Consider the following 115,343-nt stretch of genomic DNA (forward strand, 5'->3'; position numbering starts at 1 on the left):
AGATTATTATTCTTTACCGGGTTTTATTAAGTATTGTTTTTATACTTAGTAATAACCTGAAATGCTTACATGAAGTAGTTTCGACACATAAGCTTTACAGTCCAAAGTTCATTGTGCTTGTACATAAATGAACTGATAACGGTAATGAGCCTTTATTTCTTCCGGCTTACGGCGAAAAAACCGAGAGCCTCTTTAAGAATGTCATTAGACCGTTGAAGTTCTAAAACCTCTTTTTCAAGCTCGCATATCTTTTGATCCTTGGCATCATTAGATAAACGTTTGTTACCGCTTCCAACATATGCGGTTTCCTGATATTTTTTACGTTTATTACGCCAGCCCGAAAGGGTGTAATAAGGAATACCGAGTTGGTTAGCAGCGGTATTAAGACCAATTTCATCGGATAGCTTAACAGCCTCTTCTTTAAAAGTTTTGTCGTATTGCATTTTGATCACCTCTGTGTTTTTAATAATACCATAGATTTGGTGAGTTTACCAACTCTACTTAAATGCTACCACTCCAAATTCAAAAGATATGCGTTATTATTAATATCGCATATCTGGCTGATTTACATTCTACTTTAGTTCCTTTAATTCTCAAAAAATTACAATTATATAATCTACTATATATAACATTTACATTCTACTTTAGTTCCTTTAATTCTCTTGAAACACTTTTAAATAAAAAAACGACAGAGATATTTACATTCTACTTTAGTTCCTTTAATTCAAAATAACAGGATTTTTTAAAGCTATTGATGTACAAAATTTACATTCTACTTTAGTTCCTTTAATTCAAGCGATAAAAAATATAACTAAACAAGCTAGCAGCGATTTACATTCTACTTTAGTTCCTTTAATTCCGTACAATCGCAAAATTTATGTTAAATGCTTTGACATTTACATTCTACTTTAGTTCCTTTAATTCAAAATGAATATTTTATGAATACACCTTGCAAAATAAAATTTACATTCTACTTTAGTTCCTTTAATTCACATAAAAAGTTTTATTAAAATTTAAGAGGTAAAGTATTTACATTCTACTTTAGTTCCTTTAATTCAGATATGTGTTATTATTAATATCGCATATCTGGCTGATTTACATTCTACTTTAGTTCCTTTAATTCAGGGAATGCCGTGTGCGTTCCTTTTTTTTATTATAGAATTTACATTCTACTTTAGTTCCTTTAATTCATTCATTCTGTAAAAAATGAGTACTGTAATAAATGCATTTACATTCTACTTTAGTTCCTTTAATTCAATTACAGGTACGGGTTATTACAATAAACAGATAACTATTTACATTCTACTTTAGTTCCTTTAATTCTAGACACTATAAAAAATGCAAAGGTTGGAAAAGAATTATTTACATTCTACTTTAGTTCCTTTAATTCGCACTTAACTGCAATTATTTAAGTTATCAAAATTCATTTACATTCTACTTTAGTTCCTTTAATTCATATTCCGTGTTAGATATCTGAATACCAACCGGGACATTTACATTCTACTTTAGTTCCTTTAATTCGCAAAATAAAAGGTTTAAGCAGAAATTATAAAAATATATTTACATTCTACTTTAGTTCCTTTAATTCTGCAAAATAAAAGGTTTAAGCAGAAATTATAAAAATATATTTACATTCTACTTTAGTTCCTTTAATTCCAAAAATAAATGATGTTGATAGAAAGACGCTAAATGTATTTACATTCTACTTTAGTTCCTTTAATTCCTACCTTGCGTAAAGTTAGTAAAGTACATTTCCAATTTACATTCTACTTTAGTTCCTTTAATTCAGGGACAGGAAATTGACCTGTATCCACAAAAAAATAAATTTACATTCTACTTTAGTTCCTTTAATTCATATGCAAGTTCAAATGACAAATTATCTGAAAAAATAGATTTACATTCTACTTTAGTTCCTTTAATTCACTGTAACAATAGAAAATGTAGAGACGGATAAAATCATTTACATTCTACTTTAGTTCCTTTAATTCGTTGGGTAAAACAGTATTTTGTCAAAGCGGCAGAGCCATTTACATTCTACTTTAGTTCCTTTAATTCCTCTCGCCTTGTTCCTCAACTTCCTTTTTAATTCCTATTTACATTCTACTTTAGTTCCTTTAATTCGAAACAATGAAAATTCTTTTTATATATCTTCATAGACATTTACATTCTACTTTAGTTCCTTTAATTCTATGACTAGTCCGCAAGAGTATATCGACAAATTAGGATTTACATTCTACTTTAGTTCCTTTAATTCATGCAACAGAAGATTGACGAACTAAAAGAAACATCATTTACATTCTACTTTAGTTCCTTTAATTCGATAGTTTTTCTTTATTCATAGTTTGAACCTTTCTGCATTTACATTCTACTTTAGTTCCTTTAATTCCAGGCAACTAGTACAGCTACCCCAAAGAAAACTAAATTTACATTCTACTTTAGTTCCTTTAATTCGAAAAATACAAGGAACTAAAAGGAGAAGATATCATACATTTACATTCTACTTTAGTTCCTTTAATTCGTATCAAAGAAATTAACAAGTATTTACTTGAAAAAATATTTACATTCTACTTTAGTTCCTTTAATTCCTCTGCAAGCTTAAAAGCCATGATATCGTTATCCAGCATTTACATTCTACTTTAGTTCCTTTAATTCCCGTCTCTCAAGAGTGCCCAAACCAAGCCTTTTGAATAAAGACTTTTTGTCCTCGTCCGCATTTTTAAGTCCTATGGCTTAAAAAAATTTCTCTTTTGAGAACAAAGCCATTATATATCATATAGTATAGTTTGTCTATATCCAAGCTTTTATACATTATCATATATCGACAGATTTAAAAAAAATTAGAAGTTTTGTCATCTTCTATACCCCAAAAATCCTTATCAAGCCATTTTTCACTTCTACTAGTAAAAGTTATGACAGAATCCTTGTCTTTTCTTATATAGACACCAAGTTCTTTCTTTAATTTCATGTAATTCAGTTGTGTAATATCTCCCTCAAATACCGATTTTTGTATGTGTACAAGATATTTTTTACATATTTTAAATATATTCCTTGATATTTTAGGGCTTTCTTTATCATTAAGTATATCATAAACTAAAATCATATACATTTCCAATCACCACCAGATTACAAATCCGTTATAATCCTTCTCTCCTATAATATGTTTAATTATTTTGTAACATTCAAGTCTTATTAAATAGCGGTATGAAACTTCACGCCCTAAATCCCTATGCATTATAACTCTTTCAAGTCTTTTATCATATTCTTCCATAATCTTTCTTCTTGAAGATTCCTTTATATATGTAAAATTGCTATCATATTCAAAATCATTTTCATTTAATTGATTTTTATTAAGCATAGAAAAAATCATCCTGTCTCCTATCAATGGTTTAAATACTTCTGCAATATCAAGTGCTAAAGAAAATCTTCTTTCTCCCGGTTCATGAAGAAAGCTTATCGCCGGATGTAAGTGAGTCTTATATATTTCACTTAAAACAGTTGAATATATAAGACTGTTAATAAATGAAATCATTGAATTAATCATATTGTCAGGCGGACGTTTTGTTCTCTTGTTAAAATTAATATCCTGATTTATAATCTTATTCCAACAGGCATAATATATTTTACGTATATTTCCCTCAATACCCATCAATTCACTTATACCGGTAGATTTGCTGATTTTATTTTGCAATGATTCTATCTCTATCATATCCCTCTTAAGATCAATTCCACGCCCATTATAATACCTCAGGTTTCTATAAATATTAGCAGCTGCCGTGCAAACAAATTTCTTTGCCAGTTTTAATCTTTTAATTAAATCGTCATAATTTCTAACCTGTTCAACAATAATATTCCCGCTTATTTTTCTTTCTCTGGGAAAAAAACTGCCGCTATAAAATCCATAATAATTAAATATGTGAATTACCACATTATTTTGTGAGGCGATATTCAACAGTTTAGTATTAAGTGTTACCTCACCAAATAAATATATCTCATCCAGTACTTCAATTCTAAGATTTTTCTTCTCACCATTTAAGTCGGTCATAAGAATATTATCATCTTTTCTGCTAAGTGTTCCGTTTCTGAATATATATATACTTTCTCCCATGGTATATTCGTTTTCCTCCATTTTCCAACATATATCAAGATACTTTTTTATTTTTAAATATAACAAAACTCATAATAAGCACATTTTTTGCAATATTGCTTATTTATAACTGCAGGAGGCAATTTTAAATCAAGTATCTCTTTAATTTTATCCAATACTTCTATAAGTTCTGCTTCACTTTCCTCAGTTAAATATATTTCTTCTCTTTTTTTAAGCAATGGATAATCTAAAATTCCTTTTTCTATAGGAATACCCTTTTTTCTTAATATCCATATATAATACAAAAGCTGCCACCTGCCCGCAGCATCAAGTTTACGTGATTTTTTCACCTCATGTACTATTTTCCATGACTGCAAAAAGTCAATATTTATAACTTCATCTATCATAACATTTTTCTTTTCTCTTTTATAACTTTGCTCATCTATAATTTTTCCTATGCATACATCTTCATTCTCACCTTCCATACCTATGCCGTCCGCAAAATACCATAATTTACGCTTGCATATAAAATAGTAATTTATCATAGTACCCGTTATATCTTTTTTCATACTGTTCTCCATTCTGTTACCCTTGTCCGGTAAAACAAATAGTTATACAAAATCCACCTCTCAATGAATAATCTTTTTCACAAAAAATATACTGCAGTTATTTATTGTATTTATATTTTCTACTGCAATACTAAAAAAATTTACTTTCTTCTTCCTTAACTTCATCAGATGGCAGTTTTTGTGAAAAGCCTTTTTCATAGTTATATTCACAGTCGTAGATAAGCACCATTTCATATTTAGTTATTGCCAGATATTCAACTGAAAAATTCTTTCTATATCTTGAAGCATTGATTGATAGCGTAAAATCATTTAATTCAGTTCTTGCCTCAGTACGTTCATATAAACTCTTTTTATGGTTTTTGATAGTTTCTATAAGTTTTTTTATTTTATCTTTATTCTTTTCATATATATTTAAAGGTATTATATTATACGATAAAATATTTCTGAACTGCTTTTTTGCTTCTGATTCCTTTAAAAAATTTTCAAAATTACTTTTTATATACTCTATATTATCTTCTATATCCTTTATGTATCTGGTATTTTTTAAATTTGTATATGTATAAGTATCATTAATTATCTCTAATTTCTTTTTTTCATTTAATCTGCCGTCTATTTTTAAAAGCTTTTCTCTCGATTTTTTAAAAATGTCCGGATCAATTACACTTCCTACTCCTCGTATATCATACATCTTTTTACCTGTATAAAGATAACAGTTGTAGTCTATATTTTCTTCAATCGGTCTTTTTCTATAGACTCTCCCAAGCCTCTGAAAAAATCCGTTAATATCAGAAAGTTCAGTTATAAGAAAATCAAAATCAATATCAAGTGAGGCTTCTAAAACTTGCGTCCCTATCCAAATTTCCTTTTTATTTATTTCAGTTCTTTTCCCCGACTTTAAAATGTGTTCTTCTTTTTTTCTGCGATCTTTTTTTATAAATCCGCTATGTAAAAGATTAATCTCTAAAGATTGTTCTTCCTCTTCAATACAACTTTTTATACAATCATATAATTCCTGTGCAGTACGTATCGTATTGCAAATAACGAGAATTTTATTGAATGTAAGCACTTTTTTTAGTATAATTTCAGCATTTATATTATCTTCTATTACTTTTATACTGTGCCTTGTCTCCTCACAGTTTATATAGTCTTCCGAACGTATGTAATCTACACATTCCTTTTTTAATAAATCTTCTATAAGCGGTGGAAAAGTAGCAGTCAAAATAGCAAATTTACCTCCGAGATTATTTATCATCCCCAGACCTATTATAAGATAGGCAATAAGTTCCGCACTGTACATCTGTATCTCATCAATAACAATTTTTGAGTATGACAGCACTGCCAGCTTAAGCTCATAGCCTCTATATGCAAAAACAAATAAAAAAAGCTGATCTAAAGTAGATAATGTAAGCGGCAGCGACATAAGTCTGGTTCTGCTGTAATATCTTTCAAGTCCTTCAAATTCAATTAATTCTTTCTCTTTATCACTATATGAATGTTTTATATATTCATCCATACTGTCAGAGTGAGCAAGTCCGACTCTTTCTTCTTTTTTTTCAGTAACTATTGTTTTTGTAATTCTCGTATATATATCATTAATTGCAACTTTTATAGGAAGCGTAAAAAAGCCCTTAGTATCTCCTATCCACAAAAGCCCAGCCTCCGTTTTGCCATATCCGGTCTGTGCAACAGCTATTACATTATGGCTTCTATTTGAAATCATAAATTTTTGAAGATTATTCCATTCTTTTATTTTTAAAACCTGATTTTTATAAATCTCCATGCTGTTTTCCAAAAAATCTGCCTGATATTCAATCATCTCTCCGGCACTTGCCGCATAATCGGCTTTATGTAAAAGTCCTTTAGTTAAAATATGAGTTCTATAATAATATGCCGCTTTATCCTTAAATTTTTTTAAGCTGTCCCTACTAATCCCTGAACTGGAATAATGTTCATAAGGGAATTCAAATTTATCATTCCATATTGTTTTATAATTAAACTTTGTCGTCTTTTTCTTTATATCATCAAGTTCTTTTTGTATATAATTTCTATCTTCTGAATTTTTTTCATTAAAATCAAAATTTCTGTCATGGTGAAAGATTATGGCATTTATCAAAATTTTAATTTCTATATTGTCAAATTTATCCATCAGATAATCTAGCGGAACCATTGCCGAACTAAGGTAAGCATGCGGAATCTCCTGCTCTGAATGTGGATTATTTTTATTGTCTTCCACATTCCTTCCGTCAGGGCTTACTTTAAGTTGAAATTTTTCATTCATTTTACCCATATCATGATATATGGCAGCATACTCAAGCAATTCCCATTTATAATCTTTTATATAATTCATCTTTTTTAAAATATAAATATTTTCAAGTAGTTTATCAGTATGCTGCTGTATAGTCTCTCTCGGATTGGTTTTTGCCCAAAAATCCATATTACTCCTTAAAACCCATATATATCAATATGAATTTACATTGATATATTTTGATGTATTTGATATGTTTGATATATAAATATATATCAGATACAGTTTAGAATTAAAATACCACAGCTGTATCTGATATATTTCTTATATTTATTATATATTTTACTTTATTATATATTTTAATTTATTTTTTATCCTGATTAAATTCAGGATCAATATATAAAATATAACCGTCCTCATCAATATAGAATGTATTTCGCTTTACTGCCATTATATTCCCCGAATATATTACATTTAATGAGTTCCATCTACGTATATATTTAGGATTTTTTTCATTTCCTATATTATAACGCTCATAATTTTTATTAATCATATATCTTGTCCCGTTAACTGAATATCCGAATTTCGTGTTTCTATCTCTTAGCTGCACCGAATCATCAAGCAGCATAGATTCCGGAATATATGCTGAATATTCTTCATGTTTATTTTCTTCAAGCCTTTTCTTTGAAAAATCCACACTCTTAACTTCATTAATTACTGCCAGATCCTCATATCTTCCAAGACTCGGATATATTCTCGGGCATCTGCACGCAGACTCAATATCGGCTGCTTTATCCTGATTAACCGGTATTATATGAAGTAAGAGTTCGACATCTATAAGCATTTCGGTATTTCCGGTTCCACGTGTTATCCCGAACCCTCCGACTTCAAGCTGGTGTCTGCTGCTGTCAAACTTAAATTCAGGCTTAAATTCATATCTTGTAAAAAGATCATTTGCTTTGGAATAATACCTCCCCTGCACAGAAATCTCCATAGGCTCATATTCCGTATAGCCGCATATACTGTGTATAAAGCCTATTACTGTTGAGTAAGGGGGAAGCGGATAACTCTCCTTCAGTTGAAAGCTTGTCGGAATTCTATAATTTGCAGTCTGCTGCGAAATACAAAGTCTAATTGCTTTCATAACTTTCATAATATTGTTTTACCTTTTTTTCTATATCTTCAAAAAACTCGTTTATTTTTTTGCAAGATAATTCCTTTTTAATCTCAGCCTCATTTTCAAAAACACCCGGAAGCAAACCTGATATAGTTTCAGCTTCCAAATCCCTGCCTATGGCATCTTTAATTTTTTCTACATTCAGCTTTCCGCCTTTTACCTCAATTACATTTTGATATATAGGATTTTTGATTTTATATACTCCTCCTATTATAAACAAAGGGCTTAGATTTTCTCTGCGTCCTTTTATATCCCTATACAGATACTTAACAGTATTAAGAAGCCTTACTATCCTTTCAGCCTTTATTTTATTTTCAATATTGATATTATCATTTTCATCAAATCCAACTCTTTCCAAATCAACCGTAATCGTATATGTATATAATGAATGATGTATCTCACTTTGCGCAATATTTCCGCCATCTTTTTTATCAGAGGTCTGTTTTATATACCTGTCATATAATCCTTTATTTGTAAGAAAATCAAGGTCTCCCCTATATGGTTCCAGTGATATTGCGTTTGACATGCGTACAACGGCAGATCTGGTTTTTGTAGTTTTTGAAGTCTTCATATAACCAAACAAATCTATCTCTGCAAATTCATCTATTTTAGCCGACGGATCAAACTGCAGTACTGAACCGTCAAGACCTATCTTCGTATTGTCAGCTCCCATCTGATTTACTATATTATACCTTATAGCCTGACGTGATATATATGTATACTGTTCTCCAAGCCCACGTGATATTTTCTTTAATGATGCTACATTACCTATACTTTCCCCATAGTTTGCACTCTCTGCTTCAAAAATAATCGTTAAGGTTAATCCTTTATTCTCCATTTCTATATATTAACTCCTTATTTTAATTTTACTTAGTGTTTTTTTCTTCTTTTAAAATACTTCCTGTAAGCCCTGTAACAAAAGCATAGCCAATTTCAGCCAAAATCACATCACTTAAAAGAACTTTTTCCATATCTTTAGGTACCGGTTTATTTATATACATATAGCAATTTAAAATTGTGTGTAAAAACAATTCTGCATTTCTGGTTTTAAGTGCATTTAACAGCCTGTAAGCTATGCCGTTTATTCTGTTTTCAGCATTTTTATTTCTATATGCTTCACCCAGATAATATCCGCTGTTTTTAAAGTCTTTGACTATTTTTTCATGTTCTAATTTATTTTCCTTTTCCATTTCTGCCTCCATAAATTTAGAATTAATTATATTTAACATATATATATGTATATCACTATAAAAATTTTTTAAACTGACATCAAGCTTCCTTGACAGCAGCAAATGTATAAAATTAAATAAATTTGTCTTATTTATAATATTATCTATTACCGTAGGATAAATATAAATATATGTTTTTCCATCAATGAAACCACAAGGAATAAGCTTATCCAGTTCTTTAGAATGTTTTGACAGAAGCTCCAATACTTCCTTAGATAATATATTAAATCTATACCTCATATTACTGCTTCCGCCAATCTGATTCAGCCTTATAACCTGTATATCCAAAAGCTCATATTTAGGCTGTAATTCTATTGTCTCCTTTTGCATTGCCTGAATTAAGGCTTTATATGCTATAAAATTTTTTATTAAAGAGGGATTATCCTTATCTTCTGCCGTTCTTTTTATACTCATAAATATATTTTCATTTACTTTTTTCAGATTCTCAAAATCCCGGTTTGCATTTATAAAAACAGCATCTTTAAATGTGGAATAGGTAATACCACATGGCATACATATATAAATAAGTCTTGCAAGATCACATATAAATATATCATTATTATAATCCCAGATATTAGACAGCTTTCGTGCCGTATCAAAACCTGTATCAACAAGAAAACTCAATTCATATGCACTGCCTAAATTTTTTACAGGCAGTCCCGTTGCAAAGCATTTTAATTTATATTCGCTCTTGTTTTCTGAAATATATTCTAATGTTTTATCTGTAAAATCTTCTTTAAAAGCCTTATATATATCCGATTCTCTATTTTGTCGATTTAAAAAACTTATTTTATCCCACAAATTTTGTATGACATTATATATAAGGCATTTTGCAAACAGATATTTTTTCCCGCTTTCTGAAAACACATATCCTTCTATTTTTTTAATCATATCGATTTGTTTTTCCAGTTCGGGTATAATGTCTTGTATATCCTGATTTTTATTCAGCTTAACATTTTTTAATTTTTCAGCATTGCATTTAATCTCATATCCATCTTTAATAAACTGATATACCTTTGTATAGTTATCTTTCTTTAAATGATTTTTCAACTCTGTTATAAAATCATTCAGCCCTTTAAGCCCATTTTCTTTAAAATTACTGTATCCCTGAGCTTTATGCATTTCAAGTTCTTTACAAATATCCGATAATTTTTGCCAATGTGTCAGTTTACCATATTTATCTATTAAATACGAAAAATATTTTTCTTCAAATCCCTCCAAATGCTTTTTTAGTTCTTCTTCATCAAATTCTATATAATCATCCTGAAATTTTACATCTATATCTGCATGCCGCAATACATTATAAAAGCCGAGCAATCCCATATTAAACTGCCAGTCTTTCATATGAAGTCTGATTTTCGTATCCACCGATTTACCCTTCCTTTATTATATCTAAACATCCAAACCCTCTCGAACGGTTTGAGCCTACGCCTGCTTTATACAGATAATCAAGTATATAAGGTTTTGCATTAAATTTTATTTCAGCCATATTGCAGTTTACAATTATATCATAATGTTTGATTTTTAATTCTTTGTTTTTTATAACCTCATACCGAATCTCATCATAATCACTTATACAGCCTTTACCAAGTCCTGCCTTAAGCTGATTTTTAAGATTAATACCAAACTGCTCCCTGCCTGCTTCACTGTCAAGTTTATGATACCATGTTGTCTTATTATCTCCTTTATGCTCTTTTATTACCACAGGAGATAAAGTTTTAAAGGTAACTTCATTTCCTCTTATCGTTTTTTCCCTTACAAGTCTTATATGTCTTGGGCAGATTTGAAAGTCCTTATATTTATATATCTTATCCTGTTTTAACATTAGGGCATTATAAATATTTAAACCATCCTCCGGATTATAGCTTGAGAAAAATATTTTAATCCTCTTGTCAGGAACTGATATATTTTCATTTTCCTTTTTAATATCAGGTCTTTCCATAAAAACTGAAAATACAAATTCTTTCATTTTATTTTCTTCATTTACATACTGCTTCTTATAATACTCAGGATTATTATCTTCAAAGGCTTTTTTAAAAAATGAAACTATCATTTTTCTATAATCCTTTGGTATCTCCTCCTGAAGCAGGTCAACATCAATTGAAAACCTCATATCCAAATCTCCTTTATACGGTTTTATAAATCCCGACTCTTTTAACTTAATCTGAAAATTTTGCTTCATTAAAATAAAATAAAAATCAAGTAATATTAATAAAATAATTTCTATATACCGGCTTTTTAAACTTATTCTATTTTCTTTTCATACAAAATATAATATGCCTTCAGCATATAATTATATCTATCTTATCTACTGTTTTTTATCTCAAGCCCAAGCTCATCAAGCTGTTTTTCTTCTACGCTGTCTGGTGCTTCTATCATAAGATCCGAGGCATCCTTTACCTTGGGAAATGCCATTACATCCCTTATTGACTGTGCACCTGCCATAAGCATTACAACCCTGTCAAAACCGTATGCCAGACCGGCATGTGGCGGAACTCCGTATTTAAAAGCCTCAAGAAGATAGCCGAATCTTTCATTTGCCTCTTTTTTACTTAAACCCAGTATGTCAAACATTTTACTTTGTATATCGGATTGATAGATTCTTACAGAGCCTCCCCCTATCTCTGTACCGTTTAACACTATATCATACGCCTTTGCCCTGACCCTTCCCGGATCGCTTTCAAGATACTGCATATCTTCTTCCATAAACATGGTAAAAGGATGATGTACAGCCTTGTAGCGGTTTTCTTCCTCGGAAAATTCAAATAAAGGAAACTCTGTGATCCAGACAAATTCATATTCTCTGTCATTTAAAAGTCCAAGTTCCTTTGCAAGTTCAACTCTAAGTGCTCCAAGCACCTGTGCGCAAATAGCTTTCTTATCGGCTGCAAAAAGCATTAAATCGCCCTCTTTAGCCCCCATAATATCTATAATTTCATTTATATCCGATTCATTTAAAAATTTGGAAAATGAAGATTTTACGCCTCCTCCATTTTCAACTGCCATATATGCAAGCCCTTTTGCACCATATCCCTTTGCAAACTCAACAAGAGCATCAATCTTTTTGCGTGGCATGCCTGCCTGTCCGCTTACAATAATACCCTTTACCGCTCCCCCGGCTGAAACTGCATCCTTAAATACTGAAAAACCGCATTTTGATGCAACGGTGCTTATATCCTTTAATTCCATTCCGAACCTTAAGTCAGGCTTATCGCTTCCGAATCTTTCCATAGCCTCCGCATAACTCATCCTCTGTATAGGCAGCTTTACATCAACATCCAGAACCTCTTTAAATATTGTCTTTATAAGAAGTTCATTTACTTCAATTACATCATCTACATCAACAAATGAAAGCTCCATGTCTATCTGTGTAAATTCAGGCTGGCGATCTGCTCTAAGGTCCTCATCTCTGTAACAGCGTGCAAGCTGAAAATATCTGTCATAGCCTGAACACATAAGGAGCTGTTTAAAAAGCTGCGGAGACTGCGGAAGGGCATAAAATTTTCCCGGATGCACTCTGCTTGGTACAAGATAATCTCTGGCACCCTCAGGTGAGCTTTTTATAAGTGTAGGTGTCTCTATCTCTAAAAATCCCAATTCCGAAAGACAGCGTCTTACAACTGTCGCTATCCTGCTTCTCATAATTATATTTTTTTGGATATCAGGACGTCTTAAATCAAGATATCTGTATTTAAGCCTCAGTTCCTCTTTCGTCTTTGAATCTTCTTCTATATGGAAAGGCGGAGTTTCAGACTCTGAAAGTATTCTAAGTTCCCTTGCCTCAACCTCAAGATGCCCTGTTGCCAGTTCTTCATTTGCCGCACCTGAGCGTTTTTCAAGTTTTCCCTTTATAGCTACACAAAATTCAGCCCTTAATTTCTGTGCCTTTGCAAATACCTCTTTTCCGCAATGTTCTTCCTCAAATATTATCTGCAGTATTCCTGAACGATCTCTAAGGTCAAGAAATATTATACCGCCTTTAACTCTATTTTTAGCAACCCAGCCCATAACTGTAACCTCACTGCCTATGGCTGCATTAATTACTTCCTGACACCTATGACTTCTTTTAAGTCCACGCATTGATTCCGGCATTTTTAAATCTCCTTTTAAAATAATATTTTTGATTTTTAATCAGTAATCTCAAATTAGCAATCCATCCCTAAATAAAAGGAATCGACTATTTTATAAATCCTTTAAAATAATTAAGCTTTATCTTTTTAGTTCTTCACGGTAAAATTCTCTAAAATCAGTATATCCCTGCTTATTAAGCTGTTCTTTCTGAAATTTTTTATTTTTATTCATGGAAGATACAAGTACCGTCTTTCCATCCGTTCTTTCAGCCTCCGCCTCTCTTAAAATATCTGAAAGAATTTTACGGTCAATACCCTTTTCGTATAAAAATGCGGTTTTTTCATTTAAACTGGGTATCTTGAAGCCGCTGTCGCAAAGTATTGCAATAATACGCTCAAAGCCTATTGAAAAACCGCATGCAGGCGTGTCGGTACCTGTAAATTTTCCTATCATCTTATCATATCTTCCTCCGCCTGCAACCGAGCCTGAAAATCCATCCATTGATATCTCAAACACAGTGCCTGTATAGTATCCCATCCCCCTTACCAGTGAAGGATCAAATACTATATCAAAGTCAAGGCTTTTACAGTTGTTTACAATCTCTGAGGTAAATATAAAGCTATCTACAACTTCTTCATTTATAAATCCCTCAAGTTCTTTTTTAAGTAAATCACCGGTTTTTGAAATGTCTTTACTCTCTGAAAGTTTCTGTAATAACCCGGTATACTTAGAGGTACTTTTTTCATCACAGCCTGATTCAATAAGCTCCTTTTGTACTCCGGCTAAACCTATCTTATCCATCTTATCAAGTATTATAAAAACATCAGACAGTTTATCGGAGATAAAGCCTGCATACTCCGACATCGCCTTTAAAATCTCCCGATTATTAAGCCTTATAAAAAATTTATTTTCAGGGCATATTTTTGACAAAACTGATGCTGCTGCAAGCAAAAGCTCTATCTCGGCAAACTCGCTTGCATCTCCTATTATATCTATATCACACTGTGTAAATTGCCTGTATCTGCCTTTCTGCGGTCTGTCAGCCCTAAATACGCTTCCTATCTGAAGTGCCTTAAACGGCATAGGCAGTTTTGATGAATTTGCCGCAAAATATCTTGCAAGCGGGAGTGTAAGGTCATACCTAAGCCCCATATCAGTTAAATCAAGCTCTTTATCGACATTATTCAGATTCAGCTTTTCTCCTCTTTTTAAAATTTTAAATATAAGCTTTTCATTTTCACCGCCCTGTGAACTTAAAAGATTGCCTATATGTTCAGCTGCCGGAGTTTTAATAGGAGTAAAACCGTAGCTTCTGTAAGTTTTCTTTATAATAGCTATAAGATAATCTCTTAATTCCATCTCATCAGGCAGTATATCTTTCATACCCGTTACCGGCTTTTTTATAAGTGTCATAATATCTCCTGTTTATATATTTTTCTATTTAATATCAATATTATACAGTATTTCATAATTACAAAGCTTTATAAATCCATATATTTCTCTTTAATCCTCTCTATATAAAGTGCCGGATCTTTTACATTTTCAGCTCTTTCAATACGATTCTCATCAGGTATCACAATCTTGGAGGTCGATCCCGCTCCGCAGCCTATTATAGTCTGTTTTTCCTCCATTATCATAATATTATATATACATTCACAGCCTGCTTTACTATATCCTACATTTTCAAAATTACCTGCTGTATTTTTCTGCCTGTACAGATAATAGGGCATAAGTCCCATATCCCTGCAATACTGCCTGCTTATATCAAGCATACTCTCAACAGCTTCATAGGCAGTTGATTTATATCTGTATTTTTCCGTATTGAGTCTGGCTGCTCTTTTTAATGCCAGGCAATGTACTGTAATACTTTCAGGTGCAAGCCTTTTAAGCTCATAAAAAGTATTCTGCACATCTTCGGCATCTTCCCCCGGCAGTCCCAGTATCACATCCATATTTATATTTAAAAATCCCGCCTTTCTCGCAAGTGCAAATGCTTCCTTTACCATATCAACATCATGGTTCCTGCCTATTGTATTTAAGGTTTTAAGGTTCATGCTCTGAGGATTTACCGAAATGCGATCAACACCGTACTTTTTTAATACCAGAAGCTTTTCATATGTTATACTGTCGGGACGTCCTGCCTCAACACTAAATTCAAGAACATCATCTATATTAAAAAAACTTTTTAAAGCAGAAAGTAAGGTTTCAAGGTCGCATGCCTCAAGTGATGTCGGAGTACCACCTCCTATATAGATGCTGTGCAGTTTCATATCCTTCATCCTTTTTGCCGTGTATTCTAACTCACGGCAAAGGGCGGCAATATATTCATTCTTTTTTAATGCCCATCTGGATATAGGGTATGATGTAAATGAACAGTAAAGACATGTAGAAGGACAAAAGGGTATGCCTATATAAAGACTCCAGCCATTGTTATAATCAATATCTTTTAATATTCTTATCTCATTTAATGCCGTATCCACACATAAGCATGCTTTTTCCTTCCCTGTAAGATATGTTGTTTTTATCTCATCAAGAACTTCCTGAGTTGAAAAGCCCGATTCCATCATATTTACAGCAATTTTCACCGGTCTTATACCCGTAAGTGTCCCCCACGGCAGCTCTATGCCTGTATGTTTGCTTAAAATCCTGTATAACTGTCTTTTAAGCTCATTTTTAACTTCAGTCCTTGAATTATATATATTTACACTAAAGTGTTCCTCATCATATGCCTCAGGTTCAGTATGGCTGCCAAAAATCAATTCCACATCATATATACCGCCGTCCGGATTATCTATCCTTCTGCCTGTAAATATAATACCTGCTTGAGGATCAGCCTTGTATATATACGTCCTGCCCGGATAAAATGCCATAAAAAGCTCCCTGATGTCCTGTTCAAACGGCATATCAAAAAGTAACAGAGCTATCATAGCAAATCTATATTCCTGCCTATGTAAACAGATATTATATTTCGTTTTTTTTCACTTTTAATAGTAGTGGCAGGACCATGTCCCGGAAGCACTACAGTTTCCTCAGGCAGTATAAAAAGTTTGTCAAGTATTGAATGTATCATATCTTTTTTACTGCTGCTGTACAGATCACAGCGCCCATAGCTTTCTTTAAATAAAGTATCACCTGATAAAAGCAGTTCTTCATCCTTTGCATAATAGCAGCAGCCTCCCTTTGTATGACCCGGTGTAAGGATTACCTCCCAGTCAGTTCCAAGCATATTTATATGCTCCCCGTCCTTTAGAAAAATATCCGCTTTAAGTGAAAACGGTTCTCCAATCACCTCGATTGAGCAGTTATGCTCGGGAACGGAAGCTATATCATCTTCTTCCTCGTGAAGATATGCCTTTATTGAATACCTGTCCCTTAAATCATCAACTGCCATTATATGATCAAAGTGCCCGTGAGTAAGCATTATCGCCACAGGTTTAAGCTTAAGCCTTTCGATTAATTCAATTATTCTGGGTGCATCGCATGAAGGATCAACTATAAATGCCTCCTTAGTTTCATCATTATATACAACATAAGTATTTGTACTTACTATGCCAAGCACAAGCATCTCCACCCTTAGGTTTTTCATAAATTTTTCTCCTTAAAATCCGGCATAAAGACCTGAATGCCTAGGCAAAACAGGTCTTTATCGCTTTTATTATATTTACTTTATTATACTTATTTAGACTATAATTATTTTATTATACTCTTTATTACATTTATTCCGAATACGGAAATTTTTAATTAACTGTACTTAAATAAAAAGAACATATTTTTTCCTTTTTACCCGGTTAAACGCTCATCCTGATGTTCTTACGATATCCTCAACACCGGGTACCTGTCTTAGCTTTGACATTATCCTGTTTAGTTCATCCACACCGCTTATATCAAAGCCTGCCTCAATAGTAGCCTGACCCTGTTTATTTACCCTTGCCTGCATCGTATTTATCGTAATGCCTGATTCACTAAACATCCCTGAAAGGTCATTTATTATCCTGTTTCTGTTTGCAACATAAATCTTGATTTCAACAGGATATTTTTTGCCCCCTCCTTCTTCCTCTGTAAAGTCCCACTCTGCAGGAGTAAGTCTCTTTCTTTCCTCTTCCTGCATATTTATTATATTTATGCAGTCGGTACGATGTATAGTTACTCCTCTTCCTCTTGAGATATAACCTATTATTTCATCGCCCGGTATGGGCGAACAGCATTTTGAGCACCTTACCAAAAGCTCATCAGCCCCCTGAACTATTATACCATATTTTGAATGAGCAGTTTTTGATATACTCTTTTTACTGGAATCATTTATCTTGGAAATGATCTCATCATCAGTTATATTTACCTTATCTTCCTTATTCTTTTCAGAGAGCATCCTGTTGACAATCTGCCCTTCCTTTATGCCTCCATGTCCTACGGCGGCAAGTGCGGCATCCCATGTCTTATAGGAATAACGCCTCATTACCTTTGCCTGATACTCCGGTTTATTTATATCACTCCATTTTATACCCTTTGCAATACAGTATTTTTCAATAAGTGCCCTGCCCTTTGATACATTTTCTTCTTTTAATTCGGTGCGAAACCAAAGTTCGATTTTATTTCTGGCACGTGAGCTTTTGACTATATTTAGCCAGTCAAGACTAGGTCCCGGTGAATTATGTGATGTGATTATATCAATTTGATCACCGCTTTGTATTTGATATGTCTTAGGAACATTTTTCCCGTTTACTCTTGCACCGACCATCTTATTTCCAAGTGCCGAGTGTATGGCATAGGCAAAGTCAATAGGGGTTGAACCTATCGGCAGATGCTCTATCCTGCCCTTCGGTGAAAAACAATAAACATGCCCTGACAGCATATTAAGCTCACCTTTCATAAGCTCCATAAAATGAACATTATCGGTGCTGTCCTGCTCAAGCTCACTAAGTCTGCTTAACCATGTGTTTATATTCTGATCAAATTCGGCATTTGCCTTGGCATCCTTGCCCTTTTGCTTATATTTCCAATGCGCCGCTATACCGTATTCTGCAACTTTATGCATCTCTTTTGTTCTTATCTGTGCTTCAACGTACTCACCGTCAATCATAAGCATAACATGCAGGGACTGGTAGTTATTTACTTTAGGTCTGTTGATATAATCCTTTATAGTAGCGGGTTTAAAGCTATATATCTGTCCCAGCATTCCAAGTACCAGATAACATTCTTCCTCTGTGTTTACAATAATTCTTACCGCAAAAAGATCATATATCTGTTCAAATTCCTTTTTCTGGTTAAGCATTTTTTTGTAAATTGAAAAATAATGCTTAACCCTGCCAATTACTTCACCCGATATGCCCCTCTGCTCAAGATTTGCCTTGACATTTTCAACCACATTACTTACAAGCTCCTCGCAATTTTTTCTTTTTGCACGCAGTTTCTTCTCAATCTCTTTATACCTGCCCGGATGCAGATATTTAAGTGCAAGATCGTCAAGCTCAACCTTAATCTTTGATATGCCCAGGTTCTGTGCAAGCGGAGAGTATATCTGTATGGTTTCCTGAGCCTTTTCTTTTTGTTTTTCAACCTTCATAAACTGCAATGTACGCATATTATGAAGTCTGTCGGCAAGCTTTATAATTAAAACACCTATATTTTTTGACATTGATATAAACATCTTTTTCATATTATCGGCATAAACAGCGGTTTTTTCAGCATCTGCCGATACATTCGTAAGCTTTGTAACACCGTCTACAAGAAAGGATATTCGGTCACCAAATACTTCACTTATATCATCAATTTTATAATTTTTATTATCTTCAACTACATCATGCAGAAGACCTGCCGCTATAATTCCTACATCAAGCTTCATATCTGCAAGTATTATTGCTACACTTATAGGATGTGTTATATATGGTATGCCTGATTTTCTCACCTGACCCTTATGTGCGGCACAGGCAATAGTGTACGCCTTTTCAACCAAAGAAATATCTTCATTTTTATTGTTTTTCTTTATTTTTTCCAGAAGTACCGCATACAATTCATTCTGCTCTCCTTCACCGTCAGAACTCCATAATCCGTTTTCATCTGAAATAGCAGAGTTTTTCCCTTTATTATCTTTTTTAAGCTCCGCTTCCTCAAGAACCTTCTGTATATGACTTTTTTCAACCACCTTAAGGCTTCTTGCCTTTTTTCTGGCAAGCTTTGCAGCCCTTCTTTGTGCCCGCCTTTTTTGAGTATCTTCTGAAAGAGCAGCTTCATTATCTTTTTTTACAATATCTTTATTTTCCTCACCCTCATGTACAGCACTTTTATCAGGCATATCAGTGCCTTTATGCAGAGCAACTTCACTATTTGCACTACCTGACTGTGAGATTTCATTATTATCTATATTTATATTTTCTTTATTGTCTTTTATAATTTCTTTATTGTCAGCCATATTTCCATTCTCCTCTTAAAAAGAATTAATAAATATTATAGTAATTTTATAATAAAAATGCAAGATTTTGATTGATTATAATAAGACCTGTATTATAGGTATATAACAGAAAAACTGCCATAACAGTCATTACAATAGACTATGGCAGTTTTTGTATTTATATTCATGCTATTTATTTTTTAATATGGTAAGTCCTGCTAAAATACCTGCTGATATTAAACACATGTACTCATACCCATATATTAGCAGATATTAAACCCTTATTTTAAAGTGGATATATTTCCCTTCACGGTATTATGATGATTTAATATAAAATTTCAGAGACCTGTTCTATTTTAATTTACTCCTGCTCTTACCGCAGCCTTGCCCTGACTTCTAAGTATAATACTGAGTTTCTTATAAAGCAGTACTGTAATACCTGACACAAACACACCTTTTATTACATTAAATGGTACCGTTGCAAAAAGAACAAGTGTCTGTATTGAATTTATAGCAGGATTTACAGAGCTACCCATGGCAACTATGTTATCCAGCGACATGCCGTAAAGCTGTGCAAATTTAGGCAGGAGATATATGGCATTAAAGGCTGACCCGAATACCGTCATAAATAAAGTTCCTGCCACACAGCCTATAATAGCATAATGCTTGTTTCTATTAAAAAGATATATAAATCCTGCCGGTAATATAAGGCTGCAACCAACTACAAAGTTTGCAAGCTCACCCACAAAAGCCGTATTTGTAGAACGGAATATAAGTTTTAATACTATTTTACAAAATTCAGTAAGTACGCCTGCCACAGGTCCGTATGCAAAGGTTACTATAAGTACAGGTACTTCCGATAAATCAATCTTGTAAAAAGGCGGTGCAAACGGCAACGGCATCTCAATCATCATAAGCACACTGCTTATAGCTGAAAACAATCCTATAACAACAATCTTTTTTGTATTAAGTATCCTTTCTCTGCTTGAGTTTATAGTATTGAATTTCTTTTCAATTGCATATGAAGATGCAAATATAATAAACACTATCGCCATAAATTGAGCCACAAATAATGAATTTTCCAATACTGTCTGTATTATTTTCATTTTAGTACGACCTTTCTTTCAGATAAGCTTCTTTACAAATAAACTTCTAAAATTAATAATTGTTCAAATTTTAATTTTATATAACTTTTTGTTTATAGCTTAACATAATATTTTGGTATAAAATTCTATTTTTATTTATATAGTTTATTACTATGAATTAAACATTTACAAACAAAAACAGGCTTCGAAATAATTCTCGAAACCTTGAAAGATACTCTGTACCGGCTTATACCGTACCACATCAGATATACCATTTACTGCTTTAAAAAACACACCTGATATGTTTTATAATAATACCCTTCTCTCATCCGGACTATACCGTCGGTTCCGGAATTACACCGGATCAGCCAGTTTCAGCTCGCAGACTTTACTGCCGGTGGGGACTTGCACCCCGCCCCGAAGAACTATTTGTTGCATCTTTATGATAACACTGTAAAAAGAATAATGCAAGTAAAAAATCATTTTTTTATTTTTAGCTAAAATTAATTTTTTAAAATTAAAAATTAATTTTTTTTAAAAAAATGATAAAGTATATGGACATTATTATATAATCATGTTATTATCAGATTGTTATAAAAAAATCTAAAGGAGATATATTTTATGAAAAAACTTTTAAGCACCTTGTTAGTTGGAGCAGCTGTATTAAGTATGGCAGCATGCTCAGGAGGAGTCAAAAATACTGTTTCATCAACACAGGCAGACAGCAAATCAGAATCAGGCAAAGAAGCTTCATCAAAGAGTGAATCCAAATCAGAAGCCGCAAGTTCAATTGCCGTAGGAGGCAGTGCAAAATCGGAAAGCGGCTCTGCCGGTGCTGTAACCAGCGATGACTTTAAGGGAGAAGGTAAAAAAGTTTACACTTTTACTGATGGATTTAATGAAGTTGAGGCTACATTTACATACAAAGACAATAAAGTTCTCAGTCAGACAACACACTCAAAATTAATGTACAGCATGTTTGGTCTCACCAATAAAGAAGAGGCTGAAAAGATGTTCAAACCGATTGTTGAAAAAATTCAGGCGGTTGAGGGTGTTAAGGAAGAACTGGTTTTTAATGATGACCATTATGTTGAAGACATAACAGTAGATTTTACTAAAGTCGATCTTGCTAAACTTGGAGAAGCCCAAGGCACAGCAGTATATAAAGATGAATCCGATTTAATGATGTCAACTATAAGTCAGAGACTTATTTCTTCAGGGTATGTCGAAAAGAAATAGAATTCTATACTTTAGAATATACTAAAAAATAGAAATAAACAAATTTACCATGCCGGGATTTTTAAAAACAGAAATTCCGGCATCTTTAATTACTTTTAATAATATATTTTCTAAAATTTTTCAATTATTTCTCACATTATTTCTCCATTACTTCCCTATCCTAAAGTGTTGTAACTTTTATAGAATTTTAACGAATCACAAATACCTTTCCCAAACTGCAATTCTTCTTTAAATTTTTTTAATTTTATATAGTTATATTATTATAACATATATAGACATTACAAGATAATCATGTTATTATCAATGTGCTATATAAAAATCTAAAGGAGACGTATTATTTATGAAAAAATTTTTAAGCTGCCTGTTAGTTGCTGTAGCCGTGTCAGGTATAGCGGCATGCTCAGGAGGAAATAAAAACGCAGTTTCCTCAACACAGGCAAACAACAATTCAGAATCAGACAAGGAATCTTTATCAAATAGTGAATCTAAATCTGATTCTTCAGGCTCAATTGCAGAAGGCGACAGTGTCATGTCAGACAGCAGCTGTGCCGGAGCTGTAAACAATAGCAAATTTAAGGGTGAGGGTACAAAAACTTATACAATTGGGTACGGATTTAATATGTTTGAATATACATTTACATACAAAGATAATAAAGTTCTAAGCGAATCAGAGCATACAATACGTAGATACCGTGTAGAAAATTTTCTTCATCCCTCTAAAGAAGATGCTGAAGAACGTTTAAAACCTGAAATTGAAACTCTTAATGCACTTGAGGGCATTACTGCAACAGTAGTTTTTAATGATGATTACTATGTTAAGGATATATCAATTGATTATACTAAAACTGATATTGATAAACTTGCTGAAGTTCAAAAAGAGAAACACATACATTTTACTTCAATGGAAAATAATTTTGACATGACAGCTATAGAAAATCAATTTATCCCACCGAGATTTACTAAAAAGAGCAGTCCTAAATCAACTGCCAAATATTCAGGTACAGAATTTAGCGGCAAAGGTACAAAGGTTTATATACACCCAGATATCCCTGAAACAGATCTTAAAATTACATTTACATATGAAGATAATAAAGTTTTAAGCGAGTCAATATATACGAAAAAACTGTACTACGATGATTATTTTAACAGTAAAGAGGAAGCTGAAGAAATACTCACACCGCTAAATGAAAAGTCCAATTCGATTGAAGGTGTTACATCAAAAATGACTTTTAATGATGACCATTATATTACAGACTATACAGTTGATTTTACTAAAGTCGATTTTGATAAACTTGCAGAAACAAACGGGGGATATTATATATATTCAGATGAATCTGATTTAAATATGGAAGATATATACCAGGAATTATCTTTTTTAGGATATGTAGAAAAGAAATAAAATCCTATACTTTATACTTAAAGAAATAGAACTCTATACTTGTGAATATTCTAAAAAATAGAGATAAACAAATATGCCCGGATTTTGAAAAATTCCGGCATATTTGTTTATTGAACGAGCATTTTAAATAATATATTTTTTTAAAAACATCTCAATTATTTCCACATCCTCCGAGGTTGTAACTTTTATATTGGTATATTCACCATATCCCAGTTTAACTTTTATATCCGTCATTTTTTCAATCACTGCGGCATCATCCGTTACACCTCTAAAATCTCCCGCCTCAAAAAGCTTTCTGTAAGCATTTTTACACAGCTCATAAGAAAATGCCTGAGGAGTTTGTATACAATATATATCTTTTCTGTCCGGAGTAAGCCGTGAAAAACCATTCTCATCAGCAATCTTTACAGTATCTTTTGAAAGTACGGCAGGTACATAGGCTTTAAATTTAAGTCCGCCTTTTATGGAATTCTCAATTATGTTCTTACTTACAGCCGGTCTTGCAGCATCATGTATAAGCACAAGATCATACTTTTTTTTCAAAACAGCCGGGTGAAGCAAGGCATTATATACCGATTCATACCTGCTCTTGCCGCCTTTTGATATATACAGAACTTTAGATATACCATATTTCTTTATAATATTTTTATCTACATACTCTATATCATCTTCAGGCACTGCCACCGCTATATCATCAACACAGCTTTCTTCAAAAGTTTTCAGGCTATAAACCATCATAGGTATACCGTTTAAATGAAGGTACTGCTTAGGTACTTCCATCTGCATTCTGCTTCCGCTGCCTGCTGCCAGTATAATTGCAAGAGTTTTTATGCTTTGCATTGTCTTATTCTACCTTTTCACCCAGTTTTAATGCCGGAAAGGCATTTAAATCCAATCCGCTTCTTTTCCCGTTCAAAAAATCATAGTAAGCGGCAGCTCCTATCATAGCCGCATTATCTGTGCAGTATACAGGTGAGGGATAATAAAGCTTAATACCGTTTTCATCACATGTTTTTTTCATAGTTTCTCTCAGCAGACTGTTTGCGGCTACTCCTCCTGCCATCGCCGCCTGTTTAAATCCATAATCATGTGCGGCTTTAACAGTATGCTCCACCAGAACTTCAACTACCGATTTTTGAAATGAAGCCGCAACATCGGCAGTATTTACAGCTTTGCCCCTCATATTTACACTGTTTAGATAGTTTAATACCGCAGATTTTACTCCTGAAAAGCTGAAATCATATTCCGACTTGGCAACCTTTGCTTTTGGAAATACTATCGCATAGGGATCGCCTTTTTTTGCCTCCGCATCTATCTTAGGACCTCCCGGATAGCCAAGTCCTATACTTCTTGCAACCTTGTCAAAGGCTTCCCCTGCGGCATCATCACAGGTTTTTCCTATGATTTCTATATCCGTATAGTCTTTTACTGCCGCAAGCTGTGTGTGTCCGCCTGAAACTACAAGACATAAAAACGGCGGTTTAATATCATGTTCTATATAGTTTGCAGCTATATGTCCCTCTATATGATGTACTCCTATAAGCGGCTTTTTCAGTGCATAGGCAAATGCCTTTGCGTGGGCAACGCCTACCAGAAGCGCCCCTACAAGTCCGGGACCGCAGGTTACTGCGACCGCATCAATCTCGGAAACTTTAATGTCAGCATCTGAAAGTGCCTGTGCAATAACATAATTTATCTTTTCTATATGGTTTCTTGATGCAAGTTCAGGTACTACTCCACCATAAACGGTATGAAGCTCTATCTGTGATGATATTACATTTGAAAGCACCGTTTTTCCGTTTTTAACAACTGCTGCGGCAGTTTCATCACAGGAGGTTTCAACTGCAAGTATACATATATTGCCGCCGGCTTCTTTTTTAACGCTGCCGGTTAAACAGCCCTCCCCTCCGATATCATCCTTAAGTTTATCATTTATATAAGAATTGCTTCCCATAATTACCTGCTGTTTTCATTGTTTTATATATAAATATTTTATAGTTTAATATCTTATAACTGAATATCTTATAGCTGAATATCTTATAGCTGAATATCTTATAGCTATACATTTCCGGTTAAAGACTTTATAATCAAATATATTACTTTATAATAAAGTATATTATAAAGTAAATATCAAATCCAGGCGGTATCATTCGTCATCAAAGCCAAGCTCAAGGCTCCAGCCGTCTCTTGGGGTTTTTGTATATGGAAATATTTTGCGAAGATCATCAAGGTACTCATCAGGTTTATTCATAGACGGGCTGTAATGTGTAAGCCAAAGCATTTTAGGTTGTGCTTTTTTTGCTATTTCCGCCGCCTCATACATAGTCATATGCTTATGTTCCCTGGCATTCTCCTCCTTACCGTCCTCACCATACATACCCTCACATATAAATAAATCCGCCCCCTGTGCATATTTTTCAATCACAGGTACAGGTCTTGTATCAGTGCAGTAGCATACCTTAAGACCTCTTCTTTCAGGTCCCATAACCATATCAGGTGTGTATATGCCGCTGATATCCTCAATACTCTCTCCATTTTGCAGTTTATTCCAAAATTTTAACGGTATATTCAGCTCTTTCGCTTTCAGTGCGTTAAACCGCCCTTTTCTCGGTATGCTTATGGTATAGCCGTAGCATAATATCCTGTGTTCCACCTTAAATGCTTCTATTTTATAGGGACCTATATAAAAAACTTCCTCTTTTTCTTCTATTTCCTTATATACTATTTCAAAAGGAAGCTCAGGTGCAATACTTCTTAATGCACCTACAACCCTGCATAATCCTTTAGGACCTATGAGGGTTACAGGTTCAATCCTCTGTGCATTGCCAAGTGTAAGCAAAAGCCCCGGCAAGCCGCCTATATGATCTGCATGATAATGTGTAAAGCATATTACATCTATCGGTCTCGGGCTCCAACCCTTTTGACTTAAAGCTATCTGTGTACCTTCGCCGCAGTCTATCAAAAGGTTGCTTCCTTTACATCTTGCCATCATTGAAGTCAGCCATCTGTATGGCAGCGGCATCATACCGCCGGTACCAAGCAGACATATGTCCAACATAAATTTAATCACCTCATTCTAATTATTTAAAATCTTTTCCATTAATATCGCATCCTCTGTGGGATGCGAATAGTAATCTTTTCTTATTCCATTTTGTACAAATCCGAATTTTTTATAAAGAGCAGTTGCAGGCTCATTGTCCCTTCTGACCTCAAGCCTTACAACTGATACTCCCTTACATTTGCATATAAGCAGAATTTTATTTAATAATAGCTGTGCCGTTCCCTCATTTCTTCTTTCCTTTAGTACCGCAAGTCTCATTAGCTCAGCTTCCGGAGCGAGTATCCTTATATTTGCATAACCTATGGTCTTTGTACTCTCCTGTGCCATCTCAATAAAATCATAGCTGTTTTTATACATTTCTTCTATTATCTTTTCGGACCACGGCTCTTTAAAACATTCCTTTTCTATGTATGCTATATCCTTAATATCTTCTGCAAGCATCTGTCTTATCCACATTTTAGTGTTTTGACTCCATTTCTCTTTCCGCCTGGCTTTTTCTCAAATACTCAGGCACCATGCTTTGTGCACTTACAACCTTTCCCTGTCTGTAATATTTTGCCCCGAGACATGCAAGCGTACCTGCCCTCTGTCTGTTCATATATGCGGGTGCAAAAGCGTATGGACATGCAAAATGATTTTTTATAAATTCCTTATACACAGGAACCCCGTCTCCTAAAAATATTACTTCATCACCCAGGCTTTCAAGTTCATAAAGCACTTCTTTTATATCGGCGGCAAATGATTGTTTTATTACCTCAAAATCACTTTCATTTTTATAAAATCCTGTATAAACCTGATTTCTCCTTGCATCCATTATAGGGCATATAAGTGCATGGCTTTTAAATATATTATATGCCGTCATATCAAGTGTAGGAACTGCTATCAGAGGTTTTCCAAGTGCCATTCCAAGCCCTTTTGCCGTCGCCGCTCCTATCCTCAGCCCTGTAAAAGAGCCCGGACCTGATGAAACGGCTATGGCATCAATCTCTGAAACATCCGTATCGGAACTTTTAAGTACAGAATCTATCATGGGAAGCAGTGTCTGTGAATGTGTCTTTTTATTATTTAAAGTATACTCTGCCTTTATTACATCGTCTTCCCAAACAGCTGCCGATGCCACAAGTGAAGAGCTTTCAACCGCAAGTATTTTCATGTTATAAACAGGAACCTTTCATATTGATAATTTAATATAAATTTATAACCCCTCAACTGTAATCCGTCTATAATCAAGTCCTTTTTGAACATCTCTATCAATTCTTATCTTTATGGCAAAATCGGGAATTATATTCTCTATAAGCTCTGACCACTCAATAATACATACTCCGCTGCCGAATAAATAATCCTCAAAGCCTATCTCATACATCTCATCGGAATCCGATATACGGTACGCATCAAAATGATACAAAGGCAGTCTGCCTCCGTCATACACCTGCATTATAGTAAAAGTGGGGCTTACTATATCATCATCTATACCCAGTCCAAGAGCAAAACCTTTTGCAAATACCGTCTTTCCCGCACCTATCTCACCGTCAAGGCATATCACGGTTCCGCCTTTTATATACTTTGAAAAATCATATGCAAACCTTAAAGTGTTTTCATATGAAAAACTGTCATATATCATATATTTATTTAAAACCGTTAGTAAAACGTGTAAAAAAACTGACCCTCGTCTTACTCTTTATAAGCTCCTTAAGTCTGTAATTATCTTTATTCAAATACCTTTTCGGTATAAGATAAGCCCTTATATTATTTAAAAATATAATAATCATAGTATTTGTTGCAGCACTTTTATAAACCATATTCCACTCAAATTTAAGACTCTGTCCTGACTGAAATACCTCAAAACCGCTTTCATCAAATATTATTTTAAATCCGTCTTTTATATGGTTGTTTTTCGCCTGCTTAAAAGCCTTTAAGTACAACATAGCAGGCTGTATTACACTGAACAGCAGTATAAAAAATACAAACAACAGCTTCATAGGAATATCAGAACTGCTTATATTGATCATCAGCATATATATGGCTGCCAATGTAAAAGAAAGATTAAAAATGCCAAGCATACCTCTGTTGGCATTGTACATTGAAAAAAGCCAGATATCATTTACATTTAATTTTATATCAAGACTTATGCCGTCTTTTTTATCTTTATTTTCTTTGTCTTTTGTAATATTATGCATTACCTTCATAAGCCTATATATTAATATTGTAAGGAAATAGACTATATAACAAAAAGTTAAAACAGCATTGTAAGTCCTATCCTTTTTTTTGCAGCATCTATTTTAATTACCTTTACCTCAATTATATCCCCTATACTCAGCACCTCAAGCGGATGCTTTATATATTTGTCTGACATTTGAGATATATGTACCAACCCGTCCTGATGTACCCCTATATCTATAAATGCACCGAAATCAATTACATTCCTTACAGTGCCCTTTAAAATCATGCCTTCCTTAAGATCATCAATACTAAGTACATCAGTCCTTAATATAGGTTTAGGCATCTCATCTCTAGGATCTCTGGCAGGTTTTTCAAGTTCATCAGCTATATCTGCCAAAGTTACTTCTCCTATGCCCAGCTCCTTTGAGATTTTTTTATAATCAACAATCTTTTTTGATATACCTTTTACACCGCCATGTTTAAGCTGTGAAAGCTCATATCCCAGTATTTTAAGCAGTTCCTTTGCCGCAGCATATGATTCGGGATGTACACTTGTAAAATCAAGCGGCTCATCCCCTGAAGATATTCTTAAAAATCCTGCACACTGCTCAAAAGATTTAGGTCCCAGCTTAGGTACTTTCAAAAGCTGTTTTCTTGTTTTAAAACCTCCGTTTTCCTCCCTGTAAGAAACTATATTTCTTGCTATAGTCTTATTTATACCCGAGATATATTCAAGGAGTGAAACCGATGCGGTATTTAAATCAACACCCACCTTATTTACACAATCTTCAACCACATTTACAAGAGTTTCATTCAAATACCTCTGGTTCATATCGTGTTGGTACTGCCCTACACCTATTGATTTAGGATCTATCTTTACAAGTTCGGCAAGAGGATCCTGAACTCTCCTCGCTATTGATACCGCACTTCTTGCTCCTACATCAAAATGCGGAAATTCCTCGGCAGCAAGTTTACCGGCGGAATATACACTCGCTCCGGCTTCATTTACAATTATATATTTTATATCTTCACCAAGCTCTTTTAAAAAGCCGGCAATAAATGCCTCCGATTCTCTTGAAGCCGTTCCGTTTCCTACTGAAATAAGCGATATATTATGCTTTTTAATAAGCTTTTCCAGCACTTCTTTTGCTTCTTTAGTTTTATTTTGCGGTGCTGTTGGATATATCACAACCGTTTCAAGCACTTTACCGTTTTCATCTACAACAGCCAGTTTACAGCCTGTTCTAAATGCCGGGTCCCAGCCCAAAACCACCTTTCCCTTTACCGGCGGCTGCATAAGAAGCTGTTTGAGATTTTCACCAAAAACCCTTATAGCCCCTGTTTCAGCCCTCAAAGTAAGTTCGTTTCTAATTTCTCTTTCAATAGCGGGCTGCATCAGTCTTTTATATGAATCTGAAACAGCCTCTTTTATATAAGGCTCTGTGAAGCTGTTGTTATTTTTAATAATCTGTCTTTCAAGAAAATTAATTATTACATCTTCAGGGGTATTTATCTTTACATTAAGAACCTTTTCCTTTTCTCCCCTGTTTATGGCAAGAATCCTATGCCCTGCACATCTGCATGCACTTTCTTCAAAGCTGTAATAATTTTCATACACACTTGTCTCTTCTTTATCTTTTGCCTGTGAGGATATAGTACCGTCCCTCATAATATCACGTCTTATCCTCGCCCTGAAATCCGCATTGTCAGAGATTTTTTCTGCAATTATATCAAGTGCGCCTGCGATTGCCGCCTTTTCATCTTCAACCTCCAACCCCTCTTTATCCGATATAAATGCAGCGGCAGCCTCTGTAACCGGGTATGTGATTTCCTGTGCAAGTATTATATCCGAAAGCCCTTCAAGCCCTTTTTCCCTTGCTGTCGAAGCCCTTGTCCTTTTTTTAGGTCTGTAAGGTCTGTAAAGATCCTCAACTTCAACTAAGGCGGAGGCATTTAAAATACGATTTTTAAGCTCATCGTCCAAAACTCCCTGCTCATCAAGAGCCGCTATAACCTGTTCCATCCTTTCAGACAGATTTCTAAGCTGCCCAAGCCTTTCATTCAGATTCCTTAAAACCTCATCATTTAAAGAGCCTGTCATTTCTTTCCTATACCTTGCTATAAAAGGTATTGTATTGCCTTCATCAATTAATTTGACTGCCGCCTGCACCTGTGAGGTTTTTACATCAAGCTCACAGGCTAATATATTTACTATGTCCATAATACTTCCAAAAATACAGATTTTTTGTGGCTTTTTCTAGATCCTTGCCCTTATAAATTTAATCATCCCTTTTGTACCTTCAAGTACAGCTTTAAAATCTTTTTCTCTCATATATCCTGTTAATATAGCAAATTCATCCTTGCCCTCAAGATAGACTGATCTTGATTTACCAAATGCCCTCTCACAGTGAGCTATATCTTCCTCATTTCTTCCCTGAAACCTTACAAAATACCGGTGTGAGGTCTTGTCCATATCTTCAACATAAGCTCTTTCTTCAGACCAGTATGGCTTAAAACCGTTGTTTTTCTTAAAAACTGAAAGTACATCTGCTACAACTGCACTTGCAGTGGGATATTTCCCTGCACCGCTTCCGTAAAACATAGTTTTTCCAAGTGTATGACCTTCAATCATCACTGCATTATAAACCGACTTAACCATATAAAGCGGATCTGATGATGATATTATCATAGGACATACATAGGAATAAAGTTTTCCGTCATCTATAAACATCCCTCCAAAAAGTTTTATAGATGTGCCCATCTTTTGTGCATACTCAAAATCTATCTTATCAACCTTTGTAATACCCTCAGTATATATATCCTCATAAGCCACCTCCAGTCCGGTAGCTATTGAAGCAAGTATTGCAACCTTGCGACAGGTGTCATAGCCTTCCACATCAGCTTCAGGCTCTCTTTCAGCATAACCGTATTCCTGGGCGGCACCAAGTGCATCCTCAAATTCAGAACCCTCCTGATCCATCTTTGTAAGTATGTAATTAGTTGTACCGTTAAGTATGCCTGAAATTTCCTTTATATTTTCCCCTGCAAGTGATGAAAAAAGTCCTCTTATTATAGGTATACCTCCGCCTACACTTGCCTCAAATAAAAAGTTTACTCCACATTCATGTGCTATTTTCAAAAGTTCGGTTCCATGTGCGGCAACTACCGCTTTATTGGCTGTTACTACATGTTTTTTAGCAAGCAAGCTCCTTTTTATATACTCATATGCCGGAGTTGTACCTCCCATAGTCTCAACTACAAGTTCTATCTCAGGATCTTCTTCAATTTTTTCAAACTCTTTAACAATCTTTTTTGAAATATCATTCTCCGAAAAAAGCCGCCTGCCAAGTATTGTTTTTACCTCTATATCCTCCCCGAGTTTTCGATTTATAAGCTCACGATTCTTTTCCAATATCTCATAAACCCCGGAACCTACGGTTCCAAAACCCATTATTGCAATCTTTATCATATCTATCACTTCCTTGCAAGTATTTTTACATCATATATTCCGCTGCAGTCTTCAATATCTCTTATCATATTATCTATATTTCCCGTTTCTTCAAGCACCTCCACTGACAATGAAATTGAAGCCACTCCGTTAACAGGTATTGACTGGTGTATTGTCAATATATTTGCATTAAAATCAGCCACAAGATGCAAAAGTTCGGACAATAATCCAGGTTTATCAAGCATCTGCATGGCAATTGTAAGTGTCTTTCCTTTTAAATCATCATAAAAAGGAAGGATATCATCTTTATATTTATAATATGAGCTCCTGCTTAAGCCGCATCTTTGCACTGCTTCAGTTATTCTTAAATTTTTATCCAAGTCAAGAAGACGTTTAACCTCAAGCACTTTCACAAGCACCTCAGGCACCGCCCTTTTTTTTACAAGATAGTATTTACTTTCTATCGTCATATATTTTCCCCTCCCAAAAAATAAACACGCCAATTAGGCTGCGTCGCCATACATACAGCAAACACCGGATGCAGCCTTTATTAATAAAAATCCTATGACCATATTCCTAATCAATACCGCTATCATCAGTTCTCTTAGGAGACCCCAAACTCAACCATGTAAGATAGGCACTTATGAAATCATCGATCCCTCCGTCAAGCACAGCGGATACGTTTGAACTTTCACATGCAGTCCGATGATCTTTTACCATAGTATACGGCTGCATAACATACGAACGTATCTGACTGCTCCAACCTATCTCCTTTACATCTCCCCTTATATCAGAGAGCTTTTCAACATTAGCCTGCTGTTTTATTATCAGAAGTTTTGCCTTAAGGATCTGGAGCGCCTTTTCTTTATTTCTGAGCTGGCTCCTTTCATTCTGACACTGCACCACAACTCCTGTGGGTATATGTGTCATCCTGACGGCGGAAGATGTCTTATTGACATGCTGTCCACCTGCACCGCTTGCTCTAAAGGTATCAATTTTTATATCATCGGGATTTAAATCTATATCAATATCTTCCTCTATATCAGGCATCACATCACATGATACAAATGAAGTCTGTCTTTTCCCTGCCGCATTAAACGGTGAGATCCTTACAAGCCTGTGTATGCCGTGTTCACCTTTTAAATAGCCATAGGCATTTTCACCATTTACCTGTACAGTAACTGATTTAATGCCTGCCTCCTCACCGTCAAGAAAATCAAGCACTTCTATGCTGTATGATTTTGATTGTGCCCATCTTGTATACATTCTGTAAAGTATGCTGCACCAATCGCAGGCTTCGGTCCCGCCAACACCTGCATTAAGCTTGATTATAGCCGAACAGCTGTCATAAGGACCTGAAAGCAGCGTTTTTGTCTTTACCTCATCAAGTTTTTCACCCAGTTCATTTATAAGATTTTCTATCTCTCCAAGTACTGTCCTGTCCTCTTCCTCATAGCCAAGCTCTATAAGTACCTCTATCTCTTCATAAAGATTTTCAAGATTTTTATATTCCTCTATACCGGCTTTAAGATTTTTTAATTCTCTGAGTGTTTTTGTCGAACTCTCGGAGTTCTCCCAAAACCCCGGTTCTTCCATTGCTTTATTTAATTCATCTATACGCCTTGACTTGTTTTCAAGGTCAAAGTGAATCCCTCACTTCCGCCAATGGTTTCTGATAAGTTGACCAAATATATTTAAATTGATCTAGTTCAACCACGGTTTCACCTTCTTTCATATTTTTATAATATAAATAATTTCCGATAGTCTGTTAATCCGGAATTATTTTATGCAATAAACTAATTACCCCTTCCGCAGCACTGTTTATATTTTTTTCCGCTTCCACATGGGCACGGATCATTAGGATAGGGTTTTGCATCTTTTTTCCTTATAGGAGTTTTTGCAAGCGAATCATCCTTATTTGTACCTGTAATCTCTGCAGCAGGTTCTCTTTCAACACTCTGCTCAATCCTTGCATGATAAAGCAGTTTTACAGTATCTTCAGTTATACCTGCGGTCATCTCGTCAAACATCTCATATGCACTTATCTTATATTCAACTAACGGATCTCTTTGTCCAAGCGACTGAAGTCCTATGCCCTGACGCAGCTGTTCCATATCGTCTATATGGTTCATCCATTTATTGTCTATGACTTTAAGAAGTACAAACCTCTCAAGCTCACGAACCTGATCACCTGAAGGAAACTCCGCTTCCTTTTCTTCATAAAGCTTTACCGCCTCCTCTTTAAGCCTGTGTGCAAGCTCATTCTTTTTCATAGACTCCATATCTTCTTCATATTTTACAGGCTTTAAAGGGATAATGGGTATAAGAAGCTCATTTAATTCCTTATAATCCCAGTTTTGCGGAGTTAAATCATCAGAGATAGACATATCGACCGCATGCTCAACTATGTCATTTACCATCCTCATAATAGTAGGACGCATATTATCGCCCTCAAGAACCTTATTTCTCTCCTCATATATAACTTCCCTCTGCTCATTATTTACCTCATCATACTTAAGCAGATTCTCACGAATGCCGTAGTTATTATTTTCTATCTTCATCTGTGCTCTTTCAATGGCATTTGAAAGCATCCTGTGTTCTATCTGCTCACCGTCAGGCACACCCAGAGATTCAAATATCTTTATAAGCCTTTCTGAACCGAAAAGTCTCATAAGATCATCTTCAAGTGATATATAAAACCTTGATTCTCCCGGATCTCCCTGACGACCGGAACGACCTCTCAGCTGATTATCAATACGTCTCGCCTCATGCCTTTCAGTACCTATTATCTTAAGTCCTCCTGCAAGTTTGGCATCACTGTCAAGCTGTATATCAGTACCTCTTCCTGCCATATTTGTCGCTATGGTAACAGCACCGTGTGCTCCGGCACCGGCAACTATCTCAGCCTCTTTTTCATGGAATTTTGCATTTAAGACTGTATGTGCAACACCCTCTTTTTTAAGCATACCTGAAAGCATCTCAGAGGTCTCAATTGTAATTGTACCTACAAGTACAGGTTGTCCTTTTTCATGTGTCGCCTTTATATCCTCAATCACAGCCTTAAATTTTTCTTTTTTACTTTTATAAACGGCATCTTCATGGTCTACCCTTATTACAGGTACATTTGTAGGGATGGCAATTACATCCATACCGTAAGTATTTCTAAATTCCTTTTCTTCAGTAAGTGCAGTACCGGTCATACCGGCTTTTTTAGTAAACTTATTAAAGAAATTCTGGAAAGTTATAGTCGCAAGAGTCTTTGACTCTCTTCTGACATTTACATGTTCCTTTGCCTCTATTGCCTGATGTAACCCGTCAGAATACCGCCTGCCCGGCATTATACGACCTGTAAATTCATCAACTATAAGAACCTCTCCGTCCTTTACTACATAATCCTTATCACGAAACATCAGATTATTTGCACGCAGTGCAAGTATTATGCCGTGCTGTATTTCAAGATTATCGGCATCTGCAAGATTCTCTATATTGAAGAATTTTTCAACTTTTGCAACACCTTCTTCAGTAAGGTTCACAACCTTATCTTTTTCATTTACTATAAAATCACCGGTTTCTTCTATATCTTCACCCATTATAGCATTCATTTTTGTAAACTCGCCGCTTGCTTCACCTCTTTCAAGCTGCAGTGCACATATATTGCATACTTCATATATCTTTGTAGATTTGCCTGACTGACCTGATATTATAAGAGGAGTTCTGGCTTCATCTATAAGTACTGAATCGACCTCATCTATAATTGCATATTCAAGCCCTCTTAAAACTCTTTGATCTTTATAAGCAGCCATGTTGTCCCTAAGATAGTCAAACCCCAGCTCATTATTTGTAACATATGTTATATCACAGGCATACTGTGCCTTTCTTTCAACGCTGTCCATATGATTAAGCACCACACCTACACTAAGACCTAAAAATCTGTGAATTTCACCCATCCATTCGGCATCACGATTTGCAAGATAATCATTTACCGTAACTATATGTACCGGTTTGCCTGAAAGTGCATTTAGATAAGCCGGACATGTTGATACAAGAGTTTTTCCCTCACCGGTCCTCATTTCGGCTATACGCCCTTGATGAATTACTACACCTCCTATAAGCTGTACCGGAAAGTGCTCCATATTGCGTACTCGTCTTGCCGCTTCCCTGACAGTAGCATACGCTTCAGGAAGTATGTCATCAAGAGTTTCTCCTGCAGCAAGCCTCTCTTTAAACTTTACGGTATTTTCCTTAAGCTCATCATCAGTAAGTTTTACCATCGTTTCTTTTAATGCTTCAATTTTTTTGACTGTGGGGTCTATTATCTTAAGTTCCCTTTCACTATGTGTTCCGAATATCTTTTCTATTAAATTCATTTAATTTATCTCCATGTATTTTTAAAACTGTTCTAAAATATTTTCATAAAATAATAATGCAGCATTTATCTGCAGTGCAATGTGTGAAAGTATATTTTGTATATTCACGCATAACTAACCTGTATATTTTATCACTTGAGGAGATTAACTTCAATCTAAAGTCGATGAATTAATAAAAAATTTACACTTATTTAATTTTCGTAAAAACATAAATGCCTCCCTGAAAGTCAAAATATTTGAATCAAGTATATAATTATAGATATATTTATGTCAATGTGCTTTCTTTTAAAATTTTAAAAACCTCCAAAAAATCTCTCCTAAACCTATTATACAAATAAAAACTGATTTAATATGTAATTTAGTATATATACTATAAAAGCTTTTGATGAATAGTTAAGAACTTGCGGTTTTATTGTGCTTTGGTACATTATATGCTATAATATAAATATAAAAAATAACGAAAGGAGTTTGTATATATGCGTTACATTATTACAGGTAAGAATATAGAGGTTACACCGTCTCTTAGGGAAGCAGTTAAGCATAAGTTTTCAAAGCTTGAAAAGTACTTTACTGATGATACTGAAGTAAGGGCTACCCTTATAGTTCAAAAAGACAGCCAGAAGATAGAGGTTACAATCCCTACAAATAAAGGCTTTATCCGTGCTGAACAGGAGAGTCAGGATATGTATTCAAGTATAGATGCAATCCAGGACATAATAGAGAAACAGATTAAGCGATATAAAAATAAACTTGTTGATAAAAAACACGATGTCATTCCTTTTTCAGATTTTTTCCTTAAGGAAGATTATGATACAGAAGAAAGTGATGAGATAAATATCGCTAAAATCAAAAGGTTCAGTATTAAACCTATGGATGCTGAAGAAGCATGTCTCCAGATGGAACTTCTTAACCATAGTTTTTATGTATTTATAAACTCTGAAACCGGCAGCGTAAGTGTTGTTTATAAAAGAAAAAACGGAACCTACGGGCTTATTGAGCCGGAATTTTGATAGACCGTATTTATCAGAAAATTGTTTTATAATTTAAATTGCGTTCTGTTAAAACATAATTTAACAGTTCCTGGTTATTATATATTATATTTAAAAACTCAGGAGGATCTATGATTTGTCCTAAATGCGGGATTGACAATCCCGCTTTTAATAAATATTGCATTAAATGCAAATCTGCACTTTTGGTGAATGATATAAAATCACATTCCGGAAATGAACAAGTCCATGCAAAAAATGACTCAATCGGCACTGAGCTAACTTCGGCAATGCATAATACATTAAATAATGCTTCAACTGTACCCGTTACACCTGCTGTGCCTGCTACACCCGCTACACAAAATTTCACCGGCAATATTCAAAAAAATCCAGCCGGTTATTATAAAGAATCACCGGATTTACCGGGAAGTACGGGAAAGCAAAATCTCTACACTTCAATCAGCGGCAAAAATACGGGATGCGGTTATCAAAACCGCAGAGAACATGACAATTATTACCGAAATGATCCTCATACATATAACAATTATAATCATATAAATAACCGTACAGCAAATTATAATCAGCAAAGCATCCATAAAAACCGTGATTATCCTGCTGACAGAAATATCGGCAATTACCGTAATCTTCATAATACTTATAACAGCGGCAATGTAAATACCGCTAACCGCATGCAGCATAATAATAACGGCTATTATGACAGAGCTTATAACAGTACCGGCAGCGGTTATCACGGTAATGGATATAATGACAGTTACAGGCATAATGGCAGCGGCTTTAATAACAGAAATGATACCTATATTCATAGGGACGGCGGCTTTAATAGCGGCAATGCTCCCTACAGGCATAAGGACGGCAGCTTTAACGGCAGCAATGATACATATAGGAATAATGTCAACAGCTTTAACGGCAAAAGTGGTGTCTACATAAATAAAGGCGGCGGTTTTAATAGCGGCAATAACAGATACAATTCAGGCGGATATAACAGTAACAGTTATAACGGAGAGGGTTATAATAGCCATCCGTTGCAAAATCCCGAAAACGGTTTTAACGGTGAGCCGAGATATGGCGCTCCGGGATATGGCTGTAATAAACCCGGATACCCTATGTATCAGCAGTATCCTTATATGCACGAAAATGCAGATTTCGACTCTCCTTATGATGATTATTATGAACTTAATTATAAATACGATGTTTATAAAGTTACAGGAGGTATATCGCCGGTAGTTATAGGTTTTTTATTAAGCTTCATTATATTTATAATCAGTACTTTATATTTTGTACATATAACCATACCAAATACTTTGTAATTAAAACACTCTGACAATATACAGAAAGTAAAATATAAACGAAACGTTGATATAAACAATATATATTTCCGGTTTTAATATTAAGACAGCAAAATTTAAACAATAAAACCCGGCTTATAAATATGTTCCCTGAATTTCAGGCACATATCATATAAGCCGGATTTTATTTATATACATGTTATAAATTACAAACTCGTCAATAAACACAATATAACTATATAACCCAATCTACAATAAATACTTTATCGCAATAATTATTTTATCCACTCTCCGGAAGCATTTACTCTATACCCGTCAGGTGTAGTTTCATTAACTGCCATACTTCCATCCGCTTTTACATAATACCATCTGCCATTTGATTCTATCCATATATTTTCTGCCATTTCCCCTGAAGCATGAACAAAATACCATTTATTATTTACAGACTGCCATGATGTAAGCATATATCCTTCTTTATCAAATATATACCATTTATGTTTTATAATTACCCACTGGTTTTTAGCATATTCCTGACCCTGCACTTTAAGTTTATACCACCAGCCCTTTGAATTTTTAATCCACTCTCCGGGTACATCTCCCTGAGCATTTACAAGAGTTTTGTCAGGTGTAATATTTACAGAGTTTGATGAGATCCTGTTAAATGTTTGTAAGCCTGCAGATGAACCTCCACTGCCGCTACCGCTTCTGCTGCTGCCATTGCCGCCTCTACTGCTGCCACCTGAGCCACCGCTTGTATTATTATTTGCACCGCTACCGGCCTTATTAGAATTGTTATTCGGTACATCAGGTTTTTTATCAGTCAGGTCTGATTTATTATTAGGTTGTTCAGGTTTCTTATTAGGCTGTTCAGGCTTATTATCAGGTACATTCGGTTTCTTATCCGGCTGTTCAGGTTTATTGTCGGGTACATCAGGTTTTTTATCCGGTTGTTCAGGTTTATTGTCGGGTGCATCAGGTTTCTTATCCGGCTGTTCAGGTTTACTGTCGGGTCCATCAGAACCTTCTTCATAATACAGTACCAGTGCGGTACCTGCCTCAAGGTTTGCCGTATTAGCCTTAAAGACCGCAAACTGCTTTCCTTCTTTATTTCTTATAATTTTTACAAGACCAAGAGTTCCGTCATCTGCACCGTAATGGAATGAGCGAAGCTTATATCCGGAAAATCTCCTTACATTATCAATATTTATAACATATTCTTCTCCTAATAACGCTTCAACCCTGTCCTCTATATCATGCCCTTCACTATCCCTGAAATATTCCTTAATCTTATCTGAAACGGCATCTTTTGAGGGATGTATATACTTCATAGTAATATTAAATTTTTTGCTGCTGTCAAGACTTTCTTCTTTAAGTCCCTCAAAAGCTTCATTAAGATCCTTTATAGCCTTATCAACATCTTCTTTGGTTGCATAATTTTTATCAAAAATAATTTTTCCCGCATTTTCAAGTTCTCTATAAAATACTGTCCTGCTCTCTGTAGTATATCCTCTGCTTCCTGCAATTATCTTATCAACTGCCTTGTAATACAATTCTTCAAGTCCGGAAGTATCTACTTCTTTATAATCTTCCCATACAAGCTCCTGTGCTTTATTATTTAAATTTTCAGCTGCAACTGCTATATCTCTATGCGTTGTTATAGGACCAGCCTCCTGACTTGGAACAATTGATTTTAAATCCTTAAGTTCCATATACTCTTTTGCAATTGCATAAGCTCTTATAAACGGGTCATAGGAATCCTTTGTATATCTTTTACCGTTGCTTCCGTTTAACGCTATTTTTTCATCGGCAATTTTTATTGCTTCACTTAATACATGCTTATCAAAAGGCTTAGGCGTCATAGCTGAAAAGGCTTCATTTAAAGCCTTTCTCATCGACTCAAGCTCATTATTTGTAACAGCCGCATTATTCTGCTTCGCCTTTTCAATTAACTTACGGGCTTCTTCATTTTTTTCAAGATATGCATTTTCAGTATTTTCTTCAATCTCAAGTCCTGCATTCTTTGCCGCACTGTATTCATTCCAATGCTCAACTATCGCCTCATCAAGAGGTGCAGTGTCTATTATTACCGCTTCATCATCTATGTTCACAGTAAATTCTTCATCATCAAGAACAAGGGTTATATTATCTCCGGTAACCGTAATGGTTGAATCAGCAGCAAGTCCTTCAGCCTTAAAAATCTTTTTATCATATTTAGAATTGGTATCCTCTTTTGCCCACATAAGCCAGCTCTTTATATATCCACCATTATATTTTACATAGTTAGTATCCTGTGGCAGATAAAGTTTTCCCTCGTACTCATCGGGACCGCCAAAATCCTGTGAACTTACAGGAATCTTACATTCAGCATATAGTAACACATCACGTGAATTGTTTAATCTGTTTTTCCTTACAGTAACTGCATAAACATATATATCTCCCTGTACTTTTGTATGATCAATTGATATAATCTGAGCCTTACTATGGGATTTAGCCCACTCCAGATCCATCTTTTCTTCTTTTATATCCGACTGTGCATATACAGTACCTCCTGCCTGTTCATCTGCATAAGCTTGTTTTATATTCGACAAAGCCCCGGACATAAAGCACGACAGCATCATTAAAGCTAATAAACTTTTTTTCAACATACTAATTCTCCCTTTATTAATTTTATTTTTGTGTTAGCCATTGCTAACCAGTTATGCAAAACATATTCTAGCATAATCGCTTTACTTGTCAATAAAAAATATAATTATATCATTATAAAAAATAAGTCTATATAAAAATTACTCCGGATTATAACTTTATATGAGTTTCAAAGTTATATATTATAATTTTTTATGTTTTATTGTTAAATTTACACTTATATGCTATAATTTACAAGTTATAAAAAATACAATCTATATTTTATTTTTTAAATTTTACTTTATTACATACATAGATATTTTACTGATAATATCTATATAAAAAATTACAATATTTTATTATTTGAGGGAAGATATATGAATAATATTCCAATGAAATCATCCTCACCTATAAGCAGTACCGATTTAAATAATCTCAATAATACTACAGGTACCGCTGTTGAGAGCAATAATATTACAAATATAAATCTGCCGAAAACTCAAGCTTATAAACAGCAAAATAATCAGGTCGGCAATATGCCGCATTCGGCTGCAACAAATCAGGTCGGCAATATGCAACATGCAGCTGCAACAAATCAGGTCGGCAACATGCAGCATGCAGCTGCAGCCGGTCAGACTGCACCTGTTATGCCTGACAATCGTTTTCAGTTAAATCAAAGTCAAAACGGTATGTCTCACTCAAATCAGACAAACTGTTCTACAGAGGCAAAACCTCTGCCGCAGCTTAAAAAGCCTGTACAGAAAGGACAAAAAGTAATCCTTGATGAATCCGGCAGAATTACAAAACTAAAGGTTTGCCTTGGTTGGAATGTAAAAAATCCTGAATGTGATATTGATGTCTCCGCTTTTATGCTTGGAAAGAATTCAAAAGTCATAGGAGATGAATGGTTCGTATTTTACGGTCAGACCGAGAGCCCTGATAAAAGTCTTAATTTTACTCCTCAGGACAATATTGACCGCCAATATATATCAATAGATTTTTCAAAACTTAATAAAGATACTGCAAAAATAGTATTTGTTCTTACGATAAATGAGGCTTTTGCAAAACACCTTAACTTCAGCATGGTATATGATGCATATATAAGGATACTTGACTTTAACTCCGGAAATGAACTTATAAGCTTTAAAATGACCGACTACTACCAAAATGTCATATCAATGATGATAGGAGAGTTATACCTGCATAACGGAAGCTGGAAATTTAATGCGATAGGTAACGGGGTTGCAAAAGATCTTAACGGATTATGCGGACTTTACGGCGTAAACGTTGAATAACATCAGGTTTTATACGGTTTTTAGCATTTCACAATTGCATAAAATATTTTATTTAAAATGGAGGAATAAACAATTATGTTATTATTTGAAATTATAAACGAACTTACCCTTAAAGTAACCTGTAAAGGCAGCGATGTCTTATTTGCAAAAAAAGGATCATTTATTGCAGGTGAAAGTATGAATGGCAAAAATTATACTTTTGAAAAATTGATGCTTGGTCCTCAGAATGATTTTCTTCAGGCTGCCATAGGCTCCTTTATACGACATGCCACAGGTGAAAACCTGCCTCTTATGAAAGTAAGTATGAATGGAGATTCAATTACATACTATGCAAACTACGGGCAGCACGTTGTTGTATATAAATTAAGTCCCGGAGAAATCGTATCTGTTGAGTCTGAAAATATACTTGCTTTTACACAGGATTGTGATTATAAGGTACGCTTTATAGGAGTCGGAATTATATCTCAGAAAGGCTTTGCAACTTCCACTCTTACGGGAAAGGGTCCTAATGCCTATGTTGCTATGCTTTCAGACGGCAACCCTCTTGTACTTAGCAATATATCAAATCATGAAACTATATCGGTTGACCCTGATGCGGTTATATGCTGGATGAGTCAGAATAATTACGGAGATCCTCAAGTAATGCTTGACCGTCTGTCATGGAAGAATATAATAGGTCAGCATTCCGGAGAATCTTATGCATTCGAGTGGTCGGGGGCACAGCCTGTCTCAGTGCTTTTACAGCCTTCTGAAAGAAAAGGAGGTATAAAAGTAGGTATAGATTAAATTATACATATCTTACCCTTATTTAAAAATATCGCCGCTATCCATAAATTACCTGATTATGGACAGCGGCGATATTACTAAATTATTCAAATTGTAATAACTTTAATTTAAGTTTTACCTTTTTGTACACTTTATTAGTGTTATCGTATTTTTTATATACTATTTTCTTCATCATTATGAGCAACGTTATTATAAGTTCCATTACTACCCGAACTGTAGGTATTGTTATGACTCATATTATTATCTGCTGAATTTTTATCATGCATTGCAGCATTCCATAAACCATATGAGCCTTTTCTTATAAAATGTCTTAAAATACCTATTGTGAATCCAAGTATCATAACTAACAAAATCACCATTCCTGCAATCTCCTTTCGACTTTAAAAAAATTTTATACTTTACATTAGCATATAAAATATTTAAATGCAATATAAATATGCTTTTTTATAATAAATTATCTGCATAAAAATACTCTTTTATTTTTTATAACTTCTCATATACACATAACATATATTTTATATTATTTTAAAATATCCTTACGATACTCACCTTGCCAATAATAAACGATACCGTCATCCATCTGTATTTCACCTACCTTCGATTTTTCCGGCACCATCATTTCTTTTATACGGCTGTCTCCTGTCAGCCAGCCGCTCATCCGCTTAGTTCTCGCTCTTTCTATGGAGTATTGTGCATTATTAAACCAATCCTTTTCATATTTAAATGCCTTTATGTCTTCCACATGGAATTCACCATTTTGATTTATTTTTATATCCGCCTCTACAAAATATCCTTCTATGCCTATCGGTTTAGACATATAATAAATTTTAAAGCCTCCGTCATACTCATCTTTTTTTAATAAAACATCTATATGCGTAAGTTCTTCCGGGGCGTATCTAAAGCGGCGACAATTCGTCAATGCCTCTGATAAATACCGAAAATACCCGTCTTCATCATACTCCTTTAAAAAATATTCCTGAGTATCAAATAGAATTTCACGATATCCCTCCCATGCTCCGACATGTTGATTCGAGTCAAAAAAAATACCCGTATTCACTAAAAAACGTTCTTCCCCTCTTCTATATTCTTGCGGTTTTATCTGAGCCATTATTTCCTGTGCCTTTTCTTTAGTGCTGTACGGAACGTAATACAAAGAGGTGTTATCTTTTAAATATTTAAATTTATTAGGATAGCTGTATCCTTGTACTCCATAAAAAATATCCTGAGTTTTTCCTGACCTAAGATGTACTTTCCAACGTAATATTTTATTTATCGCAAAAGGTATCATACCGGTCTCCCCGTATTCTTCCAGTTCACCTATAATTAAATTATATCTGTTTATTAAAAAATCATTTACTTCATACATTTGAGCAAGTGCTTTACCGTCTCTGATTATATGCATGATAAAAATCTTTAAGTTTATAAAAAACAAAATACATATAAATATTATTATCACTTTCAATATAATAAAATATATTTTTTTAGCTATATCTATTATATGTTTTTTAATATTATTTTTCATTACATCCCTCATTGTCTCCATCGCAGACAGATATATCTGCAAATTCCGCATTCATACCAAGCACCAGATTGTCATAATACCAGAAATAAATTTTTTCATTATTATAATCTATTATTTCAATATTATCCGGTGCATAGCCATTGATTCTTAAATTAAACACGGAAGCGTTATGTGTAACATCTCCATAAAATCCTCCGTCTGTCGGTCTTGAACTGAGTCTTGAGCGAATTTGTTCTATAAACTCCATATTTTTATCTTCATATAATGTCAGCAGCTCCTGTGCTCCTTTTAGAACAATATCCAGATCCGTATTGACATAAAAAGGACATATATATTCGGGAATATTTCGATTCAGCTTAAAACCTATCAGCCGCTGTCTTTTGTCTGCCTTTTTTGTAATCAGAATATTATAATAATCAAATATTGAAGCATTTGATGCGGGCATTAAATATTCCCCATACCTTTCACGCATATTGTCAGGCTCTAAAACTTCTTTAATATCCTCCTTACAATCACCAAGGATATACAGCATATTCGGATCATTTTTTACGGCTTCTTCCAGAGAATAATATACTCTTTTCTTAGAAAAAACATAATCAGCTCCTTTATATTCACGGTATTTCTTAAACCATAAGCATGTCATATTTATCATTTTTATTACGTCTTTATCATTGCCCTTATATTCTATATATCCGTATTCCAAACCAGGTATATCATATATGCCGGAAGCCGGCATATATACGGCTTCCGGATGATATGTAACCTTTTCATTATTTAATGCATATATCTCACAATTCCATTCGGGATATAATTCATAGCTTTTTTTTAAAAAGATGCCTGATGTATCGTTATCATCTAAAAATGAGATATGAAAACTTACCTGTAAAAAATTTTCGACTTCTTCAAGATGTTCCCTGCTGCAAACCAGTAAATTCATAATCGAAAGTATACTTGTTGCAAAAATCAATACTATTGCAGTTTTCTTGTACTTTGTCATTTCTAAAATTTTCTTTAAAAGACTGACCATTACTATTATATTACCTCCTATTAACATGACATGTGTTTTTACGGCTTATTTTAATACCGGTTGAAATTAACTGACTGTAATATTAAGTGCTGTAAAATTATTTTAAAATTACCGGTCGGATATATATAGACTCATATAAACATATACTGATATACATATATACAGCTGTCTTAATGACTCATCAACCTTGCAACTTAATAACTGATATCCTTAATATTTTCTTAAGAATATCATAACTTTTTCGCACTGTCAACGGTGTTTTCAAAAATTCTAATAGTAAGAACTGCTTTTATGTTATACTGTCTATGAAATATATTTTAATAATATAAAACTATAAAATCTATTTAAGCGGATATTTAAAGTATGAATTACATTTATAACAAATCAATCATTTTATGCGGATTTATGGCATGCGGAAAAAGTACCGTCGGAAAAGAGCTTGCTTTACGGTTAGAGCTCCCCTATATTGATACTGATGAACTGATTGTATCAAAAAGCGGTATGAGCATACCTGATATTTTTGTACACGAAGGCGAAGCTGTATTTAGAGAATATGAAAAAAATACAGTACATTATATATCCTGCCTGCCGCCACATGTTATATCAAGCGGTGCAGGCATGCTTTGCACAAAAGAAAACGCCGTTCTTTTAAAAAATAATGCAATTATAATATACATATACAGAGATTTTCCGACTATATTCAATATAATATCAAATGATAAAAACAGACCTATGGCATATGGAAAAGATTATAATGAAATTAAAAAGCTCTATGATTTTAGAGCACAAAAATATATAGCACATTCAAATTTTATGGTTGAAAATTTAAATACCGTTAAAACCTGTACTGAAAGCATAGTATTAAAGCTTTTTAACTTCTATGGGAACACTGATTAAGTGCTCCCATAGACAAAAACTAAAACCTACATTATGATTTGCCGGGAATATCTTTACTGACTTTTTTTATACTCTTTTCAATATTTCTCCTTGCAATCATAAGCTGATGAGCACATCCAAGACATTTTATCCTCAGATCCTGCCCTACACGCAACACCTCCCAATCACTGCTTCCGCAGGGATGTTTTTTTTTCATTGTTATTATATCGCCTACATTTAATTGCATAACATTATACAACCTCATTAACATACATTTTTTTTAAACATTTTACCTTTTTGCAAAATTCATATTTATAATAATCGGCAGGCTTTTTATAGCCGAAAAGCCAGGCTGCCATCTCATCTATTGTAAATACAGGGCATTTTTCATTCCGGCTTATATCGCAGATTTTATTTTCTTTTCTTTTAATAAATGAACCTGACTTACTGATATTCCATACAAAGCTTCCGTTGTTTTCACTTATAAGATCATCTTTAATACATATATCAACCTTTATACAGTCCTCAGAAACATTATCTTCAAGCGATATCTGTTTTACAAATTCATCAAGTTTTATAATTCTTCCCATCATATAGGGTTTATCAGTATATAACAGTTCAGCACAATCACTGCTGCATAAAAACTCCCTGTCCTCTCGCTTTTGTATACCCCAGAAAATTCTGTATCCTGATAAAACCTTATCATCCGACATTAAAAGCTCAATCATGCCGTTCTCAGACTCAATCTCAATAATAAGTCTTTTAATATATTCCTCATCTCTTATACAGTAGATATCGCTTATCTGTGAAAGCCTCTTATTCATAAAATCTGCCAGTTCAGCCAAACAGCTGTTATTATAAGGCTTCACTGAAAGGCGTATATCCTTTTTTAAACTTGTGCCTATATATTTTGAAATAAAAGTAAAACCAAAAGGTTCATAATAAGCCGGATTTGCCGGAAGCAAAAATGTAAACGGCATATTTTCTTTATAGAGCAGCTTAAAAGCATACTTAAGCAGTCCCCTCATAAGCCCCTGCCTGCGGTATTTAAGTGCGGTTGCCACCGCAACTATATATGCGGCTTCAAATTCCGTATCTCCAAATTTTATCCTGTAAGGATTTAAGTGAAGCATAGCTTTTATCTCAGGTATTGTACTGCCTTGTGCATCATTTTCTCTTTCAATATCTGCGACTATCTTATTATATTTTATCTTTTCCGTATAGTAGTAATCTATAAATCGCTCTGAATCCTCAGGAAATGCCTCCTCATAAAGTTTCCTGCTGTGTATTTTTTCATCATAATTTAAAAGCTTCAACATAAGCAATTCCTCTTAAATGGTACAATAATGGTACAATAAGCATTTAAATAAACTATAAGCTTTATTCTTACCGATTATAATTTACCTTAAACTTTATTTTAAAGGCATTTATAATCCCCATATATCTATTATAATGATTTATGATTTAAGGTTTAATATTGATGGTTTAAAGTTTAAGGTTTAAAGTTTAAGATTTAATATCAAAAATCAAGCTGTTCAACATAATACTTCCTTGCATAATCTATGGGATAATAGCTTTCTTTAGCTCTCCTTAAACCTTCTATCCCAAGATCATCCTCCCTGTTTATTATCCCGGCATAGGGAAATTCATTTACAAGAAATTCTTTATTTATAAACTGATAAAGTCCCGGTATATCGGCATTAGCTTTTTCTATATGTATTACCGCCATATCCTCAAGCTGATTATAGCTGCCTATAGTAAAGGCTTCCAGCCTGCCGTCAACATATACACCTCCCAGCTTTATATCAAGCTCCTGGCAGTGCTTTATAACTTCATGTACACCCTGAACCTCGGGATCAAGATGTTCCTCAACATCATCACCCTTATGTTCTCTCCATTTTGCAAGAAATTCAAACACATCATCCCTTGCACAGCATTTCAGCCTCTTATACTCATATCTGCCTGCATAATCCTTTATAAACCTGTTGTAATGATTTTTCTTTTTATGGAGTTTCTTACCTGAAAGGCTCCTAAGTGCATCCCCGTCATACAGGTAATCTTTTAAATCAACCTCCTCCTTTACAAGAAAACTTTCCTGAGGCAGATTCAGGCTTTCTATTGCAGCTTCATCAGCAAGTCTTATAACAAGCTTTCTGTTTAACTCTTTATTAAAATATCTTACCGTTTCATCAAAGCAATACTGCAAATTCTCCTGGCTGCACATAGGCATGGCTGAATAAATCTCACCTTCAGACTCCATAAGCCATAACATCCCCGCCTCTTTACCGTCTTTAAATGCGATTGCCGCCTTTACATTATAATAGTCCTTCCATAAAAAGCTTTCCAGACTAACACTATCACAGGTTTTATTATGCCTAAGCCCGTAAAATTTATCATAATAGTGAAATTTTTCAGCTTTAATGGGTTTAAATATAAGTTTTCCACTGCCATCTTTTATATTGTCTTCATGATCATAAATCTCAACATTTTTATCCATATTCCTTTTTAAGATATTTTTTAAATATCTCATCTCCGTCATATATATTCTGATTTTATAGTTTTAGTCTTATAATGCAAGGAAACTGTAATTAAATGTTCCCCTGCTGAAATCGCAGGCATTTTGTCATTGCTATGTGATTTTTAAGCCTATCTATGCGATTTTTGGCATATCATCTATTCAAAATTCTCTAAAAAAATAATACTCAAATCAGTATTGCATTATAAAATCTTTGTCTTACACAGAACCATTATAACACATATGCAGTTTAAATGTAAGCAATAAATTTGCAACCAATAGATTTTTTACAATTGATAGATTTATTGCATTCTAATCATATATCTATAAAATAACAATACAATAGGTATTAATATAGAGATGGCTTTTTATTCCTCTACAGGATTTAATTTTCCTGTGATTTTATCCAACATGATACGATATATTTTCACATTGATAATTTCTCCGCATCGCTCAAGTTGATAATCTCCATATTCATAATGTTCTAATATAAGTCTTAACCCCTTTATGATTTCTTCCTTGTTATAAACCTCTTCACATTTCCCGAACCCGATTATACTCTCATATCGTGCCGTTATACCATGACTTGTTTTCTGAACTTTAAAAAAATTATCAGCTTCTACACAGACATTCGGATTTCTTGCAAGCAATTCGATTTTCATACCCTGTGTTGCAGAATGAAAATATACAACCGGTTTTTGATCAATGATTTCAAAGCCGAAGGAAACCGGTACAATATATGGAAATTCATCATCATACATACCTATGCGAATAGTATTGCTCCTTTTCAATATACTCAATATTTCTGTATTATCAATAACTTCTCTGTCTTTTCTGCGCATTTTAATTTACCTCTCTAAATTAAGCCGGTTTTTACCGTTTTAAGATAAACGGTCAGTTGCAGTATATCACTGTTTACTGCTTTTGACCAGTTTAAGCTGCTATCCTTTTAAACCTCCGTTCATTTAAAGTCATTATCCTCTTAAAATTTTATATATAAACTATAATTAATTTATATTTCATTGCTATTATCCCAATGAATTGTATAAAATCATTTTAGGTGTTTTGGTTGTATTTTATATATTTTGGGAAATATCCATATCTTATTTTACATACTATCTACAATAAGACTTTATCTGAAAATGCTCTTTTACAAAGTCTATATCTATAAAAACATTTACATTTGTATGCATGTTATGTATAATGACACAAATATTGTTTTTGCTTTGCGGACATTCATGCTGCCCTTAAAACTTTCCATATGTCCTAAAGCTCTTAAAATAATATAATTAATATTTTGTAGGTATTAAAGCACTTAAAATTAAAATTTGAAGGAGATTAAATGAATTTAAGTAAAAGAAGTACAAACACCTTAAGCATGGTTTTGGCATCATGTATGATTCTTACGGTACCTTCGATCAATACATATGCACAGACAAATAATTCAGGCTATAATTTCGATTTTGATGAATCCGAAGATAGCGAACTATTATATAACTATAATGAAGATGCTGCAATTACCGCTACAAACAGTAGTGCACTTCTTCCAAGAAATGTATCGGGCATAGAGCATATTGAAATCACGCATACAACAGATAAAAATGATTTACAAACACGTATACAAAATGCTCTTAATGCAGGCAAGGATGTTTCCGTTTCCGGAAAAAATTACGATGAACATGGAACAGTTAATAACAACTTACATACAATATCAATTTCAGTGCCGGCAGGCAGAAAAGTTACATGGGACGCATCCATATCAAGCAATCACAGCGATCTTGACGACTATCTTTTGCGTATATCAGGTCCCGGCAAATTTGAATTTAAAGGCGGAACCCTGAAAATCTCCGCAAATAACAGTCCCGCCTCTGTAATCACCCTCTCGGACAATGCAGATTTACATATAAGCGGGGGAATTTTGCGCACGGAATCCAATGCCGAAGTATCTCTTATACTTGCCCAAAATACAAGCAAGATACATATGACAAATGGTCAAATATTAGCTTATAAAAAGAAAAAAACTGCTATCAGTTCCGATGGTGAGGTTATAATTGACGGCGGTGAGATAGTAACGGGAGCAGATCCTGATAATCCTGCAAACAGCGGCATCGCAGTAAGTTTATATACAAATAACGGTAACTTAAAATTTAATTCCGGTCTGATTTTAGGATATGGAGCCGAAAGTGCAGATGATCTTATAAAAACACAAAACGGAGCAAATAAATCCTTAAACGGAGGTGTGGTTATAGCATATAAAAAATATACTAATCCAAGAACCACCTACTTAAAAGGCTCAAAGATCAACCTTTCAGTACTGCCCCAGACGGCTGAAGCTTATTGGGACAAGGAAGGCGATGATTCAGTGGTAAGGTTTAAAAACGGCTCATATACAGGTTCTCGCCCGCTTTTAAATCATGAGGAAAACAGTAATACTATAAATGAAATCAGCTATGAACCTCTCGGAAGTATAGTTTATGATGCAAATCCGCATACTATGACACAGATACCTAAAATAATACCTGAAAATGCAGGTAACGGAACTATAGAAGTAAAATACAAAAACAGCGGCAACATGTTTATCACAGCTCCGGTAAATGCAGGTAAATATACAGTATATGCTTGTGTAAGAGGCAGCAGCATATATGCAGATGAGGACATTAAACTAGATGAATTTGAGATTAAAAGACGCCCTGTTAAACTTGTGATTGATGATAAAACCATAAATGCAGGCAATCCGCTTCCCACCTTTACATATAATGTAGAGGGGCTTGCCGGAACACACAGTGCATCAGATGCATTTGAAAACCTTCCGCAGCTTACTGCAAATACTGACGGAAAAGCTGCCGGAACATTTGATATAAATATATCATCAGCCTTAAATTATAAAGAAAATTATACGGCAAACAGTATGCAGGCGGTTAAGAAAGGAAAATTAACCGTAAAAAATGCTGACGGCTCAAACCCACCCCCTTCTCAAAAGCCCGGCACCCCGCAGACACCGGAAACTCCTCAAAAACCCGGCAATAATTCACGTTCTGGAGGATCCGGCACAGGTCGTTCAGGTGGAGGTCGTTCCGGCACAGGTCGCAGCAGTTCAGGCGGTTCTTCATCATCAGGAAGCAGGTCAACAGCTGTAAATAAGAATACCGGCACTTGGGTACAGGATGCAAAAGGCTGGTGGTACAAAAATCCCGACGGCACATGGCCGGCAGGAAAATGGCTTTATATAAGCTATAATGGAAAAAAAGACTGGTATTATTTCAATACACAGGGTTATATGACAACCGGATGGCAGCTTATAAACAATAAATGGTATTATTTTTATGAAAATACACAGAATAGCCTTGTAAAAGGTTCTCTTGCAGTAAATACCGTTATAGGTACATACCGTGTAGACGGAAACGGTGAATGGATAAAGTAACATCTAACCCAAAGGAAACAATGACTTTAAGCATTTTTTATGATTTAATTATTTCCTAAAAAACTGTCAGCAGTTCCGTCTTAAACTGTAAATAAACTATCATTTTTAGTGCAAGACCACCCGTTTATCGGGTGGTCTTACACTGCTTATATAGTTCCTGAGTTTTTACATTTTCTTCTCCTGAGGTCCAATACAATTTTAAAAGCTCATAATTTACCTTTAACACGCTTTAAACCTAAAGCTTCCTACTTTTTCCTTTAATCCTGACAATAACTTTTTATATTCAGATTTCGCATAGAGTTGAATATTGCCAGTACAGTTACACCCACATCGGCAAATACCGCCCACCACATATTCGCTATTCCAAATACTGCCAGTATCAAGACCAGTATCTTTATACCAAGTGCCATAACTATATTTTGATTTGCTATTTTAATAGTTCTTCTGGCAAGTCTTATGCCTACGGCAAGCTTCGACGGTTCATCTGTCATTATAACTATATCTGCCGCTTCTATGGCGGCATCTGAACCGAGCCCTCCCATAGCGATACCTATATCGGCTCTTGCAAGTACGGGTGCATCATTTATTCCGTCGCCTACAAACACCAGATTCTTATCTTTTTGCTTTTTCTCTAAAAGCTCTTCAAGCCTGTCAAGCTTATCCCCCGGCAAAAGCCCGGCATGTACCTCATCAATTCCGATTTCCTCTCCCACACTTTTGGCAGTATTTATACCGTCTCCGGTAAGCATCACTGTATGTTTTATGCCAAGCTTTTTAAGTTCTGAAACTGCATACGGCGAATCCTTTTTTATTCTGTCCGAAATTACAATGCAGCCCCCATATTGCCCGTCAACTGCGACATATACGGTTCCGGGCTGTGTATCAGGTTCTTTTTCAAATATGGAATATTTTTTCATAAGACCTGCATTTCCTACAAGTACATTTTTTTTATCAAGCTTTACATTTAAACCTCTTCCGGAAATTTCCTTTATATCTGAAAGTCTTGTTTCATCAATAGACTCATCAAGTCCGTTTTCATGTCTGTATCTGATATATGCTTTTTTAATAGACAGTGCTATGGGATGTGATGAATAGTATTCCGCATAGGCGGCAGTTTCCAGCAATCCTTTTTCATCAAGTATACCGGACTTTTCATCAGGTATAATCTCTGTAACCTCAAATACACCCTCAGTTAATGTGCCTGTTTTATCAAATACCGCAATTTCAGTTTTTGCAAGTGCCTCAAGATAATTGCTTCCCTTTACTAATACTCCAAGCCTTGATGATGCCCCTACTCCGCCAAAAAAGCTTAAAGGTATTGATATAACAAGTGCACATGGACATGACACAACTAAAAAAGTAAGCGCCCTTGAAAGCCACAAAAGGAAATTATGTCCGGGATCAAATAAAGGAAATAAAATTGCTATTATAAGTGCGGCACCTACTACAAGCGGAGTATAAACAACTGCAAATTTTGTGATAAAATTCTCAGAAGCCGATTTTTTTGATGCCGCATTTTCAACCATGTCAAGTATCCTGCTGGCAGTAGAGTCTGAAAACTCTTTTGTAACCTCTATATCTATAACTCCGTCTGTGTTTATACTGCCGCTAAGCACATTATCGCCGCTTGAAGCCCGTCTCAATACCGGTTCACCTGTAAGTGCCGAGGTATCGAGCATGGATTCTCCCTTTATCACCTGCCCGTCAAGCGGTATCCTCTCGCCGGGCTTTACAACTATAATATCACCTATATTTACATCATAAGGATCAACCGTCCTTACGCTGCCGTCATCAGATTTAAGGTTGGCACTGTCCGGTCTTATATCCATAAGTTCATTTATAGCTTTTCTTGATTTATTTACAGCCATACTTTGAAAAAATTCTCCGACCGTATAAAAAAGCATTACTGCCACACCCTCTGCAAATTCTCTTAAACCGAATGCACCTATTGTGGCAACTCCCATAAGGAAATTTTCGTCAAATACACGTCCTTTCCTTATATTGTAAAACGCTTTTTTAAGGACTGGAAAACCTACTACAATATATGAAGCCGCAAACAATGCCATATAAAAGCCTGTTAAAATATGCAGTTCGCCGTCTTTATATATATACGACATTTTTTTCATAATCAGTGCCGCTATAAATAAAACGGCAGAAATGATTATATTTCCAAGCATTTTTTTCTGATTTTCATTCATATTCTTTCACCTGCAAATATCCCGACATTGTAAATCTTATGAAAATTTTTATACTATAACTGTTCAGGCATAATTATTCAGATACAGCTGCCGTGTCATAAAGGACAATTTATGCCCTTTTAACTTTTATCTCCGGATGTTCCGCATTTATAAGCTTAACAACCTTTTCCAGTACATCTTCCATGTCTTTATCAAGGGCTTCTACGCTGCATTTTAAGGTTATAAAGTTTATACCTGCATTTACAACTCCGTCCAATGCCTTTATCCTGTTTTCAAGCTTTGCCGCACAATCAGCACAATCAAGTCCTTCAAGTTTCAACATTCTCTTCATTTTATAGATCCTCCTTAGTATTTTATAATTTTATATATTTTTAAATTTTTTATATCAGCCCTCAGACTTCTTTTTTCCGTTTTAATATTTCGGCACCAACATATATAAAATTTTTATATTTATTAAAGTGCCTTATATTTAAAGTATTTTTGAAAATTTTGTAATGTCGGCGTTTCTCTTAAGTATTAAAAGTGCCTTATATGTTCAAGTCCAGTTTCAAAAACCTGTTTTACATGTTCATCATCAAGTGAATAATATACTGATTTCCCTTCTCTGCGGCATTTTACAAGATGTTCTCTCCTAAGCAGAGCAAGCTGGTGAGATACAGCCGACTTTGTCATATCAAGCACGCTGCATATATCACATACACACATCTCCGATAAATCAAGTGCCCATAATATCTTAATCCTTGTTTCATCAGCAAATACCTTAAAAAATAATGCAAGCTTTTTATATTCACCCATATCAATCATAGCTTTTTTTACATCATCTACAATTTCCTTATGCACGACAGTGCAGTCGCATATAAATTTACCTGCTGACATAGATACCTTTCTGTTTTTTATTTAAGCATTAATATTTAAATATTCTCTTTAAAAGCTGTATAATGGCTCATAGTTCCATAGTTCCATAGTTCCATAGTTCCATAGTTCCATAGTTCCATAGTTCCATAGTTCCATAGTTCCATAGTTCCATAGTTCCATAACATTATAACGGTTGAGCAATTATTCAACTGTTATAATTATTATAGTTGAATATATACTCAACTGTCAAGAGCTAGATACGTTTTTTTATTTTTTATTTTTCCGCAAAAGACCTTTAAAAAAGACTTGCAGCATCAGTTGAAAATACCGGCTAAAAAATAAAGAACCATATACATCAGTATGCGGTTCTTTCCATATATACTATATTCTATACTTTATACCCTATTTCATATACTTTTTTTCCAAATCTTTTATCATATCAACACGTCTTTCATGCCTGCCGCCTTCAAACTCGGCAGAAAAAAATTCATCAACTATCATCTTTGCAAGCTCATCTCCAACAACCCTTGCACCAAGTGCTATAATATTCGCATTGTTATGAAGCACTGCCATACGGGCGGAATACGGATCCGAACAGACGGCTGCCCTTATACCCGGTATTTTATTTGCTGATATTGAAATACCTATACCTGTACCGCAGATTAAAACACCCTTATCAATCAGACCGCCTGCAACCGCTTCACCTACTGCAGTTGCAGGCACCGGATAGTCAGCCTTTTCACCCTTTGCAGCACCGAAGTCTACTGTTTCAAAGCCTTTTTCCTCAAGGTACTTCATAAGACTTTCCTTTAATTGAGTACCTGCATGGTCATTTCCAAAACCTATCTTCATATTTATAATCTCCCTTAAATAAATTTTAATTCTGTTTTACTACAGCCAGATCTTTATCCGGTATAAAACATTTAACTGCTCCGGCGCCTATTATAAGTATATATCCTGCTACACTGTATATATCAGGCATCTGGTGCAAAAATATATATCCGAGAAAGGCTGCATACAATACCTGGCTGTAATCAAAAACTCCTATTTCCTTTGCGGGTGCATATGTATATGCCCTTGTTATACATACCTGACCTAACATAGCAAAAAAACCTGCACCTAAAAGACATGCAAGCTGCCAAAGCTGCATAGGCTTATAGTGTAAAATAAGAAGCGGCAGTGTAATAAGAGTTGAAAAAGAAGAAAAAGTAAATATTATTATTTCAGCCTTTACTCCACGATTTCCTATAATCCGTACAACCGTGTATGCCGCCCCTGCCATAATTCCACCCATAATACCGAACAATGCAGGCAAAACTGCATAACTGAAGCTGGGTTTTACTACAAAACCTGCACCTATAAATGCAATAGCCGTAAAGACCCAGTCCGTCGGTTTAGGATTTTCCTTTAGAAATATACTGCTCGCTATAACAACAAAAAAAGGACTTAATTTATTTAACATACTGGCATCCGCTATATTCATGTGATCAATTGCATAAAAATTACATATAAGCCCGATTGTTCCGAATAATGCTCTTAAAAATAAAAAAAGCCTGTTTTCGGCAGCCACTTCAAACTTTATATTCTTTTTCTTCATAGCGACAAAAATGATCATAGCGGCAACTATATTTCTGAAAAATACCTTTTCAAATACAGGCAGCTCTCCGCTAAGTCTTACCATAAAGCTCATACAAGCAAAACCAAAGCCTGCACCAAGTATATACAATATTCCGAACAGCCTGTCTCTGCCGGTATATTTAATCTTTTCCATCTTTTATATTCTCCTGAGTTTTATAAAAATATAAATAAAGAGGCTGTAAAAACTCCTGAATTTAAACAGTTTCCATACCTGAAACCGCCGGTTTGGAAGTTGTTTTTTCTGAAATAACAGTTTTCTACAGTCTTTCCAATACTTCTTTAACCCTCCCAAGTCCGGTACAATTATAGCATATTTAAAAAAAATTTGACATAAAATATTTACATTGTTAAAATGTTACAGATAAAGTTCATCCAAAATAAATAAGGAGGAGATACGCCGCCTGTATTTAAAATTACAGGCGACTTTTATATTTTATGTCAGAGAAACAAAATACAAAAGAAAGTACACATACTGCGGAAAGCGATTTAAAAAATACACAAACACAAAAAGAAAACCGTATGGGTACTGAACCTATCGGAAAGCTGCTCATTTCAATGAGTACACCTATAATCATATCTATGTTTATACAGGCTATGTACAATATAATTGACAGTATCTTTGTTGCAAAATACAGCTCAGAAGCACTGGCGGCAGTATCACTTGCTTTCCCTGTACAGGCTCTTATGATTTCAGTGGGTTCAGGAACCGGTATAGGAATAAACGCCTTTCTTTCAAGATCACTGGGAGAGGGCAGAAAGGATGAAGCCAGATCTGCCGCACTTAACGGAGTTTTTCTCGCATTCTTAAGCTTTGCCGCATTTGCACTTTTCGGACTTTTTGCAAGCGGTTCATTTTTTACAAGCCAGACAGACAATCCTGTAACTGCAAAGTTCGGAGCCGATTACCTTTATATAGTATGTATTTTTTCAGCCGGCATAATGTTTGAAATAACATATGAAAGAATACTTCAGGCAACCGGCAATTCATTTTACAGTATGATTACACAAAGCATAGGTGCAGTTATAAATATAATACTTGATCCAATACTGATATTCGGACTTTTCGGAATGCCTAAGCTTGGCATATCAGGTGCCGCAATAGCAACAGTTATAGGACAGTCCGCAGCTGCACTGCTTGCACTTTATTTTAACATTTATAAAAATAAGGAGTTTTCAATCTCAATCAAGGGCTTTAAGCCCAGTTTAAAAACAATTGCCGTAATTTATTCAGTGGGTGTGCCGTCAATTATAATGCAGTCAATAACTTCTGTAATGGTATATTTTTTAAATAAAATACTTATCTCATTTTCAGAAGCCGCTGTTACTGTACTTGGTGTATATTTTAAAACCAACAGCTTTATAATCTATCCTGTATTCGGACTTACAAACGGCATGATACCAATAGTCGCTTATAATTACGGAGCCAAAAGGAAAAGCCGCATCAAAAAAACTATAATATATTCCGCAGTTGCTTCAACTGTTATAATGCTTATCGGTCTTGCCATATTCCAGATATTCCCACAGAAGCTTATGGGGCTTTTCAATGCTTCAGGTATACTTTTGACATTAGGCGTGCGTGCATTAAGGATAATATCTCTGTGCTTTATATTTGCAGGCTTTAATATAGTTTTATCATCAATGTATCAGGCACTGGGCAACGGTCTTTATTCGCTGTATCTTTCACTGCTTAGACAGATCGCTATAATACTGCCTGTCGCATACCTGCTTTCAAAGCATTTTGGGCTTGAATATACCTGGTATTGTTTTCCAATAGCCGAGATTGCGGCACTGGCATTTAACCTTTTCCTGCTTAAAAAGATAAGTCTTAAACTGCCAAAATAAACGGGCTTTTATTTTTTACAAAGCCCGTTTATAACATATATGGAAAACCTGCAATGAGCAAATTTGTATAAGCTGAGTTTTTATTTTTTACAAAGCTCGGCTACAGCCTCTATTGCTTCATCAATCTCTTCTTCAGTATTAAAATATGAGAAGCTGAATCTTACTATACCTTTATCTACAGTACCAAGTGCCTCATGTGCTCTTGGTGCACAGTGTCCTCCGGGTCTTGTTGCTATCTCATATACCGAGGCAAGTTCATCGGATATGGCACCTGAATCATAATCTCCTATATTAAGGCTTACTATTGGTGCTCTTTTTTTAGTATAATCCCCGTAAATTTTAATATTTTCAAAGTCTTTTACTCCCTCATAAAAACGCCGTGCAAGACCTTCTTCTTTATTTCTTATATTTTCAATACCTGTTTCTTCAATAAAATCAAGTGCGGCTGACAGACCGGCTATACCGTGTGAATTTAGCGTTCCTGCCTCAAGCCTTACAGGATACTCTTCGGGCTGATAGCGAGAAAATGTTTTTATACCGGTGCCTCCCGTCTTAAAAGGTCTTATTTCAACTCCCCGTGCTATGCACATACCTCCCGTGCCCTGAGGACCGAAAAGGCTTTTATGACCTGTAAAACATATAACATCTATATTCATGTCTTTCATATTTATATCAAATACTCCTGCTGACTGTGAGGCATCCAGTATAAATAAAAGACCATACTTTTTTGCGATACCTCCTATTATGTTAATGTCAAGTACAAGACCTGTAAGATTTGAAGCATGTGTACAGACTATGGCTCGTGTTTTTTGATTTATTAATTTTTCAAAATCATCATAATTAATATTTCCGTTTATATCAGCCCTTACAAAATCCAGTTTTACATTTTTTTCTTTTTCAAGCCTGTACAGGGGTCTTAAAACTGAATTATGTTCAAGATCCGTAGTTATTACATGATCTCCTTCATTTATAATTCCGTTTATAGCTATATTAAGTGCTTCAGTAGAGTTCTGGCAAAATACGGTATTGCCGGCTCCTCCGGTACATCCAAACAGTGTAGCCAGTTTTATTCTCGTATTAAAAACAGCACGAGAGGCACTTAAGCTTTCCTCATGTGTTCCTCTTGCAACATTACCGAAATTTTCCATTGCAAGTACTACCGCATCTATAACCTGCTGTGGTTTGTGCAGCGTTGTAGCCGCATTGTCAAGATATATCATATAACCTCCGTTCTGCCGCCTCTAAGCTGACGGCTGCACAATTACTGTTTTGCTGTATTTTAAATTTGCAAGTCAGCTGAAAAATATATATTTACGTAGCATATAGATTTCTAAAAAGCAGACAATGACTCGCAAAAGCCTGTCTGCCTTTTTATCGCTTTACATATACACAGTATATATATTCTCATATCTTATGCCTTCAGTTTTTAAAATCTCTTCAATTTCCTCTGATAAATCAGGCGGCGAACTCCAGCTCATACCGCAGCCTGCCGATATCTCTGAAGGCAGCGGTATAAGTCTTCCTTCAACTTTATGCTTCTTAAGACATACTTCAGCTGCCATTGCATCAGTTGTGGTATTAAACACAACAACAATCCTTAATTTTTTTTCTCTCATATATACATAAGCACATAAATATAATTATTGTAATTTTAAAACAACTAATTATTTTGTATTTATGGTCTTAAAATCCTTCCTGCCTTATTCATTGTTTCAACTATACTGTACATATTGCTGACTGTACCTACTGCAAGCTTATCCTTAATTTTATAAAAGTCGAGACAGGTTCCGCAAGTCATTACATTTACCCCTTTTGACTCCATAAGCTTAAGATCCTCAAGTGAAGCCGAACCCTCTATACTCAGGTATGCCCCGCCATTATAAAGCAGTATAGTGTCAGGAAGCGGATCAAGCTGTGAAAGTGCATATATAAAACCTTTCATCAGCAATGCACCAAGTTCGTCATCACCTGTTCCCATACAGCGTGAGCTTATAACTGCAACCATTGTAGAATTTTGAAGTCCAGCCATTCCGGCATCGGTATCAGTTTCAGCTCCTGCTTTTGGTGCATCAATGCTTACTACAAAGTGCCCGTCATCTATCTTCATGCTTTTTGCATTAATCTGTCTGCCTGATGCCATCTTTAACAGATTTTCAACTGCGGTTTCATTGTCAACATGAACCTCAACCAATGTATCCTCTTCAAGTGCGTCAAGTACCTTTACCGTCTTTACCACAGGTATCGGGCACTGCTGACCGAGTACGTCAATTTTTAATGTCTTCATAAAATTACCTCCATATTATACCTTTTAAATATATTTAATATATGTGCATATCTTAAGGCATCCTTTTTGCATCCGCCATTTATCATTTATCCCTTTGCCTTAACTGCCATATTTCATACATAATAAGTATATCATGCTTTAATTGCATATTTCCACTACTTTTTTGAAGGAAATGGTAAAAATATATTAATTATTGTAAATATGATAATTGATTTCATAATAATTAATTTTATATATGTTGCTTTTACAACATACAATACTTAATATACATGCTATAATAGTTTTTGTTAGTAAAAGCTAACTAGTAAAATTTTCCCAGGAAAGGAGGTCTTTAAATGGAAAGCCGGATTTCAAAAGTATTCTACCGGTCAATCCTTATACTCCTCCCTATAATATGTTTTCTTATATGTATAGGTGTAGGCCGCTACGGACTTGGGCATAAGGATGCACTTAGGGTGCTTGCAGATATAGTATTACACGGAAAAGCATCAGTCGCAAAAAGAGAATACAGCATTATAATCAATACAAGGCTTTCAAGAATATCACTTGCGCTTATATGCGGAGGAGGACTTGCCGTAGCAGGTGTAGCACTCCAGTCTGTATTTTCAAACCCATTAGTTTCTCCTGATACTCTTGGAGTTGCTTCAGGTGCAAGCTTCGGAGCGGCACTTGCACTTTTGTTTAAGGCTAATCTTTTCGCCGTTCAAATATCCGCACTTTTATTCGGTATCATAGCATGTGCAATTACTTACACAGTTTCAAGGGTTAAAGGCGGTCAAAACACTATAATGCTTATACTTTCAGGTATTATAGTCGGTTCACTTTTCCAGGCATTTGTTTCAATGGTTAAATATGTTGCAGATACTGATGAAATACTTCCGAATATAACATACTGGCTTATGGGAAGCCTTTATACTTCTAACTGGAAAAGTATAATTATGGGAGCACCTCCCATAATTATATGTTCATTTATATTATTTATGGTACGCTGGAAAACCAATGTATTAAGCCTTAGCGAAGATGAGGCAAAATCACTTGGTATGAATATAAGATATATGAGACTTGCCCTTATACTATGTTCTTCCGTTATAACCTCATCAGTAGTATCAATGTGCGGTCAAATAGGATGGATCGGACTTTTAATGCCTCATATGTGCAGGCTTATATTTGGAAGCGACAATTTAAAAGTCATACCTGCCTCAATCTCATTCGGTGCGGTCTTTCTGCTTATATGTGATACCTTTTCAAGGAGCATGACCGTTACTGAAGTACCTGTTTCAATATTGACCGCACTTGTGGGTGCACCTATCTTTTTAATGCTTTTAAGGAACACAGGAGGGAACATATGATTTTTGAAACGGTAAACGCAAGCTTTTCTTACAAAAAAAATTCTGCCATGCTTCTTAAGAATATAAATTTAAATGTAGAAAGCAATGAGGTGCTTGCAATACTGGGACCAAACGGTATAGGAAAAACCACTCTGCTTAAATGCATGACAGGGCTATTGCACTGGAAAGAAGGCTTCAGCAGTATAGATAAAAGAAGAGTTGATGAGATGAGCTCAAAGGATTTTTTTTCAATCACCGCCTATGTTCCTCAGGCAAGGAATCCGGCATTTGCCTACAAATCGGAAGAATTTATAATGCTCGGTCGTTCAATACATGTAGGTAATTTTTCAAAACCCGGAAAAAAGGATTATGAAAAAGTAAATGAAGTAATAGAGCTGTTAGCACTTCAGAAACTTGTAGGAAAATTTATAAACCGCCTAAGCGGCGGAGAACTTCAGATGCTCCTTATTGCAAGAGCCTTATGCCAAGAACCGTCCATACTCATACTTGATGAGCCTGAAAGTAATCTGGACTTTAAAAATCAGCTTATGATACTTGACAGTATAAGAAGGCTTGCAGATAAAGGAATGATATGTATATTCAATACCCATTATCCATCACATGCATTTTCAATAGGTGATAAGGCAATTATGATAGGAAAAAATAGCCAAAATATATTCGGTTCTGTTGAAACAGTGCTTACTAAAAAGAATATAGAAACTGTATTCGGGGTAAATGTGGATATTGCAAAAAATATTTCAGGTAAAAAAGAATATACTACAATAACCGCATTAAGTATAAAAAATTAATTTTTAACGTAAAATAAAAGATCCGAAAAACGTATAATTTATAAGGAGGTTTTATGAAAAGATATATTAAATTTTTAGCAGGAATTTCACTTTTATCTCTGCTTACAGGCTGTACATCAAACAATACCGCTACAACTGGAAAGACTTCAGGAAATGTTTCAAACGAATCGGTTCCGGATACGGTTTCGAAGGAAAGCGTATTAAATCAGGCAACAGACGGCAAACAAAAATCCGGGAAAAGGGTTATAATAGACCAATACGGCTACGAAGTTGAACTGCCTGAAAAAATAGAACGTATAGCTATACACAGACTTTTGCCGCTTCCTTCAGTATATGCCGTATATAAGGGCGGAAATGTTGACGGTCTTGTATCCATGCCGCCCGATTCACTTATAGCCGCACAAAATTCAATACTTTCAAAATATGCCCCTGATATACTTAATGTTTCAACTGATTATTACAAAGGCGGCGAGCTTAATATGGAAGAACTTTTAAAGCTTAAACCTGATGTGGTATTTTATGCGGGCGGCGACAAGGAAAGACAACAGTTTGAAAATGCCGGAATACCCGCAGTAGGATTTTCTACAACAGCTGATACTTCAACAATAGGTGTTATGGAAAAATGGATTGAACAGATGGAAGATGTCTTAGGTGAAGAAAGCAAAGTGAACGGCATAGCGGAATATGCGGCTGAAACAGAAAAGGAAATTCTTTCAAGAATTAGTGATATACCTGAAAAGGACAGAGTAAAGGTTCTTATGATAGGGCATTACAGCGATACAAATTTTACACTTGGAGGCTTCGGTGAATACTGGACTGATGCTACAGGAAGCATAAATGTAGGCAAAGGTGCGGAAGGAAATATAAATATGGAACAGGTATATGCATGGAATCCCGACAAGATTTTTGTATCAACTCTTTCAGATTTCTTCCCTGAGGATTTTTATAACAATACTACAGTTGAGGGCGCCGACTGGAGCGGCGTGTCGGCAGTTATAAACAAGGAGGTTTATAAATTCCCCCTTGGTATGCACCGCTGGTGGCCGCCTTCAACGGATGCACCTCTTGCATTGTGGTGGATAGCAAAAAATACCTATCCTGACAAATTTAAAGATATAAGTATTGAAGATAAAACGAAAGAATACTATAAAAAGTTTTATGATATGGAGCTAAGTGATGAGGATATAGATGCTATCCTTCACCCTGTAAAAGGTGTAGGCAGACATTATTATTAATTACATGAGTTTTATATTCAGTATTAAAATACAATTTTAAAAATATAAAAGGACAGTAAACAGATATTTTATCCGCTTACTGTCCTGATTTATTATTATATTTTATTAAAAGCTATTTTCCATCCTCAGGCTTCTCCGCCTTTATAGCATCATCCAATTTTTTCACAGAGCCTTCAATATCATTAGTATCTACATCATCGGCATTATTCTTTATAAGGCCGAGCACTGTCTGAACTGCACTGTCAGGCAGATCTATACCTGCGAGCTCCCTAATAACCGCTGCCGGATCTTCATTAAATTTTTTAAGAAAATCAGGATCCGACTCCGCCTTAGCTTTCATAGCATTTAACTGAGACTTGATATCTTTCACTTTTTATACCTCCTTTAATATTTCACTTCCGAAACAACCTCACTTTAAGGTTCAACTGACTTTTCCCATCCCTTACACATAGAACTATATCCGGTAAAAACTGTAAGCAAAGCCCTTTGCATGACTGTATTAAAACCAGTATTTATCGTTACGGTACGCAGATTATACCATATAAAAATTCTTACCGCAATAAGCTTATTTTATAATCTGAACCGGAAAATTGACAATTATGTATTAAAAATTTAACCAAGTTCTGCATTATACCTCTCCAAATCCTGTGCAAAAGGAAAACTTTCCTGCAATAAATCAACCTGTTTATTGTCCTTGCTGATAAATAAAACAAAGCAACCATCCCACGCTGTTATTTCAATTTCTGCAAGAGGATGTTGTAATTTCAGCGGATTTTTCCAAAAACCGGTATAGCCATCAGCAAAGGGCAGCGGATATTTTAATACATCCTCCTTTGAAATATCCTTAGAAAAAGCTGATAAAACACCCCATATCCATTGAAAATTCTCTGTATGCATATCTATCAAAGTATTTCCGTCAACCCAAAGTTTTTTTTTTGAATATTTCAGAATATTCAGGATTTCTAGGATAGCACTCCGGATATGTAATTAACCAGTTATATTCTTTCTCTACTGCATAAATACTCCTTAATATTTTAGGAAATATATCACAACTGCCGGTATTCTGATCTATAATAAGTCCTTTCATATATAAGCACCCCGGTATAAATTATTTTTTATCTATATTAAACTTATTTCTAAAATAAAAGTTCCTACCGAATTCCTAGCGCAATAAGCTTATTTTATAATCTGATCTCCATCCTTCATAACATAATGTTTTTTTACACCGAGCTCATTCATCCACTCCCTCACCTTAAGAGTAAGATAGCTGCCGCTCCCTTTTCCGCCTCCGTTATCATTGTCCCAGAGCCACTCAGGTGAATTCCACATACATATACTCGGACTTATTATCTTATAAACATCTTTATTTACACCATACTGACCATGGTGAGCCATCTGGACTATATCGCTGTCAAGTTCAAAAGCGGGAACATCATTTTTAAGCTGCTCGCCGGCTTCAGGTCCCATATCTCCTAAAAACAGAACTCTTGTGCCTGCAATATCAAATCTGTATGCAATTGAAGAATTATTTATTGAATTAACTCCAAATTGATAAGGCGGATTTAAAACATTTACTTTTATATTGCCTATATTAATTATATCTCCTCGCTTTACATCAGAATGTATACTTTCGGGATTAAGTTTTTCAATTGCAGCCTTGCAGTCAAAGACCGTCTGTGAGCGATAGGCTTCATTTCTTATATACCAGTCATTATCTAAAAAATTATAATATACCCCGTCTATAATCATATCCCCCGGACCGTCATTTATAATCTTTGTAAGAGCTCCTACATGATCACTGTGCGGATGTGTTATAAACCATGCACTTACCCTATTACCCTTACTTCTAATTATATCTCTTAAATGATCGGCATCCTCAGGAAGTCCCCCGTCAACAACTATAACCTCGCCGCTACTTGCTATAATTACATAGCTCATCATCTGGCTCTGTGTCTGTCCTCCAACCAGAATAATCTGTGCACCTCCAAGCATATCCTTTCCATTCCAATTCATCTTTGAATCCGCACCCGAATAAACCACACGTGAATCCGCATAGGCAATCAGGGCTGTAAAAGCCGTCAAAAAAGTACACAGCATAAATAATGCAATTTTTTTAAATATATTCATAATTTTATATACAATTCCTTCCAAAATATTACCTTTTTTTCTTTAAGATTTTCCGTTTTCTCCTTCTATATCCTATACAAACCGTTTTACTTAAATCTTATATAAACCGTATTATACCAGCTACAAATCTTATTATACACTCCAAAACATCCTATTTGCTAAAAACCGTACTATTTACTCTTGCCGGTGCCGCTGCTGCTTTCACCGGAAGATTCCGTTTCCTTATTACCTCTTATTACAGGTATTACAGGATCATTTTTCCCCGGATCAATAATTTGATTTACATAATAATTTTCAGGTTTCATAATATCACCTTCGGTAAATATCTCAAGTTCAAGCGTGTATTTATCCCATAAACCTCCGTAATAGCCGTCAGCCGACTTTTTAATTGAAAAATCCTGAACCGCTGCAGCATCATTAAACGCCTTTATATAGTCAGGTCCGTAATTTAAAGCTTCAACCTGAGTTGCATCATTTGAAAGAACCCATATAAGCCTTATCACATTCTGGTCAAGTCTTTCTACATCAATATCTATATAATCGCCTTTCGGATAATCTTCCTTTGAAAGTGCAGCCTGACAGTCCTCCTGCACCTGTTCCCAGTCAATCTCAATATTTTCCTTTGTTTGAAAATCAGGCTCGGCTCCGACACTCTGCGGTGTTACTATTTCCGGTTCAGTACAACCCGCAGCCACACATGCCGCACCGGCAATAAAAACGGTTATAATAACCGCCTTTTTTAATCTTATCATAATATTTTAAGCTTTAATCTCCTGCCTTACAGCTATCCAATCCTATATACAGATGCCTTTCACCATACTTAACAACGGGTATATAAAAAAACACATTTTATAAACCTTATAAAGACCGGCACTTTATATAGCGGTCTTCAGTTTATATTATATATCCCCGTTAAATACATCAGACAGTCTATGTAATTAAAGCCTTTCCTTTCTGTTTTATATTTATATAACAGGCAGCTTATATTAAAATACAGCCCTGTTTTTAATATCATTTTTGAATTTAAAATTTGTACTATATAAAAAATTTACAATATTAAAATCAAAAATCAGTTATGAGGCATATATAGGCACTAACTGCATTACTATACAATGAAAAGGCTAATATCATGCATGCCGAAAACATTGTATAAATCATTAATCGCATTACCCTATAACTCGTAGCATTATATAAAAAAATACGGGATTTTTGTAGTGGTTTTTTATAAATGTCAGAAATTCTTAATAAATCATTTTAGTGAGACACCGGTTAAAGGTTTCACATATAAAAATGCTTTATTTTATAATTATACGATTTTAGCAGACACCTAACAGTCATTTAAAGAAATGCCTGATAAATCATTTTTTTTAGTTTTATAAATGCTTGCATTAAAGTTATATTTATGCTATTATGTTCAATATATTTGTATTATGATATATTTTTGAACATAATTTGTAGACATAAGTTCTGCATATTACTGTATTTAATTAAGAAGTCATAATGGATACATGCTAATTAAAATGTACTCAGACTGAATAAATGAAAGGACAGGTTAAAAATATTTTATGAATAAAGAGATTTTAACAGATGATACAAAAAAACTTATAAAAAGGCTTGATCCGGCACTTACTTTTATACCATTTATAAGCATCATGGTATTATGTGCCTTATTTATAAAATCACCACAAGGCTCGGCTGTGGTACTCGAACATATACGAAGCTTTCTAAGCGACTCTCTTTCAGCCTTCTACATACTTGTGGGATTTGGAGCCTTTTTAGTTTCACTCTATATAGCATTCTCAAAATACGGGCATATAAAGCTTGGAAATTATGAAAAACCTCAATTTTCTTTTTTTGCATGGGGCAGTATGATGTTTACAGCAGGACTTGCCGCTGATATACTGTTTTACTCAATATGCGAATGGATACTCTATGCAAAGGAAAGTCGTATATCCGATCTTGGCGATATGCAAACATGGGCTTCAACATATCCTTTATTTCACTGGGGACCTATCCCCTGGAGCTTTTACCTGATCCTTGCATGTGCATTCGGATTTATGCTGCATGTTAAAAAATGTAAAAGGCAGCGTTACTCAGAGGCATGCAGACCGATTATCGGAAAATCTGCTGACGGGCTTTTAGGAAGACTTATAGATCTTACAGCGGTTTTTGCACTTATAGCAGGTACATCAACCACATTTTCACTTGCCACACCGCTACTGTCAAGTGCTGTAAGCAGAATTTTCAAAATTGCCCAAAGCAGTACACTTACAGTATTACTTCTTGTAATTATATGTATAATCTATACAGTATGTGCATATTTCGGCTTAAAAGGTGTTGAAATCATGGCTTCTTCATGTACATATATATTCTTTATATTGCTTTTATACATACTTATAGGCGGCGGAAAAACCAGATATATTATAGAAACAGGCATTTCCTCCATAGGAACTCTTGCAGATAATTTTATTACGCTTGCAACATACACCGATTCATCAAGACAAAACGGCTTCGTGCAGAGCTGGACAGTATTTTACTGGGCATACTGGATAGTATGGTGTGTAGCAACACCGTTTTTTATAGGAAGCATAAGCCGTGGAAGAACATTAAAACAAACTGTGCTCGGAGGATATATATTTGGTCTTTCAGGCACATTTACATCATTTATAATTTTAGGAAATTATGGTCTTGGACTTGAAATACTTGATAATGTAAATATTACAGGTTTTTATGAAAAAACTCAGGATATATATAAAACTATATTATTTATATTTGATAAGCTGCCTTTTACAAATATCGCCCTTATACTGCTTATATTGGCAATGATTGCCTTTTATGCTACAACATTTGATTCACTGACGATAGTAGCAGCCTCCTACTCATATAATGACCTGAATTTTGATGAGATACCTGATAAAAGAGTAAAGTTGTTCTGGGCAGTGCTGCTTATACTGTTTCCGATAGCACTTATTTTTTCAGGAAAATCCATGGAAAATCTGCAGACGGTATCAATAATCGCAGCCTTTCCTGTAGGTATAATACTAATACTTATAGTTGCAGGTTTCTTTAAAGATGCCTCGTCTTATTTAAAAAATATTTCCGATTCAAGTGATATTTCCAAGAAAAGTAATAAACAAAGCTGAAGTTTTATTTCAGAAAATTAATTATAATCAAAAACTGCGGACTTTGATATTTTAGCCCTCTTCAAATACATCACTGTCGAAAAAATCCCGTATACTCATACCGAAACCGTATGCGATTTTTTCGACAGTTTTCATTCCCGTATTTTTAGATTTCATTGATACTATATCCTTTAAAGTTGTTTTAGGAATACCTGATATCTTTGAAAGCCTGTAAAGGGTTATATCATTTTTATAACATAATATTGTTATCCTTGATGACACCGCTTCATAAATCCTCATATCTGCTCCTTTCAGAAAAACTGCCTTGATATAGCAGTATATATTAAGATAAAAATGATTATTATAGATTGTTTGATAGTGTTTAATATTGTTTAAATGTTGATTTGATATTTGTTTCAGGGAAACACTTATTAAATATTTCCCGTACGAAAATCGTATGCACTTATTGCTATAAGATTTTGTGCACAGGTATGCAGAGCTGCATGAAGAAACCGTGATTTAACCATCGCTTCCTTAGACAGTTATTTTAACATAACTGCCTATATAAGTAAATCTTTCGCAGTATATCTTTTATCAATAAAAAATCAGCTTTAGCTTTTATAAATTTAGTTTACCCGATGGTGATCCGGTCTAAACTCTAAAAAAAGTAATTGAGGATTTAAACTTTTCCGGCTTATTAGCCAATTATTCAGTTCAGTTCAGATAAGAGAAGAACAGGGTACAATCCCTATATATGTTTTTATATTATTTAATTAAAACTATAAAGAGCTGAATGTGTCTATTTATAATTTTAAAAACAAAGAATGAAACCCAATTCACAAAATCTTGTTTAAAACTTTTTAAATATTTAATTTTTTAGGGAAGTTTTACCTTCATATCACGAATAGTCTTTTCATTTTTTTTATATCTTACTCTCCATAGTGCATTATTTTGTATTTCACTGTTATACCCGAAAATAAGTTCTACCCTTATACCGTTATCCAAAACATACACAGGATGTAACATTCCACATCCTTCCCAGTCATCCGGTTCGCCTAGTGTTAATACTACTTCATCCATCGGCTTCAACATCAATGATTCAAATTTATGCTTTGTTACAGCATCAATTTTATACATATCATACCTTTTATATAAAAATATTAACATAAATAACAACACAAGAAATAAACTTAATGATAATATTTTTATACGCTTTCCTTTCATATATTTATTTTTTGCTGATATAATAAAATCCCAAGTCATATTTATACCCTCCTTTCTTTACATCTTCTTTAGGGTTTTTACCCCTGTAATAGCCTTTGTTGCACCCGGTTTATGAAACTTTCCATCACTATCATGACTATACCAATGATAATCATCATCAGAAATTAATTACAATTAAAACCGCATATTCACCCGATAAGTTCGGATGATACTTTTCAGATTTTAATCCTATTACATCTACAGCATCTCTAAGGAAATGACGATTGAATCACCGTTTCCTCAGAGAATCCTGCATAAATCAAATCAAAACCATATAGTAATAACATACCCTCCCTGCAATTTCACACGGGAAATACTTATAATGATCTTTATCAAATCTATTTTCAGTATTTTCTGCATATTTCAAATATTCACTTTCAGTTTTAGTGATTATTACAGTGATGATCTGCTATATCATCATTTACATTCCAACACACTAAGTTTTAATCATAAAGTAAATTCGATGAATTATTTATAAATCTAGGTGCATATTGTATACGACATTTGAATTTTCCATCCTCTGAATATAAATCTATATAATTCAGCTTACTTTCCTGATTAGAAGAGAAATCAACCGGGAAAAATACATAGTATGAATTAATATGGTAGTATATTCTGTTATTATCGGTTATACCATGAGGTTGCCCATATAAATTTTCTATGTCTTCATATGTATATTCATCATTTAAATCAAAAAATTGTCTTGGCTTTATTTCTATCTTATTTGCATCTGAAATGATTTTTTTCTCAGCAAAAAGTTTCTTTATATATTCAGTGCTTTTAAAATATTTTTCAATATACATAACTAAGCCCTTATATTTTCCGGACATATCTTCCACTTCAAATATACCAGGACCTTTTGCTGAACTTCCAATTAGCCAATTATCTAAAAAAAACAGATCTTCCGCCTTATAATAGTCTCTGACAATTCCAGATCCTATAGAACCGGTAAATGGACCTATCTCCCGTTCCAGATCTTCATATGTCGTATCGGAATCAATGTTATTGATAAAGTATTCCACATTCAGATTTTTCTTAGATTTCAGTACCGACGTTTCATTCAGATTTTGTTCAGGGTTCAATGCCCATATTTTATTTATCTTCACTAATACAATTACTCCCATTATTATTAATGAAAAAGCAAGCATAGGCTTTATCATTTTTTTCATTTAAATACCTCTCCATTCTTAGACTCATTTTTTCATAGGTCATTTGACACTATCTTCTTTCTTGTAATATAATACTCTCCAAGCATAGTGGTATATCCTAATAATTCTGCTGCTTTTGTATAATCCGTAATATCATCCTCTCCATAGTTTTCTCTATCACGCTCTAATGGTTTGTTTGTTGCTTTTTTTCTTCCGTTTTTATTACCCCATACCTTTTTTTCTTCATCATATACATACCATTGATAATCATATGATGGATTTAAAACAAAAGCAACCCTTTTCCCATCTGTCATTCCATCTTTATATTCCACAAAGTTTAATCCGACGGCACTGGCATCTCTTTTTACTACATTAACAAGATTTTTATTTGTTTCAACTGTTCCCAGCATATATCTATCTACATATTCTCGCACAGCCGCATCATGCTCTGGAGTGTTTTTTTGATACTTTACCGTATTCAAATAATATGAATCACCACTTAATAATCCCGGCTGATTTCCCCCTACAGGAAATCTTTGCCCTGTAAGCGGATTTATCTGCAATCCAAAGGCATATGAATAACAATTTGTATATTCCATAAAACAATTATTATTATAATCATCAAAATTATATGTCGGAGTATAATCTTTTTTGTATTGCCTTTTCAAAGCATCCATGTAATTCTTCATACCAAAAATACATTGCCTGCCGGATCGTACTCATATGATGTCGAATATCCTCTTGCATCGGTTTCTTTTATACGTCTTACAAGACTGTCATATTCAAATGATGTAGCCGCTCCGTTTTTATCGCTCTGTCGTATTCTCCTGTTGTTTTCATCATATTCATAAGTCTCAGTTCCTGAATTATCCGTCTGCGAGATTATCCGGTTATTTTTATCGTATTTTACAACAACTTCAAGACCGCTGTTTCTTGTATATTTACTTGTCCTTTCAGTCCTGTTATAGCTGTACTCAAACTCTCCTATGCCCTCAACCTTCTGGTGGATTACACGGTTGTAGTTATCATAGGTGTTTGATATATACTCATTTTTATTTAAGTCGGTTACTCAAGATGCTGAGTCTATTTTTGGTATGGGAAATCTTAGTTATTTAACTAAAACTATAAAGAGCTGAATGTCTCTCTTTATAGTTTTAAAAACAAAGAATGAAACCCATTCACAAAAATCTTGTTTAAAACTTTTTAAATATTTAATTTTTTAGGGAAGTTTTACCTTTATATCACGAATAATCTTTTCATTTTTTTTATATCTTATTCTCCATAGTGCATTATTTTGTGCTTCACTGTTATACCCGAAAATAAGTTCTACCTTTATACCGTTATCCAAAACATACACAGGATGTAACATTCCATACCCTTCCGATTCATCCGGGGTGCCTAGTGTTAATACTACTTCATCCAGCGGCTTTAACATCAATGATTCAAATTTATGCTTTGTTGCGGCATCAATTTTATACATATCATACCTTTTATATAAAAATATTAACATAAATAATAACACAAGAAATAAACTTAATGATAATATTTTTATACACTTTCCTTTCATATATTTATTTTTTGCTGATATAATAAAATCCCAAGTCATATTTATACCCCCTTTTCTTTTAATCTTCTTTAGGATTTTTTACTCCTTTAATAATCTTTGTTGAACTCGGTTTATGAAATAATGTTACATCACTATCCTGCCGATACCGATAATACTCATCATCAGGATTAATTACAATTAAAACCGCATATTTACCCGATAAGTTCAGATGATACTTTTCAGATTTTAATCCTATTACATCTGCATCATCTCTAAGGAAATGATGATTGAATCATCAATTCATTAGGGAATACTGCTTAGATTTATTTAAAACCATATAGTAATAACATACCCCCCATGCAATTTCACACAGGAAATAATTATAATGATCTTTATCAAATCTATTTTCAGTATTGTAGGTATATTTCAAATATCCAACTTCAGCTTTGCTGATTATTACAGTGATGATCTGCTATACCATAATTTAGATATCGGAATACTAAGTTTTAATCTACAAATAAACTTTCTGAGAGATTTACAGGTGCATATTGTATACGACATTTGAACTTTCCATTCTCTGAATATACATCTATATAATTCAATTTGCTTTCAGGATTAGAAGAAAAATCAATCTGGAAAAATACATAGTATGAATTAATATGGTAGTATATCCTGTTATTATCCGTTATACCATGAGGCTTACCATATAAATTTACTATATCTGCATATGTATATTCATAATTTAAATCAAAAAATTGTCTTGGCTTTATTTTTATTTTATCTACATTTAAAATGATTTTTCTTTTATCAAAAAGTCCCTTTATATATGAAGAACTTTTAAAATCTTTTTCTCCGTACATAAGCAAACACTTGTAATTCTCAGAAGTATCTTCCACGAAAAGCAGACCAACGACACCACTTCTTGGTGATGAAAGCCTCCAACTATCTAAAAAAAAGCAGACCTTCTGTCTCATAATAGTTTATTACAAATCCAGACCCTCTAGAACCGGTAAACGGACCTATATCCCTCTCCAGATCTATAAAGGTCGTATCGGAATCAATGTTATTGATAAAATATTCCACATTCAGATTTTTCTTAGAATTCAGTGCAGATGTTTCATTCATATTTTGTTCTGATTTCAGCTCCGATTCTTCATTCATATTTTGTTCAGGATTCAATGCCCATGTTCTATTTATCTTCATTAGTACAATTACTCCCATTATTATTAATGAAAGAGCAAACACAGGCTTTATCATTTTTTTCATTTAAATACCTCTCCATTCTTTCTTGTAATATAATACTCTCCAAGCATAGTGGTATATCCTAATAATTCTGCTTCTTTTGTATAATCTGTAATATTATCCTTGCCATAGTTTTCTCTATCACGCTCTAATGGTTTGTTTGTTGCTTCCTTTCCTCCGTTTTTATTATTCCATACTTCTTTTTCTTCATCATATACATACCAGTGATAATCAGGTTTATATGGATTTAAAACAAAAGCAACCCTTTTCCCACCTGTCATTCCATCTTTATATTCCACAAAGTTTAATCCGACGGCAGTGGCATCTCTTTTTACTACATTAACCAGATTTTTATTTGTTTCGGCAATATTTTCTTTAACCTATAAGTCTTCATTATCGGTATTTGGCGAATTCCTATCCAGTCCTTTAAAATAAGGATTTTTTCCGGCTTGCGAGGGAGTCGCAATTTTAAAATTGCCGTTTCCCCCCTTCTGCGCCGTCCAAAGGTGCTGCCATTACACCCTGCAGGAAAGCAGGGTGTAAAAAAACAGCACTATTAAATGCCATTAAAAATGACATAAAAAGTGCTGTGATTCTCTTTTAAAAAAAACAAAGCTCGACCTGTGCCTATACAGGCGATTCTTTTCGTGCTTTAACATGTTAATCAAAATAGCTTCTTTACCTGTGTTTTCCATCATGTATTCCCTCCTTCTATTAACATGACATGTGGTTTTCCCGGCTGTTTTTAATGCCGGTTCAGGTTACACTTAGATTAATCGGTTTTAATTTGATAGCTGTAAAACTGTACAAATCATAAAACTATATTAAAATCTATCAGCTATGTATATGGGCTTATGGATTTATGGGCTTATGGATTTATGGGCTTATGGGCTTATGGGCTTATGGGCTTATGGGCTTATCTAAACATTCATCAATTTATACAGACTTATATCAATATATCTAATTATTTAAACGTACATAAATATATAAATATCCGACTGTTTTGATGAACTGTTAATCCATAAGTTTTAGCTGATATTCTTAATATTTTTTTAAGAATATCATAAAATTTTAATGCTGTCAATGATATTTTTCTTGAGTGTATGTATTTCACAGTATATCTTTTGCCGCTGATTATTTTACTATATATGCCGGGATTTATTCAATATTTTTAATATCCTCCACAATGTAAATCGGTCTGTCCTTTAATTCACTGAATATTATACCTATATACTGCCCTATTATACCCACTATAACAAAGAGTACCGCAAACATAAAACAGAGTAATACTATAATAGTTGCATATCCGTTTGGCGTGCCTACCGATGCCCATGAATATATGGTATATACCATCATTATAAATCCCAGAACTGCCGCAGATATACCGGCATATATCCCCAGTTTCAGCGGAAGATCGGAAAAACACAGTATTGTATTTATTGAAAATTTAAAAAGTTTTTTTATTGAATACTTACTCTTACCGGCTGCCCTTATACCTGCCTCATATTTAAGAGTGGTTTTATTAAATCCGAGATTCTGAACAAAACCTCTTAAAAATCTTACCTTTTCACGATATGATTTTTTTAAAATCTCAGCTGCCCTTTTTGATATACCAAAAAAATCGGAGGCACTTTTTTCTATCTTTGTATCACTTAATATATTTATAACCGTATAAAATCCGTTTGAAGCTATATTCTTTATTATGCCGGCTGATTTATTGCCTGTCCTTATCATGCTTATAATATCATAGCCTCCGTCAAATTTCTCAATCATCATAGGGATGCATGAAGGCGGATGCTGCAGATCGGCATCCATACATATAAGTGCATCTGCATCGGCATAATCTATGCCGGCAATCATAGCCGCCTCATGACCGAAATTCCTTGAAAAATGCAAAACCTTTACATTTTTATCACCGGCTGCAATATCGTTAAGAATCTGCCTGCTGCTATCAATGCTTCCGTCATTGACAAATAAAATCTCATATTTTTTTCCTGTATTTTTCAGGTACGGCAATGCCTCTTTATAAAATTTTACAAGAACAGCTTCTTCATTGTATACGGAAACCACAAGAGAAACCTTTTCTATCGGATTATTGCCTGAACTTTCTTTAAAGTCCTTAAAATCACCTGATATAGATATACTTTCATCCGTATTTTCCGTACTATTTATTTTATTCATATACCTCAATCTCCAGACTTTTATGCGACGGCTTTCTCTCATTTTTGGGAGGAAGCTTCATATAATCGCCATAAACAATTCTAAGTATTTCCTCATAATTTTCAGCCACGGGAAGCTGTATATCTTCAAATTTTATATAAAATGTATTTTTAATCCATTCCTTTCTAAGTGTTACATATAGATAATCAGGCTGGTAATTGCTGTAATATAAAAAAGCACTTTTTTTTGAGGATGAAAAAAGCTTTGAAAGTCTCTCCTGGAATGTAAATAAAAATCTCATTTTAAAAAGCCTTCCTATACTTGACATTATAAACACCGCAATCTTATATAAAGGCGTATATTTTTTATAATCAAGTCTGTACCTATGCCCCATAGAAAGTAAATATATAGTCTTTTGCAGGGATTTTATAAAAAAAGCCGGCGCTTTATGTTTAGGCAGTACATCAAGTATAAATATATCAACCCAAAGCTTATTTAGCTTTCCGTCATAAAATACATCTTCTTTTTCAGGTTCATGTCTCCTGCTTTTCTCATATATTACACGTGGCGTAAAATCATAAAAGGCTTTTGAATCTCTTATATCATCAGGTAATACAAGATTAAAACCCTCTGAAAGTTCACGCTGTGCAACTCTTTTAAAAAGCTGCCAGTTCTGCCTTGTCATTGCTATATCGGCATCATCATCCCATGGAATAAAACCATTGTGCCTTATCGCACCTAACAGAGTTCCTGCATCAAGCGTATATGATATATCATACTTTTTGCAAAGTCTATCTATCTCTTTTAATATTTTAAGATTTGCTTCCTGAACTTTTAACAGTCCATATCTGTTATCCATGTATATACCCCACATATGTCGCATTATACTTCATTTTGAACAGAAATATCCATGCACCGCATACTTTTAATATTTTATCATTTTACATGTTTTTTACTATTTTTATAATACTCTGTGCCATATAGTCAATCATGCTGTCGCTCATACCCGGATATACACCCACCCAGAATGTATCACGCATTATTCTATCGGTATTTTCAAGTCTGCCTACTACCCTGTAGCCTTCACCTGAAGCACGCATTGAATTAAAGCACGGATGTTTTATAAGATTTCCGGCAAAAAGCATCCTTGTCTGTATCTTTTTTTCCTCAAGCCCTTTTACAAGCACCTGCCTATCTATACCCTCATTGCAGGTTATAAGAAATCCGAACCAACTAGGATCTGAATTTTTACAGGGTTCAGGCAGTATAATCCTGTCAGATACCTCCTCAAGCGCCGCTTTCAGTCTTGCATGATTATATTTTCTTCTCCTTACAAACTCCGGAAATTTTTTAAGCTGTGCACATCCAACCGCAGCCTGCATATCACTTACTTTAAGATTATATCCGAAATGAGAATATACATATTTATGATCATATCCCAGCGGAAGATCCCCGTATTTTGCATCAAATCTGTGTCTGCATGTATCATCCTTGCCTGAGTCGCAATAACAATCCCTACCCCAGTCTCTTACAGATCTTATTATTTTATTTAATTTAGGATTTGACGTATATACTGCACCGCCCTCACCCATAGTCATATGATGAGGCGGATAAAAACTTGATGTGCCTATATCGCCTATAGTACCTGTCAGGCAAACTTCTCCATTATACTCATATGTACTTCCAAGAGCATCACAATTATCCTCTATAAGCCAGAGATTATGTCTGTCGCAAAATTTCTTTACCGCATCAAGATCAAATGGATTTCCAAGCGTATGTGCCGCCATTACCGCCTTTGTCTTTTTTGAAAGTGCCGCCTCAAGCATCGATACATCTATGTTGTACTGAGGTATAGTAACATCTACAAATACAGGCACTGCACCATATATAAGCATAGGGGTTACAGTTGTAGGGAAGCCGCATGCAACTGTTATAACCTCATCGCCATGATTGATCTTCCTATCCTTCAATATATCTGAAGTAAGACTCATAAATGCGGCAAGGTTTGCACTTGAGCCTGAATTTACAAGTGCCGCATATTGTATACCGAGATATTTTGCAAATTCCGTCTCAAATTCCTGTGTATATCTTCCTGATGTAAGCCAAAACTCAAGTGAGGAGTCTACAAGATTTACCATCTCCTCGCTGTCATACACTCTTGAAGCATAAGTTATCCTGTCTCCCGGTTTAAACTCCTTTTTTATATTATGATATTTATCGCAATAAGCTCTTACATATTTAAGTATTTCCGCTTCAGCTTCCGCCTTTGTCATATTTTCAAACATGTCGCCTCCTTTATGGTTCTTTAATTTTGTGATTCTGTGATTCTTTTTTCAGGTTTGAATACATTCAGTCCCTTATCCTGCAATATTTTCAGAGCCTTTTTTATCCTTACCGGATCATGATATTGAAAAATTTTTGTAAGTTCATCATCCGAAAGCCTTGTATAATTTAATGCCGCCTCCTGCATTGATATAAAGTTTTCCTTTCTATACACCGACATCCTGATTTCATTTGAATATGTTATTATATTTCCCAGCATATAGCTTATAATTATAATACAAAATGCATATATATTTATATTGGTACACAGAGCGTTAAATACATTGCTCTGTTTTTTATCTGATATTTTTTTACTGAATATATTTTTATCTGACATATTTTGTACAGCCTCCGTATAGGCTTTAAGACCCGCAGCAGCTATATATTTTTTATATATAAATAAGGTCAGTAAAACGCCAAATGTTCCTGACTGAAACTGCAAAGCATATCTTGAACTCATAGCATAGGTGTCTTTTAGAAATATCCATCTTGACATTACTACAAGCAGATGTGAAGCCCCTCCTGCAAACAGCAGGCATGCAGGAAAAATACTTATTTTAAATACACCTTTATAAAAATTCAGATAAAGTGCATAAATATAAAAAATCCCTATTAAAATCCCTGTCAAAAACAGCAGAGTATCAGACAGCCCGGCTTTTTTAACCACTTCACTGTCAAATATCACAGAGGCGAATGATTTAAGCAAAAGTCTCAGCAGCAAAAGCGGGTCATCCGATATTACTTTTGTAAATGGAAGATTTGTCGCCCCGGCATGTTCTTCAACTGAATTTATCCGGCTGTATATATATATCATCGTAGGAACAATCACATTTATAAGCCATATTATATGTGCTCTTATATGTGTTTTTAATGTGTTTATATTCATTCTGTACAGTTCATTATCCGCTTTACCCTGAACGGAATATTTTTTAATTTTTCCGCATGAGAGTATTATATTTATTATATACACTGCCGAAATTGCCAGTGCATATATCATAATATACGGTCCTGAAAAAAGCAGCATAATATACGGAAGTATAATCACGGCACGCATATCATGGCTGTATCCCGGGCTTTTTTTAGGTTTAAGTACACCGTCCTGCTCTAAGAGTCTGTCATATATGTAAAAGTGATATGAAAACATGGCAAATGCAAGAAAATGTACCCATCCGCTTCCGTTTATAAGCATCTCCCATTTGTTAAGTGAAAAACCTATAAATGCAAGAAATGATATAAATGCATATGAGGCGTTTCTCTTTGCGGCATAATACAGTATAAAAAATACTGAAACTGATAAGAAAAATGCACCTAGCATCATATCAAACATAGTACTGTATGAAAAACATTTTACATTTACAATTCTCTGTATATAGCTTATAGGCATACGTGTAAATATATCAGCTCCCATATATGGTTTAAAACTGTACACATCTTTAAGATAACTGTTTACAAGCCTTATATAATCGGTATATACTACATTTGCTGAAGCTGAGCGTATATATGCAAATGTAAATAAAAATCCCATTACCGTAATTATAAGTGCTAAAAATTTTTTCCCCATCATAGACCTCATATTAATTTTATTTCAATTCTAATCGGCTTTTATATTCACCAAAAGACTTAGGTTACTGCTTCCCCTTTTCTCCTGTGCATCCTTAAGATAAAAATTATTATACACCTTTAAATTAATTATTTCATACGGCTTTACTTCAAACTTCTGATGAGAAACATTATTTTCAAGTTTAAGCTCTATAGTCATATTATCATCAACATTCATATATACCGTTTCATTGCCTTCAAGCTCTCCCGGATACATAAATTCAATATCTATCAAACCGTCCTTGCCTGCCATTATGTTAACTTCAGCCTGTTCATCCATCCATCCGTCAGTATAATAGCCCTCAATGGCTTCGCATTTGACATTTCTTATCATATCGGTAACATCCACAAAAGCATTTTGTGCTGCATCCTCTTTAATTACAAGCATATTTGAAGTTACTTGACCGAAATCACGGTATGATTCAACAAATTCAACCTCAGTACCCTCCGCCTTTCTCTTAGGATCAAATACCTTAAAAAATGTATCGGCATTAAATTTGCTCATCTTATAATAGTTGCCTATTATATAAATTTTTTTGCCGAATATATCACTGCCGTACTTACCGTAGGTAACATCCGCCAGAGTATTATACCTTTTTTGATCTGGAAACAAATATATCCCTGAGTATTTTGAATGACCGTAAAGCTCTACCGGAACCATTAAAACCATCCATATAAATACAAGTATAAACGGCAGATACTGTTTTATATCTATATCCATACTCAGAATTTCTTTTGCAATATCTGTATTTTTTTCCTTTTTAATAGTACCATACATATGTGAAAGCCACAACAGCGCCGTCATGTACGGAGCATAAACCCACCTCATCTCAACTCTTATAGTTACTGCCGAAGCTACGATGCAACCTGCCATAACTCCAAAAAAAAAGCAGGGTGGTATATAATGAATTTCCTAAAGCTTTCTGATGCAGAATCAATGAAATCTGGTTTGATATATAAATAATTAGAATTATAAAAAGAACCCCAATTGCACAGCATACAAAAAGCTTTATAAAAAAATCGGTATCATTCCATGTAACACCGTTTAAGTGTTCAGGTCCTGCATTAACTCCCAATATATAAAGTATCTCTGAAAATATATTTTTTATAAAATCCTTTATATTAAATGTATCTTTTACAAATGTGGAGCCTGTCCCGGCAGGCATCACTCCTCCGGTTGACATAAGCCTTACAATCTGTACAAGTGTAAATACCGCGACCGGAGCAAACCACAATCTTATTTTTCTTTCTTTTTTTACAAACAGTATGTAGAAAAACATAGGCAACAGCACCATATATCTCTCATGCGTAAAACATATAAAGAGATAACATATAACCGCCTTGCCAAAATTCTTTGTATATTCCTTTTGAACAATGCAGCTATACATATTGTACAGGATTATTAATAAAAACAAAAGGCACATAGCCTCCATAAGCCCCAGAAGCTGTGATATATCATAATATGAAAATCTTGAGCATATAAACATAATTCCGGCTATAAAACCTACAGGTCTTGATGCCGAAAGTCTTTTTGCAAATAAATACAAAAATGAGGCAATTACCGCTGAAAATATTATATTAAAAGGAACTACCCATGTTATCCTGTTTCCTATAATTCCAAGCTCAAGCCATGCCGCAAACCAATACACAGGTCTGAATCTTGTAGAACCTATAGGAAATACATATTCTATAAAGCTCTGTTCTCCGTAGCATGACCACATATAAAGATCATCCATATAAAGCCCTGAGATACGTATACCTGCATTTACCCAAAAAGCAGCCATAAGCAGCAAAAGCATTATAACGGCATCTTTAAGCATACTGTTTTTTTCTTCTAAGCTGAAATCTCTTTCAAACATCGGATTATACTAAAATTATCTCCTTCCATAGTTTTATCCCGTATCCTATTCTTCAATCATTCTTTACGCTCATACCTATAAAGTGTATTATCACCTGCTCTTATAAGCGGTATGAGACTTCCGTCTTCAACCATATACTCCTCTATATCGGAGGCTCTTTCATGTTCATCAAGGAATACTCTGTTTGTATATACATATTCAACACCGACAAAATCAAGATAATCTTTAAATTTATAAAGTTTATGCACAAGTCTTGAGTTGCCTCCGCTGCCTACTATGTCCGTATAGCTTTGAATACAGCATTTAAAGCACAATCCTTCAGGCTGATAAGCCATAGACACAACTCTTGCCCTCGGATATTTGTTCAAATAATCAAATATTCTTACTAAACCGGCTTCTTCCATTTCCTTATATTCAGCATTATAATGATTATAAAACCCGAGATGCATAAATGAGATCGGTGTAAAACCGTAAGCTCCTGCCCAGTTTGTAACACATGTAACTACAAACGCCCATGTAAATACAGGCAGCAGGCTTACAGTTATTCCGGTTCTAAACTGCCCAAACTTAGAGGTATCAAAAAAAGCACATGCAAGATTTGATGCCGCAATTATTATAAGTGCATATACAAGCATAAAGTAATTGCCGTCTACCTGATATATTATCTCCAATATAAATAAACTCGCAAGTAAAAGAACAATACATACAAAATTTATATATAGCGCCGGAGCATCAAGCCTTTTATGTGATATAATACCGCAAATAAATCCCAGTACAATTAAAATCAGCATAAGCACCCCGCCAAAAGCTATAAATACATGTATCATGTCTTCACCGACAGGAGATATAAAAAGACCTCTCAGTCTTTGTGCAATATTTATTTTTTCATAAAATCCATCAGTATTTGTCCCTGTACAGTAATGACCTTCAAATGAAAACGGATAATATGCACTTATTCCAAGCTTTCTCCAAAATATGGAATATGCGGAAGTTATAGGATAGCCTGTCATTATAAAGGTCCTTAATGTAACAAGTATAAGAGAAGAAAATGCAGGCAGTATTATACTAAGATTTGATTTTATATTACTTTTCTTTTTATAGGTCTTTTTTTTATTTTCTATATTATTCAGTGTTGAAGTCTTTATATTTTTTCTTGAATTAAATTTTATATATACTGCAAATATCAATCCGGTTATAAATAAAAGCCCTGAGAATACTACACTTGTAGGTTTAAATATAAGGCTTGATACAATCAGGGAAAATGCCCATACAAGATGCTTTATAACAGCACTTTTATTACTTGCCTCTTCTCTTTTCTTAATACAGCTTATCACATCATCTACAAATACAAGCTGTATTAAAAGGGTTATTATATCCGTCTTTGCAGATACTCCCATATTCGTTATACCCGGCACAAAAGCGGTAAGTGCCGCCGCAAAAAATGCATAATACGGATTTGCCAGTTTTTTTACAATATCATAGATTACAACAATTACCGCTACAAGCGTCCACCATGAAAATGCAAGTATAAAACCGTAACTTACCGGTATGTTAAGGGGCATTGTCAGTATTTCAAGACCTTTAGGATAGTAATATACATCATTTACAAGACCCAGTTTTTCATATATACCCAAACCGTTATTTAAAATATAGGGCGTTCTCAGACCATAATGCAGCGAATCATAGTCTATGGCTATATTAAGCCTTCCCGCCTGAAGCAAAAGCATAGTAAGTATCAGACAAACCAGGAATGTATCAAAAACTTTCGGCAATACCGGTTTTTTCTTTTTTCCTATGTATTCATCTTCAGCCGTGCCGGATTTGTCAGTATCCTTATCATCAATTATCCTTAAAGGTATAGAACCTGTTTTATTTAAAAGTATATATATAAAAAGCACACATAAAAAAAGACATACTGTGTATATGTATATGTCCCTCATACTCCCTATTTTAAAAAGTGAAAGCAGGCATATTGAAGTAATGTAAATCAAAGCTCCTGATATAAAATCATGTAAAATCCTTAAAATATCATCAGAAGCTCTTATACCTATAAAGCGTCTGCCTCCTGAAAGAACAATCTCACCAAGCATTATAAGACAGATTATAAACACACCTGAAACCAACACCGGTAAAAAAGCTCTATGTAGCCATAAGAACACTGATACAACTGCAGCATACATAGTGTATCTTGCTGATGTCTTTCTGAAAATACAGCTGCATAATAGTAATACCAGAAATAAAATTCCACTTTCAGCCATCATATTTAAGGTTTCAGGAAGAAATATTTTCTCATGAAGGTAATAATATCTTATTACCTCATCCGCACTTATATATGCAAGAAACAGCCCTGATACAAAAAGTAAAAAGATCATAAGAATCTTTAAAAATGTATATTTTTTACTATAAATATGCATTATACGCCCTCCTGTATGCTCTCTTTATAATTTGCGAAACCGGATATGGCAGCAGTCTGTCAAACATTACACTCTCCTCAGTTGTCCTTGAACTGTCGGCAATACTCCTTTTTGTAGCCGAATCATCATGTATGCGGTACATTATAAGAGGTTTTTCAATACATATCCATCGCCCTTTTTTTGAGGAAAGCCTTAAAAGCATATCCCAATCAAGCACGAAATTGTATGTCGGATTAAAATATAAATCTCCGTATATATCTTTGTCATAAGTGCATGAAGGACATATAACAGGATTCCCAAAACTTATTGACAACCTTTTTATAAATAGGGTATGACTGAACCATTTTAACCTGAGCGGAAGCCTTAAAATTTTTTTTATGATATTTGCCTCTCCAAAATCAATTAAGCTCCCTCCCTTAATACTTATCGAGGCGGTTGTAAAAAGTCCCATATCGGGATATCTTTCCTTCATAAAAAGCAAGGTTTTTACATAATCCTTACAATAAAGATCATCCTGATGCACTATGGTTACAAGCCCTTTACCCGCCTTTTTGCAGGCAAAATTCCAATCTTTTGCCATACACGGTATTCCCTGCCTTATATAAAGTCTTATATTAAATTCATCTGCAATATCTTTTATATAGCTATTCGGTGTTGATGTGCATATTATAATATCACTTTTAACGCTCTGTGCAAGCAGAGATTTTATACAGGCACGCAGATATGGTGATTTTTTATAGGCTGATACCGCAAAAATATGTCTTTTTGTAAAATTATACTGTTCCAATGTCTGGCACTTTCCTTTCATACATTTACCGTTTACCTGCATATTCTATCACTCCGGACGGTTTAGGGCAATCCTTTACCCTTAAATATAAAAGTTTAAATGCCTTGAATTGCACTTTTTAGAACCTGTCCTATACTTCCGTGAAAAACAAGGTCGGCACCTGAATCCATAGGTGTAGGCGTTTTATTTATAAGCACAAGTTTACTTCCTTTAAAATAATTGACAAGCCCTGCTGCAGGATAAACTGCCAGAGAGGTTCCTCCAATTATAAGGATCTGTGCCGCATTTATAAAATCTATGGCTTTATTCAGCACTTCACTATCAAGTCCTTCCTCATATAAAACTACATCAGGTTTAATATCACCATTACATTCACATTTAGGCACACCCTCAGAATTTATTATTTTATCAAGTTCATAACTTTTCCCGCATTTCATGCAGTAGTTCCTGCGGATGCTTCCATGCAGTTCAATTACATTTTTACTTCCGGCATCCTGATGCAGACCGTCAATATTTTGTGTGATCACTGCCTTAAGCTTTCCTATTTGCTCAAGCTTTGCAAGTGCAATATGTGCATCATTCGGCTTTGCCTGTGTATAAATCATTTTATCCCGATAAAAGCGGTAAAACTCATCCCTCATGCTCATAAAAAAGCTATGGCTTAAAATACGTTCAGGAGGGTATTTATACTTCATTGAATAAAGCCCGTCCTGACTCCTGAAATCAGGTATACCGCTCTCAGTCGAAACACCTGCGCCGCCAAAAAAAACTATATTATCACTTAAAGCTATACATTCTCTTAAATCATCGAGCTTATCATTTTCAGTTTTCATATATTTTATCTCCTCACTTAATAATCTAAAATATTTATTCCTGCCTGTACTAAACGTTCATATCTTTCTTTTGAAATCAATATAGCCTTCGGTTTCCCATTTTTTAATATAAAAGCGGCTTCATCATTTTCAGATAACTTAGTGATTATTTTGGATGATTGCCCTTTTAAAAAGTCGGACATATTATAAAAGTCCATTGTTGCTTTGCTCCCTTTATCTTTCATATAACGCTCCTTTCGAGAGTATTATTATATCATAAACAGGCATATTTTAAAACCTATATTGTAATTACATTTATAATTATAAATAATTTAAGTTAACTATATGATAATGGCAAAAAAGGTCCCTAATCGCAATAAAAAAACAGCAAATCACTGATTCACTGATTCCTTAAACGATTATTTTATCTTACATATTGTGTTATAAGTAACAAAATCACCGGAACTAATAGTATACTGCACATGGCTTCCGTTATCTTTCGTTTCTTTTATCTTATTTTTTATCTTCTCCACTATTTCTTTAGGTATACCTCTATGCCCCAATTTATTTATATCCATATTATCGGTTATGTTTAACATATATGATTTTGCACAATCAATGAATGATGGCACTTTCAAATTACAAAGGGTACACTCACTCCCGATTATCAGATAATATGTTGGATTGGGCATACCCTCTTTGTCATAAACTTTGTACTCTTTACCGGTAATTGAAGATATGGAATACAACTCCAATATTCCTTCTTCATAACAACCTACAAAATGCTGATGAGGAACTATTTTACCACTTGTATCGTTAGGATATTTTATCTTGCAAATTAGTATGTCCACTATGAAAACACCAACTCTCCATTTATATTTTCTACAAACATAGGCTCGCTTTGAGGCTCCATTTTTTCAAGTATAGATACAACTTCATCGGACATATCTAAATTATATTTATCATAATAATAGATATTACCACTAATTTTTTCCATAACTATACTATCAAAATCCATATCTGCGTATGTTGCATAAAGGCTTTTCATCAAACACTTTTCTTTTTCTGCAATCTTCCTGAAATCAAGATCCTCATTTTTTTCAGCATCAATCCATATACTATGCTCATGTGTTTCTTTTGACAACTCTCCTGCTGTTCTGTTTGAATATACAAAATTTACTATTTCTAAAAACTTAAGAACATCTTTATCTTCGATGTCTACTTTAGTCTCTGAAAATCCACTTAGATTGTTATACCTATACTCCTTATAAATTTCACGAGATACAGGTCCGTTATCCCACTTTTCAAACTTGTCGTCTGTTAAGTTTCTGCCGGTTACTGCATAGTGCATAAGATAGGAGAAATACAGGAGTTTGTTTAGTTTTGTATTTTGATCAATATAACCACCACGCAGTTGCGGATTTTTACTCAAAAACCATTTGGCTAAAGTATCAATTCTCATATCCTCACTTCCTTTCTACCGAAATTATACCATAAAACAGAAAAAATATCTCTATCATACTTTCTCTACCAATAAAAAACCTTATTCTTTTATAAAAATAGAGAGGTTTTATCCTCTCTATCTACCTTAAAGTTTCGCCTTTTGGATACAGATAGCGAGACACCTTTTCTGTTTTATGCCCCGTTGTGTGAAAAACGGCTAACATTTACTTTTCTAAAGTATAACATAATATTTATTTCTTTACAATATCTAATATTGTGCCAGTATAGTGAACACAACAGCCATACTCAGAATTTTGAAATACTACTCTCAAACTTAATTTCTTCATTAATCAGTCTTATTCTCGTTTGACTACCAAATAATCTTACATTTAGATAATACTATCACTTATGGTAAAATTATTCCTATATCCACATTTATAAGTTTGCCTATATTTTTCCGGGCATTTTCACTGAGAAGTCCATGCTTTAAATAACCTATTGAAATTGTCAAATCGGATCTTACACAAATATCAGCCTCACCGGTATCCCCATTCATTCCGCTATTTATATCTACGCTTACTTTATACGCTTTTGAAGAATTTATTTTCTCCATAATCGCTCTGACATTGTCTTTTACTTTTCCCTTAAAACCTGTCCCGTATATGCAGTCTACAATACATTCAAAATCCGTATATCCACTGTCATCTGTGATAAATTCGTAGTCAATATTATTTTCTTTGCACTTGTCAAAATAATATCTTCCATCCTCCGAAAATTTATCTTCTATAAGAAAAAGCTTGCAGCTTATATTATGTTCTTTCAAAAGACCTGCAAGCACATAACCGTCTCCTGCATTATTTCCGCTTCCACATATTATAGCTGTATTTTTCCTGTTTTTACCTAAAGCGTTAAATATGGCCTCACCTGCCCTGTACATAAGCTCCTTACTGCTTATATAATTTTCTATTGTATATCTGTCAGCCTCTCTCATCTCCTCCACTGACAATACCTTTTCCTGCATTTTCTCTCCTTCCTTTATTATCGTTTTTTTCTCCATGCCAATGCTTTTTAAACCTTTCCATTCGTTTCTACAAGCTATCCATTTTATTTCTTCAGTATGATAATACTCATGTATCTTGCTCTATGTGTACTTAGCTTGACGCTTACTTTTGAGCAATAAAAAAGGAAGCATTGGCTATTTGCTTTACCTTCCTCTTTTTATAACTCACTTTTAAAAAATTTATTTTTTTGTTTTTTCTACTTACTCAGCGAACTGAACAACCGTATATTAAAGACAACAGTACTGTAATCAATATACGAATTATAATATGAGACAATTGTAAATTTCCAACTATATAACCGGTAAAAATTACCAATGGAATCATTAACACTAAGGAAAGATATACAAGCCATGATAGATTCGTGACTGTAGCCGAAATCAACAAAATAGCTCCGATAAAATATAGCAAGTGAATGCTTTGAAAACCTATCTCTTTCATTTCCGCAATCACTGCAATAAGAGTCAGAATTGCATACAATGCGATAAATGCTCTAGAAAAAATATTAAGTATAATTTTCAATTTTCTTCCTCCTTTTGAATAAAATTATAAGCAAAACTTTTATAGCTTAACAGTTCGATTGTAATTAAACTAAGTTATTTGAGATGATCTATATGTATAGGTAACATTATCTAAAGTGAACCCATTTGTCAAGACAATTTTTCAAAAAAATTAAGTTGGATTTCGGAAGAGATTATTCCATCCTTTTCTCCCTTAGTTACCCACCAAGTGTGGATATATGAACTGTCAAGGGTGTGCTGCAAAGCAGCTTCCGAAGGAACCCTTTACAGCTCATATATCTGCACTTATACTACACAAGAGGGAGAGACAGGATAATTACCTATCCCGGTATACTTCTTCCGGTGTGCGGTATTTTAAGCGTGAGTGTAGACGCTCGTGATTATAAAATTTTATATAGTTATGAATTCCGATACGTGCTTCTTTTGGTGTCTCGTAAGCCTTAGGATATATATCCTCATATTTTATGGTTCGCCGGAGCCTTTCTATGAATATATTATCATAGGCACGCCCACGGTGATCCATACTAATTTTAGAACCTGCATCCAGAAAAATCTGTGTGAATTTTGGGCTTGTAAAATGACTTCCTTGGTCTGAATTCATGATTTCAGGACTGGATACTTTTAATGCCTTACGGCTGCTATCAAGAACAAAACCTATTTCCATATCATCACTCAACTGCCAGTGCAGCACTAACCGTGAATACCAATCAATGATTGCCACCAAGTATAGCCAGTCTGTTTTTACCGGAATATAGGTAATATCAATTGACCAGACTTGATCCAGATGATCAATTTTTGTCATGCAGTTTTCAAAGTGCAAGGAGCTCTAACTGTATTCCGAATATATCTAAAATACATTTCTGTACTTTATTCAATAAATATCATTTTAAGACTTGACTTTTAATAGTTAGTCTTTCATAATAAATAAACTGCCATGTATTAAATATTTATCAGTAATTCCATAGCTTCCTTTTCTTTTCTTGCAAGAGATTTCATTATCTCTGAAGCATCTAAAACATAGCTTTTCTTTTTAGTTTCAGAAACTCTCTCAAGCAAAGAAATTATATCTGACCAGTCAGAAGCAATTTCACTAAACTTAAAGTAGGAATGTTCTATAAATTTATTTTCTGTCAATTCATAAGCCTCTTTTAAGAAATCTCTATATATATTTCTGAAAATTGCCCCTCCGGTACCTGCCCTTTCCATCAGCATGACGGCGGTTCCAAACTCCTCTTTTATATTATCTGAACTATCGTACCATTTAATAATCACATCACTTGCTTTTTCTATGCCTTTATAAGATAAATTTTTAATAGGCGGATTTAGATAAGTTCTTGCATTATTTTGTATGGCTGTTATAACGGCATCTTTAAGCACTGCCATATCCCCATCCTTTTCAATGGTATAGTAAAGATTTTTTGAGGACATAGCTCCTTTAGCACTGCGTGCCGCTTCTAAACTTTTAAGAGATGTACTTACCTTGCTTCCCTGTTGAGCCGTGTCAACTAAAATTGCCTTTTCATCATCGTAGTCTATTATTGCAACATAATGTCCGGCAAAATGTATAGGATTTGAAAAATATTCAAGATAATAACAATCAAGTCTAAGTCCTACCGCTTGATTATTATCCAATAACTTTTTTACTTCCTCCCATGCTTTTCTTTTTGAAGAAGTTTCCTTAGTTATTAATTTCAAACATAAATTTTTACTGATATTCTTCGTTACTAAATCTGTTTTAATTCTACCGCCTATAAATGGAAAAGTCATATTTCTCATATTCCATATAATAAAACCCAATCCCTCTCCCAAGCCAAAAAGCATAGGCTCACTCAGGCTGATTCCAAGTTGATTTAATAAGGTTCCGGTAGCAGTCGTTTCACAATGTTGTCCTATAAATGGTTTTATATTTGTCAGTAATTCTTTCTCTGTTGTATGTCGTGCCATATTGTTTCCTTTTCTGTTTTTTTTATTATATTATATACGAATAAACATGGCACCATTTGTCAGGTTTTATATTTATCAAGTATTTTAATTATTTTATCTTTAATCCGGGCTCTGATTTCTTGCGGCTCTATAACCTCAGCCTTATCACCGAATGAAAAAATATAATTGTACAGGTTATAATCATTTGGTATATTTATGTTTGCATATAAATTTCCTTCTTTGTCTTTAGTAATTAGACCCGGTAATTCATCATATACCCTAAATGCCGCACTTTTCTCAAATTTCACTTTTAAATTTATCATATTTTGATAAATTACTTTCTTTTTTAATACTACATTATCAAAATCATCAGCATACTTATCATCTGAAATCATAAATTGTTTTATTCTTGATAATTTAAAGTATCTGAACTCATTTTTAAGCAGACAAAAAGCATATAAATACCAATCATACCCTTTAAATAGAAGTCTTACAGGCTTTACCCTGCGATTCGTTTCTTCTCCATTACTTGCAAAATAATTAAAATCAACTATATTCTTTGTAAGAATTGCAGACTTTATTTCATTAAAAAGTTTTTCATAAAATTTATCATCTCTCCAACTATTAAAATCTATTTCTATCCAATTTGTATTTTTTATTTTAAAAAGAGCAGACAGCTTTGTTAAAAGTTCGCTTTCATGCAGACTGTTTACTTCATTCATACCGTTAAGAGCTACCATAATCTGCTCTCTTTCTGCTTTGCTTAATAGAGACTTATTTAAAACAAAATCTTCGGCAAGTCTTATTCCTCCGCCTCTCCCCTGTGTTGTATATATAGGAATCCCCGCAGCACTTATAGAATCAATATCTCTGTAAATTGTTCTTACAGAAACCTCAAACTTATCAGCAAGTTCGCTTGCCGTAGCTTTTCCTCTTTCCAAAACATAGTACAATATTCTAAACAATCTGCTGTCTTTCATCTGAACAAATTATCCTTATTTAAATTACAGTTTTCCAGAAATTAATGCGGCACTGAAATATAAAATATATATTATTAAAATATATATAAAAAAACCGTATATATAATCTTTTATATAAAATACCTTAAGATAATAAAATAAAGGGGTTAATATCTGGAGCCTTCTAACGCCTATATCGGCAAATACAGGGCTTAAAACTATTGACGCTATAAGAGATAACGGCATAATGGCGGCAATCTGATAAATACTTTTACATAATATACCAATCAGACTGCAAAATCCTGACACTGCTATTATAAGCATAAGCATATTTATAATTTCAGCATACAGGCTTGTAAATACTCCTGATACCGCAAATGCCGCAAGCATCATAATTCCTGAATTAATTAATATGCTAAATATATATGCAAGCCCTGTAACAGGCTGAAGATCAGAATCAAGCCATGTAAAAAGCCCTGCCTGAAGGTCGCTTTTATAATACATGGCAGCTGCAAATCCGCACAACATAAGCCATACAGCCATAAGCCCCCTTAAAGGTGATAAAAGATATCCCCTTTGATTTATGTCGGTTTGGTTTTCCGGTGAGCTTTCTGAACCTATATAATCGAATTCTACAATATTATCCTTTATATTTATGCTTTCATATGCCGCCTTTATTTCATTATCAAAGTCTTTATCTTTCGAGGTTTTTCCGAATATATTGTACATATACCCCCTGTATGCCGCATAAGATATATACGGAAATATATTTTTATATATTATCTCCTTAGAAAGATCATACAGTGTACCTTCTTCCTTTTGTATTACCTTTACCACAGGCTTGAATTTACCCAGATATGATGCCGCAGCTTTTTTTAATGAAGCCGGAAAAACCCATGCGGCATCAACCTCATGAGATAATATAAGGTTATATGCATCTTCTTCGGAATCTGCATCAATAAAATGTATCACACTGCCTGATTCCTTTATATTTTCTATAACTTCAGTCAAATCCTTACTGTCCTCAAAAGCCCCTATGTCATTATCCGCCGCATCATATTTTGCAGCAACCAGTGCTACTGTGAGAATACCGCTTTCCTGCTTTGAGACTTCAGAAAGCCCCCAGGCAAGAAATGGAAGCAGTATAAGCACTGCAATAAAGCTTTTTTTTCTAAACAGCCGTTTATTTAACATTATATACCATGTAATTAATTTAAAAGTTCTTTTCAAGTCTTTGTTTCCTTAATATAAATGATAATATTAAAAAAGCCAGTATATATATAAACAGCACGACTGTATATAATACGCTTTTATTGGAATCCGCAAAAGCACCAAGCATATATCTAAGTGCCGCACCTAAAGGAAGCAGTGCAGATATATTCCTTACAGCTTTAGGGAAAAAATCTGCCGGATATAAACAGCCGGATATGTATGCAAGTGAGATTGCAGTTATAAATACTGCTATAACAGAGCTTATAATATCTCCTGCCAATTCATATATTAAAAATATAAAGGCTGAAAGCATAAAAATCACAGGTATAAATCTTACCACAAACTCTATGGCACTTATACTGAAATTTTCATAAGAAGCATTTATATCAATATGGGCAGACAGAATAACGACAGATATAGATAAAAAAATTGTAAATACTGAAACCATAAGTATCATTGAAAATGCAATATATTCACCGAGCACCTGTGAAACTGCATTATGCCCCCTTATATACAAAAGCCTGTAAAGTGCCTTATCTGTCTTTACAAGAAAAAGCCCTGAGCCTATGCCGAGTAGAAATGTAAAAAAAATCATAAGCCCTGATGAATAGTATTCAAGAGTTGAAGCCCCTCTTAGACCATCGGCGATATTTACATCATAGATATTTTTTCTTGAAAGTACAATAGACAAAAAATTATTGTTCATATTTTTTGTATGTGCAGCTATCTCATCTTCTCTGCCGTTTATATTCATATATGCCTGCATAGCATAGATAGCTTTTTCAGAATTAACTATAATTGAGGATATGACTCCGGCGGTATCTCTTGCGACCATCTCAATAAGCCCGCCATCTTTTTGTGTTACATATTTTATAGGTATATTTTCTCCTCTGCCCAGAGCCTCTATAAAATCATCATCTATAACTATATATCCGCTTACTTCACCTTTTAAAAGTTTATCTTTTGCCTCGTCTTCAGACATGTAACTGAAATTAATACTTACCCTTGAGGAATCCAGATTATTTAACATACCTATACCGAAGCCCAGATATGACTCCTCTGTATTTCCAACAACGGCTACCTCAATCTTTTTCTTTCCCTGTGCCATCTCATCAGGTTTAAAAAGCATAAATGCTGTAAGCCCCAGTCCCAGCAGTATCAATATACTTGATATCACTGCTAAAGGCAGAAGTCTTAATGCTCTTTTCATTTGTGTTATAACATAAATCCAAAACTTTCCCATAAACCGGTGCCCTCACAATTTTGACTTTATTTATTATTTATGATACAAGTGTCAAAAGTACAAAAATTCAATGCAAGCTTGCTTGCAAGAGAATTTATTATCTTTTGACAACTACATCATTATTATAATAACTAAATACTATCTAATCCTGTCTACAAGCTTATGTACATCACCGTCATATATATAAGCTTCAAGAATGCCGTTTTTTAATATATAATGCCTTGTACATAATTTAAGATCTCCCTCATCATGCGTTACAAGAATTATGCTTCCGCCTGCTTTTTTAAAAGCATTTATATAATTATGTATATGTTCTTTACATACAAGATCAAGTGCCGCAGAGGGTTCATCCATTAAAAGCACTCTCGGTGAAGATGCAACTGCACAGGCTATTGAAAGTCTTTTTTTCATACCTCCGCTCATGCGGCTCACCCTTACATTTAAAAACTCGTCAATTCCAAGCATTGCAGGTACACCGCTTTTCAAAGCCTTTAAAAGCTCATTTTTATCATACCATAAAATAAGATTATCCCACGCACTAAGTTCTTCAATAAGAGGATTCGTCTGAGGTATAAGTCCTACTGTGCTGCGCCTGAATATCTTATCCCTGAGCAGATCACGCCCCATATATATAAATTGCCCTGCATCAGGCTTAAGTATTCCTGCTAAAACAGAAAGCAGTGTGGTCTTTCCGCTTCCGTTTCCACCCAGAATTCCCACACAGCTTCCCTCATTCATCTCAAAATTTATATCTTTTAAGACTATTTTTTTTATATACTTTTTTTCAATACCCTTTATTTTTATCATCTCTTTATCCGTGTTTATTTTAAGTTCGTATGCCGCCTATTTCAAATAAACGGCATACGGGTAAAATTAATAATCGCTTAAAATATCCATACTTCTTTCAAGTTCATCTATCCATTTTTCAGGAAGATCGGTTTTACGCAATTTTTCAAACAGCTTATCCCAATCAGCATTTTTCATCCATGATCTCATATCATCCGTATTATTCATATTAACTTCATCTCCATCAGGAATCTTTATATCTTCAGCTTTTTCAGTATACTTACTATTTCCTGTAAGAGTAAAGTATTCTTTACCGCCAACTGTAATCACTGCTTTTAAATCATCTCCCTTTAATGAAACTGCTACTTTTGAATTATCAGGAATAGTATACACTGATGCCAAAGCCCCCTGCTCCGGAATAGTAAGCTCAAAATCCATATTATATTTAGCATTTTCAAATGCATTTACATCAAAGCTCTTTAAATCAATATTAAACAGTTCAACCAGATCCCCATCATCTTCTTTTTCATCATAATACATATTGTAACTGTTTACATTTTCCGAATCTGTTGATACTGTAAACTGACCGCTTAAATTGTTTGAAGCATATTTGCCATTTCCGTTTATAAATAATAATATTTTATTCTCATCTGAAATATTAAGCTCATATCCAAACTTATCACCTTGAAACGGCATCTTATACTCAGACTTTGATATGGAATCTTCCTTATCAAGTAATTCTATACTGTTACCTGCAAGCTCTCCCTTATCATTTACCCATATAGTTGAGATTATAGTTGAATCATTCATATCCTGTTTAGAAATCTCATCACTTATCTTATCTAAATACTCCTGAAATTCTTTATAAAACTCCTCTTTCGTTGAAGGCAGCTGAGCTCCGTACATATACGGTATTGAAGAATTTCCTACCATTAATGTGCTATATAATGATTCAACTATCTTTTTAACATCTTCATCATTTTTGGCTTCCTCAGTCATGCTCTGAAGCATTTTAGCATAGTCATCACCCTTAATTGTTGCCTCAAGTTTAGTAACATTTTGTTCAACTCCAGATGCTGAAAGCTTTTCCGTACTTTTTTTAACATCACTTGCAGAATCAAGAAGCATAGCACTGTATTTATTTACAACCTTCTTTATATCACTTCCCTTTGGAAGTGCATCATAGTAAGCTTCGTCTTTAAAGGCACTCTGAATACTTTCCGACATATACTCATTATCTGAAAGATCCGTATAAAGGTACTCTTTTGAAAGGTCGGGAAGCTCTATCAAAAATTCCTCCGGAGTCATCCAGAAATTAAATGAGAGCATATCCTTATCATTTAAAAGATATTCTGCATAAGCCTCAACAGTCTTTGACTTCACCGAGCCTGTTATATTAATGCCCACGCTTTTAAGCCATGACAAATCCTCACCCCGGGCAAAACCCTCAAGCTCTGCAATTAAATCATCACCGAATTCAAGCTTAAATTTTGCATCATATTTTGTATCAAGATATTTTTTTGCTAAATCTATATTGCTGTCATAGCTTTTCACAAAACGTTCAGTCGTTTTATCTATATGTCTTTGTGCAACATACTTATAATAGTCTTTAGGAGATGAAAATGTCTTTTTAAACAAATTTTCCATCGCAGAGGCATTAGATATACAGAATACAGCTATTAAAACAATTACCGCCGCTACACCGCCTGCTATAAACTTAAAAGCTCCGCCCTTTTTCACCTGCTGACCCTGATTAAACATATCTTGTGCACCTGGCTGCTGTGAATAGTTGTATCCCGAGCCGGCACCCTGAAAAACTCCCTGAGTGCTTTCTTTTTCTAAATCCGGCTGTACTCCCTGCTGTGTCTGCTGCGAGCCTTCAAAAGCCTCAGACTTTGGTGTATACTGATATGTATTCGGGGCAGCTTCACCTGACTTATATACACCTGATTGAGTTACTTGTGGTGTATCCTGAGCAGCACCCTCCTGCACCGCTTCACTTGAACCGGTATCAGGCCGTGTCTGTATAGGCTCTTTTTGTATATTCACCGCTTCAGACTGTGCCTGTATACTTTCTGTCTGTACATCAGGCTGTGTATATACACCTTCATTCTGCATATCAGACTGTGAAACAGGAATCTGTTCATTTTCAGCTGAGGCTGCATCAGTCTGAGCCGCCGAAATTTCCTCACTCCCCCCGCTTTGGACAGGCTCTCCGCAATTAGTACAAAATTTATCGTTCTCACTTAATTCAAAACCGCATTTCTTACAATTCATTATTACCAGACCTCCAATCTGTAAAAACTTTATAATAATAAATATATACTATAAAATCATTTACGTCAATCTTAAAGAATATTTTATATTTATTTAAGGAAATGCCGCTTAAACATCAAATAAGTGCGAAAATCACATACGCTTGTGTCAATCTTATAGGATTCTGTGTTATACATACTGACCTGAATAAATAAAATACTTATTAAATCGGGATCTCACAAGACTATATATTTTTATATAAGATATATACAAAAAAAACTTTGATATGATATACTTTATTGTAAGTAAAAATATATAAAAGAATCATACTTTTAGTTATGTTAACAAACTTATATAAATAAATCCTATTTAAATATTATTCAAGCAGATATGAAAGGAACCACAAAATTATGACCAAAAACAAACATGGTGCTAATCTTTTTGAACTGGCAAAAAAATATAATTTTAATATGGAAAATATAATGGATTTCAGCTCAAACATAAACCCGTTCGGTGCAAGCCCTAAGGCACTTGAATATGTATGCAGTCATATAGAAAATGTATCTATCTATCCTGACCCGGAATATAAAAACCTTATTAATTCAATATCCCTTTACTGTCAGGTACCGGCAGAAAATATACTGCTTGGAACAGGTGCAACAGGTCTTATATCAGGTTTTATAAATTATATAAAACCTAAAAATGCCATGATAATACTTCCTGCGTATTCCGAATATGAGTATGAACTCAATAAACTTAAATCATGCAATATATTTTTTCACTGCCTTAAAAAAGAAAATGACTTTCGTATTGATATTAAAAAACTTATTGATGATGTTAATAAAAATAATATAGAACTTTTAATAATGTGCAGTCCTAATAATCCTACAGGCAGTGTATCAGACATACTCTGCACATCACAGCTTTTATCAAAAACTTCATGCCATGTTATGATAGATGAGACCTATGTTGAATTTACCGATATTAAAAAATACTCTTCAATTAGTTTATCTCATAAGTATCCTAAACTCTTTGTTATAAGAAGTACAAGCAAATTTTTTGCAGTTCCGGGTATACGTCTGGGCTACGGCATATCATCAAATAAAGACTTTTTAAAGCAGTACTCTTTAAATTCAGAACTTTGGCAGATAAATATAATTGCCTCTATGATGGGAGAGGTCATGTTTACTGATACCGGATTTATAAACAATACTTATAACAAAATCTCATACGAAAGAAAGTATCTTATAGACTCATTAAGTCATATAGCACAGCTTAAAATCTACCCGTCATATGGAAACTTTATACTCTGTGAAATAACCTCAAAAAAACTTAATTCTGCAGAGGTTTATGAAAAACTCATCTCAAAAGCCGCAGCAATAAGAAACTGCTCAAGCTTTAAGACACTGGACGAATATTTTTTCCGTATATGTGTATTAAAACATGAGCAGAATGAATTTCTTATAAAAAACCTTAAATTAATATTTGATGAATAAGCAGATTATAACATAAAGATACTTTAAAATCTTCTGTTTTTACTTTTTAAGTTTTTTAAAGCCCGCTTGTATTTATCCTATTGCTTTAAATCCAAGCTCAAGATCACCTATTATATCATCTATATGTTCAGTACCTATTGAAAGACGTATAGTATTTGCCTTTATTCCCTGATCAAGAAGTTCCTCCTTTGTAAGCTGCGAATGAGTTGTTGTTGCAGGGTGTATTACCAGACTCTTGACATCGGCAACATTAGCAAGTAAGGAAAAAATTTTAAGGTTGTCTATAAACCTATGCGCCTCTTCCTGACCGCCTTTAATCTCAAATGTAAATATAGATGCTCCGTCATTCGGAAAATACTTTCTGTAAAGCTCATTATCAGGGTGATCAGGCAAAGAGGGATGATTTACATGTTCAACTTTCGGATGTTTTGAAAGATACTCAACAACCTTTTTTGTATTTTGTACATGTCTTTCAATACGTAATGAAAGCGTCTCAATGCCCTGAAGCAGTAAAAATGCATTAAACGGCGATATTGCAGCACCTGTATCTCTAAGAAGTATAGCTCTTATATATGTAACAAATGCGGCAGGACCGGCAGCATCCACAAATGATACGCCATGATAGCTTGGATTCGGATCTGCTATATTTTTAAATTTGGCAGCTGATTTCCAATCAAATTTGCCTGAATCAACTATAATGCCGCCAAGTGTTGTTCCATGCCCTCCTATAAATTTTGTTGCAGAATGTATAACAATATCTGCACCATGTTCAATAGGGCGTACAAGATACGGTGTTGCAAATGTATTATCAACAACAAGTGCAATGCCGTGTTTATGCGCAATCTTTGCAACCGCATCAATATCAGGTATATCACTGTTCGGATTTCCAAGTGTTTCAAGGTAAATCGCTTTTGTATTTTCTTTTATGGAATTCTCAATCTCTTTAAGATTATGTGCATCAACAAAAGTCGTATTTATACCATAATGAGGTAAAGTATGCTCAAGCAGATTGTAGGTTCCACCGTAAATAGTTTTCTGTGAAACTATATGTCCGCCGTCAAAAGCAAGTGCCTGTATTGTATAGGCTATTGCAGCGGCTCCGCTTGCTACTGCAAGTGCGGCAGTTCCTCCCTCAAGTGCTGCAACCCTTTTTTCAAGTACTTCCTGTGTTGAGTTTGTAAGCCTTCCGTAAATATTACCTGCATCGGTAAGTCCAAATCGTGCTGCTGCATGGGCTGAATCTCTAAAGACATATGATGTGGTCTGGTAAATAGGCACCGCCCTTGCATCTGAAGCCGGATCAGGATTTTCCTGTCCTACATGAAGCTGAAGTGTTTCAAATCTATATTTGCTCATTTTTTATTCTCCTTTAACTTTATACATTTAATCTATACAAAGCCCTTAAATTTATCATCACCGTCTTTTATAACAGGTCTCTGACGTTTTTTCTTTTCCTCACCTGCTATCCTGCCATGCTCAAGCGTAACCATCCTTTCAGCCTCATCTCCGACCTCAGGATCATGTGTAACAACTATAATCGTACTTCCTGCATTATGCAGCTTTTCAAAAATATCCATTACCACATATTCATTTTTTTCATCAAGATTTCCGGTAGGTTCATCAGCCAAAAGAAGTGCAGGATGATTTATAAGCGCTCTTGCTATGCAGACTCTCTGCTGCTCACCTCCTGACAGCTGGTTTGGAAGGTGCTTTGCCCTGTCTTTAAGTCCAACCGCCTCAAGTGCCTCCATAGCCTCCTCTTCATCAGGCATTGAATGATAATACTGAGACATCATCACATTTTCAAGAGCAGTAAGATAATTTACAAGATGAAACTGCTGGAACACAAGCCCTATCTTATCACGCCTTATAATTGTAAGGTCCTTTTGTGATACCTTTGATATATCAGTACCGTCAAGTATTACCTCACCAAGTGAGGGTTTGTCCATACAGCCTATTATATTCATCATTGTAGTCTTGCCGCTTCCTGAAGGTCCCATTATGGCAAGCCATTCTCCTTTTTCAACTTTCAGGTTTATGTTGTCAAGCGCTTTAAGCTCACCGTATATCTTTGATACATTCTTTAATGTAAGTATATCCATTAAATCTCTCCTACTATATATAAGTCATAGTCATTTTTTTATTATAAATTTGGCTGCAGCTTAGTACAGCCAAATATTGGCGTTTACCCAAAACATTTTTATTAAAGTCGCCGTGTAGATACTATACCACCGGCTAAAAAATCAAAAATCTTAATACTGCCATAGTATAAGCTATGCATGAATATCTCCACGCCTTATTCTCCTCTTAAAACAAGTGCAGGCTCTATATCAACAGTCTTGCTTACAGGTATACTGCATGCAATCATAGTTATTATTATAGAAACTATTACCGTAACCGGTATCATGGCAGGCAGAAAATGGATTCTCCTTGCAAAAACGCTCATACCAACCTGAAGAGCAAAAAAGTAACCCATACCCGATCCTAGAAGCCCTCCGGCGAAACCAAGCATCATTCCTTCTCCTAAAAAGTCTGAAACTACACTTTCATTTGAAGCTCCGAGTGCCTTTTTAAGTCCTATTTCTTTCCTTCTTTCAGTAACAACCGCCATCATAGTTGTTGAAACGCATATCATCATTATTCCAAGTACAATAACTGTAACTATCCATACAAGCGACTGTAACTTTGTAAGTACAACATCCTGTGAAGCGGTAACACGCTTTACCATCTGGGGCGTAAGAGCTGCATCTTTTTGTTTAAGATTTTCAACTATCTGTGAAAGTTCCGCCTGCTCGGCTTCAACGCTTGCTTCAACCACATCAAGTCCCTTATCTCCAATTATTGATTTAATATCCTCAAGGCTCATAAATATAAGCTCTTCTTCCTTACCTCCTGTGGTCACCGTTCCTGCTACTATAAAGTCGGTTTGTGTAGATTCATTCTTATTTTTAGGTGTACTTAGAGTAAACTTTTCACCGGGTTTTAAGTCTATGGCTTTTGCTATTTCATTTCCCAAAAGCACCTGCCTCGGCTGTGAAGGCCACTCTCCATGAATAAGCCAATAAGGGCTGTTTTTCCTTGCTCCTTCAAGATCGGTTCCCGCAACTATATACGGCTGTTCATTTATCTTTGCATTCTGATATATATATGGTGCAAGTCCTACAAGTTTTCCGTCAGGTATACCCGCCTTTATCTCTTCAAACTGTTCATCAGTTATCTTGTGTTCCGAATCGGTAGGTATAACTATCATATTTGCACCGTATGACCTAAATTCCTTACCAAGCTGTCTTGGTATATCATAGTATATTGTAACAAGTCCTGAAAGTATAGTAGCCCCCATAGCTATGGCAAGAAGTGCGGTTATCATCCTTGAGCGCCTTCTTGCTAGAGAGGCTGTAACCATCCTCCAGTACATAGATCTTTTTTTCATATTTAATTATATTTCCCCATAACTGTATAATATTTATTGCTTTTCCTACCTTCCATGCAGCACTTCGGTAGGATTAAGATTTACAAGATACCTTATGGCAGGTATACTGCCAAGTATAGTTACTAAAAATACAAGCACTGCAACTATGGGTATTACCATAGGCGCAGGCGGTATCGCCGATCCGAATACTCTGTACCCTATAATCTGTGTAAATCCGATTCCTGCAAAATATCCTACAAATCCGCCTATTATACCGGTGATTACTATTTCGGTAAGTATTGTAAATATAACTTTTGTATTGCTTGCACCCACGGCTTTTTGAAGTCCTATCTCCATCCTTCTTTCCATAACCCCGGCAGTTACAAGATTTGATATGCCCAGTGCGGAACCTGCAAGGCTCAGTATGGTTATAAGTACCATAAGTAAAGTGGTTTTATTTAGAATATCACCCTCAGATTCTGCAACCTGCCTTATCGGTTTTGCAACGGAATCGGTTATGACCTCCTGTATCTGATAACATATGGAGCTTACATAAGCGGTACAGTACCATACCTCCTGCTCCTTTAATGTAAGGCTTAAAGGATTCTGTGCCGCTCTCCTTGCCAGTTCATTATCAGGGGTTGTAAGAGCGCTTACTTCTATCCTGTTTACGACATTTTTCTTTCCTTCCAAGTCCTGTGCAAGCTTTAATGATGAATATATATACTGGTCCTCATCACTTCCTGAATTAAATATCCCCTTTATTTTTACAGTCTTTTTAAGATTCGGTGTTGAAAGCTCTACACTGTCTCCGACTTTTAAATTATTTCTTGCAGCGAATACAGAGCCTGCCATGATCATATCATCGTCATCATCATTAACCCACTCACCTTCTATCTCCCACCAGCTTTTAAGCTTTATCATACCTGTATCAAGTATTTCTCCGGTTTGAAGCTCCATATGGTGTGCAAACCAGGTACCTACAAGTCTTGTATCCTTTGAATCATCATTTACTTTAACCTTTGCGTAAAAATACGGTGTAAAGTCAACTATATTAAATGCCCAAAATATAGTCTTTATATTTCCCAGTTCATCTTCATTCAGATAGTTTTGTCCTTTTTCCTCCTGATCACTCACACCGTATATATCATCAAGAAAAGAGGCTTCTTTAGGCACTACATTTATATTTGCACCATATGCCTTTAATTCCTGATTTACCTTATCTCCTACACCAAGCATAGTATTTAACATAGATGTTGAAAGACTTACTCCAAGTGCAATGGTGAACGCTATCATAAGCATCTTGCTTTTCTGCCTGAAAAGCGCTCCCCATATCATTCTTAAAAACATATATTTTCCTCCGTCTAATTCTTAAATACATATGAAAGTGCATCAAGATCGCTGAGTGCAATTTTTATTTTTCTATCATGTACTATATATTTTACCGGTATAGGATTGCATCCGCCTTTAAAACCGATTGTACCTTTGTTCATGACAACATCACAGAGTTTGCACACAACTTCGTCCTTCCTTTCAAAATAGCCGCTCGGACCACAAAGCTCACAGGCATCAAGCCCTACACCGTAGGAGCCCTGTGCTTTTTTAATTATTATAAATCTTACTTCCTTTTTATCAGCGGCAGTATATACATATCTGTGCAGATGCCCGTCATCCACACTCTCAAGCGTAATTACGGCAAAACCGTCCTCAACCGTATAGTTTTCAGGCGGGGACAGCGGAATTTCTCTATTTACATGAGCTTTTACAACCGTTAATGACATAATATTTACCACTATAAGCACTATAAAAAATTGTGCCCAGTGTCTTTTATTTCTCATATAGAATTTAATCTTCCTAAGCTGTGCCCTGTTGCTATACGGCTGTACCACCTTTATATTCTGGCTCCACAATATAATAGGAGCTATTATAAGCACCGCCATAACCGCATAGTCAAAATATCTCGTCCTGTTAAGAGTTTCAGTTATAAGCTTAAACAATGTGATATTTTTAGGCAATATTCTTAATGAATAAAGCCTCTGTGCTATAACTGCCATCTGTGTAACTCCCCTTATAAGAAGCGTTGTTATTACAAGTGCCTTAAGCTGGTTTTCTTTAAGCCTTATCCCCGTATTGTATATAGCAAGCCCTGAAAGTATTATTACCGTAAAGCCTGTAGTATAACCTATAACCCTATAAAGCACCATAGTGCTTAGTGCCTTTTCACCGTAACTTACAAAGCCGTCAGACCTTAATATGACTGTCGGCAGATAATAAAAGAAAGATGATACTCCATACAGTGCAAGGGCTGCAAACAGCAGATTGTCATACAGAGCCCCGTTCTTTTTCTTAAGTATGCCCTTAAACATTATAAGCAGCATTATAACAGCCATAGCTATTAAAACAGGTATCATACTGTAATAGCTCAGATTGGCTCTATTTATAAAATTCGGAAGCGAACGTACTATGGCAGATACTACCGCAGCCACTATACCAAGTCCTATAGAAAGTGCCGTTAAAATATATCTTTTTCTCTCTCCTTCAGGTCTGTAATAAGCAAATACAATGCCCATCGTGATAGCAAATGCAATGCCCGACTCAAGTACCTGTATATAAATTTTTCCGTCTATTGTTGTAACCTCCTTCCATGATTGTGATTATATAAGAGAAACTGAAGAGAGATATCTCCCTTCAGCTTCTCTTATTTAGTATTATGGCATATAAAAATATATATCTCAATATAAACAATTAATTCCTAAATAACTTAAAGCTTATATATAACTGTTTATATAGAAATTACCACTGAGGACCTGCCCATTCAAATTCTTTCCACTCGGCAATTATAGGTTCTGTCCAAAATCTTCCTGTAACACCTGTCTCTTTGTCTACATGGAGAAGATAGTCATTTCCCGGAGGGCTTACTTCAAACTTAATATCATATACTCCAAGCCCCTCTTCAAACTTAATATTTGCACCATAGTGAGGACCGTCTGAAGCGTTCATAGGCATAAATGCAACTTCCTGAACCTTATCGGAACCTTTTTTCTGTATATAAGCCTTTACATGAAGCCACGGAACAAATGCTCCAAGACCGTATCCAAGCTTAGAGCCTTCTTCAGAAGCCGTAATATCAGCCTCTATATGACAATCTGCATCCTCTTTAGGTATGCTGTTTCCGGCAGGTTCCATATCAACCGGCTGGAAATAAACGCCTGCAATTACAAGCGGACCTTCCTCTATCGGATCGCCTATATCAAATTCCTGAAATCCTCCTCCAACTTCAGGTGCTTTTGCTTCTTTTGATTCATCATCCTTTTTTGAATCGTCTTTTTTTGACTCATCAGCCTTCTTTGAATCATCTTTTTTTGACTCATCAGCCTTTGAAGCATTCGATTCTTTCTGGCTGCTTTGTGCCTGAGTTGTCGTATTGCCTGAATCTGTACTGCATGCAGTCATTGAAGCAGCTACAACTGCAACTACGGCAGCACTTAATAAAAACTTCTTGATCATAATATTGATCCTCCCTTTGTTATTTTTGCCCTTGCTCTTTTTCAAGCTTGGCTCTTATTTTTTTGTTATTATTTGAATGCAGTACCAATGATACTATCATCAATACAAGCATAATAACCTGCGGTACAAGGGTTTCAACCCTTGGATAGATTCCGAGAAGCTCGACCGAAAATCCATTCATCCAACCAACCGGCGTTCTTCCCAAAACATCAGCCTCCTGAAGCTCATACACACCCTTTCCGGCAAATGAAATACACAGTATAAACATAAGTATACTTGTTACCATAAAGAAAGGCTTAAGCGGAAGCCTCATACTGAATTTCACTATAACTATATATACAATAGCAAGACATATGGCTGCTATTATTATTCCAAGCCACATATGGAACATACTTGTTCCCAAATCGTTTGCAATCATCGCCTGGAAGAAAAGTATAAGCTCCGCACCCTCTCTGAAAACTGCCAGAAATGAGGCAAATGCCAAGGCATACATATTTCCCCTGCCTATTGATTTTTCAACCTGACTTTTAATGTATCTGCTCCATACCTCAGCCTCAGACTTTGAAAGCATCCAGTTACTTACATAAAAAAGCACTCCGACTGCAACAAACATCGCTATACCTTCAAATATCTCCTGCGTCATACCCGATTCCGCAGCACCTATTGCACTTGAAACCATATTAAATATAACTGCAAGAAATATACTGAAACCTATACCTAAAACAGCCCCCAGATAAACTCCTTTAAGGTATTTCTTATTATCCGTCTTTACAAGATAGGCTATAATTGCGGCAATAACAAGTATCGCCTCAAGCCCCTCCCTCATAGTAAGTCCGAATGCCGTTAAAAAGCTGCTTGCTGCCGAAGCTGCACTGCTTTTTCCGACCGGCACCGCTTTATCATGCTGCGCAGAAGTATCCCCTTCACCCGAGTCCTCTTTCTGAGCCTCGCTCTCTTCTGAAGATGTGTCTGAATCTCCCACTCCGTCAAGCTTTGCGGCATCCTCTTTAAGCATGGCTGTAAGACTGTCTATAATTTCCTTGACTTCTTCAACGCTCTTGCCCTCTTTAACCGCTTTTTTAGCGAGATAAAACTTGTTTTCAACATCTGAACCTCTTTGGGCTGAGATATAGCTCATTACGGTTTTTTCAAAGCCGAGTTTTTCATAATATTGAAAATAAGCCTTATTTATCGCCTTTTTAGTAGCCTCTTTAGTAGCATCATCTGTGCCCTGCTTATAGATTTCAACACTCTCGTTAAGAATCTCAGTCATCTCATCGGCAACTGTTTCCCAGTTTTCATACTTCTTTGTATCCGCATATGACTGCATACATACGCCCGCAGTTATAGCAAGTGCTATAAGAAACAGGCATAAACGTTTTAAAAATATGATTTTTTTCACTTTACAAGCCTCCCATCATCCATGTTGTAGATACAGTCTGAATGCACAAGTATATCATTCTCATGTGTTACTATCAGCAGTGCTGTACCTGATGAATTAATATCTTTCAAAACCGACATTATACCATCTGTTGTTGTTTTGTCAAGATCAGATGTAGGTTCATCGGCTATAAGTATCTTTGGAGAATTCATAATCGCCCTTGCAAGAAGAACTCTTTTCAGCTCCCCACCCGATAAAGATTTCGGAAACTCATCTTTTAAATTAAGTATTCCCATCTTATCAAGGAGTGCCGATGCTCTGCCTACACCCTCTTTTGAATTATTATACAGACTCATAGGCAGCATTACATTTTCAAGCACCGTAAGGTTCGGCATTGTTCCGAGAGATTGCGGCACATAGCCTATATAGGAATTGCGGTAATTACTCTTTTGTTTATCATCAAATTCCTTAAGGTCTTTTCCTCCTATATACACACTGCCTGATGACGGCTCAAGAAGTCCTGCTAAAAGATTTAAAAAGGTGGTTTTACCGCTTCCTGAGCGTCCGGTTATATAAACAAACTCTCCCTCATCTATGGCAAAGTCTATTTCATTTACCGCTCTGAAGCTCCTGCCTCCTCTTACAAAATCCTTCGACAGCTTTTGGGTCTCAATAATATGACCCCCCATTTATCTGCTTTCCTCCGTATTCCCTGATGAAACCGATTTTTCCTGTTTCAAACCGCCTGCATTTACAAATACACAGATAAGGCTTACGATTATATACAGCCCGGCTACAAGAAAAATAGCAGGCTTTGTATGTAAATTACAGTGCATGCTCGGCATCTTGCAGGTTCCTATAATATTAACCGGCATAAGGAATGCAAGCACTCCCAGTGCAATATTTGAAAGTGCAATACCTGTTGCAGCGGCTGATTTTCTAAACAATATAAATACCGCTCCATATACTGCTATTACCGCTCCTATAGCTTTTACCGACTCGCCCATCCAATGACACTTCATAAATCCCCCGTCCTGCATAGGCATACACACAGGTGCTATTTTACCCGGAATAAGGAATAATATTACACCTAATACCAGAAATACAATACCAAAAATTAAGTTTATAGGCTTTTTATTTTCGCCTGTACTACTCATAAAATAACAAGTCCCCTCCTTTTTATAGTTTGTCATACATTGTTAGGATTTTCTAACCTTTTGACATAGGGATTATAGCATATTGATATAATTAAGGCAATAAGGTATCTTTAAAAATACATTTCCGCTTTAGAAAGTAAAATGTGTTGTTTTATAAAGTAAAAATGTACGGGTAATTTCCGGCTTGGAACGTAAAAACCTAAAAATAACTTAGCATTTAAAAAACAATGATTATAAGCCCTTATATAATTTTTCAAAAAATTTCCGTGCTTCTTCAAGCTCCGATGCATCAGGATGCCCCTTTGCCAAACCGCCTATAAGCTTAAAAGGTCCAAAGGTATCATATCCCTTGCAGCTGTAACCGCCCTTTATATTCGGATTTTTACCTTCTAAAGCCTCCTCTGCGGACTTAGGCAGCTTAAATTTACTGCCTGCCCCTTTTGTACATACGAAAAATATGTCCTTGTTCTCAGGAAGCTTTTCGGCTATATAATCAAGTACAGAGGCATGAAACTTTGAATAATATATGCCTGAAGCAAAACCTATAAGATCATAAGAGGATAAATCCCTGTCAGCATCCTTTGCCGCATCAATTAAATCCACTTCGTAGCCCTTTACCATAGCATCAATTACCTTCTTTGTATTGCCGTGATGCACTGATGCATAAACTATCGCTGTTTTCATAGATATTAGTCCTTTCTTAAAAAATATTTATTATAAAATAAAAAATATTAAATTTTAGGGAAACAATGATTTAATCATAGTTTCCCTAAAGTTTTGTTTTATTCCTGTAACTATTTAAGAAGCTCTTTAATTTCTTCTTCTTTTTGTTTATCCTTACTGTCTTCAACACCTACATATCCAAGGTGGTTTACAAGTGCCTGTCCGTCATCGCCTGTAAGCCATTCAAAAATTTTGTATTCGTATGAATCTTTTTTTGAATCGGCTCTTATTGCAACATAAAACTCATTAGTATAAGGATACTCCCCTTTCCTTATACTTTCATCATCAGGCATTGTTTTATCTATTGAAAGAAATTTAACTGAGGGATCATTTTTCATATTTTTAGCATAATAGTAAACTGAATATCCAATAGCATCGGCAGAATTGTCGTAGGCGGCAACCGCTTCAATAAGGTCTCCCATTTCCGTGGCAACAAGTTCAGGATACGGGTCTGTAAGTTTTTTATCTTTCATGACAAGCTTTTCCATAAGATTTTGGCTGCCCGAGTTTCTGGGTCTCTGGAAAGCCTTTATCTTATTATCATTTCCGCCAAGTTCTTTCCAGTTTTCGATTTCACCGCTGTATATTTTGACGATATTTTCACCGCTTATATCATTCACCGGATTGGACTTATTAGCCAGAAAAACAAGAGCATCTTTTCCTACAGGTTTTATTAAAATAGGCGGTATCTCTATCTCCTCACTGGAACTGTCACTCTTTCTTTCATATTTCACACTCTTTGTGCCTTCAGTCTCTTTTATAGCATCCATAAGATCCTGCGGAGGTGCATAAGCAAGTATTATATCGGCTTCTTTATCAAAAAGCTTATAATATGAACCCGTTGTCTTATTGTGAATGATTTTGCCTATGGCACTGTCCTCACTTTCACCTGTTGCAAGTCTGTATATTGCATAGGAAAGAGGTAAAGTTGCAGTTGAACCGTCTATTTTAGGATACTTGTCGGCAGGTATTTCAGGGTAACTAAAGCTTACTGAGCTGTCTTTTTTTACATCTTCCGAAGTCTCCTCCTGTTTTGTTTCCTCTTTTTTGGTTTCCTCCTGTTTTGTTTCCTCTTTTTTGCTGCTTGCCTTAGTACTGCCTGTATTCTGACAGGCAGCCAGTAAAAATGCTGAAAATAAAAGTACGGGTAAATTCAATTTTTTCATAACTAATCTCCATTCCTCCGCCTCCTACAGGCGGCAATATTGTAAAAAGGCATTTTTAGATTGTTTTTATACATAATACTAAACTTAAGCCATTTATTAAACATAAACGCTAATCGTATAAATCTGCCTGAGTCTCCTCATCATCACTATATTCACGCCTTAAAAGCTCATGTTTAAAATTATAACATTCTATGCAGTTTCCATGCATACATATATAAAAGTCGTCCCCGTAATATATAACATACTTTTCATCTAAATCTTTTTCATCAAGCCTTATAAGCTCACCTTCAGGAGTTAAAATTGCCTCAAATATATTTTTTGTAATAAATTCATTATCATTACTTAAGGTCTCATCGGATTTTTCTTCTGTATTTTTAAATTCTTTATATATGCTTATAGAACGATATCCTTCCTCTTTTTGAGGATCAATGAACACATCCATTGACACAGCCCCGGAATCACTATCGTTTATATTATCACCTGCAGCAATACACTTCCCGTTATAAAAAAGCATGCTTATTGTTGAGTTTCCCTCATATACATCCTCCATATCCTTTTTATAAAATGATACTATACGGCAGTTTTTTCCAAGAGTATTGTTATCTACTCTTCTATTCTCAAGATCTTCAGGCTTTAAATACCCGTTATGCTCTAGTTCAATATCTTCCCCAAGTATTATATCATGCAGCACCAGAATATTTTTATCAGTATCTTTTATATATGCCGTAAAAAATATACCTTCTTCAAGTAACTGTGCTTCCTCCTGTGTAAGCTTTCTTTTTAATACTCCATCCTCAAATACATTATAAAAATCGTCTTGAGACTTCATAACAGCATAGGCTTTCCCGTTAAGCTCCAAATTTGCTAACGTGCTTTCAGAAACGCTTTTACTGATTACCCTATTTGATTTTAAGTCATATAACACAGCACAGGCTTGGTTTTTTTTATAGTACTGAATAAGACATATATCCTTTTGATAATACATAGTGCACTCAACTATGTCGTCGGGAGTTGTACCTATTAGACTACCTATATCCAAAAGCTTATTTCCGGCAGTATCATAGATTGCACTGCTAACATTTAAATTCGATGAATTGATATTCTTTACTACAGCATATCTCTTATACTTTTCATCTATTTTATAATCGCCTATAACGGTAGTATATATTTCACAGCCCTTATCCGGAAAAATAGTATTTATCAATGCCCCTTCAAGATTATATATATTAATCTGGGTATTGACAGCACTGTAACCGCTGCCCTCCTTTACATTTACCCATATATAATCCCCGAAACGATTTGCATCTCCATACGGCAGGTATGAAATAATATCTCCCTGTTCATCTAATATAAAGTTATCCTTTCCATCGCCTTCAGGTATCACGTCTTTATACTTATCCTTGATTTTTTTATTTACTATTTGATCATCATACCAATATACACTGCTATTGGTATCAACAAATGTAATTCCGTCCCCAAGAGAACTTAGATTGTACATTTTATCAGCCTTATATAACCATTTTTCCTTATCTAATGAATATATACCCGGGCAAAGACTCTCAGAATCCTCTGCATATATGTTTTTCTTTGATATCATAACAGGTCCGTCTATTTCTACATCAGGAATATACTTTTTATCTTTAAAATCTTTTCCAAGTATAAGCGTTCCTTGTTTGCCATAAAATAATTTTGCCGGCACTGCAATATAAGCACCCTCCGTTTTATCTAAAACATTATTATTTGTATTATCATCTTTGGTATTATCTTTAGTATCATTATATTTATCCTTATCCCGTGTCCCGACTGTTTTTTCTGAACTCACCGAATTGCCGTCATTGTCGGCAGTGGCAATGCCTGAACCTACATTATCCCCGGTACATGCCGACATAATACATACAGTACTTAAAATAAATATAAAAATCCATATAAATCGAGATACCCTGAGACAAAAATTATAACTTTTACACTTAATACCCATAAATTCCCCCCCCTGTAAAATTAAAATTTACTTTTGACTGTATTCTATTCGGTTAAAACCGGCGGACTAATACAGCGATATTTCAAATAATATGCATTATGCAAGAAGACCTTCAACAAAAGCGGGAATCTGCTCAAGATCCTTTTCCTTAGGATTCCACAGCGGACGTATGTTTTCACTGATTACATCAAAGCCTGAATCTGCCAGCTTCTGCTGAAGTACCTTTACAGATTCTCCGCTCCAGCCGTAGCATCCGAAAGCGGCAGCCTTTTTATCCTTGAACTTAAGCTGCTTGAGAAATTCAAGCCAGCCAGCCACACTTGAAAGTATACTGTTTGCAACCGTAGGAGAACCTACTGCTATTGCTTTTGACTTGAATACTTCAAGCATTATTTCATTCTTATCCGCCTTTGATATATTAAACACCTTTACCACTGTATCCGGACTCTGTTTATGTATCTCCTCCGCTATCTTATGAGCCGCCTTTGCAGTTCCCTCCCACATAGTATCATAGGCTATGGTTACTTGATCCTCTTTATATTCCTTAGCCCATTCTGCATATTTTTCAACTATCTGCATAGGATTATCACGCCATATAGCTCCATGTGAGGGTGCTATCATATCAAACTGAAGATTAAGTTTAGAAATCTCCTCAAGCTTTTTTGTAAGTATTGCGGCAAACGGATTTAAGATATTTGCAAAATACTTCATTGCCTCTTTATTTAAAAGGCACTGATTCGCCTTGTCATTAAAAAGCTCCTCAACTGCATAATGCTGACCGAAAGCATCATTTGAAAAAAGTATATTGTCCCCTGTCATATAGGTCGCCATGGAGTCGGGCCAATGCAGCATTCTCATTTCAACAAATATAAGTTTTTTTCCGTTTCCTATATCAATTGAATCTCCTGTTTTTACAACACGAAGATCCCACCCCCTCTCGCCGTACTGTCCTTCAATACTCTTTACGCCATTGGCGGTACAGTAGATCGGCACCTTCGGTATCTCATCCATAATAGCGGTCAGTGAGCCTGAATGGTCGCATTCTCCATGATTTGCTATTATGAAATCAATTTTATTTAAATCAATCTCTTTCCTGAGATTTTCAACAAAATCAAAACGGTGAGGTGTCCATACAGTGTCTATCAGGACAGTTTTCTCTTCCTCAACCAGGTATGCATTCTGACTTGAGCCGTTCATTATAGAATAGTCATCACCATGAAAGCTTTCAAGCTCCCAGTCGATATAGCCTACCCAGCTTACATTATTTTTAACATGTTTTCTCAATATTTTTCCCTCCATTTCATATAAGTCCGATGTAGCATGCCCGATATACATTTTAGTATGAAAGCATAAAACTACAATCATGTAAATTATAACATTTTAACAGTAAATCTTCAATAAAAGTACTTAATAAATACAAATTAATATAAAAGTTTTAGTACATGCTCATTTCTTACTATTTATAATATCTTTACATATTTTGTCTGTACACAGTTTTTCCTTAAATCATGATAGAAGCAGTACAAAATACCTGCAACTTTCTCATGTGAAATACTTTGTCAATGTTTTATTAATGTATAACAACAAATTCCGAATATATAGAAATAAAACTATTTATGCACTATGCTAAATATTCCTTAAAATATTGTATTTTAAATT

103 protein-coding genes, 1 CRISPR repeat array and 1 riboswitch are annotated in these 115,343 nt (G+C 34.7%); of the genes, 14 read left to right on the forward strand and 89 right to left on the reverse strand.

The window, feature by feature from the left end; translation table 11 throughout:
* Positions 1-152: 152 nt before the first annotated feature.
* The 15 genes from HMPREF9333_RS07215 to HMPREF9333_RS07285 all read right to left on the reverse strand — a co-directional run bounded on the left by HMPREF9333_RS07215 (position 153) and on the right by HMPREF9333_RS07285 (position 20,866).
* A complete protein-coding gene (locus HMPREF9333_RS07215) occupies positions 153-443 on the reverse strand; it encodes a transposase (RefSeq protein WP_005538936.1) in 291 nt (96 codons plus the stop codon).
* 120 nt (positions 444-563) lie between these two features.
* Positions 564-2,652: a CRISPR direct-repeat array (repeat unit 30 nt; unit sequence ATTTACATTCTACTTTAGTTCCTTTAATTC).
* 175 nt (positions 2,653-2,827) lie between these two features.
* Positions 2,828-3,106 carry a CRISPR-associated endonuclease Cas2 gene (gene cas2, locus HMPREF9333_RS07220; RefSeq protein WP_005541002.1) on the reverse strand — a complete coding sequence of 93 codons (279 nt, stop codon included), beginning with the start codon at positions 3,104-3,106 and terminating at the stop codon, positions 2,828-2,830.
* A gap of 6 nt (positions 3,107-3,112) precedes the next feature.
* Complete coding sequence (gene cas1b, locus HMPREF9333_RS07225; RefSeq protein WP_040882575.1) at positions 3,113-4,105, reverse strand: type I-B CRISPR-associated endonuclease Cas1b; 993 nt, start codon at positions 4,103-4,105, stop codon at positions 3,113-3,115.
* Between the two features lie 53 nt (positions 4,106-4,158).
* On the reverse strand, positions 4,159-4,653 hold the full coding sequence (cas4, locus tag HMPREF9333_RS07230) for a CRISPR-associated protein Cas4 (RefSeq protein WP_005541004.1): 495 nt from the start codon (positions 4,651-4,653) through the stop codon (positions 4,159-4,161).
* Between the two features lie 130 nt (positions 4,654-4,783).
* Complete coding sequence (locus HMPREF9333_RS07235; protein ID WP_005541005.1) at positions 4,784-7,087, reverse strand: CRISPR-associated helicase/endonuclease Cas3; 2,304 nt, start codon at positions 7,085-7,087, stop codon at positions 4,784-4,786.
* Positions 7,088-7,262: 175 nt separating this feature from the next.
* A complete protein-coding gene (gene cas5b / locus HMPREF9333_RS07240) occupies positions 7,263-8,051 on the reverse strand; it encodes a type I-B CRISPR-associated protein Cas5b (RefSeq protein ID WP_005541006.1) in 789 nt (262 codons plus the stop codon).
* Positions 8,029-8,913 carry a type I-B CRISPR-associated protein Cas7/Cst2/DevR gene (cas7i, locus tag HMPREF9333_RS07245; protein ID WP_005541007.1) on the reverse strand — a complete coding sequence of 295 codons (885 nt, stop codon included), beginning with the start codon at positions 8,911-8,913 and terminating at the stop codon, positions 8,029-8,031. Before cas7i ends, cas5b begins: the two co-directional genes overlap by 23 nt.
* Positions 8,914-8,941: 28 nt before the next feature.
* The gene (locus HMPREF9333_RS07250) at positions 8,942-10,672 is read right to left on the reverse strand and encodes a hypothetical protein (RefSeq protein ID WP_040882577.1); all 1,731 of its coding nucleotides are present in this window, start codon (positions 10,670-10,672) and stop codon (positions 8,942-8,944) included.
* A 4-nt stretch (positions 10,673-10,676) separates the two neighbouring features.
* Complete coding sequence (cas6, locus tag HMPREF9333_RS07255; protein ID WP_040882579.1) at positions 10,677-11,417, reverse strand: CRISPR-associated endoribonuclease Cas6; 741 nt, start codon at positions 11,415-11,417, stop codon at positions 10,677-10,679.
* 191 nt (positions 11,418-11,608) lie between these two features.
* On the reverse strand, positions 11,609-13,396 hold the full coding sequence (gene aspS, locus HMPREF9333_RS07260) for an aspartate--tRNA ligase (protein ID WP_005541010.1): 1,788 nt from the start codon (positions 13,394-13,396) through the stop codon (positions 11,609-11,611).
* 117 nt (positions 13,397-13,513) lie between these two features.
* Positions 13,514-14,788, reverse strand: a complete 1,275-nt coding sequence (gene hisS / locus HMPREF9333_RS07265) for a histidine--tRNA ligase (protein ID WP_005541012.1) — start codon at positions 14,786-14,788, stop codon at positions 13,514-13,516.
* 68 nt (positions 14,789-14,856) lie between these two features.
* The gene (gene hemZ / locus HMPREF9333_RS07270) at positions 14,857-16,302 is read right to left on the reverse strand and encodes a coproporphyrinogen dehydrogenase HemZ (protein ID WP_005541014.1); all 1,446 of its coding nucleotides are present in this window, start codon (positions 16,300-16,302) and stop codon (positions 14,857-14,859) included.
* Positions 16,299-16,961, reverse strand: coding sequence for an MBL fold metallo-hydrolase (locus HMPREF9333_RS07275; protein WP_005541017.1), 663 nt, complete (start codon positions 16,959-16,961; stop codon positions 16,299-16,301). The genes hemZ and HMPREF9333_RS07275 overlap by 4 nt, the downstream gene beginning before the upstream one ends.
* A gap of 210 nt (positions 16,962-17,171) precedes the next feature.
* Entirely contained in the window at positions 17,172-19,781 is a 2,610-nt protein-coding gene (locus tag HMPREF9333_RS07280; RefSeq protein ID WP_005541020.1) for a RelA/SpoT family protein, read from the reverse strand.
* A gap of 335 nt (positions 19,782-20,116) precedes the next feature.
* Positions 20,117-20,866 (reverse strand): ECF transporter S component, encoded by a 750-nt coding sequence (locus tag HMPREF9333_RS07285; RefSeq protein ID WP_005541022.1) that lies wholly within the window; start codon positions 20,864-20,866, stop codon positions 20,117-20,119.
* Between the two features lie 292 nt (positions 20,867-21,158).
* Positions 21,159-21,274: riboswitch (FMN riboswitch) on the reverse strand.
* Positions 21,275-21,466: 192 nt separating this feature from the next.
* Here HMPREF9333_RS07285 and HMPREF9333_RS12270 point away from each other — a divergent pair.
* Both HMPREF9333_RS12270 and HMPREF9333_RS07295 read left to right on the forward strand, forming a co-directional pair.
* Entirely contained in the window at positions 21,467-22,084 is a 618-nt protein-coding gene (locus HMPREF9333_RS12270) for a DUF1307 domain-containing protein (RefSeq protein ID WP_005541023.1), read from the forward strand.
* 340 nt (positions 22,085-22,424) lie between these two features.
* Positions 22,425-23,483, forward strand: coding sequence for a DUF1307 domain-containing protein (locus HMPREF9333_RS07295; protein WP_005541025.1), 1,059 nt, complete (start codon positions 22,425-22,427; stop codon positions 23,481-23,483).
* A 123-nt stretch (positions 23,484-23,606) separates the two neighbouring features.
* Here HMPREF9333_RS07295 and ispD read toward each other — a convergent pair whose 3' ends face one another.
* From ispD to secA, 12 genes are all read right to left on the reverse strand, one after another.
* Positions 23,607-24,323 (reverse strand): 2-C-methyl-D-erythritol 4-phosphate cytidylyltransferase, encoded by a 717-nt coding sequence (gene ispD, locus HMPREF9333_RS07300; protein WP_005541026.1) that lies wholly within the window; start codon positions 24,321-24,323, stop codon positions 23,607-23,609.
* Between the two features lie 4 nt (positions 24,324-24,327).
* Positions 24,328-25,437: a tRNA (adenosine(37)-N6)-threonylcarbamoyltransferase complex transferase subunit TsaD gene (gene tsaD, locus HMPREF9333_RS07305; RefSeq protein ID WP_005541028.1), complete on the reverse strand. Its 1,110-nt coding sequence runs from the start codon at positions 25,435-25,437 to the stop codon at positions 24,328-24,330.
* A gap of 192 nt (positions 25,438-25,629) precedes the next feature.
* A complete protein-coding gene (locus HMPREF9333_RS07310; protein WP_005541030.1) occupies positions 25,630-26,541 on the reverse strand; it encodes a ribonuclease Z in 912 nt (303 codons plus the stop codon).
* 18 nt (positions 26,542-26,559) lie between these two features.
* On the reverse strand, positions 26,560-27,000 hold the full coding sequence (gene rimI, locus HMPREF9333_RS07315) for a ribosomal protein S18-alanine N-acetyltransferase (protein WP_005541031.1): 441 nt from the start codon (positions 26,998-27,000) through the stop codon (positions 26,560-26,562).
* 1 nt (position 27,001) lies between these two features.
* On the reverse strand, positions 27,002-27,697 hold the full coding sequence (gene tsaB / locus HMPREF9333_RS07320) for a tRNA (adenosine(37)-N6)-threonylcarbamoyltransferase complex dimerization subunit type 1 TsaB (protein WP_005541033.1): 696 nt from the start codon (positions 27,695-27,697) through the stop codon (positions 27,002-27,004).
* A gap of 42 nt (positions 27,698-27,739) precedes the next feature.
* Positions 27,740-28,165 (reverse strand): tRNA (adenosine(37)-N6)-threonylcarbamoyltransferase complex ATPase subunit type 1 TsaE, encoded by a 426-nt coding sequence (gene tsaE, locus HMPREF9333_RS07325; RefSeq protein WP_005541035.1) that lies wholly within the window; start codon positions 28,163-28,165, stop codon positions 27,740-27,742.
* 4 nt (positions 28,166-28,169) lie between these two features.
* A complete protein-coding gene (locus HMPREF9333_RS07330) occupies positions 28,170-28,721 on the reverse strand; it encodes a YcxB family protein (RefSeq protein ID WP_005541037.1) in 552 nt (183 codons plus the stop codon).
* 56 nt (positions 28,722-28,777) lie between these two features.
* Positions 28,778-30,925: a Tex family protein gene (locus HMPREF9333_RS07335; protein WP_005541040.1), complete on the reverse strand. Its 2,148-nt coding sequence runs from the start codon at positions 30,923-30,925 to the stop codon at positions 28,778-28,780.
* A gap of 36 nt (positions 30,926-30,961) precedes the next feature.
* Positions 30,962-32,173, reverse strand: coding sequence for a homoserine dehydrogenase (locus HMPREF9333_RS07340; protein WP_040882583.1), 1,212 nt, complete (start codon positions 32,171-32,173; stop codon positions 30,962-30,964).
* A 5-nt stretch (positions 32,174-32,178) separates the two neighbouring features.
* Positions 32,179-32,622, reverse strand: coding sequence for an ACT domain-containing protein (locus tag HMPREF9333_RS07345; protein ID WP_005541045.1), 444 nt, complete (start codon positions 32,620-32,622; stop codon positions 32,179-32,181).
* A 106-nt stretch (positions 32,623-32,728) separates the two neighbouring features.
* Positions 32,729-33,869, reverse strand: a protein-coding gene (gene prfB, locus HMPREF9333_RS07350) for a peptide chain release factor 2 (RefSeq protein ID WP_156797306.1) whose coding sequence is annotated in 2 segments (ribosomal slippage) — positions 32,729-33,793 and positions 33,795-33,869 — 1,140 coding nt in all. Because the reading frame shifts where the segments join, the coding sequence is not laid out codon by codon here.
* 79 nt (positions 33,870-33,948) lie between these two features.
* The gene (secA, locus tag HMPREF9333_RS07355; protein WP_005541049.1) at positions 33,949-36,519 is read right to left on the reverse strand and encodes a preprotein translocase subunit SecA; all 2,571 of its coding nucleotides are present in this window, start codon (positions 36,517-36,519) and stop codon (positions 33,949-33,951) included.
* Between the two features lie 476 nt (positions 36,520-36,995).
* Here secA and hpf point away from each other — a divergent pair, with 476 nt between their 5' ends.
* Entirely contained in the window at positions 36,996-37,529 is a 534-nt protein-coding gene (gene hpf, locus HMPREF9333_RS07360; protein ID WP_005541051.1) for a ribosome hibernation-promoting factor, HPF/YfiA family, read from the forward strand.
* Positions 37,530-37,639: 110 nt separating this feature from the next.
* Positions 37,640-38,833 (forward strand): hypothetical protein, encoded by a 1,194-nt coding sequence (locus tag HMPREF9333_RS07365; RefSeq protein WP_040882585.1) that lies wholly within the window; start codon positions 37,640-37,642, stop codon positions 38,831-38,833.
* Between the two features lie 254 nt (positions 38,834-39,087).
* Here HMPREF9333_RS07365 and HMPREF9333_RS13500 read toward each other — a convergent pair whose 3' ends face one another.
* Positions 39,088-41,457 (reverse strand): N-acetylmuramoyl-L-alanine amidase family protein, encoded by a 2,370-nt coding sequence (locus HMPREF9333_RS13500; RefSeq protein ID WP_050798125.1) that lies wholly within the window; start codon positions 41,455-41,457, stop codon positions 39,088-39,090.
* A gap of 354 nt (positions 41,458-41,811) precedes the next feature.
* On the opposite strand from HMPREF9333_RS13500, the gene HMPREF9333_RS07375 reads away from it, so the two are divergent.
* Together HMPREF9333_RS07375 and HMPREF9333_RS07380 are read left to right on the forward strand one after the other, a co-directional pair.
* Positions 41,812-42,729 (forward strand): TerD family protein, encoded by a 918-nt coding sequence (locus HMPREF9333_RS07375; RefSeq protein ID WP_005541058.1) that lies wholly within the window; start codon positions 41,812-41,814, stop codon positions 42,727-42,729.
* A 75-nt stretch (positions 42,730-42,804) separates the two neighbouring features.
* Positions 42,805-43,515, forward strand: coding sequence for an AIM24 family protein (locus HMPREF9333_RS07380; protein WP_005541060.1), 711 nt, complete (start codon positions 42,805-42,807; stop codon positions 43,513-43,515).
* Between the two features lie 152 nt (positions 43,516-43,667).
* Here HMPREF9333_RS07380 and HMPREF9333_RS07385 read toward each other — a convergent pair whose 3' ends face one another.
* From HMPREF9333_RS07385 to HMPREF9333_RS07395, 3 genes are all read right to left on the reverse strand, one after another.
* On the reverse strand, positions 43,668-43,874 hold the full coding sequence (locus HMPREF9333_RS07385; RefSeq protein ID WP_005541062.1) for a hypothetical protein: 207 nt from the start codon (positions 43,872-43,874) through the stop codon (positions 43,668-43,670).
* A gap of 161 nt (positions 43,875-44,035) precedes the next feature.
* Positions 44,036-45,037 carry a hypothetical protein gene (locus tag HMPREF9333_RS07390; protein WP_040882586.1) on the reverse strand — a complete coding sequence of 334 codons (1,002 nt, stop codon included), beginning with the start codon at positions 45,035-45,037 and terminating at the stop codon, positions 44,036-44,038.
* Entirely contained in the window at positions 45,027-46,064 is a 1,038-nt protein-coding gene (locus tag HMPREF9333_RS07395) for a hypothetical protein (RefSeq protein ID WP_005541067.1), read from the reverse strand. The genes HMPREF9333_RS07390 and HMPREF9333_RS07395 overlap by 11 nt, the downstream gene beginning before the upstream one ends.
* Positions 46,065-46,427: 363 nt before the next feature.
* Between HMPREF9333_RS07395 and HMPREF9333_RS07400 the strand changes: the two genes are divergently transcribed.
* The gene (locus tag HMPREF9333_RS07400) at positions 46,428-46,961 is read left to right on the forward strand and encodes a shikimate kinase (protein WP_083816606.1); all 534 of its coding nucleotides are present in this window, start codon (positions 46,428-46,430) and stop codon (positions 46,959-46,961) included.
* A gap of 31 nt (positions 46,962-46,992) precedes the next feature.
* Here the strand turns inward: HMPREF9333_RS07400 and HMPREF9333_RS07405 are convergent, their stop codons facing one another.
* The 4 genes from HMPREF9333_RS07405 to HMPREF9333_RS07420 all read right to left on the reverse strand — a co-directional run bounded on the left by HMPREF9333_RS07405 (position 46,993) and on the right by HMPREF9333_RS07420 (position 50,297).
* Positions 46,993-47,187: a DUF951 domain-containing protein gene (locus tag HMPREF9333_RS07405; RefSeq protein ID WP_005541072.1), complete on the reverse strand. Its 195-nt coding sequence runs from the start codon at positions 47,185-47,187 to the stop codon at positions 46,993-46,995.
* 4 nt (positions 47,188-47,191) lie between these two features.
* Positions 47,192-48,259, reverse strand: a complete 1,068-nt coding sequence (locus HMPREF9333_RS07410; protein ID WP_005541074.1) for a GNAT family N-acetyltransferase — start codon at positions 48,257-48,259, stop codon at positions 47,192-47,194.
* A gap of 200 nt (positions 48,260-48,459) precedes the next feature.
* On the reverse strand, positions 48,460-49,437 hold the full coding sequence (locus tag HMPREF9333_RS07415; protein ID WP_050798131.1) for a DUF2156 domain-containing protein: 978 nt from the start codon (positions 49,435-49,437) through the stop codon (positions 48,460-48,462).
* Between the two features lie 386 nt (positions 49,438-49,823).
* Complete coding sequence (locus HMPREF9333_RS07420) at positions 49,824-50,297, reverse strand: pyridoxamine 5'-phosphate oxidase family protein (protein WP_005541078.1); 474 nt, start codon at positions 50,295-50,297, stop codon at positions 49,824-49,826.
* 500 nt (positions 50,298-50,797) lie between these two features.
* On the opposite strand from HMPREF9333_RS07420, the gene HMPREF9333_RS12280 reads away from it, so the two are divergent.
* Positions 50,798-52,876 (forward strand): MBG domain-containing protein, encoded by a 2,079-nt coding sequence (locus HMPREF9333_RS12280; RefSeq protein ID WP_050798126.1) that lies wholly within the window; start codon positions 50,798-50,800, stop codon positions 52,874-52,876.
* Positions 52,877-53,133: 257 nt separating this feature from the next.
* On the opposite strand, the gene HMPREF9333_RS07430 is transcribed toward HMPREF9333_RS12280, so the two are convergent.
* From HMPREF9333_RS07430 to HMPREF9333_RS07450, 5 genes are all read right to left on the reverse strand, one after another.
* Positions 53,134-55,074 carry a heavy metal translocating P-type ATPase gene (locus HMPREF9333_RS07430; protein WP_005541081.1) on the reverse strand — a complete coding sequence of 647 codons (1,941 nt, stop codon included), beginning with the start codon at positions 55,072-55,074 and terminating at the stop codon, positions 53,134-53,136.
* Between the two features lie 109 nt (positions 55,075-55,183).
* Positions 55,184-55,405, reverse strand: a complete 222-nt coding sequence (locus HMPREF9333_RS07435; protein ID WP_005541083.1) for a cation transporter — start codon at positions 55,403-55,405, stop codon at positions 55,184-55,186.
* A 185-nt stretch (positions 55,406-55,590) separates the two neighbouring features.
* On the reverse strand, positions 55,591-55,950 hold the full coding sequence (locus HMPREF9333_RS07440; RefSeq protein WP_005541086.1) for an ArsR/SmtB family transcription factor: 360 nt from the start codon (positions 55,948-55,950) through the stop codon (positions 55,591-55,593).
* A gap of 381 nt (positions 55,951-56,331) precedes the next feature.
* A complete protein-coding gene (rpiB, locus tag HMPREF9333_RS07445) occupies positions 56,332-56,781 on the reverse strand; it encodes a ribose 5-phosphate isomerase B (protein WP_005541089.1) in 450 nt (149 codons plus the stop codon).
* 25 nt (positions 56,782-56,806) lie between these two features.
* The gene (locus tag HMPREF9333_RS07450; protein ID WP_005541090.1) at positions 56,807-57,700 is read right to left on the reverse strand and encodes a DMT family transporter; all 894 of its coding nucleotides are present in this window, start codon (positions 57,698-57,700) and stop codon (positions 56,807-56,809) included.
* A 302-nt stretch (positions 57,701-58,002) separates the two neighbouring features.
* Between HMPREF9333_RS07450 and HMPREF9333_RS07455 the strand changes: the two genes are divergently transcribed.
* Positions 58,003-59,409, forward strand: a complete 1,407-nt coding sequence (locus HMPREF9333_RS07455) for an MATE family efflux transporter (protein WP_005541093.1) — start codon at positions 58,003-58,005, stop codon at positions 59,407-59,409.
* Between the two features lie 80 nt (positions 59,410-59,489).
* On the opposite strand, the gene HMPREF9333_RS07460 is transcribed toward HMPREF9333_RS07455, so the two are convergent.
* From HMPREF9333_RS07460 to yedF, 3 genes are all read right to left on the reverse strand, one after another.
* A complete protein-coding gene (locus HMPREF9333_RS07460; protein WP_005541095.1) occupies positions 59,490-60,629 on the reverse strand; it encodes an aminotransferase class V-fold PLP-dependent enzyme in 1,140 nt (379 codons plus the stop codon).
* A 159-nt stretch (positions 60,630-60,788) separates the two neighbouring features.
* Entirely contained in the window at positions 60,789-61,025 is a 237-nt protein-coding gene (locus tag HMPREF9333_RS07465; protein ID WP_005541096.1) for a DUF3343 domain-containing protein, read from the reverse strand.
* Between the two features lie 59 nt (positions 61,026-61,084).
* Positions 61,085-61,693: a sulfurtransferase-like selenium metabolism protein YedF gene (yedF, locus tag HMPREF9333_RS07470; RefSeq protein WP_005541098.1), complete on the reverse strand. Its 609-nt coding sequence runs from the start codon at positions 61,691-61,693 to the stop codon at positions 61,085-61,087.
* 335 nt (positions 61,694-62,028) lie between these two features.
* Between yedF and HMPREF9333_RS07475 the strand changes: the two genes are divergently transcribed.
* Genes HMPREF9333_RS07475 through HMPREF9333_RS07485 form a run of 3 tightly spaced genes read left to right on the forward strand, consistent with a single transcriptional unit; the run spans position 62,029 to position 65,065 of the window.
* The gene (locus HMPREF9333_RS07475) at positions 62,029-63,042 is read left to right on the forward strand and encodes a FecCD family ABC transporter permease (protein ID WP_005541100.1); all 1,014 of its coding nucleotides are present in this window, start codon (positions 62,029-62,031) and stop codon (positions 63,040-63,042) included.
* On the forward strand, positions 63,039-63,830 hold the full coding sequence (locus HMPREF9333_RS07480) for an ABC transporter ATP-binding protein (protein ID WP_005541101.1): 792 nt from the start codon (positions 63,039-63,041) through the stop codon (positions 63,828-63,830). The genes HMPREF9333_RS07475 and HMPREF9333_RS07480 overlap by 4 nt, the downstream gene beginning before the upstream one ends.
* A 53-nt stretch (positions 63,831-63,883) precedes the next feature.
* On the forward strand, positions 63,884-65,065 hold the full coding sequence (locus HMPREF9333_RS07485) for an ABC transporter substrate-binding protein (RefSeq protein ID WP_005541103.1): 1,182 nt from the start codon (positions 63,884-63,886) through the stop codon (positions 65,063-65,065).
* A gap of 112 nt (positions 65,066-65,177) precedes the next feature.
* Here HMPREF9333_RS07485 and HMPREF9333_RS07490 read toward each other — a convergent pair whose 3' ends face one another.
* From HMPREF9333_RS07490 to HMPREF9333_RS07505, 5 genes are all read right to left on the reverse strand, one after another.
* Entirely contained in the window at positions 65,178-65,435 is a 258-nt protein-coding gene (locus tag HMPREF9333_RS07490; RefSeq protein ID WP_005541105.1) for a hypothetical protein, read from the reverse strand.
* A gap of 242 nt (positions 65,436-65,677) precedes the next feature.
* The gene (locus HMPREF9333_RS12285; RefSeq protein ID WP_005541106.1) at positions 65,678-65,971 is read right to left on the reverse strand and encodes a hypothetical protein; all 294 of its coding nucleotides are present in this window, start codon (positions 65,969-65,971) and stop codon (positions 65,678-65,680) included.
* A gap of 10 nt (positions 65,972-65,981) precedes the next feature.
* Positions 65,982-66,152 (reverse strand): hypothetical protein, encoded by a 171-nt coding sequence (locus HMPREF9333_RS12930; protein ID WP_005541108.1) that lies wholly within the window; start codon positions 66,150-66,152, stop codon positions 65,982-65,984.
* 89 nt (positions 66,153-66,241) lie between these two features.
* Positions 66,242-67,192, reverse strand: coding sequence for a ComEC/Rec2 family competence protein (locus HMPREF9333_RS07500; protein WP_040882635.1), 951 nt, complete (start codon positions 67,190-67,192; stop codon positions 66,242-66,244).
* A 170-nt stretch (positions 67,193-67,362) separates the two neighbouring features.
* Entirely contained in the window at positions 67,363-67,944 is a 582-nt protein-coding gene (locus HMPREF9333_RS07505; protein ID WP_005541114.1) for a hypothetical protein, read from the reverse strand.
* Positions 67,945-68,757: 813 nt separating this feature from the next.
* Between HMPREF9333_RS07505 and HMPREF9333_RS07510 the strand changes: the two genes are divergently transcribed.
* On the forward strand, positions 68,758-70,335 hold the full coding sequence (locus HMPREF9333_RS07510; RefSeq protein ID WP_005541116.1) for a BCCT family transporter: 1,578 nt from the start codon (positions 68,758-68,760) through the stop codon (positions 70,333-70,335).
* Positions 70,336-70,386: 51 nt separating this feature from the next.
* Here HMPREF9333_RS07510 and HMPREF9333_RS07515 read toward each other — a convergent pair whose 3' ends face one another.
* The 28 genes from HMPREF9333_RS07515 to HMPREF9333_RS07650 form a co-directional block, all read right to left on the reverse strand.
* Positions 70,387-70,614, reverse strand: a complete 228-nt coding sequence (locus tag HMPREF9333_RS07515) for a helix-turn-helix domain-containing protein (RefSeq protein ID WP_005541117.1) — start codon at positions 70,612-70,614, stop codon at positions 70,387-70,389.
* A 576-nt stretch (positions 70,615-71,190) separates the two neighbouring features.
* The gene (locus tag HMPREF9333_RS07520) at positions 71,191-71,577 is read right to left on the reverse strand and encodes a hypothetical protein (protein ID WP_005541119.1); all 387 of its coding nucleotides are present in this window, start codon (positions 71,575-71,577) and stop codon (positions 71,191-71,193) included.
* Between the two features lie 443 nt (positions 71,578-72,020).
* On the reverse strand, positions 72,021-72,746 hold the full coding sequence (locus tag HMPREF9333_RS07525; RefSeq protein WP_005541122.1) for a hypothetical protein: 726 nt from the start codon (positions 72,744-72,746) through the stop codon (positions 72,021-72,023).
* A gap of 32 nt (positions 72,747-72,778) precedes the next feature.
* Positions 72,779-73,414, reverse strand: a complete 636-nt coding sequence (locus HMPREF9333_RS07530; RefSeq protein ID WP_005541124.1) for a hypothetical protein — start codon at positions 73,412-73,414, stop codon at positions 72,779-72,781.
* 530 nt (positions 73,415-73,944) lie between these two features.
* Complete coding sequence (locus tag HMPREF9333_RS07535) at positions 73,945-74,331, reverse strand: hypothetical protein (RefSeq protein ID WP_005541125.1); 387 nt, start codon at positions 74,329-74,331, stop codon at positions 73,945-73,947.
* A 446-nt stretch (positions 74,332-74,777) separates the two neighbouring features.
* Positions 74,778-75,245, reverse strand: a complete 468-nt coding sequence (locus HMPREF9333_RS13310) for a hypothetical protein (RefSeq protein WP_040882590.1) — start codon at positions 75,243-75,245, stop codon at positions 74,778-74,780.
* Positions 75,214-75,537 carry a hypothetical protein gene (locus HMPREF9333_RS13315; RefSeq protein WP_005541129.1) on the reverse strand — a complete coding sequence of 108 codons (324 nt, stop codon included), beginning with the start codon at positions 75,535-75,537 and terminating at the stop codon, positions 75,214-75,216. The genes HMPREF9333_RS13310 and HMPREF9333_RS13315 overlap by 32 nt, the downstream gene beginning before the upstream one ends.
* On the reverse strand, positions 75,534-75,812 hold the full coding sequence (locus tag HMPREF9333_RS07550; protein ID WP_005541130.1) for a hypothetical protein: 279 nt from the start codon (positions 75,810-75,812) through the stop codon (positions 75,534-75,536). The genes HMPREF9333_RS13315 and HMPREF9333_RS07550 overlap by 4 nt, the downstream gene beginning before the upstream one ends.
* Positions 75,813-76,671: 859 nt before the next feature.
* Positions 76,672-77,694 carry a glycosyltransferase family 2 protein gene (locus tag HMPREF9333_RS07555; protein ID WP_005541131.1) on the reverse strand — a complete coding sequence of 341 codons (1,023 nt, stop codon included), beginning with the start codon at positions 77,692-77,694 and terminating at the stop codon, positions 76,672-76,674.
* Positions 77,687-78,532, reverse strand: coding sequence for a LicD family protein (locus HMPREF9333_RS07560; RefSeq protein WP_040882592.1), 846 nt, complete (start codon positions 78,530-78,532; stop codon positions 77,687-77,689). Before HMPREF9333_RS07560 ends, HMPREF9333_RS07555 begins: the two co-directional genes overlap by 8 nt.
* An 82-nt stretch (positions 78,533-78,614) precedes the next feature.
* A complete protein-coding gene (gene rfbH, locus HMPREF9333_RS07565) occupies positions 78,615-79,958 on the reverse strand; it encodes a lipopolysaccharide biosynthesis protein RfbH (RefSeq protein ID WP_005541133.1) in 1,344 nt (447 codons plus the stop codon).
* Between the two features lie 20 nt (positions 79,959-79,978).
* Positions 79,979-81,556, reverse strand: a complete 1,578-nt coding sequence (locus tag HMPREF9333_RS07570; RefSeq protein WP_005541134.1) for a hypothetical protein — start codon at positions 81,554-81,556, stop codon at positions 79,979-79,981.
* Between the two features lie 30 nt (positions 81,557-81,586).
* Positions 81,587-82,468 carry a hypothetical protein gene (locus tag HMPREF9333_RS12290; protein ID WP_156797309.1) on the reverse strand — a complete coding sequence of 294 codons (882 nt, stop codon included), beginning with the start codon at positions 82,466-82,468 and terminating at the stop codon, positions 81,587-81,589.
* Positions 82,425-83,453, reverse strand: coding sequence for a glycosyltransferase family 39 protein (locus HMPREF9333_RS12295; RefSeq protein WP_005541136.1), 1,029 nt, complete (start codon positions 83,451-83,453; stop codon positions 82,425-82,427). Before HMPREF9333_RS12295 ends, HMPREF9333_RS12290 begins: the two co-directional genes overlap by 44 nt.
* Positions 83,454-83,509: 56 nt before the next feature.
* A complete protein-coding gene (locus HMPREF9333_RS07580) occupies positions 83,510-85,867 on the reverse strand; it encodes a hypothetical protein (RefSeq protein ID WP_005541137.1) in 2,358 nt (785 codons plus the stop codon).
* Positions 85,854-86,675: a glycosyltransferase family A protein gene (locus HMPREF9333_RS07585; protein ID WP_050798132.1), complete on the reverse strand. Its 822-nt coding sequence runs from the start codon at positions 86,673-86,675 to the stop codon at positions 85,854-85,856. Before HMPREF9333_RS07585 ends, HMPREF9333_RS07580 begins: the two co-directional genes overlap by 14 nt.
* 74 nt (positions 86,676-86,749) lie before the next feature.
* The gene (locus tag HMPREF9333_RS07590; protein WP_005541139.1) at positions 86,750-87,487 is read right to left on the reverse strand and encodes an NAD-dependent protein deacylase; all 738 of its coding nucleotides are present in this window, start codon (positions 87,485-87,487) and stop codon (positions 86,750-86,752) included.
* 17 nt (positions 87,488-87,504) lie between these two features.
* Positions 87,505-87,711 carry a type II toxin-antitoxin system Phd/YefM family antitoxin gene (locus HMPREF9333_RS07595; protein WP_005541140.1) on the reverse strand — a complete coding sequence of 69 codons (207 nt, stop codon included), beginning with the start codon at positions 87,709-87,711 and terminating at the stop codon, positions 87,505-87,507.
* Positions 87,712-87,885: 174 nt separating this feature from the next.
* Positions 87,886-88,317 (reverse strand): hypothetical protein, encoded by a 432-nt coding sequence (locus HMPREF9333_RS07600; RefSeq protein WP_005541141.1) that lies wholly within the window; start codon positions 88,315-88,317, stop codon positions 87,886-87,888.
* On the reverse strand, positions 88,317-88,928 hold the full coding sequence (locus HMPREF9333_RS07605; RefSeq protein ID WP_005541142.1) for a Panacea domain-containing protein: 612 nt from the start codon (positions 88,926-88,928) through the stop codon (positions 88,317-88,319). Before HMPREF9333_RS07605 ends, HMPREF9333_RS07600 begins: the two co-directional genes overlap by 1 nt.
* A 387-nt stretch (positions 88,929-89,315) precedes the next feature.
* Positions 89,316-89,966 carry an NAD(P)H-hydrate epimerase gene (locus tag HMPREF9333_RS07610; protein ID WP_005541144.1) on the reverse strand — a complete coding sequence of 217 codons (651 nt, stop codon included), beginning with the start codon at positions 89,964-89,966 and terminating at the stop codon, positions 89,316-89,318.
* A gap of 838 nt (positions 89,967-90,804) precedes the next feature.
* On the reverse strand, positions 90,805-91,290 hold the full coding sequence (locus HMPREF9333_RS07620) for an IS3 family transposase (RefSeq protein ID WP_083816607.1): 486 nt from the start codon (positions 91,288-91,290) through the stop codon (positions 90,805-90,807).
* Between the two features lie 137 nt (positions 91,291-91,427).
* Complete coding sequence (locus HMPREF9333_RS07625) at positions 91,428-92,432, reverse strand: BtrH N-terminal domain-containing protein (protein ID WP_005541149.1); 1,005 nt, start codon at positions 92,430-92,432, stop codon at positions 91,428-91,430.
* Between the two features lie 59 nt (positions 92,433-92,491).
* On the reverse strand, positions 92,492-93,391 hold the full coding sequence (locus tag HMPREF9333_RS07630) for a helix-turn-helix transcriptional regulator (protein ID WP_005541151.1): 900 nt from the start codon (positions 93,389-93,391) through the stop codon (positions 92,492-92,494).
* A gap of 24 nt (positions 93,392-93,415) precedes the next feature.
* The gene (locus HMPREF9333_RS07635; protein WP_040882595.1) at positions 93,416-94,600 is read right to left on the reverse strand and encodes a hypothetical protein; all 1,185 of its coding nucleotides are present in this window, start codon (positions 94,598-94,600) and stop codon (positions 93,416-93,418) included.
* Positions 94,584-95,825, reverse strand: a complete 1,242-nt coding sequence (locus HMPREF9333_RS07640) for an ABC transporter permease (RefSeq protein ID WP_005541154.1) — start codon at positions 95,823-95,825, stop codon at positions 94,584-94,586. The genes HMPREF9333_RS07635 and HMPREF9333_RS07640 overlap by 17 nt, the downstream gene beginning before the upstream one ends.
* A gap of 138 nt (positions 95,826-95,963) precedes the next feature.
* Positions 95,964-96,632 (reverse strand): ABC transporter ATP-binding protein, encoded by a 669-nt coding sequence (locus HMPREF9333_RS07645; protein ID WP_005541156.1) that lies wholly within the window; start codon positions 96,630-96,632, stop codon positions 95,964-95,966.
* 66 nt (positions 96,633-96,698) lie between these two features.
* Complete coding sequence (locus HMPREF9333_RS07650; RefSeq protein WP_005541157.1) at positions 96,699-98,888, reverse strand: zinc ribbon domain-containing protein; 2,190 nt, start codon at positions 98,886-98,888, stop codon at positions 96,699-96,701.
* A 389-nt stretch (positions 98,889-99,277) separates the two neighbouring features.
* Between HMPREF9333_RS07650 and HMPREF9333_RS07655 the strand changes: the two genes are divergently transcribed.
* A complete protein-coding gene (locus HMPREF9333_RS07655) occupies positions 99,278-100,363 on the forward strand; it encodes a pyridoxal phosphate-dependent aminotransferase (RefSeq protein WP_005541159.1) in 1,086 nt (361 codons plus the stop codon).
* Positions 100,364-100,435: 72 nt separating this feature from the next.
* Here the strand turns inward: HMPREF9333_RS07655 and HMPREF9333_RS07660 are convergent, their stop codons facing one another.
* From HMPREF9333_RS07660 to HMPREF9333_RS07720, 13 genes are all read right to left on the reverse strand, one after another.
* A complete protein-coding gene (locus HMPREF9333_RS07660) occupies positions 100,436-101,719 on the reverse strand; it encodes an O-acetylhomoserine aminocarboxypropyltransferase/cysteine synthase family protein (protein ID WP_005541161.1) in 1,284 nt (427 codons plus the stop codon).
* Positions 101,720-101,751: 32 nt separating this feature from the next.
* A complete protein-coding gene (locus HMPREF9333_RS07665; protein WP_005541163.1) occupies positions 101,752-102,465 on the reverse strand; it encodes an ABC transporter ATP-binding protein in 714 nt (237 codons plus the stop codon).
* Positions 102,466-102,659: 194 nt separating this feature from the next.
* Positions 102,660-103,793, reverse strand: coding sequence for an ABC transporter permease (locus HMPREF9333_RS07670; protein ID WP_005541165.1), 1,134 nt, complete (start codon positions 103,791-103,793; stop codon positions 102,660-102,662).
* A gap of 45 nt (positions 103,794-103,838) precedes the next feature.
* The gene (locus HMPREF9333_RS07675; RefSeq protein ID WP_005541166.1) at positions 103,839-105,122 is read right to left on the reverse strand and encodes an ABC transporter permease; all 1,284 of its coding nucleotides are present in this window, start codon (positions 105,120-105,122) and stop codon (positions 103,839-103,841) included.
* A gap of 14 nt (positions 105,123-105,136) precedes the next feature.
* Positions 105,137-106,342: a Fe-S-containing protein gene (locus HMPREF9333_RS07680; RefSeq protein WP_005541167.1), complete on the reverse strand. Its 1,206-nt coding sequence runs from the start codon at positions 106,340-106,342 to the stop codon at positions 105,137-105,139.
* A 223-nt stretch (positions 106,343-106,565) separates the two neighbouring features.
* Complete coding sequence (locus HMPREF9333_RS13160; RefSeq protein ID WP_005541168.1) at positions 106,566-107,279, reverse strand: iron transporter; 714 nt, start codon at positions 107,277-107,279, stop codon at positions 106,566-106,568.
* 19 nt (positions 107,280-107,298) lie between these two features.
* The gene (locus HMPREF9333_RS07690) at positions 107,299-108,681 is read right to left on the reverse strand and encodes an FTR1 family iron permease (RefSeq protein ID WP_207635719.1); all 1,383 of its coding nucleotides are present in this window, start codon (positions 108,679-108,681) and stop codon (positions 107,299-107,301) included.
* Positions 108,678-109,349 carry an ABC transporter ATP-binding protein gene (locus tag HMPREF9333_RS07695; RefSeq protein ID WP_005541170.1) on the reverse strand — a complete coding sequence of 224 codons (672 nt, stop codon included), beginning with the start codon at positions 109,347-109,349 and terminating at the stop codon, positions 108,678-108,680. The genes HMPREF9333_RS07690 and HMPREF9333_RS07695 overlap by 4 nt, the downstream gene beginning before the upstream one ends.
* The gene (locus HMPREF9333_RS07700; RefSeq protein WP_005541171.1) at positions 109,350-109,817 is read right to left on the reverse strand and encodes a DUF4418 family protein; all 468 of its coding nucleotides are present in this window, start codon (positions 109,815-109,817) and stop codon (positions 109,350-109,352) included.
* A gap of 231 nt (positions 109,818-110,048) precedes the next feature.
* Positions 110,049-110,501 carry a flavodoxin family protein gene (locus HMPREF9333_RS07705; protein ID WP_005541172.1) on the reverse strand — a complete coding sequence of 151 codons (453 nt, stop codon included), beginning with the start codon at positions 110,499-110,501 and terminating at the stop codon, positions 110,049-110,051.
* Between the two features lie 110 nt (positions 110,502-110,611).
* Positions 110,612-111,706, reverse strand: a complete 1,095-nt coding sequence (locus HMPREF9333_RS12300) for a PstS family phosphate ABC transporter substrate-binding protein (protein ID WP_005541173.1) — start codon at positions 111,704-111,706, stop codon at positions 110,612-110,614.
* Positions 111,707-111,815: 109 nt separating this feature from the next.
* Entirely contained in the window at positions 111,816-113,684 is a 1,869-nt protein-coding gene (locus tag HMPREF9333_RS07715) for a hypothetical protein (protein WP_040882598.1), read from the reverse strand.
* Between the two features lie 96 nt (positions 113,685-113,780).
* A complete protein-coding gene (locus HMPREF9333_RS07720) occupies positions 113,781-114,968 on the reverse strand; it encodes an oxygen-binding di-iron domain-containing protein (protein WP_005541176.1) in 1,188 nt (395 codons plus the stop codon).
* Positions 114,969-115,343 lie beyond the last annotated feature (375 nt).

The organism is Johnsonella ignava ATCC 51276, assembly GCF_000235445.1.
GTDB classification, from domain to species: domain Bacteria; phylum Bacillota; class Clostridia; order Lachnospirales; family Lachnospiraceae; genus Johnsonella; species Johnsonella ignava.

Coding starts and splice junctions, on each gene's coding strand:
- HMPREF9333_RS07485 (WP_005541103.1), top strand. CDS start 63,884: ATGAAAAGATATATTAAATTTTTAGCAGGAATTTCACTTTTATCTCTG.
- HMPREF9333_RS12930 (WP_005541108.1), bottom strand. CDS start 66,152: ATGAAAGGACTTATTATAGATCAGAATACCGGCAGTTGTGATATATTT.
- HMPREF9333_RS07380 (WP_005541060.1), top strand. CDS start 42,805: ATGTTATTATTTGAAATTATAAACGAACTTACCCTTAAAGTAACCTGT.
- HMPREF9333_RS07310 (WP_005541030.1), bottom strand. CDS start 26,541: ATGTTGGACATATGTCTGCTTGGTACCGGCGGTATGATGCCGCTGCCA.
- rpiB (WP_005541089.1), bottom strand. CDS start 56,781: ATGAAGATAGGTTTTGGAAATGACCATGCAGGTACTCAATTAAAGGAA.
- HMPREF9333_RS07440 (WP_005541086.1), bottom strand. CDS start 55,950: ATGTCAGCAGGTAAATTTATATGCGACTGCACTGTCGTGCATAAGGAA.
- yedF (WP_005541098.1), bottom strand. CDS start 61,693: ATGAAGACATTAAAAATTGACGTACTCGGTCAGCAGTGCCCGATACCT.
- HMPREF9333_RS07500 (WP_040882635.1), bottom strand. CDS start 67,192: ATGAATATATTTAAAAAAATTGCATTATTTATGCTGTGTACTTTTTTG.
- cas5b (WP_005541006.1), bottom strand. CDS start 8,051: ATGAAAGTTATGAAAGCAATTAGACTTTGTATTTCGCAGCAGACTGCA.
- rimI (WP_005541031.1), bottom strand. CDS start 27,000: ATGTGGATAAGACAGATGCTTGCAGAAGATATTAAGGATATAGCATAC.
- HMPREF9333_RS07410 (WP_005541074.1), bottom strand. CDS start 48,259: ATGTTGAAGCTTTTAAATTATGATGAAAAAATACACAGCAGGAAACTT.
- HMPREF9333_RS07330 (WP_005541037.1), bottom strand. CDS start 28,721: ATGCATAATATTACAAAAGACAAAGAAAATAAAGATAAAAAAGACGGC.
- HMPREF9333_RS07475 (WP_005541100.1), top strand. CDS start 62,029: ATGGAAAGCCGGATTTCAAAAGTATTCTACCGGTCAATCCTTATACTC.
- HMPREF9333_RS07505 (WP_005541114.1), bottom strand. CDS start 67,944: ATGATAAGATTAAAAAAGGCGGTTATTATAACCGTTTTTATTGCCGGT.
- HMPREF9333_RS07610 (WP_005541144.1), bottom strand. CDS start 89,966: ATGGAGAAAAAAACGATAATAAAGGAAGGAGAGAAAATGCAGGAAAAG.
- HMPREF9333_RS07590 (WP_005541139.1), bottom strand. CDS start 87,487: ATGAAAACTGAAAATGATAAGCTCGATGATTTAAGAGAATGTATAGCT.
- HMPREF9333_RS07570 (WP_005541134.1), bottom strand. CDS start 81,556: ATGGGGAAAAAATTTTTAGCACTTATAATTACGGTAATGGGATTTTTA.
- cas4 (WP_005541004.1), bottom strand. CDS start 4,653: ATGAAAAAAGATATAACGGGTACTATGATAAATTACTATTTTATATGC.
- HMPREF9333_RS07395 (WP_005541067.1), bottom strand. CDS start 46,064: ATGGTCAGTCTTTTAAAGAAAATTTTAGAAATGACAAAGTACAAGAAA.
- HMPREF9333_RS07510 (WP_005541116.1), top strand. CDS start 68,758: ATGAATAAAGAGATTTTAACAGATGATACAAAAAAACTTATAAAAAGG.
- HMPREF9333_RS07295 (WP_005541025.1), top strand. CDS start 22,425: ATGAAAAAATTTTTAAGCTGCCTGTTAGTTGCTGTAGCCGTGTCAGGT.
- cas2 (WP_005541002.1), bottom strand. CDS start 3,106: ATGTATATGATTTTAGTTTATGATATACTTAATGATAAAGAAAGCCCT.
- HMPREF9333_RS12280 (WP_050798126.1), top strand. CDS start 50,798: ATGAATTTAAGTAAAAGAAGTACAAACACCTTAAGCATGGTTTTGGCA.
- HMPREF9333_RS07525 (WP_005541122.1), bottom strand. CDS start 72,746: ATGAAAAAAATGATAAAGCCTATGCTTGCTTTTTCATTAATAATAATG.
- HMPREF9333_RS07670 (WP_005541165.1), bottom strand. CDS start 103,793: ATGAAAAAAAGATCTATGTACTGGAGGATGGTTACAGCCTCTCTAGCA.
- HMPREF9333_RS07585 (WP_050798132.1), bottom strand. CDS start 86,675: ATGAAAGGAAAGTGCCAGACATTGGAACAGTATAATTTTACAAAAAGA.
- HMPREF9333_RS07535 (WP_005541125.1), bottom strand. CDS start 74,331: ATGACTTGGGATTTTATTATATCAGCAAAAAATAAATATATGAAAGGA.
- HMPREF9333_RS12300 (WP_005541173.1), bottom strand. CDS start 111,706: ATGAAAAAATTGAATTTACCCGTACTTTTATTTTCAGCATTTTTACTG.
- HMPREF9333_RS07705 (WP_005541172.1), bottom strand. CDS start 110,501: ATGAAAACAGCGATAGTTTATGCATCAGTGCATCACGGCAATACAAAG.
- HMPREF9333_RS07405 (WP_005541072.1), bottom strand. CDS start 47,187: ATGCAATTAAATGTAGGCGATATAATAACAATGAAAAAAAAACATCCC.
- HMPREF9333_RS07435 (WP_005541083.1), bottom strand. CDS start 55,405: ATGAAGAGAATGTTGAAACTTGAAGGACTTGATTGTGCTGATTGTGCG.
- HMPREF9333_RS07695 (WP_005541170.1), bottom strand. CDS start 109,349: ATGGGGGGTCATATTATTGAGACCCAAAAGCTGTCGAAGGATTTTGTA.
- HMPREF9333_RS13500 (WP_050798125.1), bottom strand. CDS start 41,457: ATGTTGAAAAAAAGTTTATTAGCTTTAATGATGCTGTCGTGCTTTATG.
- cas6 (WP_040882579.1), bottom strand. CDS start 11,417: ATGAGGTTTTCAATTGATGTTGACCTGCTTCAGGAGGAGATACCAAAG.
- secA (WP_005541049.1), bottom strand. CDS start 36,519: ATGAATTTAATAGAAAAGATATTCGGAACACATAGTGAAAGGGAACTT.
- HMPREF9333_RS07480 (WP_005541101.1), top strand. CDS start 63,039: ATGATTTTTGAAACGGTAAACGCAAGCTTTTCTTACAAAAAAAATTCT.
- HMPREF9333_RS13160 (WP_005541168.1), bottom strand. CDS start 107,279: ATGATCAAGAAGTTTTTATTAAGTGCTGCCGTAGTTGCAGTTGTAGCT.
- HMPREF9333_RS12295 (WP_005541136.1), bottom strand. CDS start 83,453: ATGTTTGAAAGAGATTTCAGCTTAGAAGAAAAAAACAGTATGCTTAAA.
- HMPREF9333_RS07275 (WP_005541017.1), bottom strand. CDS start 16,961: ATGAAAAACCTAAGGGTGGAGATGCTTGTGCTTGGCATAGTAAGTACA.
- HMPREF9333_RS07605 (WP_005541142.1), bottom strand. CDS start 88,928: ATGAGAATTGATACTTTAGCCAAATGGTTTTTGAGTAAAAATCCGCAA.
- HMPREF9333_RS12270 (WP_005541023.1), top strand. CDS start 21,467: ATGAAAAAACTTTTAAGCACCTTGTTAGTTGGAGCAGCTGTATTAAGT.
- HMPREF9333_RS07515 (WP_005541117.1), bottom strand. CDS start 70,614: ATGAGGATTTATGAAGCGGTGTCATCAAGGATAACAATATTATGTTAT.
- HMPREF9333_RS07285 (WP_005541022.1), bottom strand. CDS start 20,866: ATGAAAATAATACAGACAGTATTGGAAAATTCATTATTTGTGGCTCAA.
- HMPREF9333_RS07620 (WP_083816607.1), bottom strand. CDS start 91,290: ATGACAAAAATTGATCATCTGGATCAAGTCTGGTCAATTGATATTACC.
- HMPREF9333_RS07235 (WP_005541005.1), bottom strand. CDS start 7,087: ATGGATTTTTGGGCAAAAACCAATCCGAGAGAGACTATACAGCAGCAT.
- ispD (WP_005541026.1), bottom strand. CDS start 24,323: ATGCAAAGCATAAAAACTCTTGCAATTATACTGGCAGCAGGCAGCGGA.
- HMPREF9333_RS13315 (WP_005541129.1), bottom strand. CDS start 75,537: ATGAAAAAAATGATAAAGCCTGTGTTTGCTCTTTCATTAATAATAATG.
- cas7i (WP_005541007.1), bottom strand. CDS start 8,913: ATGGAGAATAAAGGATTAACCTTAACGATTATTTTTGAAGCAGAGAGT.
- hemZ (WP_005541014.1), bottom strand. CDS start 16,302: ATGATAGCTCTGTTACTTTTTGATATGCCGTTTGAACAGGACATCAGG.
- tsaE (WP_005541035.1), bottom strand. CDS start 28,165: ATGATATATGACAGTTTTTCATATGAAAACACTTTAAGGTTTGCATAT.
- HMPREF9333_RS07465 (WP_005541096.1), bottom strand. CDS start 61,025: ATGAGAGAAAAAAAATTAAGGATTGTTGTTGTGTTTAATACCACAACT.
- tsaD (WP_005541028.1), bottom strand. CDS start 25,437: ATGGGAAGCAATTCTTATATAAATGATAAACTTAAGGATGATATCGGA.
- HMPREF9333_RS07595 (WP_005541140.1), bottom strand. CDS start 87,711: ATGAAAGATAAAGGGAGCAAAGCAACAATGGACTTTTATAATATGTCC.
- HMPREF9333_RS07715 (WP_040882598.1), bottom strand. CDS start 113,684: ATGGGTATTAAGTGTAAAAGTTATAATTTTTGTCTCAGGGTATCTCGA.
- HMPREF9333_RS13310 (WP_040882590.1), bottom strand. CDS start 75,245: ATGAGACAGAAGGTCTGCTTTTTTTTAGATAGTTGGAGGCTTTCATCA.
- HMPREF9333_RS07385 (WP_005541062.1), bottom strand. CDS start 43,874: ATGGTGATTTTGTTAGTTATGATACTTGGATTCACAATAGGTATTTTA.
- tsaB (WP_005541033.1), bottom strand. CDS start 27,697: ATGAAAATACTTGCGGTTGAAAGCTCTTCACTTGTGGCATCGGCAGCT.
- HMPREF9333_RS07665 (WP_005541163.1), bottom strand. CDS start 102,465: ATGGATATACTTACATTAAAGAATGTATCAAAGATATACGGTGAGCTT.
- HMPREF9333_RS07655 (WP_005541159.1), top strand. CDS start 99,278: ATGACCAAAAACAAACATGGTGCTAATCTTTTTGAACTGGCAAAAAAA.
- HMPREF9333_RS07400 (WP_083816606.1), top strand. CDS start 46,428: ATGAATTACATTTATAACAAATCAATCATTTTATGCGGATTTATGGCA.
- HMPREF9333_RS07640 (WP_005541154.1), bottom strand. CDS start 95,825: ATGGGAAAGTTTTGGATTTATGTTATAACACAAATGAAAAGAGCATTA.
- HMPREF9333_RS07555 (WP_005541131.1), bottom strand. CDS start 77,694: ATGAATAAAATAAATAGTACGGAAAATACGGATGAAAGTATATCTATA.
- HMPREF9333_RS07645 (WP_005541156.1), bottom strand. CDS start 96,632: ATGATAAAAATAAAGGGTATTGAAAAAAAGTATATAAAAAAAATAGTC.
- HMPREF9333_RS07455 (WP_005541093.1), top strand. CDS start 58,003: ATGTCAGAGAAACAAAATACAAAAGAAAGTACACATACTGCGGAAAGC.
- HMPREF9333_RS07215 (WP_005538936.1), bottom strand. CDS start 443: ATGCAATACGACAAAACTTTTAAAGAAGAGGCTGTTAAGCTATCCGAT.
- rfbH (WP_005541133.1), bottom strand. CDS start 79,958: ATGTTTGAAAATATGACAAAGGCGGAAGCTGAAGCGGAAATACTTAAA.
- aspS (WP_005541010.1), bottom strand. CDS start 13,396: ATGCCGGAATCAATGCGTGGACTTAAAAGAAGTCATAGGTGTCAGGAA.
- HMPREF9333_RS07450 (WP_005541090.1), bottom strand. CDS start 57,700: ATGGAAAAGATTAAATATACCGGCAGAGACAGGCTGTTCGGAATATTG.
- HMPREF9333_RS07680 (WP_005541167.1), bottom strand. CDS start 106,342: ATGGGCATTGTATTTGCTTATTACAGACCTGAAGGAGAGAGAAAAAGA.
- HMPREF9333_RS07415 (WP_050798131.1), bottom strand. CDS start 49,437: ATGGATAAAAATGTTGAGATTTATGATCATGAAGACAATATAAAAGAT.
- HMPREF9333_RS12290 (WP_156797309.1), bottom strand. CDS start 82,468: ATGGCAGGTTGCATCGTAGCTTCGGCAGTAACTATAAGAGTTGAGATG.
- HMPREF9333_RS07375 (WP_005541058.1), top strand. CDS start 41,812: ATGAATAATATTCCAATGAAATCATCCTCACCTATAAGCAGTACCGAT.
- cas1b (WP_040882575.1), bottom strand. CDS start 4,105: ATGGGAGAAAGTATATATATATTCAGAAACGGAACACTTAGCAGAAAA.
- HMPREF9333_RS07580 (WP_005541137.1), bottom strand. CDS start 85,867: ATGCATATTTATAGTAAAAAATATACATTTTTAAAGATTCTTATGATC.
- HMPREF9333_RS07390 (WP_040882586.1), bottom strand. CDS start 45,037: ATGAAAAATAATATTAAAAAACATATAATAGATATAGCTAAAAAAATA.
- hisS (WP_005541012.1), bottom strand. CDS start 14,788: ATGACACTTATAAAAAAGCCGGTAACGGGTATGAAAGATATACTGCCT.
- HMPREF9333_RS07700 (WP_005541171.1), bottom strand. CDS start 109,817: ATGAGTAGTACAGGCGAAAATAAAAAGCCTATAAACTTAATTTTTGGT.
- HMPREF9333_RS07675 (WP_005541166.1), bottom strand. CDS start 105,122: ATGTTTTTAAGAATGATATGGGGAGCGCTTTTCAGGCAGAAAAGCAAG.
- HMPREF9333_RS07520 (WP_005541119.1), bottom strand. CDS start 71,577: ATGACTTGGGATTTTATTATATCAGCAAAAAATAAATATATGAAAGGA.
- HMPREF9333_RS07280 (WP_005541020.1), bottom strand. CDS start 19,781: ATGGCTGACAATAAAGAAATTATAAAAGACAATAAAGAAAATATAAAT.
- HMPREF9333_RS07345 (WP_005541045.1), bottom strand. CDS start 32,622: ATGACGATAGAAAGTAAATACTATCTTGTAAAAAAAAGGGCGGTGCCT.
- HMPREF9333_RS07420 (WP_005541078.1), bottom strand. CDS start 50,297: ATGCGCAGAAAAGACAGAGAAGTTATTGATAATACAGAAATATTGAGT.
- HMPREF9333_RS07335 (WP_005541040.1), bottom strand. CDS start 30,925: ATGGACATAGTAAATATATTAGCCTGTGAGCTTGATGTAAAAACCTCA.
- HMPREF9333_RS07460 (WP_005541095.1), bottom strand. CDS start 60,629: ATGATATATCTTGACAATGCGGCTACAACGCTGCACAAACCACAGCAG.
- HMPREF9333_RS07365 (WP_040882585.1), top strand. CDS start 37,640: ATGATTTGTCCTAAATGCGGGATTGACAATCCCGCTTTTAATAAATAT.
- HMPREF9333_RS07340 (WP_040882583.1), bottom strand. CDS start 32,173: ATGATAAAGATTGCAATAATGGGTTTTGGAACCGTAGGTTCCGGGGTT.
- HMPREF9333_RS07630 (WP_005541151.1), bottom strand. CDS start 93,391: ATGAAAGACAGCAGATTGTTTAGAATATTGTACTATGTTTTGGAAAGA.
- HMPREF9333_RS07650 (WP_005541157.1), bottom strand. CDS start 98,888: ATGAATTGTAAGAAATGCGGTTTTGAATTAAGTGAGAACGATAAATTT.
- HMPREF9333_RS07660 (WP_005541161.1), bottom strand. CDS start 101,719: ATGAGCAAATATAGATTTGAAACACTTCAGCTTCATGTAGGACAGGAA.
- HMPREF9333_RS07530 (WP_005541124.1), bottom strand. CDS start 73,414: ATGAAGAATTACATGGATGCTTTGAAAAGGCAATACAAAAAAGATTAT.
- HMPREF9333_RS07625 (WP_005541149.1), bottom strand. CDS start 92,432: ATGGCACGACATACAACAGAGAAAGAATTACTGACAAATATAAAACCA.
- HMPREF9333_RS07430 (WP_005541081.1), bottom strand. CDS start 55,074: ATGAATGAAAATCAGAAAAAAATGCTTGGAAATATAATCATTTCTGCC.
- hpf (WP_005541051.1), top strand. CDS start 36,996: ATGCGTTACATTATTACAGGTAAGAATATAGAGGTTACACCGTCTCTT.
- HMPREF9333_RS07560 (WP_040882592.1), bottom strand. CDS start 78,532: ATGGATAACAGATATGGACTGTTAAAAGTTCAGGAAGCAAATCTTAAA.